Origin of the sequence: Qipengyuania sp. SS22, assembly GCF_025736935.1 — a bacterium.
Taxonomy (GTDB): Bacteria; Pseudomonadota; Alphaproteobacteria; order Sphingomonadales; family Sphingomonadaceae; genus Qipengyuania.
Genome location: NZ_CP107048.1, coordinates 1,573,583 through 1,680,000 on the forward strand (window position 1 = coordinate 1,573,583; position 106,418 = coordinate 1,680,000).

At 64.6% G+C, this 106,418-nt stretch carries 114 protein-coding genes, 1 tRNA gene and 1 pseudogene (2 of these 116 running past the window's edge); 52 read left to right on the forward strand and 64 right to left on the reverse strand.

The features are described from left to right. From pspB to N6L26_RS07785, 12 genes are all read left to right on the forward strand, one after another. Positions 1 to 192, forward strand: the 3' portion of a protein-coding gene (pspB, locus tag N6L26_RS07730; protein ID WP_263605032.1) for an envelope stress response membrane protein PspB. 105 nt of this gene lie to the left of the window's left edge; only the last 192 of its 297 coding nucleotides appear in the window; the start codon falls outside the window, past its left edge; its stop codon occupies positions 190 to 192. Next, positions 189 to 566 carry an envelope stress response membrane protein PspC gene (gene pspC / locus N6L26_RS07735; RefSeq protein ID WP_263605033.1) on the forward strand — a complete coding sequence of 126 codons (378 nt, stop codon included), beginning with the start codon at positions 189 to 191 and terminating at the stop codon, positions 564 to 566. Before pspB ends, pspC begins: the two co-directional genes overlap by 4 nt. Positions 567 to 590: 24 nt before the next feature. Next, positions 591 to 902: a hypothetical protein gene (locus tag N6L26_RS07740; RefSeq protein ID WP_263605034.1), complete on the forward strand. Its 312-nt coding sequence runs from the start codon at positions 591 to 593 to the stop codon at positions 900 to 902. Then, positions 899 to 1,240, forward strand: coding sequence for a hypothetical protein (locus tag N6L26_RS07745; RefSeq protein WP_263605035.1), 342 nt, complete (start codon positions 899 to 901; stop codon positions 1,238 to 1,240). The genes N6L26_RS07740 and N6L26_RS07745 overlap by 4 nt, the downstream gene beginning before the upstream one ends. Beyond that, a complete protein-coding gene (locus N6L26_RS07750) occupies positions 1,240 to 1,548 on the forward strand; it encodes a hypothetical protein (RefSeq protein ID WP_263605036.1) in 309 nt (102 codons plus the stop codon). Before N6L26_RS07745 ends, N6L26_RS07750 begins: the two co-directional genes overlap by 1 nt. Then, positions 1,548 to 1,862 (forward strand): hypothetical protein, encoded by a 315-nt coding sequence (locus tag N6L26_RS07755; protein ID WP_263605037.1) that lies wholly within the window; start codon positions 1,548 to 1,550, stop codon positions 1,860 to 1,862. Before N6L26_RS07750 ends, N6L26_RS07755 begins: the two co-directional genes overlap by 1 nt. Further along, on the forward strand, positions 1,859 to 2,134 hold the full coding sequence (locus N6L26_RS07760) for a hypothetical protein (protein WP_253522770.1): 276 nt from the start codon (positions 1,859 to 1,861) through the stop codon (positions 2,132 to 2,134). The genes N6L26_RS07755 and N6L26_RS07760 overlap by 4 nt, the downstream gene beginning before the upstream one ends. 31 nt (positions 2,135 to 2,165) lie before the next feature. Next, entirely contained in the window at positions 2,166 to 2,408 is a 243-nt protein-coding gene (locus tag N6L26_RS07765) for a hypothetical protein (RefSeq protein WP_263605038.1), read from the forward strand. After that, positions 2,405 to 2,581 (forward strand): hypothetical protein, encoded by a 177-nt coding sequence (locus tag N6L26_RS07770; RefSeq protein ID WP_263605039.1) that lies wholly within the window; start codon positions 2,405 to 2,407, stop codon positions 2,579 to 2,581. Before N6L26_RS07765 ends, N6L26_RS07770 begins: the two co-directional genes overlap by 4 nt. Before the next feature lie 41 nt (positions 2,582 to 2,622). Continuing rightward, entirely contained in the window at positions 2,623 to 3,030 is a 408-nt protein-coding gene (locus tag N6L26_RS07775) for a SufE family protein (protein WP_263605040.1), read from the forward strand. After that, positions 3,005 to 3,382, forward strand: a complete 378-nt coding sequence (locus N6L26_RS07780; protein WP_263605041.1) for a YbaN family protein — start codon at positions 3,005 to 3,007, stop codon at positions 3,380 to 3,382. The genes N6L26_RS07775 and N6L26_RS07780 overlap by 26 nt, the downstream gene beginning before the upstream one ends. A 73-nt stretch (positions 3,383 to 3,455) precedes the next feature. Continuing rightward, complete coding sequence (locus N6L26_RS07785) at positions 3,456 to 3,614, forward strand: YqaE/Pmp3 family membrane protein (RefSeq protein ID WP_253522755.1); 159 nt, start codon at positions 3,456 to 3,458, stop codon at positions 3,612 to 3,614. Positions 3,615 to 3,626: 12 nt separating this feature from the next. On the opposite strand, the gene N6L26_RS07790 is transcribed toward N6L26_RS07785, so the two are convergent. From N6L26_RS07790 to N6L26_RS07800, 3 genes are all read right to left on the reverse strand, one after another. Further along, positions 3,627 to 3,890, reverse strand: coding sequence for a hypothetical protein (locus N6L26_RS07790; RefSeq protein ID WP_263605042.1), 264 nt, complete (start codon positions 3,888 to 3,890; stop codon positions 3,627 to 3,629). 151 nt (positions 3,891 to 4,041) lie between these two features. After that, entirely contained in the window at positions 4,042 to 4,560 is a 519-nt protein-coding gene (locus N6L26_RS07795; protein ID WP_263605043.1) for a sterol desaturase family protein, read from the reverse strand. A gap of 49 nt (positions 4,561 to 4,609) precedes the next feature. Further along, positions 4,610 to 5,035, reverse strand: a complete 426-nt coding sequence (locus tag N6L26_RS07800; protein ID WP_263605044.1) for an acyl-CoA thioesterase — start codon at positions 5,033 to 5,035, stop codon at positions 4,610 to 4,612. 91 nt (positions 5,036 to 5,126) lie between these two features. Here N6L26_RS07800 and leuC point away from each other — a divergent pair, with 91 nt between their 5' ends. The 9 genes from leuC (at position 5,127) to N6L26_RS07845 (ending at position 11,320) form a co-directional block, all read left to right on the forward strand. Next, complete coding sequence (gene leuC, locus N6L26_RS07805; protein ID WP_263605045.1) at positions 5,127 to 6,578, forward strand: 3-isopropylmalate dehydratase large subunit; 1,452 nt, start codon at positions 5,127 to 5,129, stop codon at positions 6,576 to 6,578. A gap of 13 nt (positions 6,579 to 6,591) precedes the next feature. Beyond that, complete coding sequence (locus N6L26_RS07810; RefSeq protein WP_263605046.1) at positions 6,592 to 6,750, forward strand: isopropylmalate isomerase; 159 nt, start codon at positions 6,592 to 6,594, stop codon at positions 6,748 to 6,750. A gap of 26 nt (positions 6,751 to 6,776) precedes the next feature. Beyond that, positions 6,777 to 7,613 (forward strand): N-acyl homoserine lactonase family protein, encoded by an 837-nt coding sequence (locus N6L26_RS07815; protein WP_263605047.1) that lies wholly within the window; start codon positions 6,777 to 6,779, stop codon positions 7,611 to 7,613. Further along, the gene (leuD, locus tag N6L26_RS07820; RefSeq protein WP_263605048.1) at positions 7,613 to 8,218 is read left to right on the forward strand and encodes a 3-isopropylmalate dehydratase small subunit; all 606 of its coding nucleotides are present in this window, start codon (positions 7,613 to 7,615) and stop codon (positions 8,216 to 8,218) included. Before N6L26_RS07815 ends, leuD begins: the two co-directional genes overlap by 1 nt. Further along, positions 8,215 to 9,213 (forward strand): NADPH:quinone oxidoreductase family protein, encoded by a 999-nt coding sequence (locus N6L26_RS07825; RefSeq protein ID WP_263605049.1) that lies wholly within the window; start codon positions 8,215 to 8,217, stop codon positions 9,211 to 9,213. The genes leuD and N6L26_RS07825 overlap by 4 nt, the downstream gene beginning before the upstream one ends. Before the next feature lie 67 nt (positions 9,214 to 9,280). After that, positions 9,281 to 9,607, forward strand: a complete 327-nt coding sequence (locus tag N6L26_RS07830) for a DUF1476 domain-containing protein (protein WP_253522727.1) — start codon at positions 9,281 to 9,283, stop codon at positions 9,605 to 9,607. A 4-nt stretch (positions 9,608 to 9,611) separates the two neighbouring features. Continuing rightward, positions 9,612 to 9,845 (forward strand): BolA/IbaG family iron-sulfur metabolism protein, encoded by a 234-nt coding sequence (locus N6L26_RS07835; protein WP_263605050.1) that lies wholly within the window; start codon positions 9,612 to 9,614, stop codon positions 9,843 to 9,845. Positions 9,846 to 9,881: 36 nt separating this feature from the next. Next, the gene (grxD, locus tag N6L26_RS07840) at positions 9,882 to 10,214 is read left to right on the forward strand and encodes a Grx4 family monothiol glutaredoxin (RefSeq protein ID WP_253522721.1); all 333 of its coding nucleotides are present in this window, start codon (positions 9,882 to 9,884) and stop codon (positions 10,212 to 10,214) included. A gap of 323 nt (positions 10,215 to 10,537) precedes the next feature. Beyond that, a complete protein-coding gene (locus N6L26_RS07845) occupies positions 10,538 to 11,320 on the forward strand; it encodes an NUDIX hydrolase (protein WP_263605051.1) in 783 nt (260 codons plus the stop codon). Positions 11,321 to 11,696: 376 nt separating this feature from the next. On the opposite strand, the gene N6L26_RS07850 is transcribed toward N6L26_RS07845, so the two are convergent. Continuing rightward, positions 11,697 to 11,773, reverse strand: a tRNA-Arg gene (locus N6L26_RS07850). Positions 11,774 to 11,834: 61 nt separating this feature from the next. On the opposite strand from N6L26_RS07850, the gene N6L26_RS07855 reads away from it, so the two are divergent. Continuing rightward, complete coding sequence (locus tag N6L26_RS07855) at positions 11,835 to 12,560, forward strand: queuosine precursor transporter (protein ID WP_263607276.1); 726 nt, start codon at positions 11,835 to 11,837, stop codon at positions 12,558 to 12,560. Positions 12,561 to 12,620: 60 nt separating this feature from the next. Here N6L26_RS07855 and N6L26_RS07860 read toward each other — a convergent pair whose 3' ends face one another. The 10 genes from N6L26_RS07860 to N6L26_RS07905 all read right to left on the reverse strand — a co-directional run bounded on the left by N6L26_RS07860 (position 12,621) and on the right by N6L26_RS07905 (position 24,021). Further along, positions 12,621 to 15,545, reverse strand: a complete 2,925-nt coding sequence (locus tag N6L26_RS07860) for a TonB-dependent receptor (RefSeq protein ID WP_263605052.1) — start codon at positions 15,543 to 15,545, stop codon at positions 12,621 to 12,623. A 203-nt stretch (positions 15,546 to 15,748) separates the two neighbouring features. Further along, on the reverse strand, positions 15,749 to 16,774 hold the full coding sequence (virB11, locus tag N6L26_RS07865) for a P-type DNA transfer ATPase VirB11 (protein ID WP_412071320.1): 1,026 nt from the start codon (positions 16,772 to 16,774) through the stop codon (positions 15,749 to 15,751). Between the two features lie 12 nt (positions 16,775 to 16,786). Then, a complete protein-coding gene (locus N6L26_RS07870; RefSeq protein ID WP_263605053.1) occupies positions 16,787 to 17,905 on the reverse strand; it encodes a TrbI/VirB10 family protein in 1,119 nt (372 codons plus the stop codon). Between the two features lie 3 nt (positions 17,906 to 17,908). Further along, on the reverse strand, positions 17,909 to 18,673 hold the full coding sequence (locus N6L26_RS07875; protein WP_263605054.1) for a TrbG/VirB9 family P-type conjugative transfer protein: 765 nt from the start codon (positions 18,671 to 18,673) through the stop codon (positions 17,909 to 17,911). Next, complete coding sequence (locus N6L26_RS07880) at positions 18,670 to 19,845, reverse strand: type IV secretion system protein (RefSeq protein WP_263605055.1); 1,176 nt, start codon at positions 19,843 to 19,845, stop codon at positions 18,670 to 18,672. The genes N6L26_RS07875 and N6L26_RS07880 overlap by 4 nt, the downstream gene beginning before the upstream one ends. After that, positions 19,842 to 22,280, reverse strand: coding sequence for a VirB4 family type IV secretion/conjugal transfer ATPase (locus tag N6L26_RS07885; protein ID WP_263605056.1), 2,439 nt, complete (start codon positions 22,278 to 22,280; stop codon positions 19,842 to 19,844). The genes N6L26_RS07880 and N6L26_RS07885 overlap by 4 nt, the downstream gene beginning before the upstream one ends. Next, positions 22,270 to 22,554, reverse strand: a complete 285-nt coding sequence (locus N6L26_RS07890; protein WP_221600823.1) for a type IV secretion system protein VirB3 — start codon at positions 22,552 to 22,554, stop codon at positions 22,270 to 22,272. The genes N6L26_RS07885 and N6L26_RS07890 overlap by 11 nt, the downstream gene beginning before the upstream one ends. Beyond that, complete coding sequence (locus N6L26_RS07895; protein ID WP_263605057.1) at positions 22,555 to 22,854, reverse strand: TrbC/VirB2 family protein; 300 nt, start codon at positions 22,852 to 22,854, stop codon at positions 22,555 to 22,557. A 4-nt stretch (positions 22,855 to 22,858) separates the two neighbouring features. Beyond that, the gene (locus N6L26_RS07900) at positions 22,859 to 23,488 is read right to left on the reverse strand and encodes a lytic transglycosylase domain-containing protein (protein ID WP_263605058.1); all 630 of its coding nucleotides are present in this window, start codon (positions 23,486 to 23,488) and stop codon (positions 22,859 to 22,861) included. A gap of 149 nt (positions 23,489 to 23,637) precedes the next feature. Next, entirely contained in the window at positions 23,638 to 24,021 is a 384-nt protein-coding gene (locus N6L26_RS07905; protein ID WP_263605059.1) for a hypothetical protein, read from the reverse strand. 267 nt (positions 24,022 to 24,288) lie between these two features. On the opposite strand from N6L26_RS07905, the gene N6L26_RS07910 reads away from it, so the two are divergent. Both N6L26_RS07910 and N6L26_RS07915 read left to right on the forward strand, forming a co-directional pair. Beyond that, on the forward strand, positions 24,289 to 25,857 hold the full coding sequence (locus N6L26_RS07910) for a hypothetical protein (protein WP_263605060.1): 1,569 nt from the start codon (positions 24,289 to 24,291) through the stop codon (positions 25,855 to 25,857). Positions 25,858 to 25,982: 125 nt separating this feature from the next. Further along, on the forward strand, positions 25,983 to 28,733 hold the full coding sequence (locus N6L26_RS07915) for a TonB-dependent receptor domain-containing protein (protein WP_263605061.1): 2,751 nt from the start codon (positions 25,983 to 25,985) through the stop codon (positions 28,731 to 28,733). Positions 28,734 to 29,123: 390 nt separating this feature from the next. On the opposite strand, the gene N6L26_RS07920 is transcribed toward N6L26_RS07915, so the two are convergent. From N6L26_RS07920 to N6L26_RS07945, 6 genes are all read right to left on the reverse strand, one after another. Continuing rightward, complete coding sequence (locus N6L26_RS07920; protein WP_263605062.1) at positions 29,124 to 29,801, reverse strand: response regulator transcription factor; 678 nt, start codon at positions 29,799 to 29,801, stop codon at positions 29,124 to 29,126. Between the two features lie 104 nt (positions 29,802 to 29,905). Further along, on the reverse strand, positions 29,906 to 30,928 hold the full coding sequence (locus N6L26_RS07925) for an aldo/keto reductase (RefSeq protein WP_263605063.1): 1,023 nt from the start codon (positions 30,926 to 30,928) through the stop codon (positions 29,906 to 29,908). A gap of 80 nt (positions 30,929 to 31,008) precedes the next feature. Continuing rightward, positions 31,009 to 31,698 carry an SDR family NAD(P)-dependent oxidoreductase gene (locus N6L26_RS07930; protein WP_263605064.1) on the reverse strand — a complete coding sequence of 230 codons (690 nt, stop codon included), beginning with the start codon at positions 31,696 to 31,698 and terminating at the stop codon, positions 31,009 to 31,011. Positions 31,699 to 31,711: 13 nt separating this feature from the next. Then, the gene (locus N6L26_RS07935; protein ID WP_263605065.1) at positions 31,712 to 32,854 is read right to left on the reverse strand and encodes an acyl-CoA dehydrogenase family protein; all 1,143 of its coding nucleotides are present in this window, start codon (positions 32,852 to 32,854) and stop codon (positions 31,712 to 31,714) included. Positions 32,855 to 32,866: 12 nt separating this feature from the next. Continuing rightward, positions 32,867 to 33,844, reverse strand: a complete 978-nt coding sequence (locus N6L26_RS07940) for an NAD(P)H-dependent flavin oxidoreductase (protein WP_263605066.1) — start codon at positions 33,842 to 33,844, stop codon at positions 32,867 to 32,869. Positions 33,845 to 33,904: 60 nt separating this feature from the next. Continuing rightward, complete coding sequence (locus tag N6L26_RS07945) at positions 33,905 to 34,495, reverse strand: flavin reductase family protein (RefSeq protein ID WP_263605067.1); 591 nt, start codon at positions 34,493 to 34,495, stop codon at positions 33,905 to 33,907. A 198-nt stretch (positions 34,496 to 34,693) separates the two neighbouring features. Between N6L26_RS07945 and N6L26_RS07950 the strand changes: the two genes are divergently transcribed. Further along, positions 34,694 to 35,425: a 3'(2'),5'-bisphosphate nucleotidase CysQ gene (locus N6L26_RS07950; RefSeq protein ID WP_263605068.1), complete on the forward strand. Its 732-nt coding sequence runs from the start codon at positions 34,694 to 34,696 to the stop codon at positions 35,423 to 35,425. Positions 35,426 to 35,447: 22 nt separating this feature from the next. On the opposite strand, the gene N6L26_RS07955 is transcribed toward N6L26_RS07950, so the two are convergent. Then, the gene (locus N6L26_RS07955) at positions 35,448 to 36,341 is read right to left on the reverse strand and encodes an HpcH/HpaI aldolase/citrate lyase family protein (RefSeq protein ID WP_263605069.1); all 894 of its coding nucleotides are present in this window, start codon (positions 36,339 to 36,341) and stop codon (positions 35,448 to 35,450) included. A gap of 254 nt (positions 36,342 to 36,595) precedes the next feature. On the opposite strand from N6L26_RS07955, the gene N6L26_RS07960 reads away from it, so the two are divergent. From N6L26_RS07960 to N6L26_RS07975, 4 genes are all read left to right on the forward strand, one after another. Continuing rightward, complete coding sequence (locus N6L26_RS07960; protein WP_263605070.1) at positions 36,596 to 38,095, forward strand: MFS transporter; 1,500 nt, start codon at positions 36,596 to 36,598, stop codon at positions 38,093 to 38,095. A gap of 25 nt (positions 38,096 to 38,120) precedes the next feature. Beyond that, the gene (locus tag N6L26_RS07965) at positions 38,121 to 39,332 is read left to right on the forward strand and encodes an acyl-CoA dehydrogenase family protein (protein ID WP_263605071.1); all 1,212 of its coding nucleotides are present in this window, start codon (positions 38,121 to 38,123) and stop codon (positions 39,330 to 39,332) included. Between the two features lie 18 nt (positions 39,333 to 39,350). Continuing rightward, a complete protein-coding gene (locus tag N6L26_RS07970) occupies positions 39,351 to 40,421 on the forward strand; it encodes an acyl-CoA dehydrogenase family protein (protein ID WP_263605072.1) in 1,071 nt (356 codons plus the stop codon). A 77-nt stretch (positions 40,422 to 40,498) separates the two neighbouring features. Next, positions 40,499 to 41,719: an MFS transporter gene (locus N6L26_RS07975; protein ID WP_263605073.1), complete on the forward strand. Its 1,221-nt coding sequence runs from the start codon at positions 40,499 to 40,501 to the stop codon at positions 41,717 to 41,719. Here the strand turns inward: N6L26_RS07975 and N6L26_RS07980 are convergent. After that, positions 41,711 to 42,937: a TetR/AcrR family transcriptional regulator gene (locus N6L26_RS07980; protein WP_263605074.1), complete on the reverse strand. Its 1,227-nt coding sequence runs from the start codon at positions 42,935 to 42,937 to the stop codon at positions 41,711 to 41,713. The two genes, N6L26_RS07975 and N6L26_RS07980, sit on opposite strands and share 9 nt — an antisense overlap. Continuing rightward, on the reverse strand, positions 42,934 to 44,670 hold the full coding sequence (locus N6L26_RS07985) for a class I adenylate-forming enzyme family protein (protein WP_263605075.1): 1,737 nt from the start codon (positions 44,668 to 44,670) through the stop codon (positions 42,934 to 42,936). Before N6L26_RS07985 ends, N6L26_RS07980 begins: the two co-directional genes overlap by 4 nt. Before the next feature lie 179 nt (positions 44,671 to 44,849). Here N6L26_RS07985 and N6L26_RS07990 point away from each other — a divergent pair, with 179 nt between their 5' ends. From N6L26_RS07990 to N6L26_RS08010, 5 genes are all read left to right on the forward strand, one after another. Next, positions 44,850 to 46,085, forward strand: a complete 1,236-nt coding sequence (locus N6L26_RS07990) for a serine hydrolase domain-containing protein (RefSeq protein WP_263605076.1) — start codon at positions 44,850 to 44,852, stop codon at positions 46,083 to 46,085. 10 nt (positions 46,086 to 46,095) lie between these two features. Next, positions 46,096 to 48,132, forward strand: coding sequence for a 3-hydroxyacyl-CoA dehydrogenase NAD-binding domain-containing protein (locus tag N6L26_RS07995; protein ID WP_263605077.1), 2,037 nt, complete (start codon positions 46,096 to 46,098; stop codon positions 48,130 to 48,132). A 161-nt stretch (positions 48,133 to 48,293) separates the two neighbouring features. Beyond that, positions 48,294 to 51,032: a TonB-dependent receptor gene (locus tag N6L26_RS08000; protein WP_263605078.1), complete on the forward strand. Its 2,739-nt coding sequence runs from the start codon at positions 48,294 to 48,296 to the stop codon at positions 51,030 to 51,032. 279 nt (positions 51,033 to 51,311) lie between these two features. Then, on the forward strand, positions 51,312 to 54,284 hold the full coding sequence (locus N6L26_RS08005) for a TonB-dependent receptor domain-containing protein (protein WP_263605079.1): 2,973 nt from the start codon (positions 51,312 to 51,314) through the stop codon (positions 54,282 to 54,284). Positions 54,285 to 54,363: 79 nt separating this feature from the next. Next, on the forward strand, positions 54,364 to 55,128 hold the full coding sequence (locus N6L26_RS08010; RefSeq protein WP_263605080.1) for an SDR family NAD(P)-dependent oxidoreductase: 765 nt from the start codon (positions 54,364 to 54,366) through the stop codon (positions 55,126 to 55,128). Between the two features lie 10 nt (positions 55,129 to 55,138). On the opposite strand, the gene N6L26_RS08015 is transcribed toward N6L26_RS08010, so the two are convergent. Genes N6L26_RS08015 through N6L26_RS08030 form a run of 4 tightly spaced genes read right to left on the reverse strand, consistent with a single transcriptional unit; the run spans position 55,139 to position 59,406 of the window. Next, a complete protein-coding gene (locus N6L26_RS08015) occupies positions 55,139 to 56,548 on the reverse strand; it encodes an efflux transporter outer membrane subunit (protein WP_263605081.1) in 1,410 nt (469 codons plus the stop codon). Beyond that, positions 56,545 to 57,528, reverse strand: a complete 984-nt coding sequence (locus tag N6L26_RS08020; RefSeq protein WP_263605082.1) for an efflux RND transporter periplasmic adaptor subunit — start codon at positions 57,526 to 57,528, stop codon at positions 56,545 to 56,547. Before N6L26_RS08020 ends, N6L26_RS08015 begins: the two co-directional genes overlap by 4 nt. Before the next feature lies 1 nt (position 57,529). Beyond that, positions 57,530 to 58,273: an ABC transporter ATP-binding protein gene (locus N6L26_RS08025; protein ID WP_263605083.1), complete on the reverse strand. Its 744-nt coding sequence runs from the start codon at positions 58,271 to 58,273 to the stop codon at positions 57,530 to 57,532. Beyond that, positions 58,273 to 59,406, reverse strand: a complete 1,134-nt coding sequence (locus tag N6L26_RS08030; protein WP_263605084.1) for an ABC transporter permease — start codon at positions 59,404 to 59,406, stop codon at positions 58,273 to 58,275. Before N6L26_RS08030 ends, N6L26_RS08025 begins: the two co-directional genes overlap by 1 nt. A 71-nt stretch (positions 59,407 to 59,477) precedes the next feature. Between N6L26_RS08030 and N6L26_RS08035 the strand changes: the two genes are divergently transcribed. Beyond that, positions 59,478 to 60,131: a TetR/AcrR family transcriptional regulator gene (locus N6L26_RS08035; RefSeq protein WP_263605085.1), complete on the forward strand. Its 654-nt coding sequence runs from the start codon at positions 59,478 to 59,480 to the stop codon at positions 60,129 to 60,131. Here the strand turns inward: N6L26_RS08035 and N6L26_RS08040 are convergent. Genes N6L26_RS08040 through flgB form a run of 13 tightly spaced genes read right to left on the reverse strand, consistent with a single transcriptional unit; the run spans position 60,128 to position 69,590 of the window. Continuing rightward, positions 60,128 to 60,955, reverse strand: a complete 828-nt coding sequence (locus tag N6L26_RS08040) for a flagellar motor protein MotB (protein ID WP_263605086.1) — start codon at positions 60,953 to 60,955, stop codon at positions 60,128 to 60,130. The genes N6L26_RS08035 and N6L26_RS08040 overlap by 4 nt on opposite strands. A 1-nt stretch (position 60,956) precedes the next feature. Beyond that, positions 60,957 to 61,820 (reverse strand): flagellar motor stator protein MotA, encoded by an 864-nt coding sequence (gene motA, locus N6L26_RS08045; RefSeq protein ID WP_263605087.1) that lies wholly within the window; start codon positions 61,818 to 61,820, stop codon positions 60,957 to 60,959. 26 nt (positions 61,821 to 61,846) lie between these two features. Next, a complete protein-coding gene (locus tag N6L26_RS08050; protein ID WP_263605088.1) occupies positions 61,847 to 62,764 on the reverse strand; it encodes a flagellar biosynthesis protein FlgL in 918 nt (305 codons plus the stop codon). Then, positions 62,761 to 64,101, reverse strand: coding sequence for a flagellar hook-associated protein FlgK (gene flgK / locus N6L26_RS08055; protein WP_263605089.1), 1,341 nt, complete (start codon positions 64,099 to 64,101; stop codon positions 62,761 to 62,763). Before flgK ends, N6L26_RS08050 begins: the two co-directional genes overlap by 4 nt. Next, on the reverse strand, positions 64,101 to 64,406 hold the full coding sequence (locus N6L26_RS08060; RefSeq protein WP_263605090.1) for a rod-binding protein: 306 nt from the start codon (positions 64,404 to 64,406) through the stop codon (positions 64,101 to 64,103). The genes flgK and N6L26_RS08060 overlap by 1 nt, the downstream gene beginning before the upstream one ends. After that, positions 64,403 to 65,500 carry a flagellar basal body P-ring protein FlgI gene (locus tag N6L26_RS08065; RefSeq protein WP_263605091.1) on the reverse strand — a complete coding sequence of 366 codons (1,098 nt, stop codon included), beginning with the start codon at positions 65,498 to 65,500 and terminating at the stop codon, positions 64,403 to 64,405. The genes N6L26_RS08060 and N6L26_RS08065 overlap by 4 nt, the downstream gene beginning before the upstream one ends. A gap of 11 nt (positions 65,501 to 65,511) precedes the next feature. Continuing rightward, on the reverse strand, positions 65,512 to 66,165 hold the full coding sequence (locus N6L26_RS08070; RefSeq protein WP_263605092.1) for a flagellar basal body L-ring protein FlgH: 654 nt from the start codon (positions 66,163 to 66,165) through the stop codon (positions 65,512 to 65,514). 11 nt (positions 66,166 to 66,176) lie between these two features. Further along, on the reverse strand, positions 66,177 to 66,965 hold the full coding sequence (gene flgG, locus N6L26_RS08075; RefSeq protein ID WP_263605093.1) for a flagellar basal-body rod protein FlgG: 789 nt from the start codon (positions 66,963 to 66,965) through the stop codon (positions 66,177 to 66,179). Positions 66,966 to 66,983: 18 nt separating this feature from the next. Further along, a complete protein-coding gene (locus N6L26_RS08080; RefSeq protein WP_263605094.1) occupies positions 66,984 to 67,724 on the reverse strand; it encodes a flagellar basal body rod protein FlgF in 741 nt (246 codons plus the stop codon). A 5-nt stretch (positions 67,725 to 67,729) separates the two neighbouring features. Next, positions 67,730 to 68,542 carry a flagellar hook-basal body protein gene (locus N6L26_RS08085; RefSeq protein WP_263605095.1) on the reverse strand — a complete coding sequence of 271 codons (813 nt, stop codon included), beginning with the start codon at positions 68,540 to 68,542 and terminating at the stop codon, positions 67,730 to 67,732. Between the two features lie 15 nt (positions 68,543 to 68,557). Beyond that, a complete protein-coding gene (locus N6L26_RS08090) occupies positions 68,558 to 68,839 on the reverse strand; it encodes a flagellar hook assembly protein FlgD (RefSeq protein WP_263605096.1) in 282 nt (93 codons plus the stop codon). Continuing rightward, complete coding sequence (gene flgC, locus N6L26_RS08095) at positions 68,836 to 69,240, reverse strand: flagellar basal body rod protein FlgC (RefSeq protein ID WP_320181853.1); 405 nt, start codon at positions 69,238 to 69,240, stop codon at positions 68,836 to 68,838. Before flgC ends, N6L26_RS08090 begins: the two co-directional genes overlap by 4 nt. A 2-nt stretch (positions 69,241 to 69,242) precedes the next feature. Beyond that, positions 69,243 to 69,590, reverse strand: a complete 348-nt coding sequence (gene flgB / locus N6L26_RS08100) for a flagellar basal body rod protein FlgB (RefSeq protein WP_253522563.1) — start codon at positions 69,588 to 69,590, stop codon at positions 69,243 to 69,245. A gap of 183 nt (positions 69,591 to 69,773) precedes the next feature. Between flgB and N6L26_RS08105 the strand changes: the two genes are divergently transcribed. The 9 genes from N6L26_RS08105 to N6L26_RS08145 all read left to right on the forward strand — a co-directional run bounded on the left by N6L26_RS08105 (position 69,774) and on the right by N6L26_RS08145 (position 76,448). Next, positions 69,774 to 70,430, forward strand: coding sequence for a MotA/TolQ/ExbB proton channel family protein (locus N6L26_RS08105; protein ID WP_263605097.1), 657 nt, complete (start codon positions 69,774 to 69,776; stop codon positions 70,428 to 70,430). Continuing rightward, a complete protein-coding gene (locus N6L26_RS08110) occupies positions 70,427 to 70,882 on the forward strand; it encodes a hypothetical protein (RefSeq protein ID WP_263605098.1) in 456 nt (151 codons plus the stop codon). The genes N6L26_RS08105 and N6L26_RS08110 overlap by 4 nt, the downstream gene beginning before the upstream one ends. Positions 70,883 to 70,948: 66 nt before the next feature. Then, the gene (locus tag N6L26_RS08115) at positions 70,949 to 71,452 is read left to right on the forward strand and encodes a flagella basal body P-ring formation protein FlgA (protein ID WP_263605099.1); all 504 of its coding nucleotides are present in this window, start codon (positions 70,949 to 70,951) and stop codon (positions 71,450 to 71,452) included. A gap of 79 nt (positions 71,453 to 71,531) precedes the next feature. Next, a complete protein-coding gene (locus N6L26_RS08120; RefSeq protein ID WP_263605100.1) occupies positions 71,532 to 71,819 on the forward strand; it encodes a flagellar biosynthesis anti-sigma factor FlgM in 288 nt (95 codons plus the stop codon). Beyond that, a complete protein-coding gene (locus N6L26_RS08125; protein WP_263605101.1) occupies positions 71,816 to 72,151 on the forward strand; it encodes a hypothetical protein in 336 nt (111 codons plus the stop codon). Before N6L26_RS08120 ends, N6L26_RS08125 begins: the two co-directional genes overlap by 4 nt. A gap of 77 nt (positions 72,152 to 72,228) precedes the next feature. Continuing rightward, complete coding sequence (locus N6L26_RS08130) at positions 72,229 to 73,083, forward strand: transglycosylase SLT domain-containing protein (RefSeq protein ID WP_263605102.1); 855 nt, start codon at positions 72,229 to 72,231, stop codon at positions 73,081 to 73,083. Then, positions 73,080 to 75,182 carry a flagellar biosynthesis protein FlhA gene (locus tag N6L26_RS08135; RefSeq protein WP_263605103.1) on the forward strand — a complete coding sequence of 701 codons (2,103 nt, stop codon included), beginning with the start codon at positions 73,080 to 73,082 and terminating at the stop codon, positions 75,180 to 75,182. Before N6L26_RS08130 ends, N6L26_RS08135 begins: the two co-directional genes overlap by 4 nt. Continuing rightward, positions 75,179 to 75,904 carry a sigma-70 family RNA polymerase sigma factor gene (locus N6L26_RS08140; protein WP_263605104.1) on the forward strand — a complete coding sequence of 242 codons (726 nt, stop codon included), beginning with the start codon at positions 75,179 to 75,181 and terminating at the stop codon, positions 75,902 to 75,904. The genes N6L26_RS08135 and N6L26_RS08140 overlap by 4 nt, the downstream gene beginning before the upstream one ends. A gap of 139 nt (positions 75,905 to 76,043) precedes the next feature. Then, positions 76,044 to 76,448: a hypothetical protein gene (locus tag N6L26_RS08145; RefSeq protein ID WP_263605105.1), complete on the forward strand. Its 405-nt coding sequence runs from the start codon at positions 76,044 to 76,046 to the stop codon at positions 76,446 to 76,448. A gap of 30 nt (positions 76,449 to 76,478) precedes the next feature. Here the strand turns inward: N6L26_RS08145 and N6L26_RS08150 are convergent, their stop codons facing one another. The 19 genes from N6L26_RS08150 to N6L26_RS08240 form a co-directional block, all read right to left on the reverse strand. Next, positions 76,479 to 77,138, reverse strand: coding sequence for a response regulator transcription factor (locus N6L26_RS08150; RefSeq protein WP_263605106.1), 660 nt, complete (start codon positions 77,136 to 77,138; stop codon positions 76,479 to 76,481). A 179-nt stretch (positions 77,139 to 77,317) separates the two neighbouring features. Continuing rightward, a complete protein-coding gene (locus N6L26_RS08155; protein ID WP_263605107.1) occupies positions 77,318 to 77,710 on the reverse strand; it encodes a flagellar protein FliS in 393 nt (130 codons plus the stop codon). Between the two features lies 1 nt (position 77,711). Then, positions 77,712 to 79,130 (reverse strand): flagellar filament capping protein FliD, encoded by a 1,419-nt coding sequence (gene fliD, locus N6L26_RS08160; RefSeq protein WP_263605108.1) that lies wholly within the window; start codon positions 79,128 to 79,130, stop codon positions 77,712 to 77,714. Continuing rightward, positions 79,127 to 80,287 (reverse strand): flagellar biosynthesis protein FlhB, encoded by a 1,161-nt coding sequence (locus tag N6L26_RS08165; protein ID WP_263605109.1) that lies wholly within the window; start codon positions 80,285 to 80,287, stop codon positions 79,127 to 79,129. The genes fliD and N6L26_RS08165 overlap by 4 nt, the downstream gene beginning before the upstream one ends. Continuing rightward, positions 80,284 to 81,069 (reverse strand): flagellar biosynthetic protein FliR, encoded by a 786-nt coding sequence (fliR, locus tag N6L26_RS08170; protein ID WP_263605110.1) that lies wholly within the window; start codon positions 81,067 to 81,069, stop codon positions 80,284 to 80,286. The genes N6L26_RS08165 and fliR overlap by 4 nt, the downstream gene beginning before the upstream one ends. Positions 81,070 to 81,079: 10 nt before the next feature. Beyond that, entirely contained in the window at positions 81,080 to 81,352 is a 273-nt protein-coding gene (locus tag N6L26_RS08175) for a flagellar biosynthetic protein FliQ (protein ID WP_263605111.1), read from the reverse strand. 5 nt (positions 81,353 to 81,357) lie between these two features. Then, on the reverse strand, positions 81,358 to 82,125 hold the full coding sequence (fliP, locus tag N6L26_RS08180; protein ID WP_263605112.1) for a flagellar type III secretion system pore protein FliP: 768 nt from the start codon (positions 82,123 to 82,125) through the stop codon (positions 81,358 to 81,360). Then, positions 82,122 to 82,403, reverse strand: a complete 282-nt coding sequence (locus N6L26_RS08185) for a flagellar biosynthetic protein FliO (protein ID WP_263605113.1) — start codon at positions 82,401 to 82,403, stop codon at positions 82,122 to 82,124. The genes fliP and N6L26_RS08185 overlap by 4 nt, the downstream gene beginning before the upstream one ends. Beyond that, the gene (gene fliN, locus N6L26_RS08190; RefSeq protein ID WP_263605114.1) at positions 82,403 to 82,726 is read right to left on the reverse strand and encodes a flagellar motor switch protein FliN; all 324 of its coding nucleotides are present in this window, start codon (positions 82,724 to 82,726) and stop codon (positions 82,403 to 82,405) included. The genes N6L26_RS08185 and fliN overlap by 1 nt, the downstream gene beginning before the upstream one ends. 6 nt (positions 82,727 to 82,732) lie before the next feature. Then, positions 82,733 to 83,629 (reverse strand): flagellar motor switch protein FliM, encoded by an 897-nt coding sequence (locus tag N6L26_RS08195; RefSeq protein ID WP_263605115.1) that lies wholly within the window; start codon positions 83,627 to 83,629, stop codon positions 82,733 to 82,735. Beyond that, positions 83,626 to 84,210 carry a flagellar basal body-associated FliL family protein gene (locus N6L26_RS08200; RefSeq protein WP_263605116.1) on the reverse strand — a complete coding sequence of 195 codons (585 nt, stop codon included), beginning with the start codon at positions 84,208 to 84,210 and terminating at the stop codon, positions 83,626 to 83,628. The genes N6L26_RS08195 and N6L26_RS08200 overlap by 4 nt, the downstream gene beginning before the upstream one ends. A 32-nt stretch (positions 84,211 to 84,242) precedes the next feature. Beyond that, entirely contained in the window at positions 84,243 to 85,541 is a 1,299-nt protein-coding gene (locus N6L26_RS08205; protein ID WP_263605117.1) for a hypothetical protein, read from the reverse strand. 12 nt (positions 85,542 to 85,553) lie between these two features. Next, positions 85,554 to 85,949: a hypothetical protein gene (locus N6L26_RS08210; protein ID WP_263605118.1), complete on the reverse strand. Its 396-nt coding sequence runs from the start codon at positions 85,947 to 85,949 to the stop codon at positions 85,554 to 85,556. Then, on the reverse strand, positions 85,930 to 87,261 hold the full coding sequence (locus N6L26_RS08215; protein ID WP_263605119.1) for a FliI/YscN family ATPase: 1,332 nt from the start codon (positions 87,259 to 87,261) through the stop codon (positions 85,930 to 85,932). Before N6L26_RS08215 ends, N6L26_RS08210 begins: the two co-directional genes overlap by 20 nt. Continuing rightward, on the reverse strand, positions 87,249 to 87,824 hold the full coding sequence (locus tag N6L26_RS08220) for a FliH/SctL family protein (protein WP_263605120.1): 576 nt from the start codon (positions 87,822 to 87,824) through the stop codon (positions 87,249 to 87,251). Before N6L26_RS08220 ends, N6L26_RS08215 begins: the two co-directional genes overlap by 13 nt. Next, a complete protein-coding gene (fliG, locus tag N6L26_RS08225; RefSeq protein ID WP_263605121.1) occupies positions 87,817 to 88,836 on the reverse strand; it encodes a flagellar motor switch protein FliG in 1,020 nt (339 codons plus the stop codon). Before fliG ends, N6L26_RS08220 begins: the two co-directional genes overlap by 8 nt. Then, positions 88,833 to 90,452, reverse strand: a complete 1,620-nt coding sequence (fliF, locus tag N6L26_RS08230; RefSeq protein ID WP_318173595.1) for a flagellar basal-body MS-ring/collar protein FliF — start codon at positions 90,450 to 90,452, stop codon at positions 88,833 to 88,835. Before fliF ends, fliG begins: the two co-directional genes overlap by 4 nt. A 3-nt stretch (positions 90,453 to 90,455) precedes the next feature. Beyond that, a complete protein-coding gene (gene fliE / locus N6L26_RS08235) occupies positions 90,456 to 90,818 on the reverse strand; it encodes a flagellar hook-basal body complex protein FliE (RefSeq protein WP_253522491.1) in 363 nt (120 codons plus the stop codon). After that, on the reverse strand, positions 90,815 to 92,068 hold the full coding sequence (locus N6L26_RS08240) for a sigma-54 interaction domain-containing protein (RefSeq protein WP_263605122.1): 1,254 nt from the start codon (positions 92,066 to 92,068) through the stop codon (positions 90,815 to 90,817). The genes fliE and N6L26_RS08240 overlap by 4 nt, the downstream gene beginning before the upstream one ends. A 220-nt stretch (positions 92,069 to 92,288) precedes the next feature. Between N6L26_RS08240 and N6L26_RS08245 the strand changes: the two genes are divergently transcribed. From N6L26_RS08245 to N6L26_RS08275, 7 genes and pseudogenes are all read left to right on the forward strand, one after another. After that, complete coding sequence (locus tag N6L26_RS08245) at positions 92,289 to 93,116, forward strand: flagellin (RefSeq protein WP_263605123.1); 828 nt, start codon at positions 92,289 to 92,291, stop codon at positions 93,114 to 93,116. A 184-nt stretch (positions 93,117 to 93,300) separates the two neighbouring features. Continuing rightward, on the forward strand, positions 93,301 to 93,864 hold the full coding sequence (locus N6L26_RS08250; RefSeq protein WP_263605124.1) for a PilZ domain-containing protein: 564 nt from the start codon (positions 93,301 to 93,303) through the stop codon (positions 93,862 to 93,864). Between the two features lie 88 nt (positions 93,865 to 93,952). Beyond that, positions 93,953 to 94,255: pseudogene (locus N6L26_RS08255) on the forward strand (ArsR/SmtB family transcription factor); the annotation flags it as partial. A gap of 18 nt (positions 94,256 to 94,273) precedes the next feature. Beyond that, on the forward strand, positions 94,274 to 94,792 hold the full coding sequence (locus N6L26_RS08260) for an arsenate reductase ArsC (RefSeq protein WP_263607279.1): 519 nt from the start codon (positions 94,274 to 94,276) through the stop codon (positions 94,790 to 94,792). Further along, entirely contained in the window at positions 94,789 to 95,859 is a 1,071-nt protein-coding gene (gene arsB, locus N6L26_RS08265; RefSeq protein WP_263605125.1) for an ACR3 family arsenite efflux transporter, read from the forward strand. The genes N6L26_RS08260 and arsB overlap by 4 nt, the downstream gene beginning before the upstream one ends. 16 nt (positions 95,860 to 95,875) lie before the next feature. Next, entirely contained in the window at positions 95,876 to 96,616 is a 741-nt protein-coding gene (gene arsH, locus N6L26_RS08270) for an arsenical resistance protein ArsH (protein ID WP_263605126.1), read from the forward strand. Positions 96,617 to 96,743: 127 nt separating this feature from the next. Beyond that, positions 96,744 to 97,709, forward strand: a complete 966-nt coding sequence (locus N6L26_RS08275) for a glycoside hydrolase family 113 (protein ID WP_263605127.1) — start codon at positions 96,744 to 96,746, stop codon at positions 97,707 to 97,709. A gap of 2 nt (positions 97,710 to 97,711) precedes the next feature. Here N6L26_RS08275 and N6L26_RS08280 read toward each other — a convergent pair whose 3' ends face one another. The 5 genes from N6L26_RS08280 to N6L26_RS08300 are packed head-to-tail and all read right to left on the reverse strand — an operon-like array spanning position 97,712 to position 104,595. Then, the gene (locus N6L26_RS08280) at positions 97,712 to 98,518 is read right to left on the reverse strand and encodes a hypothetical protein (RefSeq protein WP_263605128.1); all 807 of its coding nucleotides are present in this window, start codon (positions 98,516 to 98,518) and stop codon (positions 97,712 to 97,714) included. Beyond that, positions 98,515 to 99,477 carry a response regulator gene (locus tag N6L26_RS08285; RefSeq protein WP_263605129.1) on the reverse strand — a complete coding sequence of 321 codons (963 nt, stop codon included), beginning with the start codon at positions 99,475 to 99,477 and terminating at the stop codon, positions 98,515 to 98,517. The genes N6L26_RS08280 and N6L26_RS08285 overlap by 4 nt, the downstream gene beginning before the upstream one ends. Then, complete coding sequence (locus tag N6L26_RS08290; protein ID WP_263605130.1) at positions 99,474 to 100,940, reverse strand: hypothetical protein; 1,467 nt, start codon at positions 100,938 to 100,940, stop codon at positions 99,474 to 99,476. The genes N6L26_RS08285 and N6L26_RS08290 overlap by 4 nt, the downstream gene beginning before the upstream one ends. Further along, a complete protein-coding gene (locus N6L26_RS08295; RefSeq protein WP_263605131.1) occupies positions 100,937 to 102,823 on the reverse strand; it encodes a glycosyltransferase family 2 protein in 1,887 nt (628 codons plus the stop codon). Before N6L26_RS08295 ends, N6L26_RS08290 begins: the two co-directional genes overlap by 4 nt. Before the next feature lie 2 nt (positions 102,824 to 102,825). Then, complete coding sequence (locus tag N6L26_RS08300) at positions 102,826 to 104,595, reverse strand: cellulose biosynthesis cyclic di-GMP-binding regulatory protein BcsB (RefSeq protein ID WP_263605132.1); 1,770 nt, start codon at positions 104,593 to 104,595, stop codon at positions 102,826 to 102,828. A gap of 355 nt (positions 104,596 to 104,950) precedes the next feature. On the opposite strand from N6L26_RS08300, the gene N6L26_RS08305 reads away from it, so the two are divergent. Then, positions 104,951 to 106,418, forward strand: the 5' portion of a protein-coding gene (locus N6L26_RS08305; protein ID WP_263605133.1) for an ATP-binding protein. Its footprint extends 932 nt past the window's final position; only the first 1,468 of its 2,400 coding nucleotides appear in the window; it begins with the start codon at positions 104,951 to 104,953; the stop codon falls past the right edge of the window.

The following is a 106,418-nucleotide window of genomic DNA, read 5'->3' on the forward strand; positions in this document are numbered from 1 at the left end:
GAAGCCCTGCTCGAGGAACTCTATAACCTCGCCAAGCGGCTCGATGACCGGATGGACACGGTCGAACGCCTCGTCGCCAGCGACAACCCCGAATTCCGTCCCGGCCGCATCGTTCACGACAGCGAGCAGGACAACCAGCAGCTGCGCGAACTCGAGCAGCTGATTGCCGAGAAAAAAGGAGCCAAGCTGTGAATAGCCCCCGCACCACGCTTTACCGCGACAAGCAGAACGCGAAACTGATGGGTGTCTGCTCGGGCATCGCGGATTACACCGGCGTCAACGTGTTCTGGGTCCGGCTCGGCTTTCTCGGCCTGACCTTCATGTCCGGCGGCTCGACCATCCCGTTCTACTTCATCGCCGGCCTGCTGCTGAACAAGAAGCCCGCGCACCTTTATGTCGATCACGAAGAGCAGACCTATTGGCAGCGCGTGCGACAGAACCCCAAGCGCACCGCCCGCGAAATCCGCGCGCGGATGAAGGATGTCGACCGCCGCCTGGCCGATGTGGAAACCTTCTACGTCAGCAACAATCCGCGGCTGACCGCCGAGATCGAACAGCTGCGCTGAGCGAACGAGAGGGGGAGAAATCACATGGAAAACCTCGGAGTATTCGTCCCGATCATTGCGCTGATGATCCCGATCGTCGCGATCTGGACCAAGCATCAGCAGAAGCTGGCCGAAATGAACGTCCAGACGACCGCCCAAGCGACCGCCGAAAAAGCGGCTCAATATGCCAGCCAGGTACATGATCTCGAAGACCGCGTCCGCGTGCTCGAACGTATCGTCACCGACAAGGGCTACGACGTGGCCACACAGATCGAAGCCCTGCGCGACCAGCGCAGTGTGGAAGAGCGCGGCAGCGGCGTGCCGCTGGGAATGAAACAGGGGGAACAGGCGCTATGAACTGGGGAGGACCTGAATTCGTGCTCGCGATCATCGCGCTGAGCACCGGCGGCTGGCTGCTGAACAACTGGATCCGCGCCAAGCACGGTTATTCGCTCGAAGATGAATGGGGCGGCAAGACCGAACGCAGCGACACTGCGGAAACCACGGCGCTGAAGGCGGAGAACCGCCAGCTGCATGACAAGCTCGATACCATGCAGGACCGCATGGTGGTGCTCGAAAAGATCGTCACCGACCGCGGCTATTCGCTGCATGATGAGATCGAAGCCCTGCGCGACAAGCGCACCGGCACCGACGCGGGCGTACCGCTGGATATGAAGCGCGGGGAGAAGGCATAATGGAATTCATCAACGAAACCACCGTGATCGTCGGTGTAGCCGCGCTTTCGCTGGCCTGGATTGCCAATACCTGGATCCGCGTCAAGAACGGCTACCCGCTCGAAAACAGCTGGGGCAAGTCGGTCTATCCCAAGAACGACCAGGCGGTCGAACGGGTGAAGCTGCTGACACAGGAAAATGCCGAACTGCGCGCCGAACTTGGCTCGCTCAAGGACCGGCTGGGTAATGTCGAACGCATCGTAACCGACAGCGGCTATCACCTCACGCATGAGATCGATCGCCTTCGCGACACGAAGGATGCCAACTGATGGACGGTGATCTTGCCCTCATCTTCGGGTTCATCCTCGCTATCGTGATGCTGGTGCTGCCCTTCGCCTATTTCATCAACCAGCGCGTGCAGGAGCACGAGGAACGCAAGCTGGAGCTCAAAGCGCGGGCGGAAGAAGCCAAGGCCGACCAACTGCGGTTCTCCAACGGGGACTACAGCAAGATGGAAGAGCGCGTCCGGGTGCTTGAACGCATCGCCACCGACAGCAACCATGCGCTGGCCTCGCAGATCGAGGAATTGCGCGACCTGCAGGAAATCGAAGACCGCACCACCCCGCGCGAGACGGCACAATGAGTTTCTGGACCGCCGTTGTCGTAATCGTCGCCATCAGCGCGATCGCCGGGGTTTTGCGGGACCGCTACAAGGCGATCGGCCGCGCCGAAAAGGCGCGGCAGGCCGAGCCCGAAGAGCGGATTTCCGCTGCGGAGAAGCGCGAGGTCGAGGAACTGCGCGAGAGGATCAAGGTGCTCGAGCGGATCGCCACCGACGGCAATTCGCTCGACGCAAGCGAAACCAAGAGGATTGCCGCCGAAATCGAAGCCCTGCGCGACCAGCGGGCGGATTGAGAACGGCAAGGTTCAAGGAGGACATGAGGTAATGTTCGAACCGACAATGATAATCGCCGGCGCTTCGCTGGTCGGCCTGACCATCGTCGCGGCAGCCCTGCTGCGGGCATGGTACGGGTGGCTGGCTCTCAAGCGCCAGGAGCTTGAACGGCACCACACCGGCACCGAAGAGCGCGAGACGGGATCGTCGGTCGGCGCGGCGCGGATCGAGCTGGCCGACCTCAAGGAACGCATCAAGAAGCTCGAAGCCATCGCCAGCGGGGTCGATTTGTGACCGTCGTGCGCACCGATGCCGCCCGCGCCGGAATCGGCCTCGGCACTGCCATCGCCGTGGCGATCAGCTGGAGCCTGCACCAGTCGATCGTCTGGGCGGTGATCCACGGGTTCTTCGGCTGGTTCTACGTCGCCTATTTCGCGCTTACCCGGCCTGGAGGGCTGACCGGCTGAGGCCGATGGACGCCCGCCGACCGGCCAGCTAAAGGCGCGCCATGCGCACACTTTCCGATATTGCCGAAGAATACACCTTCCTCGAGGGCGACGAACGCTATCGCCTGCTGATCGAACTGGGCCGCGAGCTCGAAGCCATGCCCGCCGCGCTCAAGACCGATGCCACGCTGGTACGCGGCTGTTCGGCGCAGGTCTGGGTCTATCCCACCGGCGAGGCAGGCCAGCTCCACTTCCTCGCCGACAGCAATGCGGCGATCACCAAGGGCATCGTCGCGCTGGTGATTGCTGCGGTGCAGGACAAGCCCGCGGATCAAGTCGCCACGATGGACGTCGCCGCCGCGCTTGGCCCGTTCGATCTCAAGAACCAGCTGTCGAGCAACCGCACGCAGGGCGTGCCCAACATGATTGCGCTGGTGAAGGAACATGCCGCGCGGATCGCGGCCGGTTGAGTTGAAGCGGCCGATCTACAAGGGCCTCGGCTTCCTGGCCGTCGGGCTTGGCGCCGTGGGCGCAGCGCTGCCGATCATGCCGACGGTGCCTTTCCTCCTGCTGGCGGTCTATTTCTTTGCCCGGTCGAGCCCCGAACTCGAACAGAAGATCCTCGATCATCCGCATTGGGGGCCGCACGTGAAGGACTGGCGCGAGCGCCGCGCGATCAGCCGTCGTTCGAAGACCATGGCGATCGGCGCGATGGCCACCGGCGCGGTCTTCACCTGGTATACGCTGGGCCACCCCTGGTACTGGATTTCAGTGGCGGTGCTGGTGATCTGCGGGAGCTGGATCGCCACGCGCAACGAATAGGCCGGCGGAACCGCGTGCGCCCCGACCCGTTGATGACCCGAACGACGGGAGGGACGACAAAAGGACATTCCCCATGGCAATTCTCATTCTTATCGCGACCATCCTGCTGCCCCCGCTCGGCGTCGCCGCCAAACACGGGCTCGGCAAGACCGCGCTGCTCAATCTGGTGCTGACGCTGCTGGGCTATATCCCCGGCCTGATCCACGGATTGTATGTAAACTACGCCAAGTAGACCGTTCGCCAGCTAGAATGGCATTCCCGAGGCCGGGACCGTTTCAGCGGTCTCGGCCTCTTGCGTTTCCGTGGCGCGTTCCTCGCGGTGCATTTCGAATGTCCCGTTCAGTTCCGCGAGGCTCCACATGCCGGTGACGGTCATGCCATCTCGCGACATCTGCCCGACGTAATCAACGGGGTTTTCGTACCCTTGTGGATGGTCGATATAAATCTTGGTGAAATCGACCGAACGTCCGCTGCGATGGCCCGATATCATGGCGCCGATGGTCGACATGGGGCGAAACAAATCCGGCTCGATCAGCTCCCCGCTAAACCTGCCACCGCTCTCGGCAATGCGTAGGCGGAAAGGTGTGACGGCCTCGCCGCCGGGATAGCTGTAACTGCCGTCCCAGTCGCCGGTGAGGTCACACGCGTCGACTATCGAATCAGGCCCCGGCGCTTTCGCGAACCACGGCGATCCCTGCTTCGCGCTGGCGCCTGAGATCGGCCTTGAGCTTGGCCGGATCGCGCGCGAGGAGGAAGCCGAAGCTGACCCCGCCTTCCTTGCCCACCGTCGCATGGTGCAGCTTGTGCGCCTGCACCAGTCGCTTGGCATAGCCCTGCTTGGGCACCCAGCGGAAATAGCGCTGGTGGACCAGCCCATCGTGCACCAGCGTGTAGATGATCCCGTAGAACAGGATGCCCAGCCCGATCCACGTTGCCGGCCACCACGCCGCCGCGCCCGCGACCAGCGGGCTGCCCCACGCGAACATCGAAATGCTCATCGCGGCGCCGACGATGGCGTAGAGATCATTCTTTTCGAGCAAATTGTCATGCGGCTCGTGGTGGTCGCGGTGCCACCCCCAGCCGAACCCATGCATGATGTATTTGTGGCTCGCCCAGGCGACCCATTCCATCGCGACGACGGTCGCGAACACGATCAGGGCGGGGACGAGGAAGTTCATGGCACCGATATAGGCGCTTCGCTGCGGCAGACAAAGCCCGCGGCGCGCCCTACTCGCCCGTTTGCGGTTCCTGCTTGCGCGGGAGGCCGAAGAAAGTCTCGGCAACTTCGCGGCTGATGCGCGCGGGCCGCAAGCTTTCGGCATCGATGCAACACCACATGCTCTGCACTTCGGCCAGCACGTCTTCGCCGCGGCGAATCACCGTATTGTAGAAACTGCGCGCGCCGGCGATCTTTTCGAGCACCGTTTCGGCAATCACATCATCATCGAGGAAGGCCGGACGGCGATAGGTGATTTCATGCTTGAGCGCGACCCACGCCTTGCTGGCGACCTCCTCGGCCGGGGCAAGTTTCTGCCAATGCGCGAGGACGGTATCCTGCACCCAGTTCAGGTAGCGCGCGTTGTTCACGTGCCCCATGAAATCGATATCGTCGGGCAGGACCTTGATCGGAAAGGTGAATGGCTTTGCTGACATTGATGTCAATAGAGCAGCAAAAGGTTAAGTTTGGAAGACTCTTGTTTTGCCATTTTGCCCCGCCGCCATTCCTGCCGCACATTCCGCCTCGATGGCCAGCAAACCGCGCACACTTTATGAGAAGATCTGGGACCAGCACGTTGTCGAACGGCGTGAGGACGGGACCTGCCTGATCTATATCGACCGGCACCTCGTGCATGAGGTCACCAGCCCGCAGGCGTTCGAAGCGCTGCGGCTGGCGGGCCGCACGGTGCGCCGCCCCGACCTGACGCTGGCGGTACCCGACCACAATCTGCCCACATCGCCGCGCGTAGCCGCCGATGGATCGCGCATCCCGATCGAGGATGCGCAAAGCGCCGCGCAGCTCGCGGCGCTGGAGCGCAATGCCCCGTCCTTCGGGATCGACTATATCGATGCCATCGCGCCCGCGCAGGGGATCGTCCATGTGGTCGGCCCCGAACAGGGCTTCTCGCTGCCGGGCGCAACCATCGTATGCGGCGACAGCCATACGGCGGCGCATGGCGGCGTCGGCGCGCTCGCTTTCGGTATCGGAACCAGCGAGGTCGAGCATGTGCTGGCAACGCAAACGCTCCAGTTGCGCCGATCCAAAGCGATGGAAATTCGCGTCGAAGGCCGGCTGGGTCCGGGCGTAACGCCCAAGGATTTGATCCTCCATATCATCGGCGTGATCGGCACTGCGGGCGGGACCGGTTATGTGATCGAATATCGCGGCGCAGTGTTCGAGGAGATGAGCGTCGAGGGCCGCCTGACGGTGTGCAACATGAGCATCGAGGGCGGCGCGCGCGCGGGCCTGATCGCGCCCGACGACACCGTGTTCGATTACCTGCGCGGCCGCCCCTACGCGCCGCAAGGCGAAGCCTGGGACCGTGCGGTCGCCTGGTGGCGGACGCTAAAGACCGATGACGGGGCCGAGTTCGACAAGAGCGTGGTGATCGACGCGGCTGCGATCGAACCGACGGTCAGCTGGGGGACCAGCCCCGAAGATGTCGTCCCCGTGGGCGGCACCGTCCCCTCGCCCGACAGTTACGCCGACCCGTCGAAACGCGAGGCGGCACGCAAGAGCCTCGAATATATGGGCCTCGAACCGGGTACTCCGATCGAGGATATCCCGGTCGAGAACATCTTTATCGGCAGCTGCACCAACAGCCGGATCGAGGATTTGCGCGCGGCGGCAAAGGTGCTTGAAGGCCGCACAAAGGCACCCAACGTGCGCTGGGCGATCGCCGTCCCGGGATCGGGGCTGGTCAAGCGGCAGGCCGAGGCCGAGGGACTCGACAAGATCTTCACCGATGCCGGATTCGAATGGCGCGAACCGGGATGTTCCGCCTGTCTGGCGATGAACCCCGACAAGGTCCCGCCGGGCGAACGCTGCGCCTCGACCAGCAATCGCAATTTCGTCGGCCGGCAGGGTCCGGGGTCGCGCACGCATCTCGTCAGCCCGGCGATGGCCGCCGCCGCCGCCGTTACCGGGCGGCTCGCCGATGTCCGCAAGCTCACCCCTTGCCAAGCAGCCGACGGCTGACCATTGAGAAGCGATGACCAAGAAGCTTTCCGGAAAAGCCGCCATTGCCGGGGCCATCGGCTCCGCCGCCGTCGCCGCTGCACTGCTGTATGCCAACAAGCGCAAAGAGAGGAAGCGGGGGCCCAAACAGCCCGGTCCGATTCCTTCGGGGGAAAATCCCGAAACAGATTGAGGTCGCGCGTCACAGGGGAGAGAGACATGTCGCCGAAATCAGCATTGCTGGCCATGGTGCTGGCGGGCATCGCCGCGCCGGCCATCGCGCAGGAGACCCCGGCGGTCGAACTGTGGCGGCTCGATTGCGGATCGATCGAACTGAGCGATACCGCACCTTTTTCCGACACCCATCTCTACGATGGCGAGCCCCGGATGCTGGCCGACAGCTGCTATCTCGTCCGCAATGGCGACCGCTATCTGCTGTGGGATGCCGGGCTGCCCGCCGCACTCAAGGGCACGAGCGCCAGCCAGTGGGTCTTCACTTCCCGCCTCGAAGTGACAATTGCCGAACAATTGGCGGACATCGGGCTGGCCCCGGCGGATATCACTTTCCTTGGCGTGAGCCATTACCATGACGACCACATCGGCCAGGCGGCCGCGTTTCCCGATGCCGAATTGCTGATCGGGAGCGGCGACGCGGCGGCGGTCACATCGGGCAAGATGGATGCCACGCGCGCGCAGCTTGCCCCGTGGCTGGGCGAAGGCGCGACCGGCAAGGTCACCCGTGTAGCGGGCGATCACGATGTCTTCGGCGATGGCTCGGTCAGCATCGTCGCCGCGCACGGTCATACGCCGGGGCACAAGGCGCTGGTGGTCAGGCTGCCGCGCATGGGCACCTATATGCTCACCGGCGACCTGTATCATTTCGAAGAGCAGATCGAGAACCGCGGCGTGCCCACATTCAACACCGACCGCGCCGATACGCTGGCCGCGATGCACCGCTTCGACCAGATGGCCGACACTCTCGATGCGACGATCGTGATCCAACACGATCCGCGTCACCTCGACCGCCTGCCCACCTTCCCCGAAAGCGCCAAGTAATGCGCGCGGTATCCACCATTGCGGGCCGCGCGATCCCGCTGGGGCTGAAGAATGTCGATACCGACGTCATCATCCCTGCGCACTGGCTCAAGACGGTCAGCCGCGAAGGGCTTGGCCAAGGCGCGTTCGAGACCATCCGCGCGACCCCCGGCAATCCTTTCGATGTGGAGGATTTCGCGCAGGCGCCGATCCTCATCGCGGGCGACAATTTCGGCTGCGGGTCGAGCCGCGAACACGCCGCATGGGCGATGCTCGACATGGGGCTAAACGCGGTGATCGCGCCCAGCTTTTCGGACATTTTCGCGGGCAATGCCTTCAAGAACGGCATCCTCGCGGTGGAATTGCCGCAGGAGCAGGTCGATCGGCTGCTCGAAGTCGCGCAGGATCACCCGATCACCATCGATCTGGAAAACCAGGTCGTCACCACCGAATTCCAGGATCGGTTCACTTTCGAGATTGACCCGTTCCGCAAGCGCTGCCTGCTCGAGGGGCTCGACGAGATCGGGCTGACGCTCGGCAGCGCCGGCGAAATCACCAAACACGAACAGATGCGCGAGGGCGCCATGCCCTGGCTCGATAAACCGCATAGGAGAGATGCAGCGTGAAAGCAGTCCTTTCGAAGGAAGTCGGCGGACCCGAAACCCTCGTCGTCGAGGATATCGCCGAACCCACCGCCAGCAAGGGCGAGGTGCTGGTCAAGGTCGCAGCCTGCGCGATCAATTTCCCCGACACGCTGATCATCCGCGACATGTACCAATTCAAGCCGCCCCGCCCGTTTGCGCCCGGTGGCGAGATCTCGGGCACGATCGAAGCACTGGGCGAAGGCGTCACCGGCTTTGCCGTCGGTGACCGCGTGATGTGCGGCGTCGGCAATGGCGGGCTGCAGGAAAAGGTCGCGGTGGCGGCGGAGCGCCTGTTCAAGGTCCCCGAGGGGATCGATCTCGTAAAAGCCAGCGCGCTGCTGATGACCTATGGCACGACCATTCACGGCCTGAAGGATCGCGGCGACATCAAGGAGGGCGAAACCGTCCTCGTGCTGGGCGCCGCGGGCGGTGTCGGCCTGTCGGCAGTCGAACTGGCCAAGGCCTATGGCTGCCGCGTCGTCGCGGCGGTGTCGACCGAGGAAAAAGGCGAAGTCGCCAAACAGCATGGCGCCGACGAAGTAGTGATTTATCCGCGCGCGCCGTTCGACAAGGATACCTCCAAGCAACTGGCGAGCGACTTCAAGGCCGCGGTCGGCCCTGAAGGCGCGAATATCGTCTATGACATCGTCGGCGGCGATTATTCCGAACCTGCACTGCGCGCGATCGCCTGGGAAGGCCGCTTCCTCGTGATTGGCTTCCCCGCGGGGATCGCCAAGATGCCGCTCAACCTCACCCTGCTCAAAAGCTGCGACATCCGCGGCGTGTTCTGGGGCGCCTTCACCGCGCGCGAGCCCGAGCGCAACCAGCGCAATATCGAGGAACTGTTCGACCTGTGGCAAGCGGGCAAGATCAATCCGCTGGTCAGCGAGACCTATCCGATCGAACGCGCGCATGAGGCCATTGCCAAGCTCGAAAATCGCGGCGCGATCGGCAAGCTCGTCGTGACGATGGAATAACCGCCCTTGCGAGGTGGGGGGGCCGCGCCTATTCCGGCCCCCGAGATTCCATCCCGAGAGGACCATCATGACCGATTTCAAGGATCGCGAACGCGGCGAGGAAGCCAAGTTCGCCTTCGACGAGGAAAACGCCTTCAAGATCGCCGCCCGCCGCAACCGTCTGGTCGGCGAATGGGCTGCGGGCCTGATGGGTCTGACCGACGAAGAAACCGACGCCTACAAGAAGGCCGTCGTGCAGGCCGATTTCGAAGAAGCCGGCGATGAAGACGTGATTCGCAAGCTGCTGGGCGACCTCACCGCTGCCGAATGCGATGTCAGCGAAGCCGATATCCGGACCAAGCTGGAAGAGTGCGCCGTCGAGGCTCGCCGCCAGTTCATGTCCGACGGGGCCTGAACCCATGCCGATGGCCGCTGCAGACATCGTCGCACTGATCGAGGAAGCGCTGCCCGGCGCACAGGTAGAGATGCGCGACCTTGCGGGCGACAACGACCATTGGGCGGCCAAGGTGACTGCGCCGCAGTTTACCGGGCTGACGCGGGTCAAGCAGCACAAGCTGGTTTACGACGCGTTGGGCGGGCGCATGGGCGGCGAACTGCACGCCTTGCAACTGACCACGCAAGCCCCCACCTGATTCTCCGCAACTCGAATTCATACAAAGGACGGACCCATGTCCGATACCAATCAGCGCATCGCCGACATCGTCGGCGGCAAAGACGTCGTCCTGTTCATGAAGGGCACCCCGCTGTTCCCGCAATGCGGCTTTTCGAGCCGTGCGGTAGCGATCCTCGACCATTGCGGTGTGGCCTATGACAGCGTCGATGTGTTGCAGGACATGGAAGTCCGCCAGGGCATCAAGGCCTATTCCGACTGGCCGACCATCCCCCAGCTTTACGTCAAGGGCGAGTTCGTCGGCGGCAGCGACATCATGATGGAGATGTTCGAGGCTGGCGAATTGCAGCAGATGATGGATGCGAAAGCCGTGGCCAAGGCCGAAGGCTGAAGCGCAGCGGGCGCGTCCTTTGAGGACCGCGCCTGCAGTTACCGGCTCCAGAACGGGTAAGGCCCGCCCGGTGGGACTACCGGGCGAGCCTTTCGTTCGTTCTGAGGGTACCGGGTGTGGAGACCTTGGGTTGGCACCCCGTGAAGACTTGAACGGGACACGGAAATGTATGCATGCCCCGTGCCAAACCGGCCCGAGTGCGGATTTCCGCCCTTCCAAATGGTAAACGCGATTTTCGCCGCATTGCTTAGTGTAAAGTTCTCCGACAGCCGCCGTTTACCTTTGCGCTTGGCAAGCAGCGCGGCCCCCGCCACAACAGGCGCATGAGCGAGCACACCGATACCGGGGCCAATGGTATCCCCGCCGCAACCGTCGTCATCTTCCGCAATGCGCCGCAGGGTGGCCCACCGGAAATCCTGATGACCATCCGTTCGCGCGAGATGGTCTTTGCGGGCGGTATGGCGGTCTTTCCGGGTGGCCGGGTCGACCCGGCCGATTTCGATCTGGGCGCCAGCATGGGCGGCCCGCTGGATCCCGACGAGGCCGCGCACCAGGTCGCGGTGGTTCGCGAAACGCTCGAGGAAACCGGGCTGGCCATCGGCCTGACGGGAGAGATCGATGCGGCAAAGGCGCGTGCGGCCCGCAACTTCTTGCAGGAAACCGGCGAACTTGCGCCGGTCCTCGACCATTTCGGCTGGGAGCTCGATCTCGACCAGCTGGTTCCCTTCGCCCGCTGGTTCCCCAAGAACGAACGTATCCCGCGCGTATTCGACACGCGCTTCTACCTCGCCAACCTCGGCACCGGCGCGGTCGAGATCGAGGCGGATTTGTCGGAAAACACGCATCTGTTCTGGACCAGTGCGCAGGGCGCGCTCGATGCCGCCGAGCGCGGCGAAATCAAGGTGATCTTCCCCACCCGCCGCAATCTCGAGCGGCTCGCGCTGTTCGGCAGCTTCGCCGAAGCCTCGGCGCAGGCACAGGCCATCCCGGTGCGCACGATCACCCCCTTCATCGGCGAGAAGGACGGCACCTCCTGGCTGAATATCGGCGAGGAGTTCGGCTATCCCGTCACCGCCGAACCGATGGACAAGGTCGCGCGCGGATAGCGGGAGCGACTGACGCGGACCGTCTTCCGGCCGCCCTGCCTCGACTATTCAAGCCCGCGATCGAGCTTGGCCCGACGGCAAGATGTCAGTCCTGCGCCCTAGCTACGTTCTCCGCGGAAGACGACACTACCGGATCGCCAACACCCGGCGATCCGCCACCGCTCCTATTGCTTTACGCTGTATGGGGCAGCCAATCCGCAATTTTAAAGAAGCTGGCCTCGGTTTACTGACTATTACTTGTCACCCACTCACACCAGGTCGTTGTCGGTCTGGGCATGCGCTTCTGATTGCGGGAGGGAGGGGCTTGTCCCTCCCTCCTCGTTTGCTGGGTTGGTAGTCGGGGTTTGGGCGGCGGAACACATCTTCCACGCTAAATTGGCGCGCCCGGCAGGACTCGAACCTGCAACTCCAAGCTTAGAAGGCTCGTGCTCTATCCAGTTGAACTACGGGCGCGCTTGGGAGGTCCCATAACGCGCCTTTCGCGGCTGGCCAATCGGCACTATTCGTGTTTGTGATGGAAAACGCCCCGCCGAGCCCGCCCGCACCGCAGTTCCGCTATTACGACCTGGTGATGGCGGCCTTCGTCACCATCCTGCTGCTGTCGAACCTGATTGGCGCGTCCAAGCCGAGCTATGTCACGCTGCCGTGGATCGGCGAATGGTCGTTTGGCGCGGGTGTCCTGTTCTTTCCCGTCAGCTACATCATCGGCGACATCCTGACCGAGGTCTATGGTTATGCCCGCGCGCGGCGGGTGATCTGGACCGGCTTTGCCGCGCTCTTGTTCATGGCCTTCATGGCCTGGGTGGTGGTGCGATTGCCGCCCGCGGCGGGCTGGCCCGGACAGGAATCCTATGAATTCGTGTTCGGCAATTCGTGGCGCATCGTGCTGGCATCGATGGTCGCCTTCTGGGTCGGCGAATTCGCCAATAGCTATGTGCTGGCCAAGATGAAGGTCTGGAGCAAGGGGCGCCATCTGTGGATGCGCACGATCGGGTCGACCGTGGTCGGCCAGGGGCTCGACAGCCTGATCTTCTACCCGCTGGCCTTCTGGGGCCTGGCTGGTTGGCCGGTCGAATTGCTGTGGCAGGTCGTGCTGTCGCAATGGGCGATCAAGACGCTGTGGGAAGCCTTGCTGACGCCGGTGACCTATGTTGCGGTCGGGGCGCTCAAGCGCGCCGAGCAGGTCGAGGTCTTCGATACCGAAACCGATTTCTCTCCCTTCGCCTCCGCCGGGCGCTGAGCCATGTGAAAAGGGGCGACCCGCAGGCCGCCCCTCCCTCCCCCATGGAGCTTGTGGGTTCTAGAACTTCGCGCCCACCGCGATGCCGTAGCGCCGCGGATCGAGGGTGAAGATATTTGTGAAATTGCCCGACGAGGCATCGGTGACATAAAGGCCCGTCACCGAGTCGCTGTCGAAGATGTTCTGAACAAAACCGCGCACGAACCAGCGATTGTCGTTCCCGTTGAGCGTGATCGAGGCGTTCGCCTGGACGAAAGGTTCGATCCGGTTGACGTTGCCGTTGAACACATTGCCGTATTGTTCGCCCGTATAGGCAAGGTCGAACCGCGGAACGAGCGACATGCCATTATCGAAGTCGGCAGTGTACTGCACGCCCACCGAAGCCTTGTATTCGGGTGCCTGCGGCAGGCGATTGCCCTTCAGATTGACCTCCACGCCCGGGCTCAGCACGTTAATCGGGCCGAGCGGTGCGAAAGCCGGGTTGGCAGTCTGATCGTCGAGCACGCTGCAGATGCTGAACGCGCCGGTCGAGGCAATCCTCCCGTCGGCTGGGAAGGCGGTCGGGCCCTGCAGTCCCAGTCCGGCGTTCACCGCCCCGACGAAGGCATTGGCCCCCGCGCCGGTCACCGCACAGAGCGAGCCATTCGACAGGTCCTTGATGATCACGGCATCGGGATCGCCGCCGCCCGGATCGCGCGGATTGCTGAACAACTGGTCGCCCGCCACCTTCGCATTGAGGTAGCTGACGTTCATGTTGATCATCCAGTTGTAGCTGGGCCGCAAGATGGTCTCCAGCTCGACGCCCCAGATATTGGCATCGATCGTATCGTTGACCGAGGTCCGAGCAACGATGCGGCTAAGCTGCAAGCCCTTGTACTTGTAGTAAAACCCCGTGAGGTTCACCTGAGCCGCGCCGTTCAGGAAAATGTTCTTCGAACCAATTTCGAAAGCGTCGATCTTCTCGGAACCGAAGTTTTCGGAAACCGCGAAAACCGGTGACAGCGGCGGGTTGATCCCGCCCGACTTGTACCCGCGCGAATAGGAGAAATAGAGGTTGTTGTCGGGCGAGATCGCGAAGTCGAGGACCGCGCGCCCAGTGATGGCGTCGAAACTGACTTCGCGTTCCTGCAGCAGCTGGTTCCCCGGCGTCGCGGCGTCCGCATCGAAGCTTCCGACGAATGGGGAGGTGAACGGTTCGTCATTCCCGAAGGGGTTGAGGAAACTTGCGTAGGTCGTCCGCGCGGCAACGCTCTTGCTGTCGTCATTGTAGCGGATGCCGCCCGTGAACTGGAGCCGGTCGGTAATGTCGACATAGACTTCGCCGAAGATACCGAAGCTTTCCAGTTTGAAGTCGGTCGTGTTGTTCCGGTACATCGACGTAGCGAGATAGGATGGCGGTGCCCCTGCCCCGAATGCCGAGAATGTCCCGAGGATCGCGCTGGCATAGTCCAGCCCGAAGTTGTTAACGTAATAGCTGTTCTCGGCGACTTCGGATTCGGCGTAGATACCGCCGACCAGGAAATTGAACGGCCCGTCGAAATCGCTGGAGAGGATCGCCTCGCCCGACCACGAGGTCTGCTCCTGGCTCGACCGGTCGAAGGCCAGCGGAACATCGGCGCAGATCGAATTACCCTCGAACGCACCCAGATTGCCCGCATCATTATCCGATGTGCACAGCACGCCATTGGGCCCGTCGGGGATTAGCGCGTCGACGATCGGCGCGAAATAGGCGCTCGATCCCGGAACAAAGGGCTGAGCCGGTACGCCCGTGGGAATTCCGTTCGCCCCGAAGAAAGCCAGCGTGTTCAGGGCGCCGGCATAGCCGCTGCGGTCGAGGATGCCGAGGTTGTAGTCCTGGCGGGAATCGACAGAGGTTTCCTGGTAGATCCCCGTAAGCGACAGGTTCATGGGCCCGATCCGTTGGTCGAGATGGGCCTGCAACTGCAATTCATCCGCGAAATATTCGGGTGTGAACGCGGTGTTGACCGTGCGCACGTCGTTGGGTTCGTCGAAATTTGCATAACCGTCGGGTCCGTAGACGCTGCCCAGGGCCAGCGCTTCCGGGATGCCCTGGATACGGAACAGCTCTACCGAAGACAGGACCGTACCCAGCGTCGAATTGGCATTGGTGCTGTCGAAATCGCGGCGGTTGTTGAGACAACCCAGCACGCCGGTTGGATCGCGCTGGCAGGCCTGCTTCTGGATCCGCAACCGGTCATCGTTCTCGCGGAAGTAGAATGCCATGAGGTCGAGCGTGGTGTCAGCGGTGGGTTCGAAGCGCAGCGAACCGCGCACCGCGTACATATCGCGCCCGTCGATATCGGTGTTGTCGTAGAGGTTTTCGGTGAAGCCGTCGCGGTTGAGGTAGAAGCCGGCCGCGCGGAAGGCCAGCGTGTCGCCGAGCGGCACGTTCACCATGCCCTTGGCCTTGATGCTGTTGTAATTGCCGTATTCGAATTCGGCAGCGGCCCCGAAGGTGCCCAGTTCGGGCTTGGCGGTCACCACATTGACCACGCCCGAAGTCGCATTGCGACCGAATAGCGTGCCCTGCGGTCCGCGCAGCACTTCGACGCGCTCAAGATCGAAGTATTCGGTTTCGAACAGGCGCGTGCCGAACAGCGGCGAACCGTTGGTATGGATCGCAGTCGCGCTATCGCAAGTCACGCCCACGCAAAGGTCGCCGATCCCGCGGATCGTGAAGCTCGCACTGGTGAAATTGCTCTTGGTGAAGGAGACGTTGGGCAGCGTCAGCTGGAGATCGCTGGCGTTCTCGATCTGCTGTGCTTCGAGCGCCTCGGCATCGAAGGCGCTGACCGCGATTGGCACTTCCTGCAGCGACTGGTTCTGGCGCTGCGCGGTAACGATGATGACATTATTGCTGAACCGCGGATCTTCGAGATCATCACCGGTTGCATCCTGCGCGAACGCCGGAAACGAAATAGCGCTCGCGCAAATACCCGCGAGCAGGGAAGCCCGTACCCTCATTAACCCTCTCCTCTCGATGTGGCCGTCTTTGCGGCCTACGGTGCTATTGCTATCACACATTCGTATGCACGCAAGCGCCGGCGCATTATTATTGCGCAAAACAGGCGCAAGTTTTGGCAAGTGTTATGTGAAGGGCGCCTTCCGATGCGCAGCTGACGCTACGGCATGGTCGCGTTTTTCCGGTGGGCGCGGTTTTACCGCACTCAGACCAGCGTGTGGCTTTCGGCGATCTGAGCGATCCCGCGCTTGCCCGATCCGTCGCGTCCAAGCTGGACGAGAACGTCGATCACGCTGGCGGCATAGGCGATGGTATCGGTCCGGGTGAGACCGATTCCCGTCTGCATGACCATCAGCGAAAGCTGTTCGAGCGCACCGCGCAGCGAATTGGCATGGATGGTCGAGAAGCTGCCCGGGTGCCCGGTGTTGATCGCGCGCAGGAAACTGACGCTTTCCGCACCGCGCAATTCGCCCAGTACGATGCGGTCGGGGCGCAGCCGCAGCGCCGCCTGCAGCAATTCGTTCGCGGTCACCTTGGCTTCGCCCAATTCGCCCTTCACCGCGACCAGACCGACCCCGTTTTCGCCGGGCAGCCTGAGCTCGGGCGTGTCCTCGACCAGCACCACGCGTTCGTGGCGCGGGATTTCGCCGAGCATGGCGTTGAGAAAGGTGGTCTTGCCGGTGCTGGTGCCGCCCGACACGAGGATCGTGCGGCGCTGGCGGATCGCTTCGCGCAGGAAGGCCACCGGTTCGGCCTGCGCATCGGGCATGGTGCCCTGCTCCGGCGGGGCCAGCGGGCCGGTGTCATAGGCGTCGAGCGGCAGGTCGAGCCGGCGGTGGCGGCGGATTGCCATCGCCCAATGCTTGCGCGCCGCGGGCGGGCCGCAGAACTGTACGCGCGCGCCGCCGGGCAGCGTCGCGCCGAGCAGCGGATGTTCGCGGTTGATGCCCTGGTGGCTGACCCGCGCGACCTGCTCGGCCAGGCGCTGGATCAGCCGGTCGTCGATGTCGGGACGGATGATCTTCTGCATCCCGCCGGCGGCAGCATCCTCGACCCACACCTCGCCCGGCTGGTTGACGAGAATTTCGGTTACCGTGTCGCGTTCGAGCCATTCGCGGAACGGCGCCAGATAGGCATCGAGATAGACGCTGCGTTCGCCATGCAGGTCCACGCCCGGCGCGTGGGCTTCCGGATTGTCGTCCGGATTGAAGGGGTGGATATCGGCGCTCACGACTGGATGGGCTCAGCTGACCGAGGTGAAGTCCAGATCGCGCGCGGTGAAGATGCGGATCGGTTCACCCTGCCGCACCCGCACCGTCGGGCCGCGCTGACCGTCCTGCTGGGCCGCGGTGGCGGCAGCCGAGGAACTGGCCCCGCCGATGAGCACGCCAGCCGCGCCGCCCGTGGCGAGCGAACCGACGCCGCCGACGACCGACAGCAGCAGGGCCGAACCGAAACGCTTGAAGAAACCATCGCCCGAGACCTTGCCCGCAAGTCCGGTGGTGCCGTCGAAGCCGATCGCGGGCGATGCAAGATTGACCGAGGCGCCATCGGGCCGGATCAGCCGCGTCCAGATGACATAGGCGCGCTTCTGGCCATTCTGCAGGCCCGACTGGTACTGGCCGATCAGCCGCGATGAGCGCGGGACCAGCACCTTGGTCCCGTCGAAGCTACGCACGTCCTGGCTCACCACCGCGCGGACATAGCCCGGGACATTGGTGTCGATCGCGGTTTCGAGGATCGCGGGGATCAGCGTGCCCTGCGTGACCGTGGTCGCGGGATTGACCATCGCCCTCGCCTGCGCGGGCGAGCCGCCGACACCGCCGATGCGGCTGGCGAAATCGCTCGCGGCATTGCCGGTCGCACCTGCGGCCTCGCCAGCGGCGCTCGCTTCGCCCAGCGCCAGCGTCGCGGGCGCGCTGCCCGCATCGTAGACGACGGTTGGATTGGCGTAGGGATTGGCGGCAAGCCCGGGCTGCGGCTGCGCTGCAAGAACCGGCTGCGGGGCGGGATCGGGCCGCGGCGCCTGCGCCGCGGCCCGCGCCGGGGGCGGCGTCACCGCTGCGGGGGTCGCCACCGGAGCGGCTTCGATCGGCGTCTGCTGGCCGCCGATGCCTTCAGGAGGCGCGACGCGCGCGGAGTTCATGCTCCACAAAGTGACCAGACCGAGGCCGGCGACGACCGCGATCCCCGCGGCGAGGCCGAGCGCATCGGACTTGCCCGCGGGTCGTGCCACCGCGGGGAAGGCGTTGCGCTGGGCGAGGTCGATGACGTCCGCATCCGCACCCTCGCGCGGGTCGAAATCGTTGGCGATCCCGCTGTCGCCCGGCTTTTTCTCGGGCAATCGCATGGCAAGACGCATCGTTTACCTCCCCTTCGAGGCGAGAGCGGGATTGCCGCTCGCACTGGCAGCGGGCCGTTCGGGCCCGGTGTTGATCAATTGGGCGCTGTCTTCGCCCGAGCGCAGGACGATCGTGCGCGGCACTCCGTCGACGACGATCGTATCGCCGCGAACGGTGAAATTGACCGGGCCTTCGACGCCCTGGCTATTGGTCACGAGGATTGCAGGCACATCCTTGCCGCTTGGCCAGGTAAGGAAGGTCGCAGTGCCATCGTCATAGGTGTTTTCGGGCAGCAGTTCGGGATCGCCCGAGGCATTCCACGCAAAGTTGAGATCCGCCGGATCGACGACCGCATAGGGATCGCGCGCAGCCTGCCGTTCGACCGCATTGGGGGCCATCTGTACCGGTTCTTCCACCGGCTCGTCGGGATAGGCGAAGCGCATCAGGTAAAGCGGCTTGGCACCGGGGCTGGCGACAAGATCGAACAGATAGGTCCGCTTGCTGGTGACGACCGTGAGATTGGTCATGGCGCGCGGCTCGAGCGGTTTGACGAACAGGATATTGGCACGCTTGTTGGGCGTGACCTGCCAGGTCGAGCTGTCGCCGATGGCTACGTTCTCGATCACCTCGTCATCGCCAAACATGATGCTCGCCTGCACCGCGACGCGGCCGTCAATGCGGACCACTTTGGCCTCGTCATACAGCACCTCGACGAGGCGCGAATCCTGCGCGCTTGCCGGCACGGCCAGCAAAGCGAAAGCGAGCGCGGGAATGAGCGCGCGGGTCATGCATGTTTCTCCATTGAACGGTCGAGCGCCTTGGGCGTCGCGGACTTGAACCGGCTGCCGATGCCGGAGCCGCGGACGCGGGCCTTGCTATTGGATGATTGCTGGGCGGAAGCGGGCGAGGTGGCGTAAACCTTCACCGTGCGCGATCCGCCGCCACCGCCCGCACCGCCGCCATCGTTGGCGGCATAGGCAGTCGGGACCGCCGATACGTCGATCCTGCGCGCCTGCGAACTGGCCTGGTTGGCCGCCTGTACCTGCGCCAGTGTGGGGGCGCTTGCCACCTGCTGCGGCACCGGTGCGGGGGAGGATTTTTCATCCCGATCGGGGACCAGCCCGAACACCGACCACCCGGCGACCATCGCGCCCGCCACCTTGAGCACCAGCACCATCAGCGCGACATGCACCGCGCCGATCATGAAGAAGGCCATGGCCGCCTGCGGGTCGATCTGGCCCGGGGCAGCGGTCAGCGCGCCGAGGATCGGCACTGCGAGTTCGAGCATCACGCTGCCGCCGAGCACGGCGAACAGCGGCGCCAGCGCGCATAGGGTCAATCCCTTGACCCAGCCGGTGAACAGGCCGCGGGTCCCGTTGAACAGCGCCAGCACGACGAAGAGCGGGCCCAGCGCGATCAACACGCCAAGCGCGATCTTGGTAGTGACCAGCAGGCCGACGGTGCCAAGCATGAACAGCAACGCGCCGAACCACATCATGCCTTCGGGCGAGAAAGTGGAAATGTCCTGCGCCCCGGCGCTGGCTTCCTGGATGGCAATGAAGACCACGTCGATCTTCTGCGCGAACGTGTCGGTCGCCGAACCCTGCGCGCCTGTCAGCACGCCCGCAAGATAATCGGGGGTAGCGACGGCGAGGTTCCAGACCACGCTCTGATAGGCGATCCAGCTGGTCGCGAAGGTCAGCACGAGGCCCAGCGTCATCATCCGCGGGACAAGGCTGCGGATGCCGATATTGGTCCGCCCGGTCAGCAGCGCAAAGGCGAACAGGGCAATGAACAGCGTGAGGACAAGCGTCAGCACCGTGCCGAGCGAACCGCCCGGTGCGAACAGCCGGCCGAAGGCGGCGGCGCTGGTCTCGCCCGCAATACAGTCCACCCCGCGCAGTGCGGCGGCGACGCCATTGCCGACTTCGGCGGCGACACGGTCGCAGGTCGCGCTCATTCGGCGGCGAGGCCGAGGGCTTCGACCCCAGCCCCCCCTTCGTCATTCGCCCCGCCCGGCCATTTGGTACCGGTAAGCGCGGGGAACCATTCGCTTGGCGCATCGCCCAGCGCTTCGCGCAGCAGGTCGAGCCGGCGAACCGAACTTTCGCGGCCCGAGAGCAGCGTCAGCACTTCGGGTGCGCCCGACAGGTCGAGGCGTACGACGACGCTCGCATCGGGCTGGCGCACGAGGAAGCAGCGGCTGTGCGCGGGCAGCGTGCGGATCAGCGCGAGCTCGTGCTCGGTCAGGCCGAAGCCGTCGCAATAATCCTCGGGCCGCGCGCGGCTGTTCGGCATGAACACCATGGTCGCGGTCTGCTCGACCAATGCGGTCGAAATGCGGCTTTCGAGTGCATCGCGCGCGCTTTGCGTGGCGAAACCGACCAGCGCGTTGCGCTTGCGCAACGTCTTGAGCCAATCGCGGATGCGCGCGGCGAAGACCTCGTCGTCGAGCGCTTTCCATCCCTCGTCGATCAGGATCATCGTCGGCTTGCCGTCGAGCCGTTCCTCGATCCGGTGGAACAGATACATCATCGTCGGCGTGCGCAGCCTCGGGTTCTCGAGCAGTGCGGTCATGTCGAAACCGAGTACCCGCGCACTCAGGTCGAGCCGGTCCTCGGCATTGTCGAACATCCAGGCATGCTCGCCCTCACCGATCCACGCGCCAAGCCGATCGGCCAGATCACCCGGCTGCGGACGGCGGGTGCCCGAGAGCAGTTCCTTGAAATGCCGCAGGCGGCGCAGGCTGGCATCATTGGCATAGGCCGCATCGACCGCGCCCGCGATGGCCTGTTCTTCCTCGGGGCCCTCGGCCTTGAGCAGGACGCCCAGCCAGTCGCGCAGGAATGCCTTGTTGGCCGCCGTATCGGGCAGTGCGAGCGGGTTGAACCCGGTCGGCTCGCCCGCGCGGATCGAATCGTAGCGCCCGCCGATCCCGCGGACGAACAGTTCCGCGCCGCGATCCTTGTCGAACAGGATCGTGCGCGGGCTGAATTTCTGCGCCTGCGCGGCAAGGAAGTTCATCACCACGGTCTTGCCCGAGCCGCTTGGCCCGATGACCGAGAAATTGCCCAGATCGCCATGGTGGAAATTGAAGAAGAACGGGGTCGCGCTGGTGGTTTCCAGCAACGTCACCGCTTCGCCCCAGTGATTGCCCTGCGCCTGGCCCAGCGCAAAACCGTGCAGGCTGCCGAAGCTGGCCATGTTGGCGCTCGAGATCAGCGCGCGGCGGACGAGGTAGCCCTCATTGCCGGGGAACTGGCCCCAGAAGGCGGGTTCGACATTGGTATCCTCGCGCACCGCGATCGCGCCGGTATCGGCCAGCGCGGCGGAGCAGGCGGCCATGGCATCGTCGAGGAGGCCAAGCTGGCGTTCCTTGACCATCACGGTGAGGTGGTGGTCGCCGAAGCCGACCGCGCCATTGCCCAGCGCGTCGCGCGCGGCCATCATGTCGGCGCGCTCGGCGGCGGCTTCCTCATCGGCGCTCTTGAGGCGGCGGATCGCCAGATCCATCCGTTCGCGTGCGGTCTGCCGTTCGGTCGGGGCATAGCTTTCGCTCACCACCATTTCGAAGGGCAGCCGCAGCAGGCTGTCGAGCAGGCCGGGCGAGGTTGCTTCGGGATAGTCCTTGAGGCCGAGCACGGCTGCGAAATCGGGCGAGCCCGAACCGCGCATCTCGATCGCGTCGAGCCCGAAGCTGACCCGGCGATAGGGCAGCATATGGCCGATATCGACATCGTCAGCGGGCTTGCGCACGGGGCGCATCTCGCCGTTGTAAAGCGCGCTCAGCAATTCGAGCATTTCGGAATTGGTATGACCCTGCGGCCCGACATAATCGGCCAGCGGGGTTGCGCCATAGGCGGTCAGCGCGGCGACCAGCCCCTGCGAGGCGGCGCGCAGGCTGCGCAGGTCCTTGGGGTCGGGTTCGAGCCGTTCGCCGTCCTTGCGGCGCAATTTCTTGGCGACCCGCTCGACCAGCCCCGCCTTGCCGCGCGCGGGCCGCCGGATCAGCGTGATAAACTGGTCGTTGACGAACAGCTGGCCCGAGCCGAGCCGTTCGCGCCAGCGCTCATCGATATGGCGGCTGATCGGATCGGGAAATTCGGCTTCCAGATCGACCGAGACGCGGCGGCGGATCACGTGATGATACAGGACGAAGCGCGCATCGAGCGTCGAGCGCAGCACCACTTCGCGCGTGGCGGCATGCGCGTTGAGCGCTTCGCTGTCCTCGGTTTCGAACAACAGGCCGGGGACCTGGATCGCGGTCATCACCGATCCGTCACGCAGCAGCAGCGTGCTCTCGTCGATCAGGCGCAGATAGGGCAGACGGTCGCCCGCGCGCGCTTCTTTCGCGCTCCACGCGGCCGCGCCCTTCCATTTGGCGTTATGCGGCATAGGAATTGCACCCCCAGCGCTTGTAGTTCTTCACCCGTGGGCATTTCGACACCTTGGTGATCCACAGGTCGAAGATGCGCGGCTCGCGCAGGCAGGCGAAATAGCCGACCCCGTGCATCACGGCGAAAACCAGCAGCGCCAGCCAGCTGCCGGTGATCAGGAAGGCTTCTGTCGTCACCATCCCGTTGATGATGAAATAGTTATATGTCACCCCCGCGAACATCTGCGGGCGCGTCAGCGCTCGGTGGACGGGATGGCGGACAAGCGCGGTCATTTACGCAGCGACCCCTTGAATACCGGCCACGATACTCGCTGCGCCGAACAGGATGAACACGCCGATGATGACAGTCGCGCCAAAGCGCCAGTTGAGGCGTCCGGTCAGCATCATGAAGCCGACGGCGGCCACGGCCATTACCGCGACCGCAGTCGCGACATTGCCCAGCAGCGTGCCCTGGAGCCAGCCGAGCGCGGCGACGATCGGACCCGAACCGGCCGGATCGGCGGCCTGCGCGAAAGCGGCGCTGGGGGTCATCAGGGCGGCAAGGACTGCCGGCAGGGTAAGCTTGCGACTCAAGTATCTACTCCCGTGAATGGTCCGAAAGGCGCCCCATGATGGCCGCCACGTAAAGTTGCGTTTCGCGAATGCGCGGAATGCCCCCCGCGCGGATAACGCGGCCCGGGCCGGCGTTGTAGGCGGCCAGCGCCTTCTCGAGATCGCCATCGAAACGGTCGAGCTGTTCGCGCAGATAGCGTGCCCCGCCCTCGAGATTGGCGGAGGGATCGTCGGGATCGACGCCGAGGTCGCGCGCGGTGCCGGGCATCAGCTGCGCCAGGCCGCGCGCGCCGACCGGCGAAACCGCATTCGCGCGCCAGCGGCTTTCCTGCCATACCAACGCCTCGATCAGCGTCGGGCTGAGATCGAACCGTGCGGCGAGTTCGGCCACCTTGGCCTGGTAGTTGGCGGGGACGAGACGCGCATGCTCGCCGGGATCGGCAATCGCGATGTCGGGCACGAAAATTTCCGCGGGTACTTCGGCCACCGGCACGGCAAACCCCGGCTCGACCGGGGCAGCAGCCGGCCCAGCGTCACCGCCGGCAATCCAGCGCGCGCCGTCGGTATCGATCTCCATAACATCCGCTTTCGCTTCGAAAGCGGTAAGCGCGGCGCAGGACAATCCCATCACCAGCGCCAAGCGTGCCAGAATCATTGCACCCTCCGTCCGGCCCCATTGGGCATACTACATGACAGGCGGGTGACAGAAAGCCGAATATCGCGGGAAAGTATTGCACCGGAATATGAAAAGGCCCGCCTCCCGGTAAGGAGACGAGCCCAATAGTGCGGCGATCTCGCGAAGATCTACCGGAGCGACAAGGCGTAATACCGGGCGAATTCGCCCTGATCGAGCATGGCCAGCGCCTTGCGGGCGAGGCGGCGCGAATCCACCCATTCACCGGCAGCGGTTTCGAGCTCGACACTGTCGCGCGCGCCCGCAGCGGCTTCGAATTCGGTCCGCGCCGCATCATAGTCGCCCATGCGCGCGAGCGCGATTCCGTGATTGATCAGACAGGCCGGATCGGCCTCGGCTAGCTTGTCGCAGTTTTCAATCGCCTCGCGGGCGGCGCGATTGTCGTTCGCGACCAGTTCCTCGTAGCCGACATCATAGCCGGTCTGGGGCCCCGGGACCGCTTCGACCGGCCCTTGTGCCAACAAGGCCAATGCAACGCTTGTGATGATCGCCATGACAGCTCTCCCTATTCATTTCGTGGGAGCAGATATGACCCCTTGTTACGATCGCTGCAATAAAACTGTAACGTTGTCATATTTGTGCAATCTGATGGCCAATCCGGCTTTTTTTCGCAAAGCCGTTCGGTTCGTCGCACTGAGCGTCGGATTTGCAACATAACAGTCACGAACCGACAAAAACTGTCACGAAGCACCCCTAGCGGACGAGTCGCGATCAACGACTTCGCATTCTGATTCATTCGGTTTTTGAGGGGACCGCTACCCGTGACCAATTTCCATCGTTCGCTCGTCCTTGGCTGCTCTCCTCTGGCTCTCGCCAGTTGCGGCGCCGACGAAATCGTCTCGCCGGGTACCGGCGGTGACGTGATCATCAATAATCCCACCCCGGCACCCACGCCGACCCCGACGCCGACGCCGACGTCGGCCCTGGTCACCCCGGCAGCGGGCTGCCCAACGATTTCGGATCCGGCCGGCCTGACCGATGACAACACCATTTCGGGGCCGACCGGTGAATACCGCGTCTGCACCCTGCCCGCGCGCTTCACCGCTTCCTCGACCCTGCCCTACATCGAAGGCCTGCTGTACCGCATCGACGGCCGCGTCGATGTCGGCACCGATGGCGGAGCTGCCGATACGGGAGTGGATACCGATGTCGAACTGACCATCGAGCCGGGCGTCGTCCTGTACTCGGCCGGTTCGGGCTGGCTCAACGTCAACCGCGGCAACACGATCGATGCCAACGGCACCGCCGCCCGTCCGATCATCTTCACCAGCCGTGACAACGTCCAGGGGCTCAACACCGCCAATTCGTCGGGCCAGTGGGGCGGCGTCGTCCTGTCGGGCCGCGCTCCGGTGACCGATTGCATCGCACCGGGCGCCGCGTCCGGCACCACCGCCTGCGAACGCCAGGTCGAAGGTGCGGCGCAACCGGCGCTGTTCGGTGGCGCAACCGCCAACGACAGCTCGGGCAGCATGAGCTTCGTCCAGATCCGCTATTCGGGCTTCGTCCTGTCGGGCGATAACGAATTGCAGGCGCTGACCACCGGCGGCGTCGGTTCGGGCACCTCGCTCAGCAACATCATGAGCTACAACAGCTCGGATGACGGCGTCGAATTCTTCGGCGGCCAGTTCAACGTGCGCAATCTGATCGTGGTAGGCGCCGAAGACGACGGCCTCGACACCGACACCGGCGTCAAGGTCGACATGCAGAACGTGATCGTGATGCAGCGTCCCGGCGTCGGCGACACGATCATCGAAGCCGATTCGTCGAACGGTCTCGAAGAAGACACCCCGCGCCAGAACACGCGGATCTCCAACGCTACCTTCGTTGCCAACAGCGGCGTGGGCGACCAGGCGGTCCGGATCCGCGGCTTTGCCGACTACACGATCGTCAACTCGATCCTGGTCGACAACGAAGGCACGACCCCGTGCCTGCGCATCGACAACACCGAAACGCTGAACCGCGCTACCAACGCGGCGATCGACGAAGCCGGTCCGGTGGTGTTCAACTCGTTCGTACTCGACTGTGCGGTGGACTTCCGCGACAGCTCGGGCGGGGTTACCGGGGCCAATATCGCAACCCGCTACAACGCCGGTGCGGACAATGATGCGGCCTTCACCAACACGCTGACCATGGGCTTCGTCAACGGTTCGAACGAAGACGCCATAAGCGTGTTCGACCCGACCGGGTTCTCGTCCTTCTTCCAGCTCCCGACCAGCATCGGCGCCGTCTATGCGGGCAACGATACCTGGGTGAACGGCTGGACCTGCAACTCGGCCACCGTGACGTTCGACGCCGCCGCGTCCGACTGCGCGAGCCTGCCCGTCTACTAATCGGCACGACAGGCCGCGGGGCGCACGCATGATGCGCGTCCCGCGGCCTTCTTCGCCTTTCGCATCGGAGCCGTCGCAGGGCTCCAGCACAGTTTTCCGACCTGACTATGAGGGGGTCTCGAACCATGTCGACCGGCAAGCAGCTTTCCGCGCTGCTCCTGCTCTCCACTGCGCTCGCCTTTCCTGCCGGAGCCGCATTCGCCCAGACGGCGAGCACCGGCGCCGAAGGCGTACCCGCCGATGAAGATCCCGCGACCGACGCCGTGATGGCGCAGCAGGCCGAGGGCATCGACGACACGCCGCAGGAGGAAGCGTTCGAGCAAGCCGAGATCTCGGTCCCGGGCGGCGCGATCGTGGTCACTGGCCGCCGTCGGCAGGACGTCACTCGCTCCTCGTCGCAGGTCGTCTCGGTGCTCGACAGCGCCAGCATTGCGCGCACGGGCGAAGGCGACATCGCCGGCGCGCTGACCCGCGTCACCGGCCTGTCGACCGTGGGCAACGGCCTCGTCTATGTCCGCGGCCTCGGCGATCGCTACTCGCTCGCGCTGCTCAACGGCCTGCCGCTGCCCTCGCCGCAGCCGCTCAGCCGCGTGGTCCCGCTCGACATCTTCCCCACCAGCGTCATCGCCTCGAGCTTGGTGCAGAAGACCTATTCGGCCAACTTCCCCGGCGAATTCGGCGGCGGCGTCATCAATCTGACGACCCGCGCGGTGCCAGATGAGAGCTTCGTCAAGATCAGCGCGGGCATTTCGGGCGACACCGAAACTACCTTCGGCACCGGCTACACCTATTTCGGTTCGGACTACGACTGGTTCGGTTTCGACGATGGACGCCGCGACCCCGGCCCCGACCTCCAGTCCTTCCTCGACAGCGGGCAGGCGATCAACGATCCGGACGTCGACCAGCAGGCGATCCTGACCGAACTGGGCGATCCCAATCTGATCCTGCTGCAAAGCACCGATGAACTGCCGGTCAATTGGTCGGGCGGCATCACCGCGGGCACCAGCGTCGACGTCTTCTCCGATGGCGTCTTCGGCGTGATCGCGACCGCTTCGCTCAGCAACAAGTACCGCAATCGCTACATCACGCGGCAGGCGGCGCTGAACGGCGATCTCGACCTCGACCAGACGGGCAACCAGTTCCAGACCGACCAGCGGATCCTGGCCAATGCCATGCTCGGCTTCGGGCTCGAAGTGGGCGAGCACCGGTTCCGCCTGACCAATCTCTACATCCGCGATTCGCTCAAGCGCGCGTCACTGGCGCAGATTTCCGACCTGACGGACGACGATGACGATCTGTTCCAGAACACCGGCTGGTACGAACGCGAGCTGATCGACACGCAATTCGTCGGCGAGCTCGAATTCGGCGATCTGTCGATCGACCTGCGCGGCGGGTATGCGCAGACGCAGCGCGAAGCCCCGAACGAATGGGAATTCGTCTATTCGCGCGATCTGAACCCGACCGGCGGGTTCGACGACATCTACCTGAATTTGCAGAACGGCGGGCAGCGTGGCCGGTCGACGGTCGCCTTCTCCGACCTGACCGAAGACCTCTATTATGGCGGCGTGGACGTCAGCTACCAGCTGGCCGACTGGCTGGGCGTGACCGTCGGCGGCGCCTACACCGATACCGAGCGCCTCTCGCGTCGCCGCGAGTTCGACATCCGGACCACCGGCGCCTACCCGCTGGCGTTCGGCGCCTTTCGCCCGGACAATCTGCTCGGCGATGCGCTGATCGAACTGGGTTACGACACCGAAGCGCAAGCCGCTGGCGGGATCGGGCCGTTCTCCTACACCATCATCGAAACCACTGCCGCCGACCCCGCCTTCTCCGCCGGGCTCGAGATCAAGGCGGGTTACGTGCAAGCGCGGGTGGCTCCGGTCGACCGGCTGTCGCTCGATGTCGGTGTGCGTTACGAAGACGCCACGCAGCAAGTCGTGCCGCTCGGTCTCGACGGGCTGCCCAGCGGTTCGGCCAATGCGACGCTGCTGAACAATGACTACTGGCTCCCCGCAGCCACGCTGACCTGGGAGCTGACCGACAGCCTGCAGGCGCGCATCAACGCGTCGAAGACCATCGCGCGGCCGCAGTTCCGCGAACTGATCCTGCAGACCTATTACGATCCCGAAAGCAACCGCCAGTTCACCGGCAACCCCGGCCTGGTCGACAGCGAGCTGACCAATTACGAAGCGCGCGTCGAATATTACTGGGGCTCGGGCAGCAAATTCAGCCTCGCCGGGTTCTACAAGGACATCACCAACCCGATCGAGGTATTCTCCAGCTTCAACGACAACACCGTAGTCAGCCGCTTCGCCAATGCGCCGCAGGCCGAGCTCTACGGTGCGGAAGTCGAAGTCCAGTGGAACAAGGACCTCTATTCGCTGGGTGAATGGTGGGACAGCAAGCGCTTCGTCGCGATTGCGAATTACACTTACACCCAGTCCGAAATCAGCGTGCAGCCGGGCGACGTGGTCAACGTGCCCGAGCTGGGCGGGTTGCAGGCCGCGACCAACTTCTTCGAAGACGGCACCGCGCTGACGGGCCAGTCCGACCATATCGCCAATGTGCAGCTCGGCCTCGAGGATCTCGACCGCGTCAGCCAGATGACCTTCCTGTTCAACTACGGCAGCAAGCGCGTCATCAGCCGCAGCACGCTGTCGCGGCCGGACATTCTCGAAAACCCCGGCTTGACGATCGATTTCGTCGCGCGGCAGGGTTTCGAACTGGCCGGGACCGACATGGAAGTGAAGTTCGAGGCGCGCAACCTGACGGGGCGCGACCATTTCGAATACCAGACCACCGGCACCACGCGGATCGAGAACAACAGCTACGATGTGGGCCGCAGCTTCAGCCTGTCGGTATCGGCCGAGTTCTGATCACGCGAGCATACCCCTCGGAAAGGGCCGCCTTCGGGCGGCCCTTTCTCGTTGATGCACGGCTAAATTTGGGTGGAAAGCGGACGAACCCGCGTGACCTTCACGAAGGACTAGCCGAGCTTCGTTCCAGATGGTCTCTGGCGAAGCAAAAGGGCTGCAACCGCGGTCGACATAAGGGCGATCGCAAATGCGAGCCACCAGGCAAGCCCGAACTCGCGGCAACCTGTATAAGTCAGCACTCCAAATACCGCGAAGAACGCGCTTTGATATTTGCGAATGAAGTTGACTAGCAACGTGCGCCCCCGATCCGGTAGAGTGCAGGTAGAACTAAGCCGGGCCAATGAAATCCGCAATCGGGTCGTCAGCCGAACGACCGCTTTCGCCCGATGCTTAGTCGTAGCTGTCGTAGACATACCCCAGCGAGCGCACCGTCCGCACGCGCTCGCCCGCGCCGACCTTGCGCAGCGCGCGGCGCAGGCGGCCGATCCATACGTCGACCGTGCGTTCGTCGATCGGCGGTTCCTGCTTGCCGAGTGCCGCGATCAGATCGCCGCGCGACAGCACGCGGTCGGGGTTCTGTGCCAGGAAATGCAGCAGGCGGAATTCATTGGGGCGCAGGTCGAGCGCCTGCCCGTTCCACCGCGCCTGCAAGGCTGCGAGATCGACCAGCAACGCGCCCAGCTCGAGCCGTTCGTTGACGCGCGGCTGCGCACCGCCGACCTGCAGCGCCATCACCCGGTCGAGCACCACGGTGCGATCGATCGGGCCGACGATGTAGTCATCCGCCCCAGCCCGTAGCGCGCGGCGTTTGTCCTCGGCATCGTCCTCTTCGAGCACAATGGTGATATGCGCGTCGTCCATACGCGCGTCCGAGCGCAAGCGGCGACACATTTCGAGCCCCGACAGATCGGCCATTACCCAGTCGACAAAGGCGCAGACCGGCCCCTCGACCAGCCGCCGCGGGCCGTCGGGAAAGAGCCGCGCGAAAGCATAGCGCAAATCGCCATTGTCGAAGTCGGGAAAATCGCCCGCCACCGGGTCTGTCAGGAAGATATTGATCGTTCGCACGCTGCAGTGTCCCACCCAGTCAAGGGCAGCGATGCCGCAGTCATGTGACCTGTTTGTGACCTGATTTGCGCGTTTGTAACACTTTGGGAAAAGCGCGCGATTTCCTATTCGGCGACCTGCGATAGCGACCAGTCGCGCGGCACGGTGGAGACCACGCCGACCGGGGTTTTGGGCAGATAGGGCTGTTCGAGCCGCGCGACCTCGTCATCGCTCAGGCCAAGGTCCATCGCGGCCACGGCGGCGGCGATATGACCGTCCTTGGTCGCGCCGATGATCGGTGCGGTGACATCCTTGGCGAAGTGCCATGCCAGCGCGACGCTCGCGCGCGATACACCGCGGTCTGCGGCAATCGCGCCGACCGTCTCCACGATTGCGCGATCCGCCTCTTCCTGCTGGCGATAGAGCAGCTTGCCGAAGCCGTCGGTCTCGCTGCGCACGGTGGTTTCATCCCATGCGCGCGCGAGCTTGCCCCGCGCGAGCGGGCTCCACGGGATGACCCCTACGCCCTGATCAGCGCACAGCGGGAGCATCTCGCGCTCTTCTTCGCGGTAGAGCAGATTGACGTGGTTCTGCATCGAAATGAACCGTGTCCAGCCATTCGCGCGGGCCACTTCCTGCGCCTTGGCGAACTGCCAGGCGAACATCGACGAGGCGCCGATATAGCGCGCCTTGCCCGCCTTCACGATGTCGTGCAGCGCCTCCATCGTTTCCTCGATCGGCGTGGCATCGTCCCAGCGGTGGATCTGATAGAGATCGACATAGTCCATCCCCAGCCGCGTCAGGCTGTCGTCCACCGCCTGCATCAGCGCCTTGCGCGACAGCCCGCCCGCATTGGGGGCCTGCTGCCAGGGCAGGAAGGCCTTGGTCGCGACCACGATCTCGTCGCGCCGCGCGAATTCGGGCAGCAGGCGCCCGATCACCTCTTCCGAGGCGCCGCGCGAATACATGTTCGCCGTATCGAAGAAGTTGATCCCCGCCTCCACCGCCTCGCGAATGAAGGGGCGGCTTTCGTCCTCGGAAAGCACCCAGTCTCCGTGCCAGCCCTTACTGGTATCGCCATAGCTCATGCAGCCCAGGCACAGCCGCGATACCCTGAGACCCGAGGGCCCGAGATTGACATAGTCCATGATCGTATCCCCTTTCAGGAGCAGGCCGGTTTTCAGGCGAGCGTCATTCCGCCATCGACCCGGATGGTCTGCCCGACGATCTAATCGGCCAGCGGCGAGGCAAGGAACAGCGCTGCCCCGGCCATGTCCTGCGGGGTGCCCATCCGCCCGGCCGGGATCCGCGCCACTGCACCCGCCGCACGTTGTGCGTTATCGGTGGTGACCTTGGTCAGCTTCGTCGGGACGAGGCCCGGTGCGATGCCGTTGACGCGAATGCCCTCCCCCGCCCAGGCCTGCGCCAGACTGCCCACGAGACTGACCGCGCCCGCCTTGCTCGCAGCATAGGCCGGGTTGCCCAGCATGGCGTGGTACGCGCCGACTGAACTGACGACGATCAGCGATCCGCCCCGCTCGGCCAGCCGGGGGCGGACGATCCGCGCGCAATCGATCAGCGAGTTGAGGTTGACCTCCATCACCGCATCCCAGCCGTCGCGCTCGAATTCCTCGCGGGAATAGCGCACCGTGCCCTGGCACAGGACGACGACATCGAGCCTGTCGGGCAAGGCAAAGCTGGCAGTGGCGGAGGCGTCCGACACGTCGAGCCGGTGGAAGGTCAGCCCCGCCAGATCGCTGCCTTCGGAGGCCGTATAATCGGATGCCGCCGCACGGGTCCCGGTCACATGGACCAGCGCGCCGTGCTGGCGGAAACCCTGCGCGATGCCATTACCGATCCCGCTCGACCCGCCGATGACGAGCACGGTCTTGCCGGAAAAATCGAACGGGTCGGTCATGTGCTGTGCCTCCTCAGATCGAGCGGCTGATCACTTCCTTCATGATCTCGTTGGTGCCGCCGAAAATGCGCGTAACACGCGCATCGCGCCACAGCCGGGCAATCGCATATTCGTTCATGTAACCCGCGCCGCCATGCAGCTGGAGCGCCATGTCGCAGGCTTCCCACTGCAGGTCGGTGTGCCACAACTTGGCCGCGCTGGCCTCGTCGGTGGTGAGCTCGCCCGCAAGGTGCTTCTTGATCGCCCAGTCGAGATGCGCCCAGCCGACCTGCAGCTTGGCCTTGAGGTCAGCGAGGACGAATTTGGTGTTCTGAAACTCGAATACGGTCTTGCCGAATGCCTTGCGGTCCTTGGTGAACTTGACCGCCTCGTCGAAGGCACGCTGTGCGGCGGCCTGTGCGCCCACCGCGATGCCGAGGCGTTCCTGCGGCAGTTCTTCCATCAGGTGGATGAAACCCCGGCCTTCGCCGCCAAGGATATTGGTCATCGGCACGCGCACGTCGTTGAAGAACAGTTCGGAGGTGTCGGCCGAATGCTGGCCGATCTTGTCGAGATTGCGCCCGCGCTCGAACCCTTCGGTTCCTGCATCGACCAGCACCAGCGAGGTGCCCTTGGCCCCTTGCGCGGGATCGGTCTTGGCCACGACGATGACGACATCGGCGTTCTGGCCATTGGTGATGTAGGTCTTTGACCCGTTCACCACGAGATGGTTGCCATCCTTGATCGCAGTGGTGCGGATGCCCTGCAAATCGCTGCCCGCGCCGGGTTCGGTCATCGCGATCGCCGAAATCACATCGCCCGAGACCATGCCGGGCAGGTATTTCGCCCGCTGTTCATCGGTGCCGAGGCGTTCGATGTAATTGGCGGTAATGTCGTTCTGCAGCGTGAATCCGGCCGAACTGCCGAGATAGGACAGCTCCTCGCAGAGCACACAGTTGAAGCCGAAATCGAGGCCGAGCCCGCCGTTTTCTTCCTTGACGGTGGGGCATAGCATGCCTGCTTCGCCCAGCGCCTTCCATGCGGAGCGCGGGACGATGCCTTCCGCCTCGTGCTGGTCGAGATAGGGGATCATGTGTTCGGCGAAGACCTTGCGCACGGTGTCGCGGAAGGCCTCGTGATCGTCATTATAGGCGGTGCGATAGCTGGTATCGAGCATGGTCCGTCCCCCTCAGGCGTCGAGGAAGCCGGCGAGGCGCTGGCGAATGAGCACTTCGGCTTCGGCCATGATGCCGTCGATCAATTCCTTGCAGGTGGGGATGTCGTTGATGAGGCCCGCTACCATGCCGCACGACCAGGCGCCTGCATCCATGTCGCCTTCGGTCATGATCCGCGGATAGACGCCCGCGACTTCCTCGATGATATCCTCGAACTTGAGGTCGGCCCCCAGCTTGCGTTCTTTTTCGAGCAGGCGTTCGACGGCATCATTGGTCATCACGCGTTCGGTGTTGCGCAGCGGGCGCATGACCAGCCGCGTGTCGAGCTCGCTCGCCGCGACGATCGCCTTCTTCACGTTCTCGTGTACCGGCGCTTCCTTGGTGGCGATGAAGCGCGTGCCCATGTTCATGCCTTCGGCACCCATCGCGAGGCTGGCCACCAGGCTGCGCGCATCGGCCATGCCGCCGCTGGCGACGAAGGGAATGTCGAGTTCGTCTGCCGCGCGCGGCAGCAGGATCATGTTGGGAATGTCGTCCTCGCCCGGATGGCCGCCGCATTCGAACCCGTCGACGCTGACCGCATCGCAGCCGATCGACTGCGCCTTGAGGCTGTGCCGCACGCTGGTGCATTTGTGGATCACCTTGACCCCGGCATCCTTGAAGAAGGGCAGCACCTGTGCGGGATTGTTGCCCGCGGTTTCGACTGCCTTCACCCCGCCGTCGATGATCGCCTTGACCAGACCGGGATAGTCGGGTGCGTTGACCGTCGGCAGGAAGGTCAGGTTCACGCCAAACGGCTTGTCGGTCATGTCCTTGCAGCGCGCGATCTCATTCGCGAGCTTCTCGGGCGTGCCCAGCGTCAGTCCGGTGATAATGCCCAGTCCGCCCGCATTCGAAACCGCCGCAGCCATTTCTGCAAAGCCGACATAATGCATGCCACCCTGGATGATCGGATGCTCGATACCGAACATTTCGGTGATGCGGGTTTTCATGTGCTGTGCCTCTTCCCTTGGTTGCTTTTCGCAACGGGTATCGGCGCAGGCGCGCTGAGTCTAGCGCTTCGCCAAGGCTTCGAGCGCGTCCAGCAATTGGGCACCGCTCGCCGTAAGGGAAAGTTCGTCGCCGCTACGCTCGGCCAGGCCTTCGCGTTCGAGGTCGTCCCCGGTGGGCGCGCGCATGACGCGGCCATAGCGTCCGCCGTGATAGATCAGCGGCTCGACCTCGCGGCGGTCGAAATCGACCACTTCGCCGAGGAAGATCGCATGGTCGCCGCCCTCATATTCGAACCGTGCGGTGCAACCGAAGCGGGCGGCATAGCCATCGAGCTGCGGCGCGCCTTCGGGTCCGTCGGGACAATCGATCCCGGCGAACTTGTCCTCGCCGGGGCGGGCGAACAGATCGGACATGGGTTGCTGGTCGGCAGCCAGCACATGAACCGCCCAGCTGGAGGCATCGCGGAACACCGGCAGCGTGCCCGAACGCAGCGACAGGCTCCACAGCACCATCGGGGGATCGAGGCTCACCGAGTTGAAGCTGTTCGCAGTCAGCCCGAACGGGCGCCCCTCGGCGTCGCGCGCGGTCACGATGGTGACGCCGGTGACAAAGCTGCCGAGCGCATCGCGGAATGCCTGGGGATCGAACATGCCCGACCCAGCTAGTCCCGCCCCGCAATTTGGGCAACCTTCAGCACGCGTGATGGCGCAGACTTTTGTCGCTCGGGGCAGCATCCTTGCAGCATTGCTGTGGGCCGATTTCGCAACTGCAGCATATCGGGTCTTCGCAAGACTGCCCGTCTCTGTCATGTCGAGCGCCAGATTTTTGGACCTGGAGACCCACCCGCAATGACCGATGCCGAACTCGCCGCCCACCTCGCCAATGTGGCGGGCAAGATCCTCATCGAGGTACGCGAGAGCGGGATGTTCGCGGGCAAGGCGCTGGGCAAGGCAGGCGACGAGACCGCCAACCAGTTCCTCGTCCATGCGCTGCGCGAACAGCGGCCCGAGGACGGGTTGCTGAGCGAGGAAAGCAAGGACACCGACGAACGTCTGTCGAAGGAGCGCGTGTGGATCGTCGACCCGGTCGATGGCACACGCGAATATGGCGAGGCGCGGACCGACTGGGCGGTGCATGTCGCGCTATGCGTGAACGGCAGGCCCGAAATCGGCGCGGTCGCGCTGCCCGGGCTCGATGTGGTCCTGCGCACCGATGCCCCGGTCACCGTGCCCGCAGCTGCGGAAACGCCGCGCATGGTGGTCAGCCGCACTCGCCCCGCCGCCGAAGCGGTCGCGGTGTCGGAGGCAATCGGTGCAGAACTGGTCGGCATGGGTTCGGCAGGCGCGAAGTCGATGGCGGTGGTCCGCGGCGAGGCGGAAATCTACCTCCACACCGGCGGCCAGTACGAATGGGACAGCGCCGCCCCGGCAGCGGTTGCGCTCGCGCATGGCCTGCACGCCAGCCGTATCGACGGCAGCCCGCTGGTCTACAACAATGCCGACACCTACATGCCCGATCTGCTGATCTGCCGTCCCGAATGGGCGGACCGGGTGCTGGAAGAGGTCGGCAAGCTTAACTGAGCAATTGCCGAACTGCCGGGCGTCAGGCCTCGACCTGCGCCAGCAGTTGGCGTGCGCGCGATAGATGCGGGCGGTCGAGCATGCCGCCCTTCCAGCCAATGGTCCCCGCTGACGGATCGGCTTCGAACAGCTCGACGATCTCGCGCGCTTCGGCGATCTCTTCTTCACTCGGAGTGAAGGCCTCGTTGATCACCGGCACCTGCGCGGGGTGGATCGCGAGCATCCCGCGATAGCCCTGGCGGCGCACCTCGATCGCGCGCTTGCGCAGCGCTTCGAGATCGCGGAAATTGGTATCGATGGTTTCGACCGGCACCACTTCGGCGGCCGCTGCGCCCAACAGGCACAGGCTGCGCGCCAGCTTGTAGGTAAAGGCGAAGTCGCCCTCGAAATCCTTATTGCTCTGCGCGCCGAGCGAATCGGCAAGATCTTCCGCGCCCCAGGTCATCGCGGCGAGCCGCGGGGCACCGCCGTAATCGCCAGTGGTGAACATGGCGGCGGCGGTTTCGGTGACCAGCGCGATCACCGGTGTCGATCCGGGCGCAATGTCGTGTTCGGTTTCGAGCGCGGTCATCTGCCGGTCGAGTTCCTCGACATCGTGGCGCCCGCGCGATTTGGGCAGCATGATCCCTCCGGGCCGGGCAGGCATGATCGCGGCGAGATCGTCCGCCGTCCATTCGCCGTCGAGCGGGTTGATCCGCACCCACAGCCGTTCGCGCTCCGCCGCGCTCTTGCCGGCGAGGAATTCGGCGATCGCGGCGCGCGCGCTGACCTTGCCGCTCTCGACCACCGCATCTTCCAGATCGAACAGGACGATATCGGCGTCGCCCTCGGCGGCCTTGGTCATCTTCTTCACGCTGTCGCCCGGGGCGAACAGCCAGCTGCGCATGCGGATTTGCGGTTTGGATGCTTCGGTCATGCGCGTGCTTGAGGCGAAAGCCATCGCCTGCGTCAAGCGCAAAGCGCCGTGCCGTAGCGTCCATGCGGTAGTGCTTGCCCGCTTTCGGTTGTCCGGTATGGTGCGACCACCCGGAGAGCGCGCGATTCCCCATATTGGAGAACGCGCGGGGTGTGGAGAGGAGAGCAAGAGGTGCGGCACCAGCCCCGCCACGGGAGCGGCGTCCATGCGGCGCATTTTCCGAATATCGGGTATCCTGCACAGGCGCCGCGGCAGTGAACCGCGCCGATCCCGTAGCCGCGCCTGCCGTGCCGAACCTCTCGGCAGCGACCCGCATTGCCTATGGCACGGGGGCGATGGCCAATGGGGTCAAGAGCGCGGCCTTCTCCAGCTATCTGATGCTCTATTTCAACCAGGTGATCGGCGTGCCCGCCGGGATCGTCGGCACCGCGCTGGCGTGCACGCTGCTGGTCGATGCGATCGTCGACCCCCTCCTCGGCCGCTGGGCGGATGTCACCCGGACGCGGTGGGGCCGCCGCCATCCGTTCATGTATGCCGCAATCGTGCCCACTACGCTGCTGTTCTATTGCGCGTGGTTTCCGCCCGACGGGATGAGCCATCTGCAGCTGGGCCTGTGGATCTTCGCCTTCGCAGCGGGGACGCGCGCCGCGATCAGCGCGTTCGAGATCAATTCCTCCGCCATGGCCCCCGAATTGAGCACCGATTATGCCGAGCGGACACGGCTGTTTTCGCTGCGCTACTGGTTCGGCTATTCGGGCGCCTATGGTTTCACCGCCTTTTCGCTCGCTTTCATCTTCGTCGAAAGCGAGGCGTTTCCGCGCGGTCAGCTCAATCCCGCAAGCTACGAGAATTTCGCGCTGCTCGGCGCGGTGCTGATCTTCCTCGCGATGATGATCAGCACACTGGGGACGCACAACCGCGTCCCGTATCTGCGACAGGCCGAAAACAGCGCGCCGATGCCCGCGGGCCAGCACTTGGGCGAAATGTTCGCGGCCTTCCGCAACCGGGCGTTCCTGATCATCTTCGGCTTCGGCGTGCTCAAATATACCGCGATCGGCCTCTACAGCGCGATGAACCTCTATTGGGACACCTATCTGTTCAAGCTCGACGTCGGACAATTGGCCCTGCTGACGCTCGCCAGTTTCGTTGCCGCAACCATCGCCGCGCCGGTGGCGCCGTGGTTCTCCAGGCGGATGGGCAAGCGCAACTCCAGCATCGTCTTCGCCATCACCGGTATCAGCATTGGCCTGTCACCGCTTTACCTGTCCTATTTCGACCTGTTCTGGGTACCCGGCGATGCGCTGCTGCTGCCCGCTCTGTTCACCATCGGGGCGATCTACATGGCGATGATCGCGATCAGCCTGATCAACACCAGCGCCATGCTGGCCGATGTGGTCGAGGACAGCGCGATCGAAACCGGCAAGCACACCGCGGGTACCTTCTTCTCCGCATCCAGTTTCATGCAGCAATGCTCCACCGCGCTCGGCCTGTTCTTTGCCGGCTGGCTGTTGGCGGCGGCGGAGTTTCCCGAACGCGCCGACCCCGCAACGATTGCCGAAGGGCTGGTGGACAGGCTGCTTGTCCTTTACATCCCCACAATCCTTTGCCTGTGGATTGTCGGCGCGCTGATCCTGCTGTTCTATCCGATCAGCCGCGCCCGCCACGAGCGCAATGTCGAAATCCTGCGTGCCCGCGAAGCCGAAGCGCGCGACCAAGTGCAAAGCAATACCCCGCTGGGCGGCCCTGCCCGGTAGGATGACACGAGAAAAGGAGAGGCCCATGGCAACCCAGCTAGAACCCGATGTACACGCCGACGAGGAGGCGTTTCGCACCGAAGTGCAACAATTCCTCGCCACCCATTTCACCGACGAGCTCAAGGGCAGCGCCAATGCGCTGGCCGGAGTCGACGGCCCGACCGATGAAACGCCTGCACAGACCAAATGGCGCGAAGCGGTGGGCGAGCGCGGCTGGGGCACACCGACCTGGCCCAAGGAATATGGCGGCGGCGGCCTGACCAAGGCGCAGGCCAAGATCGTCGACCAGGAATTTGCCAAGGCCGGGGCCTACAACCCGATCGGCGGCATGGGCGTGATGATGTTCGGCCCGACGCTGCTCGAATATGGCAACGAGAAGCAGAAGCAGGAGCATATTCCGCCGATCTGCCGCGGCGAAATCCGCTGGTGCCAGGGCTATTCGGAACCCAATGCCGGGTCCGACCTCGCCAATCTGCAGACCTTCGCCGAAGACAAGGGCGACCATTACATCGTCAATGGCCAGAAGACCTGGACCAGCGGCGGCCAGTGGGCGGACAAGTGCTTCGCCATCGTCCGTACCGACAAGAGCGACAAGCACCGCGGCATCAGCTTCATGCTGCTCGACATGGAGGCCCCCGGCGTGGAAGTGCGTCCGATCACCATGATCAGCGGCACCAGCCCGTTCTGCGAAACCTTCTTCACCGACGTCAAGGTACCGAAGGAAAACCTCGTCGGCGAGGAAGGCCAGGGCTGGACGATCGGCAAGCGCCTGCTGCAGCACGAGCGGACCAATATTTCGGGCGGTGGCCGGTTGGCCAGCATGATGGGCCAGAGCCTTGGCGACATTGCCAAGAAATATGGCGACACCGACGCTCAGGGCGAATTGGCCGACAAGGTCCTGCGCGACCGGATCGCCGATTTCGAAATCCGCTGGAACAGCTTCCTGCTCACCGCGCGCCGCGCGGTCGAGGAAAGCAAGGCACAGGGCGGCGTGTCGGAAATCAGCTCGGTGCTCAAGAAACTCGGCACCAAGCTGAGCCAGGAACGCAGCGAACTGCTGATCGAGATCCGCGGCCTGCAGGGGCTCGGCTGGGAAGGCGACGAATTCACCAAGGGTGAACTCGATGCCGTACGCGGCTGGCTCTTCGGCAAGGCCACCACGATCTACGGCGGCTCGACCGAAATCCAGAACAACATCATCGCCAAGCGTGTGCTCGGCATGCTCGACCACCAGTAAGAGAGGGGAGCAAAGACAATGGCAGTTCTCAACGAAGAACAGGAAATGCTGCGCGACATGGCGCGCGACTGGGCGACCAACGAAAGCCCCGTGGCAGAATTCCGCAAGGTCCGTGCGGCCGGCGAACCGCAGGCCTATAACACCGGCGCCTATGCCACGATGGCCGAAATGGGCTGGGCCGGGGTGATCATCCCCGAAGCGCAGGGCGGCTCCGATTTCGGCTTCATGTCGGCGGGTCTCGTGGTCGAGGAACTGGGCAAGACGCTGACCGCCAGCCCGCTGGTCGCGACGACCATCGCCGCGAGCGCGATCATCCTCGGCGGGAGCGACGAACAGAAGGCCAAATGGCTGTCCAAACTCGCCAGCGGCGAAACCGTGGCGACGCTCGCGGTCGATGAAGGCGCGCATCACGATCCCTCCGCGATCGAGGCCAGCGTGTCGGGTGGCAAGCTGTCGGGCAAGAAAGCCTTCGTCCACGAAGCGCATGGTGCCGACCTGTTCGTGGTCGCCGCCAAGGATGGACTGTACCTGGTCGAAAAGGGTGACGGCGTTTCACTGACGACGCGCAAGCTCACCGACCAGCGCAGCCATGCCGATGTGTCGTTTGACGGCGCCGCGGCAGAGAAGCTTGAAGGCGGCGGCGACACGCTGCTCGACGATGTGCTCGACCGGGCGCGCGTGCTGGCGGCTGCCGAAATGCTCGGCATGGCGCAGCAGGTGTTCGACACCACGCTCGATTATCTGAAGCAGCGCGTGCAGTTCAACCAGGTGCTCGCCACCTTCCAGTCGCTCCAGCACCGCATGGCCGATCTGTTCGCCGATCTCGCGCAGATGCGCTCGGCGGTGGAAGCGGGCCTGCAGGCGGTCGATGGCGGCTTTGGCGTCGCCCGCGCGGCCACGGTCGCCAAGGCCGAGGCCAATCGCGTGCTGCACGTGATCAGCAACCAGGGTATCCAGCTGCACGGCGGCATCGGGATGACCGATGAATACGATATCGGCTTCTACGTCAAACGCGCGCGCGTGCTTGAAGCGAGCTGGGGTTCGACGAGCTATCTCAAGGATCGTTTCGCCAAGCTGGGTAGCTATTGAGCAAGACCTTCGCCCCTTCAGGCGAAACAACGGAGGCGCTCCCGGACACGGATGTCTGGGGGCGCCATCGTGCATTCATGGAGGACAACCTCCGGCGCAATTACGCGACCAATCTGACGCATGGCGTCTTCGGGATGACCGGCTTCCGGCTGATCTATGCGCCCACGATCATCCCCGCCTATCTCTATCTGCTCACTGGCAGCGCCGCCGCCGTAGGGCTCGGCACCGCGCTGCTGCAATTGGGCGGGACGGTGTCGCCGATCCTGTCGGGCGCCAAGGTCGAAAGCCGCAAGCGCATCCTGCCATATGCGATCACCGTCGGTTCGATGATGCGCGTGATGGTGCTGGTGCTGGCACTCGCTGCATGGATGCTCGAAGGCACCGCGCTGCTCGTCGTCACCTTGGCCGCGTTCCTCCTGCTGGGGTTCTTCAGCGGCGCGCAGCGGGTGGCGTTCCAGATGCTGATGGCCAAGCTCATCCCGCTCGACCGGCGCGGACGGTTGCAGGGTATCCGCAACATGGCCGGCGGGCTGATCGCCGCGGGGCTCGCCTGGGTCGCGGGGCATTATTTCATCGAACAGGAATGGCTCGGCAATGGCTATGCCACGACCTTCCTGCTGGCTTTCATCCTCACTTCGATCGGGCTCGTTGTGCTGCGGCTGGGCATTCGCGAACCCGATGCGCCGCGGCTGCGCCCACTACTGCCATGGCGCGAACGGATCGGGCAGTTCGGCGAACTGCTCCAGCACCGCGATTTCCGCGCCTTCCTCGTCGCGCACGGGCTGGCCGCGATCGCCCGGGTCGGCCTGCCGTTCTGGACGCTGTATGTAGGCGACCGGCTGGGCCTCGACGGCGCGCTCATCGGCTCGCTCAGCCTCGCTTTCCTCGCCGCCGATACCCTATCCAACCTCGTCTGGGGCGCGCTGGGTGACCGGGTCGGCTTCCGCGCGGTCTATCTGGGCGCGCTGGCCAGCAGCATCGCGGGCATGGCGCTGATGGTCTTCGGTGACGGCTGGCTGCTCTACGCCAGCTTCGCCGCGCTGGGCTTCGGCTTTTCCGGCTGGATGATGGCCGCGGTGACGCTGGTGCTCGAATTCGGCGAGCATGAGGATATTCCGATGCGGCTGGCGCTGACCACCACGGTCGAAGGCGGCGTATCCTCGATCGGACCGGTGCTCGTCGGGCTGAGCATTGCAGCGCTCGGCTATGCGCCGCTGATCGTCGCGGCCTTCGCCTCGCTCATCGCCAGCCTCGCGCTGATGATCTGGCACGTACGCGAACCGCGTAGCCTAGCGTGACGGGGCCAGCATCCCCGCGGACATGACCGAGAGATAGGTTTCGATCGCCTCTCCGGGCCGCTCGAACCGCGCCGCCCAGTGCCGTGCCTCATAGGCCGAATTGACCGTCGACATCATTACCTGCCCCGCAATCAGCGGATCGATCGCGCGCACCGAACCATCGGCGATGCCGTCGATGAGCATGCCCGCGAACCGCCGCGCCAGCCGGTTCGACCGGGTGACCACATCGACCTTTTGCCCGGCATCGAGCGCCTGCAGCGCGGTGGTGCGCAATAGCGGGGTGCGGTCGAAGAACTGCACATCGACCAGCTCGGCCAGCACGCTGGTCAGGCGGGTCCAGTAATCGGTATCGATCCCCTGCCCGGCCATTTGCACCGACGACATGCGGTCGTAGCTCTGCTGGAAGCAGGCGAGCACCAAGTCGTCCTTGGCTTCGTGGTGGTGGTAGAAGCTGCCCTTGGTGACATTGAGGCTTTCGGCAATGCGATTGACCGAGGCGCCGCGATAGCCGCGCTCGTTGATGGTCACCGTCGCGGCGCGCAGGAACGCCTCGTTCTGGTTGGTGTCGTCGTCTTCGGGTGTGCGCCAGCTGCCCACCAGCGGCTGCGGCGCGAAGGTCCCCTGCTGCGCCGGCAGCCCGTTGGCGAGCACATCGAACAGCCGCTCCTCGATGCGCGGGAAGTCGAGCACCGAATAGCGCAGCGACCATACCGGCCACCACATCACCGCTTCGAGCAGGATATGCGCGCGCGCCGAAAACACCGCGCGCTCGGCATTGTCCTGCCATTCGCCGAAGAAGCGGCGCACCAGGTCGACCACGCGCAGGTAATGCGCCATCAGCGGATCCTGCACTTCGGGATCGAGCGTGCGGATTTCGGACAGCGCGACGGTCAGCCCGCGCTCGCCCGCGCGAATTCGCTTTCTGAGCGCGACATGCGCGCCGATCAGGTGGCGCAATCGCGCCGCCGGGTCGGGCTGCGCCAGCGCCTCGCTCGCCATCTCCTCCATCAGCGACAGCGTCTGGTCATAGACCGCGACGACCAGCTGTTCCTTGCGCGGGAAATAATAGGTCACGCTGGTGGCATTGAGGCCGATCGCGCGCGCGACTTCGGCCAGCGTGGTCGCCTGCACCCCCACCTCGTTGATCAGCACCGCCGCGGCGTGGACGATAGCCTCGCGCTTTTCGCCGAACTTGCGGGTCGCTGCGGGGCGGCTCATGCGAAGAACGTCCCCAGATCCTTCTTGAGGATCTTGCCATTGGCATTGCGGGGCAGCGTGTCCTCGACGAAAACCACGCGCACGGGGACCTTGAACTTGGCCAGCCGCGCCGCGACCCATTCGCGCAATTCATCTTCGCTCGCGGACATGCCGGGGGCGAGGTGGACGACCGCCGCCGGTTCTTCGCCCAAGGTCGGATGCGCGAGCCCGATCAGCGCCGCGTCGGTCACCGCCGGGTGGTCATAGAGCACGTTCTCGATCTCGGATGAGTAGATGTTTTCGCCGCCGCGGATGATCATGTCCTTGGCCCGGTCGACGATATAGCACCAGCCTTCCTCGTCGAGCTTGGCGAGATCGCCCGTGCGGACCCAGCCGTCGACGAAGGTTTCCGCGGTCGCCTCGGGGCGGTTCCAATAGCCCTTCACTACCATCGGCCCGCGCGCCCACAGCTCGCCAACCTCGCCCACGGGAAGCTCGGTCTCGCCGTCGTCGCCCACGATCTTGAGGTCGGCCACCCCCACCGGGGGGCCGCAGCTGTCGGGTCGGTTGAGATAATCCTCGGAGGAATGGCCGGTGACCGTCGCCATGGTTTCGGTCATGCCCCAGCCATTGCCGGGCAGCGCGCCGAAGACCTCGTGGATCTTGCGCACCAGCTCGGGCGCGGCAGGCGCCCCGCCATAGGCAATCGCCTCGAGGCTGGAGAGATCGTAATTTGCGCGCTCGGGATGTTCGAGCAATTGCCAGGCGATGGTCGGCACACCCCCAGCCAGATTGACCTGCTCGCGCTCGATCAACTGGAAGGCCTGCAACGGGTCCCACTTGTGCATGAAGACCATCGTATGGCCCGCCGCGACATAGCCCATCAGCCCCGCCGAGCAGGCAGTCACGTGGAACAGCGGGATGACGGTCAGGCCGACCTTCTGCACCGGTGCGGGCGGTTCCTCGCCGCGCCGCAAGGCGGCCATCGCGCCATTGTAGCCGCTGGACAGGATATTGGTGCACAGATTGCGATGCGTGCCCAGCGCGCCCTTGGGCTGGCCGGTGGTCCCGCTGGTGTAGAAGATCGTCGCCTCATCCTCGGGCCCAATTTCGACCTCGGGCAATTCGGCTTGGGGCAGCGAGGCGTACTCGTGCGGCGTACCGAGGACATCCTCGAGCCGCTCCGTGCCATCGGGGGCGGCATCGCTACGCGACACCAGCACGGTTTCGAGGTCGGGCAATTCGGCCCGGTGCGGCGCTATTCGATCCCAGCGCTCCGCGTCGCACACCAGCAGCTTGGCACCCGAATTGGCCAGGCCGAAGGCGAGTTCGGGCCCGGTCCACCAGGCATTGAGCGGCACGCAGATTGCCCCGATCGTCGTAGCGGCGAAAAAGGCCACCGGCCATTCGGGCAAATTGCGCATCGCCAATGCGACGCGGTCGCCCTTCTCCACCCCGCGGGCGCGCAGTTCGCCAGCCAGATGTGCAACCGCGCGGAACCACGCGTCATAGGTGATCCGCTCGTCCTCGTAGATCGCGAACAGGCGGTCGCCATGCGTGCGGCCCACCATCGCAACCTGCCGCAGGTTGGCCGGCGCGTTCTTCCATACCCGTGTGGGGACCCCGCAGATGTCGACCGTATCCATTTCGAACCGGGCACCGGGTGCGGTAAGGTAGTCGTGGCATTCGGCTCTGGTCCTTGCCGGCCAGTCGGCCGACGGCACGAAACCGATCGCGCGCGCGAGATCGCTCATTGCACTCCCCCTCGATTCTCGCCTCCACGGGCGACTCTTTTCTCTCTAGCATCGGTCTAACCCCGCTTGCCCCTGCCACGCAAGCCGCCTTCGAAGTTAAGGTATGAGGGTGGCAAGAACAGATGAATTCGCTATTCGTGCAAAACCGAAGCATAGGTATGCGCGGAGAGGAGAGCAGGATGTTCGATCTGGCAGATGCCGGGACGCTGGGTTTCGACGCCGACAGGCTGGGCCGAATCGCGCCCTTCCTAGGCACCACCTATATCGACAATGGCCGCTTGCCCAATGCGCAGCTGCTGGTCGCCCGCGACGGACAGCCGGTGCATTACACCAGGCTTGGCGTGATGGGCGACGACCAGCGCGAACTGCGCGACGATGCGCTGTTCCGCATCGCCAGCATGACCAAGCCGGTCACGTCGGTCGCCTTCATGCAGCTGGTCGAACGCGGACTCGTTGCGCTCGAGGAACCAGTCACCAAGGTGTTTCCCGAATTCGCCGAACTGGCGGTCTATGCAGGCGGCGGCGGGTCGATCCCCTTCGCGCCCGGCACGCCAACACATGCGATGCGCTTCGTCGACCTGCTGACGCATATGTCGGGCTTCACTTACGGGCTGCAGAACCGCAACAACATCGATGCGGTCTATCGCGAGCATAATTTCGACTTTGCCCGCGACCATCTCGACAGCGACGACTTCATCGCGAAACTCGCCAAGCTCCCGCTTGAATTCGCCCCGGGCGAGGGGTGGAATTATTCGGTCTCGACCGATGTCCTCGGCGTCGCGGTTGAGCGGATCAGCGGGATGCGGCTGGGCGACTATTTCGTGAAGCACATCTTCAGCCCGCTGGGCATGACAGATACGCATTTCGGTGTTGCCGAGGGGCAGAGCGAGCGGCTGGTCGATGCCTATGCCTATCGCCCCGGGCAGGCTCCGAAGCTGATCAATGCGGGCGCGACCAGCAAGCTCAACCGGGCGGGCACATTCGACAGCGGCGGCGGCGGACTGATCAGCACCATCGCCGATTACCACCGCTTCGCGACCATGCTGCTCAACGGCGGCGAACTGGACGGCGCGCGCATCATCAGCCCCAAGACCCTGCGGCTGATGCGGACCAACCATCTACCGAACAATGCCGACCTCACCGAAATGTCGAGCAGCCTGTTTTCCGAGGCCAACAATGCCGGCACCGGTTTCGGCCTTGGTTTTGCCATGGTGATCGATCCGGCGAAGACGCTGATGCCGTCCAGCCTCGGCGAATTCTACTGGGGCGGCGCGCATTCGACCGCTTTCTTCGTCGATCCGGTCGAACGCATCACCATGGTCTTCATGACGCAGGTCTATCCCTCGTCGACCTATCCCATCCGGCGGCAGCTCAAGACGCTGATCTATTCCGCCCTCACCCAAACCCACGCCTGAGGAGAACCCCATGACCTCCCCCATCCGCACCGAACGCCACGACAATGTCCTAGTGGTCATTTCCGACAATCCGCCGGTCAACGCACTGGGCCAGGCAGTTCGCGCCGGGCTCAAGGACGCGATCGAGGAAGCGCTGGCGGACGACGCCGTCGAGGCTGTGGTTATCCGCTGCGACGGGCAGACCTTCTTTGCCGGCGCCGATATTACCGAATTCGGCAAGCCGCCAGTCGGACCCAATCTGCCCGAAACGCTCGACGCGATGGAAGCCAGCGACAAGCCGGTGGTTGCGGCGATCCACGGCACTGCGCTGGGCGGCGGCTGCGAAGTCGCTCTGGCCTGTCACTACCGCGTCGCCGTGCCCAGTGCGAAGCTCGGCCTGCCCGAGGTCAAGCTGGGCCTGATCCCCGGCGCGGCGGGCACCCAGCGCCTGCCCCGGCTGGTCGGCGCCGAAGCGGCGCTGCCATTGGTGGTGGGCGGCAATCCGATCCCGGCCAAGAAGGCCGAAGCCATCGGTCTGGTGGATGCGCTGGTCGGTGCCGACAGCCTCGAAGCCGATGCGATTGCCTTCGCCAAGTCGAAGGTCGGCCAGCCGGTCCCGCGCACCTCGCAAGGCAAGGCCAATGAAGACGGCGTGCGCGACCCCGACCTGTTCGACCGTTTCCGCGCCTCGCAGGCCCGCAAGATCCGCGGCTTCGACGCCCCCAATGCGGCAATCGCCGCGGTCAAGGCGGCGGGCGAGCTGTCCTATGAGGATGGCGTGAAAAAAGAGCGCGAGCTGTTCACAGAGCTGATGAGCGGCACGCAGAGCGCCGCCATGCGCCATTACTTCTTCGCCGAACGCGCCGCGAACAAGATCGACGACGTGCCCAAGGATACCCCGCTGATCCCGATCAAAAAGGTCGGCGTGATCGGTGCGGGCACGATGGGCGGCGGGATCACGATGAATTTCCTGTCCGCGGGCATCCCGGTAACCATATTGGAGATGGCTCAGGACGCGCTCGACCGCGGTACCGGCGTGATGCGCAAGAATTACGAAAACACCGCCAAGAAGGGCCGCATGACCGGCGAACAGGTCGAACAGGCGATGGGCCTGCTGACGCCGACGCTGTCCTATGACGACCTGGCCGATTGCGACCTCGTGATCGAAGCGGTGTTCGAGAACATGGACGTCAAGAAAGAGGTCTTCGCCAAGCTCGACAGCGTGGTGAAGGAGGGCGCGATCCTAGCTTCGAATACCAGCTATCTCGATGTCGACGAGATCGCCACTGCGACCCGGCGACCAGGCTATGTCGTCGGCCTGCATTTCTTCTCGCCCGCGAACATCATGAAGCTGCTCGAAGTCGTGCGCGGCAAGGAAACCCGGCACGATGTGCTCGCTACGGTGATGAAGCTGGCCAAGAAGATCGGCAAGGTGGCAGCCGTGTCGGGCGTGTGCCCGGGCTTCATCGGCAACCGCATGCTGTCGAAACGGCAGGAACAGGCCAATGAGTTGATCATGGAAGGCGCCAATTACTGGGACGTCGACGACGTCCTGCTCGATTTCGGCTTTCCCATGGGACCTTTCCAGATGGGCGATCTCGCGGGGATTGACATCGGCTGGCACCGCGACCCGAGCAAGGTCACTACGATCCGCGAGGCGCTGTGCGCGGCGGGCCGTTTCGGCCAGAAGAACGGCAAGGGTTTTTACGATTACGACGAGGCGCGCAACCGCACCCCGTCGGACGAGGTCAAGCAGATCATCGCCGATTTCGCAGCGCGCGAGGGCAAGGAACAGCGCGAGATCTCGAAGGACGAAATTCGCGAACGGCTGCTCTATCCGATGGTCAACGAGGGCGCGAAAATCCTCGAAGAAGGCATGGCCCAGCGCGCCAGCGATATCGATGTCGTATGGATCAACGGCTATGGCTGGCCACTCTATACCGGCGGACCGATGTTCTGGGCGCAGACGATCGGCCTGGACACGGTGGTGGCGGGGCTGGAGCGCTATGACCTGCCGGTCAGCGCCCATCTGCAGTCGGCCGCGGGAGGCAGCGGAAAGTTCGCCTGATTAACCACGAATCTGCGACAATTTAGAAACGCCGGTATGCAAATCCGTCGAACGGGCAAGTCGTTCGTCCGCTGCGCCTTGACAGCGCAGGGATGGAGGGTTTGAAATGAAAAAAACATAAATGGGCGCGGCAGGGGCCGGGTCCGGTGAGAGGAGAAAATATGAGACAGTTCGGTTTACGTCACCAATGCGCCTTCGGCGCGCTCGCCTGCGCACTGGCCCTTACCCCGGCCATCGCCCAGGCGCAGGATACGACGGCAAGTTCCGAGGATGCGGACCTGATCAACAATGCCGACATCGACAGCGGCAATGTCATCATCGTCCGCGCGCAGGGCCGTGACCAGGCACTGTCTGACGTTCCGGTCGCGGTCTCCGCAGTATCGGGCGAAATGCTCGAGAAATCGGGCGTCTCCGACATTCGCGACCTCAACCAGGTCGCCCCGTCGCTGCTGGTGTCCTCGACCGGTAACGAAGCCAATGGCTCGGCGCGTATTCGTGGCATTGGTACGGTCGGCGACAACCCCGGCCTCGAAAGCTCGGTCGCGGTCTTCGTCGACGGCGTTTATCGCTCGCGCTCGGGCAACGCGCTGTCCGAACTCGGCCCGCTCGACCGGGTCGAAATCCTTCGCGGCCCGCAGGGCACGCTGGGCGGCCGCAACTCCTCGGCCGGCCTCATCAACATCTATACCGCACCGCCCGAATTCGAGTTCTCGGGCTACGGTGCCTTCACCTATGGCAATTACGACGCGATCAAGATCGAGGGCGGCATCAACGCCCCGCTCAGCGATACGGTCGCGGCGCGGATCGACGGTGTCTATTTCGAGCGCGACGGTTTCTATAACGACGTGAACAACGGCACGCGGGTCAACGACCGCGACCGCTATCTGGTGCGCGGCCAACTGCTGTTCGAACCGACCAGCGATCTCAGCATCCGCCTCGTCGGCGATTATTCGAAGAAGGACGAGGCCTGCTGTGCCGCGACCTTCGTGCAGCCCAGCTTTGCGCCGCTCGCGCGCGTTTCGCCCGGGCTCGACGGGTACAACCGCCCCGAAGGCGGCCCCGCCCTCACCAGCACCGACAATCCGATCGTTCCGATCCTGCTTGGTCTCGGCCAGGATCCGCGTGCGCTGACGCAGTCGACCTTCGACCGCGACATCTACGTCACCCCGGGCCGGACCTATCAGGGGGAAACCGAAGATTGGGGTATTTCGGGCGAGGTCAATTGGGACTTCGGCGATGTCACGCTGACTTCGATCACCGGCTATCGCCAATATTCGAACACGCAGGCTTCGGACACCGACTACACGCAGGTCGACCTGTTGTATCGCGCGCCCGGACCCGATGCCGGCGCACGTGAATTCAAGACCTTCACGCAGGAACTGCGCCTGAACGGCACCGCTTTCAACGACACGCTCGACTGGCTCGTCGGCGCTTATTACGCCAATGAGAAGCTCGAAACGCGCGACAATCTGCGCTTCGGCAATGATTACGGCACCTTCGCCAATTGCCGCATCGTGCTGGCGATCAATCCGGCGCTGGCCAATCCGGCAGCAGACAATTGCCTCGGCGCGAACGTTGCCGCCCTGACGGGCGCCAATGGCGGCGCGGGCGCATTCGGTGCGGCGACGCCTCTGATCATTGCGGGGATGAACAATCTCGCGCAGGTCCGCGACATCGGCGGCACGGGCGATCGGTACAACCAGACGAGCGAGAACTTCGCTGTCTTCACGCATAATATCGTGCATGTCACCGATACGGTCGATCTAACGCTTGGCGTTCGTTACACCAATGAAACCAAGGACTTCCGCGCCGCATTCAGCAATGACAACGTGTTCTGCCCGCAAAGCCGTGCGCTGCTCGACGGCTTGCTCTCGGTCCCGTCGCTTGCTGGGCTAGCAGGCGGCCTGATCTCGCTGTCCTGCCAGGGCAATTCGACTGCCGAGCTGGACGGTGTGACGCTGGCGGATTCGCGTGACGAAGACGAGTTCACCGGCACTGCCATCCTCAGCTGGAAGCCCGATCCCGACTGGTTGGTTTATGGCTCCTTCTCGAAGGGCTACAAGGCCGGCGGCTTCAACCTCGATCGGTCGGCGCTTGCCGTGCCGGTGGCGTTCGATGCTACCACGCTCAACCCGACCGCACTGCAGTTCGACGCCGAAACCGTCGATGCCTTCGAAGTGGGCGTGAAATATGCCGCCCGCGACTGGGGCTTCAGCATTGCCGGGTTCCGGCAGGAGTTCTCGAACTTCCAGCTGAACACGTTCAACGGTTCGGTCTACCTCGTGCAGAACATCAACGGATGTGACAGCGACCTTGGCGGGGCCGACCGCGATGCGGATGCCACCACCGGCGCCTGCGCCGCGGACAACGTTGCCCCGGGCGTCGTCGCCCAGGGGTTCGAGTTCGAGGCTTCGCTCAGCCCGATCCGCGACCTGACCATGACGATGGGCGTCACCTATTCGGACACCAGCTACGAGGACAATCTCGTGGGCCAGGACAACGGGTCGCCGCTCGATCCCGCGCTGCGGCTACTTCCGGGCGACAATCTGTCGAACGCCCCCGAAGTGACCGCCACCGCGTCGCTGAGCTGGACCCCGCCGATCGGCAATTCGGGTCTCTCGGGCCTGTTCTTCATCAACGCCCGCACGACCGACGATTACAACACCGGGTCGGACCTGCTGTATGGCAAGGAACAGGATGCCTATACGATCGTGAACGGTCGCATCGGGATCACCGGGCCGGACCGTCGTTGGGGTCTCGAACTGTGGGCGAACAATGTGTTCGACGTCGACTACACCCAAGTGGCATTCAACACGCCGTTCGTAGCACCGCAGCAGACCTATTCGGCCTTCCTCGCCGAACCGCGGACTTACGGGATCACAGTGCGCGCAGGTTTCTAAAGCGCGTTTATCACGACAAAAAGGGGCCCGGCATCACGCGATGCCGGGCCCCTTTTTCGTGCGCGCCGCCTAAAAAGTCTGGCGCGGCGGGAAAACTAAGGATTTCCTGGTTTCCGCTACGGCACCGATATCATTGAGCAATTTTGAAAAAGCGGTACGAGTGCGTGCGACAGATTTCCTAATATTTACCCCTATCCCTTGACATAAAGACAAAGAGGGCATTGAATTTCGATTGGAAGGTACGCGCGGACAAAAGACGTGCCCCCGAGGGAGAGAGCAATGACCAGATTCACTTTACGCCACAGTTGCGCGATCTGCGCACTCGCGATTTCGGCTCTGTCGGCGAGCCCTGCTCTCGCCCAAGCGGAGGTCGAGACCGCCGGAGCGGCGAACCAGAACGATAACCGCATCATCGTTACCGGCTCCTATATCCGCGGCACTCCCGAGGATGCGGCGCTGCCCGTGGACGTCTTCACCGCCGACGATCTGGCCGAGCAGGGCGTCGACAGCCCGCTCGAATTCATCAAGGAACTGCCCTCGGTCGGCGCCTCTTTGGGCGACACCAACCAGTTCTCCACCGACGCGCAGGGCTTCCAGGGCGTCGGCTCGCTCAATTTGCGCGGCCTCGGGCCGCAGCGCACGCTGGTGCTGCTCAACGGCAAGCGCACGATCCTGACGCCGGGCGCCGGGTTCGTCGATACGCAGCTGATGCCGCTGTTCGCGCTCGAACGGATCGAGCTGCTCAAGGACGGTGCCGGGTCGACCTACGGGTCGGATGCGATTGCCGGCGTGGCGAACTTCATCACCCGCTCGACCTTCACCGGCTTCGAACTGCAGGGCGATTACAATTTCATCGACGGTTCCGACAACAATTACAGCCTCAGCGCACTGGCCGGGTTCGAGTTCGCCGATTCCGCCAATTTCGTGATTGGCGCAGGCTGGCAGCACCGCAGCGAACTCGGTGCGAACAAGCGCGATTTTGCCAATGTCGGCTACGAAACAAATCCTTCGGCTTATTCGGCGCTCGCCACGCCGGGGCTGTTTGCCGTCAGCTATTTCGATACCGGCACCAATACGGTGAATACGCAGCTGCGGCCTGACGTCGGTTGTGAGGATCTCGGCGGAACGGTCGATATCGGTCGCTGCTATTTCACCTATGTTCCGTTCGACAACATCACCGAGGACGAGGACCGTTACCAGGTCTTCGGCGAACTCACGATCGACCTCAGCGATACGATCCGGTTCCAGGCCGACGCGCTTTATTCACGCAGCGAGCTGACCTCGCTCAACTATTCGCCGGCATTCCCGCCGACACAGGGACCGAACGGTTCGGGCTTCGTCAGCGCGTTCACGACCTCCCCGGCGAACCCCGGGGTGGCGGCCTTCCTCGACCAGGTCGGACTGCCGCAGAGCTCGCCTACCTCGCCGATCGTGGCGGTCACCAATGTTCTCTTTCGCCCGTTCGGCTTTCTCGGCAATCCGCTCGACCCCGATCGCGGTGCCGGCACCGGTGGTGCGGTCAACGATGCCTTCCGCTTCAGCGGCGGCTTCGAATTCGCGCTCAGCGATACGCTCACCTTGAACGTGGATGGCACGTTCTGGGAATCGGATCGTGAAGCCTACGCGCCCGGCATCATCGGCTCGCGCCTGCAGGCCGCGCTGAACGGCTTCGGTGGCTCCGATTGTACCGGGACCACAGCGGGCGAGAATGGGTGCCTGTGGTTCAACCCCTTTGCCAATGCTGGCGCCGGCAACGGGACATTCAACATCGACAATCCGTTCTACGTCCCGGGCAACGAGAACAGCCAGGAGCTGGTCGGCTGGCTGCAGGTACCCAACGGCACCCGTGAACAGGAATCGCAATTCGTGTTCGACATGGTCCTCGCGGGCGAAACCGGGATCCAGCTTGGCGGCGGTCCGCTGGCCTTCGCCGTCGGCACCCAGTTCCGCGATACGCGCTATTCCAGCGATCCGATCATCCCGGAATCCAATGTCGACATCAATCCGTGCTTCGTCGAAGGCGACCAGAGCTGTGTCGGCACCACCACCGAAGGGGTCGGCCCGTTCATCTTCCTCGGCGGTTCGCGCCCGGTGAAGTTACAGCAGGACGTTTATGCCTTTTTCGCCGAGGTGAACGCACCGATTACCGACCGGATCGAACTGTCGGCGGCAATCCGTTTCGAGGATTACGGCAGCCCGATCGGATCGACGATCAATCCCAAGGGTTCGGCCCGCTTCGAGGTGACCGACTGGCTGACCCTGCGCGGATCGGTGGGCACCACCTTCCGCGGCCCGCTGGCATCGAACGTGTCGCCCAACTTCGTCACCGCACTCGAAGGCTTCACGGCGGCAGGCGGCAATTACAAGTCGAAGGACATCTACGGTAATCCGACCGATCTCGATCCCGAAACCGCCTTCACCTACAATATCGGCGCAATCTTCTCGGCGCCGGTCGGCGGTGGCGATCTGACCTTCTCGGTCGACTACTGGTCGATCGATCTAAAAGACCGCATCACGATCACTCCAGGCAATGCGATCGCGAGCTATGTGGGCAATTTCCAGACCACCGGTCAGGAAGCGGTCGACTGTTCGAGCCCGCTGGTCAATCTGGTTACCTTCTCGAACAACCAGTGCATCCAGGGCACCACACTGGGGATCGACATCAGCCGCGTGCGGACCGATTTCGTCAATGGTCCGGACGTCAAGATCGCGGGTCTCGATTTCGCCTTCGACGCCGAATTCCCGCTGGGCGACAAGGCCGAGCTGGGCTTCGGGGCCAATGCGGTGTGGAATCTCGATTACAGCTTCGACGATTTCATCGTGCAGGATGTCAATGTCCAGCCGGCCTACGATGCGGTCGGCTTCGGCAATTACTTCCGCGATCCGAACACGGTGCCGGAATGGCGCGCCAATGCCTTCGTCCGGCTTGGCTTCGGCGATTTCAATGCGCGCTATTCGGTCCAGCATATCGACGGCGTGACCGACGATCGCTGCGTCACCCGCGATCCCTGCTTCAGCACGGCTGGCGGTGTCGGGACCAACTTCGGTGTCGAGAGCGGGTCGTACACGCAGCACGATTTCTCGGTCACCTACGATCTCCAGCTTGCAGGTGCGGATGTGCAGGTGCAGGTGTCGGTCGACAACTTCACCGATGCCGAACCGGCCGAGGCACAGCTGCCGCTGGGCTACAACCCGTTCATCGGCAATGCCATCGGCCGGAACTATCGTCTTGGTATCCGGACCCGCTTCTAGGCGGTTCCGGCACCACCCGTCACGAAGGGCCCGAGGCGCAAGCTCCGGGCCCTTCCCATTGCTCACAAAGGAAACCACCATGTCGCCATTCGACCTGACCGGGAAAGTCGCTATCGTCACCGGATCGAGCCGCGGGATCGGCCGCGCCATTGCCGAGGGCCTCGCGGCGCAGGGCGCGCGCGTGGTCATCTCAAGCCGCAAGCAGGACGCCTGCGAGGAAGTTGCCGCCGAAATCAATGCCGCGCATGGCGATGGCAGCGCCGTCGCGATCGCAGCGAGTATTTCGGAAAAAGTGCAGCTCGAGGATCTGTTCGTGCAGACCGCCGCCCAGCTCGGCCCGGTCGATATCCTCGTCTGCAATGCGGCGAGCAATCCCTATTACGGATCGATGGACGGGATTGCCGACGAGCAGTTCCGCAAGATTCTCGACAACAATGTCCTGTCGAACCACTGGCTGATCCAGCTGGCGCTGCCCCATATGCGCGATCAGGGCGACGGCGCGATCGTGATCATCAGCTCGATCGGCGGCTTGCGCGCCTCGACCGAGATCGGCGCCTATTGCATTTCCAAGGCGGCCGACTTCCAGCTGGTGCGCAATTACGCTGCCGAGAATGGCAAGCACGGCATCCGCGTCAACGGCATCGCGCCGGGGCTGGTCAAAACCGATTTCGCCAAGGCGCTATGGGAAAATCCGCAGGCACTGACCGCGACCGAGAAGGCGCTGCCCATGCGCCGGATTGGCGAGCCGGGCGATATTGCCGGTGCCGCAGTCTACCTGTCCTCACCCGCCGCGAAATGGACCACAGGCCAGACCATCGTTGTCGATGGCGGGGCGACGATCTAGCGCGGCCGCGTCAGGGTAGTTCGCTGCCGCCGAGCGCCTGCCACAGCACCACGCGCGCGCGCTGCGCCCGGCCCCGTGCTGCCGCCGCACGCTCGCCGCTGGCATCGGCGGCGCGGCGCGCCTCGAGCACTGTCAGGAAATCGGCAAGCCCGGCTTCATAGCGGGTATTTGCGAGACGCGCGGCGCGCTGCAGATTAGCGGCTTCCTGCGCCACCGCTGCGGCTTCGCCGTCGGCTGCCTCGACCAGTCCATAACCCGCCTCGGCATCGCCCAATGCCGTGAAGACGGCACCGCGATAGCTCTCGAAAGCGGCGCGCTTTTCCGCCGCCGCGCCATCGATCTCGGCCTCGACCCGGCCGAAGTCGAGCAGGGGCCCCGCGATCGTTGCGGCAAGCGAACCGACCACGGATGCGCTATCGAACACATCGCCGATCCCAAAGGCTAAAAGGCCGATCGCGCCCGAGAGGTCGAATACCGGGAAGCGGCGGCGCGCAGTCGCGGCCAGTTCGGCATCCTCGGCCACCAGCGTGGCTGCCGCGACCAGCACATCGGGGCGATTTGCGAGCAAGGCGGAAGGCAAGCTGGCGGGCGGTGCGGACAGTTCGCCGACAGGCTCACCCAGCGCCAGCGCACTGCGAACCTGCGCCCCGCCCTGCGCGGTCAGCGTGACCAGGCGGCCCAGCAGTCGCGCGCGTTCGCTTTCCAGCGCGGCGAGGCGGCTACGCGAACTGGCAGAAGAGCTTTCGGCGCGCACACGGTCGAAACCGGGTGCGATGCCCGCGCGCTCGCGCACACCGGCAAGCCGCGCCAGCTCCTCTGCCGAGCCCAGATCGTTGCGCACTTCCGCCTCGCGTGCCTGCAGCGTGCGCCAGTCGATCACCGTCGCGGCAATTTCCGCCAGCAGCGCGCTGCGCACCGCACGCGCGCTGGCATCGGCAGCATCCACCCGCGCCAGGGCCGCACGCTCCTGCGCGCGCAACCGCCCGAACAGGTCGAGATCCCAGCGCGTGGTCAGATTGGCGGCATAGGACACGCGTTCGGTGTCGAAGCTCACACCGGTCGGCAGGCTGCCGCCGAAGGAATTGGGATTGGTCCGCGTACCGGTGACCGACGCTTCCGCACCCACCGTGGGCAGCCGTTCGGCCCCCGCGCGATCGGCCCCGGCGCGGGCTTGTTCGACGCGGGCAGCCGCTTCGGCCAGTGTGGGCGACGAAGCGAGCGCCTGCGCGGCCAGCGTATCGAAGGCCGGATCGCCGATGGGCAAAAGCTGGGCGAGCGCGGTGCCGACAGGCGCCTCGGGAGCGAACAGGAAGCTGTCGGGCAGGACGGGGACGGGAGTCGCGACGTCAGGCGGCGGCCCGCCGACGCAAGCGGCCAGTGACAGCGCGCTCGCCGCAACCAGGAGCGAGCGGGCTCTCATTCTTCTGCTCCCCGCGCGGCAATATAGCCATCGACCTGTTGGCCGACACGGAACAGCCCATCGGTTTCGGGCAGTTCGTAAATCACTTGCAGCACGCGGACATCGACGCGTTCGGCCGCGCTGTTGGTGAGCGAGCGCTTCGGCACCACCCGCGGTTCGGCGCGGACGAACTTGGCCTCGACCTGGCGATCCGCGGCGCCGCGCGGGCTGACCGTGGCGGGTGCGCCAAGCTGGAGCCGCGGGGCCTGTTCTTCATCGATATCGATGCGCACATGCAGCGGCTGGGTCTGCCCCATCTCGATAAAGGGCAGCGCGCCGCCCCCGCCCATCGTGCTGACATATTCGCCCTTGCGGATATTCACCGCGAGGATTTCGCCCGCAATCGGTGCGCGGACGGTCAGCCGCGCGATTTCGGTCTCCGCCGACCCGGCGCGTGCCTGCGCGGCCTGCAGGCGCGCCTGCGCCAGCCGGGCGCGTTCGTTCGCGGAAGCCGCCTCGCCCTCGGCGCGGATCACTTCGGCGCGGCTGACGGCGGCGGGATCCTCGACATTGCGATAAAGCGCGAGCTGGCGCGCGGCGGTGGCGCGCGCGCTTTGCGCTTCGGCAATCGCCGCACGGGCTTCGGCGATCGCGGCAGTGGCTTCGCGCAGCTGTGCGCGGACCGCCCGATCATCGACCGTGAACAGCACGTCGCCTTCTTCGACACGGTCACCCGGTTCGACCAGCAGCCCGGTGATCAGCCCCGACAGCGCCGAGCCGATCTGGATGGTTTCGCTCGACGGTTCGACCACCCCGGCGCCTGCGACACGGGCCTCGGCGGCGAGGTTCGCCGGCGCATGCGGCGGTTCGCGGCCCGGTTCGGACAGCTCGCGGTCGGGCAGGCCGACGAGGATGAAGATCACTGCGGCGACCAGGCCAAGCAAGGCGATTACCGGCAGGGTCTGGCGCGAGAAGCTGAGGTTTTTCCAGTCGAGAGCCATGTCAGTGTCCTTCGGGCATATCGCTGCCGTCGTGCGTGATCCGCCCGTCCTCGAGCACGAGAATCCGGTCGGCGAGGTCGAAAATGCGGTTGTCGTGGGTGACGATGATGCAGGCGCGATCGGGCGCGACCGCAACTTCGCGCAGCAGGTCCATCACTCGCCGTCCCGAAGAAGCATCGAGCGCGGCGGTGGGTTCATCACACACCACCAGCCGCGGTTCGTGCACCAGCGCGCGGGCGATCGCGACGCGCTGCTGCTGGCCGCCCGAGAGCTGGCGAGGCAGCTTGTCCGCCTGATCGCCGATGTTGAGCTTCTCCAGCATGGCGACCGCCCGTGCGCGCGCTTCCAGCCGGTCCATTCCCTGCGCGATCAGCGGAACCGCGGCATTGCTGGCGGCATCGATCGAGGGGATGAGATTGTACTGCTGGAAGATGAAGCCGATGTTCTGCAGGCGGAATTCGACGAGCGCGGTGTCGTCCAGTTCATAAATGTCGGTGCCGAAGACCTTCACCTCGCCCAGCGTCGGCCACAGAATGCCGCACATGATCGAGATCAGCGTGGTCTTGCCCGACCCGCTTTCCCCCACCAGGAAAGTCAGCTCGCCCGCGCGGATATCGAGATCGATGCCGTGCAGCACGGTAATCGTCTGCTGCCCCGCCTGGAAATCGCGCGTGACACCGCGCGTGCAGATTGCCGCGTCGGGCTTGCAGCCGCCAATGGCGCTGGTGTCCAAGATCGTACCCATCAGCGGAACACCGAAGCGGGTTCGGTCCGCAGCACATTGCGCAGCGCCAGCCAGCCGGTCAGCGCCAGGATCAGGAACACCGCGACCATGCTGATCAGCGGGATCTGCCAGGGAATATAGAACCCCTTGAAGGTCGGATTGGCGGAAAAGCCCCAGATGAAGAACACCGTCCCGAGCACGCCCAGCCCATAGCCGATCAGCCCGACCAGCCCCGCTTGTACCGCCACCATGCGGCGGATCTTGCGATTGGTCACCCCGATCGCCTTGAGCGCGCCGAACTGTTTGATATTGTCGCGGATGAACAGGCTGAAGGTCAGCCCGACAATGGCCACGCCGACGATAAAGCCAAGCAGGACCGTAATCCCGAAATTGAGCGGGATACCCGTATTTTCGATGATGAAATCGATCCCGTCCTGCGCAAATTCGTCACGCGTCTGCGCCTTCAGCCCGGTCTCTCGTTCGATCCGTTCCGACAGTGCCTTGGCGTCGGCCGGGTCTTCTGCTCCGACCAGCACGAAGGACAGCCGGTTGCGCGTTCCGGGGACGTAGTTCAGCGCCTGGCTGTATTTGGTGTAGAGCACCACCGTGCTGGTGAAGCTCGGCGTCGCATCGGCGATCCCGCGGATCACCGCGCGCTGGTCGTTGAGTTCGAGCCGCTCGCCGATCGGCGACTGGCCGGGGAACATGCGGGTCGTACCGACATCGTCGATGATCACGCTGCCGGGCTGCGACAGGACATCGGGTGAGCCTTCGATCATGCGCTTGGGCAGACCGATCAGCGTGGCATCGTCGACTCCGATCACTGCGACCCCTTCGAGGTCACCATCCTTGGTGCGTACGCTGGCTTGCGCCCGGATATGCGGCACGGCCCAGCCCACGCCGGGCACGCTGCGGACCTTGTCTAGCGCGGTGGAGGGCATGGCATAGGCGACGTCGGTGGTTCGGCTGACTGGATCCATGACCCAGATATCGGCGCTGGAGACATTGTATACGCCGCTGGCGCCGCGCTCGATAAGATTGACGAAAATGGTCAGCTGCTGGGTGATCAGCAGCGTCGAAAACGCGATACCGAAGACCAGCCCATAGAACTTCTGGGCATCCCCGGTGAGCATCCTGATCGCGATCCAGAGCACGTTCGCTTGCCTTCGCCTGAGCATTCGTCCAATATTGAACGATTGCGTTCAATTGAACGGAGGCGTTCAAATTGTCAAGTAACGAAGCGAAACGTACCGGGCGTCCGGCCGACGAGGCCAAGCGCGAGGCGATCCTGGCGGCAGCTGCGGCCAGCTTCTTCGAGCGTGGCTTTGCGGCCAGTTCGATCGAGCAGATCGCGGCCGATGCCGGCGTTTCCAAGGTCACGATCTACAACCGTTTCGGCGACAAGCGCGCGCTGTTCGCGGCGGCGGTCGAAATGGAATGCGAGCAGATGCGGGGCAGCTTGCAAGTGCCCGAGGTCGCCTCGGGCAGCCTGCGCGACCGGCTGACCGCCGTGGGCGAGGCCATGGTCGCCTTTACCTCGCGGCCCAAGATGGTCCAGTTCGACCGCCGCATCGCAGCAGAGACCGAGCATGACCCCGCGGTCGGTGCAGCCTTCCTGGAGGCCGGCCCCCATCGCATGAAGCAGTCTTTCGCGGCGCTGATCGCCGCCATGCACGAAGCGGGCGAAGTCGAGGTGGCGGACCCTGCACTCGCTGCCGAACAATTCGCCAGCATGTGCAAGGGTATGGGCGATCTCGAACGCCGCTTCGGCGCCCCCGTCGACCCGCAGCGCAATCGCAAACGGATCGCCGGCGCGGTCGAAGTGTTCTGCCGTGCCTATGCCAGCGACCCGGCCTGCGAGAGCGAAGCGGGAAGCTAGTTCTCCAGCGAGATCGATATCCGGCGGTTGCGCGGGTCGGTGGGGTCGCCCGCAATCAGCGGTTCGGTATCGGCAACCCCCTCGATCCGGCGGAACCGCTCGCGCGAAATCCCGTGACGGATGAGATCCTGCCGCGTCGTTTCGGCGCGTCCGGCCGAAAGCGACCAGTTGTTGACCCGCGTCGGGTCGCGATATTTGAGCGCATCGGTATGGCCGCGCACAGTGATCTTGCCGCCTTCGGGCGCAATTGCCTCTGCGACGAGATCGAGCAGGTCGCGCGCATCGGTGGTGAGGACCGTCGTGCCGAGCGAGAACATCGAGAAATCCGCATCATCGACCAGATCGATCCGGATGCCGGTGGTGGTGTTGATCATCCGCACCTGGCCCATCAGCCGCTTGAGCCGTTCGCGGTCAGCGACCGCTTCGGTTACGCGCTGCTGGATCCGCTTGATGCTCGCCGTGCCTTCCTTGGACCCGCCCGTCGCATCGCGGGGAACGGTCAGGGTCTTGGTCCCGGTCTGCCCTGCGGCATGCGGGTAGTTATCGACGTCCACCAGCGAAGAACCGCCCAGAACGCCGTCCGCGCCCGCGCTTTGTTCCTTGGTCTTCACCAGCGTCGGAGTGAAGTAATCGGCCAGCCCCTTGCGCTGGTCCTCGGTGGTCGCGCCGAGTAGCCAGAGCAACAGGAAAAAGGCCATCATCGCGGTGACGAAATCGGCATAGGCGACTTTCCACGCGCCGCCATGATGACCCGCTTCGACGACGGTCACCTTCTTGACGATGATCGGGGCCGGATCGTTGCGCCCGGCGGCGGAGCTGGCCATGTTACCGCCCTCGCAGCGCGTCGAGGAGTTCGTTCAGCCCGGGCCGCACGCTGTGGCCGAGCCCCGACCGCGCGCTTTCCACCACCAGCGGCTGCGGATGGCCATAGAGCGAGGCAATGATCACCTGCTTGACCGCGTGGAATATCTGCTCGTCCTGTTCGAGCACCTGCTTCAGCCGTCCCGCAAGCGGACCGACGATGCCATAGGCAAGCAGCACGCCGAGAAAGGTGCCGACCAGCGCGGCGCCGATCATCTTGCCGAGGATTTCAGGCGGTTTGTCGATCGAGCCCATGGTCTTCACAACGCCCAGCACGGCGGCAACGATGCCCAGGGCGGGGAGCGCATCCGATAGTGTTTCGAGATTGTGCTGCGGTTCGCGCAATTCGTGGAAATGCGTCTTCATCGCATTGTCCATGACCTCTTCGACCGCATGCGTTTCCAGCGTGCCGGAGGATACCACCAGCAGCGTCAGCGTGTCGCAGATCAGCGCGACCAGCGCGGTGTTCTTGAGCAAATTGGGATAAGCGCTGAACACGGTGGAATTTTCCGGTTCCTCGAGATGGCTTTCGAGCGCCACGGGTCCATCGTTCTTGAGCATGCGCATCAGCTGCGTGGTCAAGGCGATCGCATCGATATGGTCCTGCTTGTCGTGCTGGGGCCCCTTGAAGATCTTCCCGAATGCACGGCCGATCGCCTTCAGCCCGTCGAGCGAATTGCCCGCGACCATCGCGCCGATCGCGGCACCGCCGATGATCAGCATTTCATAGGGCATGGCGGCCATCACCGGGCCCAGCGCGCCGCCGCTGAGCATGAAGCCGCCGAACACCATGACGAGCAGGACAACAATGCCGATAATCGCGTACATTTGAAAAATTCCTTCGGAAGGCGCGATCAGCGCAGCATTGAGAACAGCGAGAGATTGGCGAGGCGCACGAAGCTGGCCTGGGTCGCCTCGAGAACCGTCAGCGTCTCCTGCAGCCGGCTCATCGTGACCGCGATATCCGCACCGCCGACGCTCATGCGTTCGTCGGCAATGCGTTCGGTGTTGATTTCGCGGCGCTCGCTCATGAGATCGATCCAGTTGAGCCGCGCGCCGACAACGGTTTGCGCAGTGGTCACCTTTTCCAGCCCCCGGTCGAGATCGGCGAGCGCCGCCGAACTGGCATCGGCGGCCGCCTGGCCTCCGCCTGCCAGCGCTATCGCCAGCCCGTCGAGGACCGCGAACAGATCGGTAGGCCCGGATGCGGCGTCGAACTGGAAAACTTCCGGCCCGGTCATTCCGGGGATCACCGATTGTCCTTCGCCGATTTCGAGCGGCGTGACGGCGGCAGTGCCGACGAATTGCACGCCATTGCCGCTGCCATTGTCGATATAGGCCTTGCCCGCGGCCTGCCCCCCGAGGAGCGCGTGCCCCGTGATGTTGCGGCTGTTGCCGAGCAGCACGAGATTTTCGCGCAGGCTGGCCACTTCCACGCCGATGGCAGCGCGCTGGTCATCGTTGAGCGTGCTCACTGTCGCCTGCACGGCCAGTTCACGCACCCGCATGACAATATCGGCGATCGAGCCGAGCGTCTGGTCGGTAAGCGCGAGATCGGCCTCGGCGAGCTCCGAATTGCGGGTGTCGACGCTGGTAATGCGTTCGGTGCGCGCGAGCATCCGCAACCGCGCCGCGGCCACGGGATCGTCCGAAGAGCGTTCGAACCGTTCGCCCGTCCCGATCTGCTGCTGCAGCGTTTCGGCCTGCGCGCGCAGGCTGCCGATCTGGCGCGTGCTGCGTTCATAGAACGCCCCGGTGCTGAGATTGATCATCGCCCGATCCGCAGAAGAGTGTCGAAGATATCGCTGGCCGTCTGCATCGCGCGGCCCGAGGCCTGGAAGGCCTGCTGGAAGCGGATCAGATTGGCGGCCTCGGAGTCGAGATCGACCCCGGATTGCTGTTCGAGCGAGATGCGCGCGGAGGACGCGATCGTCTCCAGCGCGCTCTGCGTGACATTGCGCCCCGCGACCTTGCTCGACACGTCGAACAGGATCCCGCTGAGCTCCTGCGCGGGATCGAGCGCGGCCAGCGACTGGCGCAGCGCGTTGAGATTGGCATCGTCGCGGCTGGAGGCCCCCGCCCCTGCGGGCGCGGTCGCCAGACCGCGGCCCTCGCTCATGACGACGCGCAGCGCTCCGGCGGTACTGCCGGAGAAGATCGGTTGCCCCTGCGTGCCGTCGAGCGCGACGCCTGCGGCCTGCGCATTGTTCACCGCATCGGCGATGGTCGCCGCGACCGTATCGAGACGGGTGCGGACCGCCGCCAGTTCGGTCAGCGCGAGCGATGCGCCCGCGAGGCTCCCCGAACCCGGACTCACCGCCTGGCCGTCGACTGCGAAACTGAGCGTTCCGTCGGCAGCGGTGGCCGAGGACAGGGTCCCCGCAGTGCCGCCCTGGACGAAACTGCGCGGGGGATTGGTACCCAGCGAAACCGCAACGGTTCCGTCTGCGGCGAAGCTCGTCGTGAGCGCGGTGAAGCCCGACAGGCGTTCGAGCAATTGGTCGCGCTGGTCGAGCAGTGCCGCGCGGTCGCTGCTGCCGCTGCCGGCGCGCGTCAGCCGCAGGTTTACCCGCGCCAGTTCGCCGCCGATGATGTTGGCATCGGATATCTGCGCTTCGGCATCGAACCGCAGGCCATCGCCCACCGCATCGAAACCCGAGGCGGTGATGTTGAACTTGTTCGCCAGCGTCGAGGCTTCGGCGACCACTGCGGCACGCCGCGACGGATCGACCGGGTCGCCCGCAAGCTGCTGGAGCGCGGCTTCGAATTCTACGATCGAAGTGAACACGCCCGATTGTTCGAGCGCGCCTTCCATATTGCTCAGGCCCGTCAGTTCGACATTGGCGCGCTGGAGATCACCCGAAGTCCGGCGTACTTCGCCCTGCAGGAAGGCATCTGCATTGCGGCGAATTTCCGCAACGCGTGCGCCCGACAGCGAGATATCGCCGATCCGGCCCGCCCCGCCCGAGGCCGAGACTTCCTCGATCCGCAGGCTGCGCCGGACATAGCCGTCGCTCGACGCATTGGCGATGTTCTGCGCGGTGACGTCGAGCGCGCCGCGCGCCGCGCGTGCGCCGCTGGCGGCGATCGAGAGGAGATCGGAAGCCATCAGCGGTCACCCTGCGGCAGGAAGCGCGCCAATTGCTGTTCGATCGCCTGGGCGAAGCCGAGCTGGCCGGATTCGGCCGTGACTTCCGCGAAACGCGCATCGCGCATCTCGCGGAAGGTTTCCTCGCCCTCGCCGCCGAACAGCTCGTTGCCGCCGAAATCGGTGCTACGCGCGCTCGACAGCATCTGCCGCAGCAGAATCGCTTCGAACTGCTGCGCAGCCTGCCGCAATTCCTCGCGGATCGGCGAGGCTTCACGCTCGGGCAGCGGTGTCGCACCGGCGATATTGATGGGGTAAGTCGTCATATGATCACGAGCTCCGCGGTCAGCGACCCGGCCTGTTTGAGGCCTTCGAGGATGGCGACCAGATCGGCCGGGCTTGCCCCCAGCGCGTTGAGTGCATCGACCACTTCGGCGAGCGAAGCGCCCGGGCCCACGCGCGACACCACACTGCCTTCTTGTCGCGCGGTGATCGTGCTGTCGGGTTCGAGCGCGGTCTGCCCGCGGCTGAAAGGTTCGGGCTGGACCACGAGCGGATTCTCGTCGATCCGCACCACCAGGCTACCGTGGCTGATGGCGGCGGGCGCCAGCCTTACCGCGCTGGAGATGACGATCGTGCCGGTCCGGCTGTTGATCACGACCTTGGCCGCGCGTTCGGCCGGGTTGATATCGAGCATTTCGATATCCGCCATGATTTGCGCGCGCGTGTTGGCACCCGGCGGCAGCATCAGCGCCAGCGTGACGCCGTCCTCGACCAGCGCCATGCCCGGATAGGCGGCATTGATCGCATCGCGCACACGCGAGATGGTGAGGAAGTCGGCCTGGTAAAGGTTCCAGCGCAGCACTTCGGTGAAATCGAAATTGCTCGCCACCGCCTGTTCGACGCTGGCGCCGTCGGCAATCCGGCCCACGGTCGGGACATTGACGGTCAGCTTCGATCCGTCCTGCCCCGATACGCCGAGACCGCCGACCGCGAGGTTGCCCTGCGCCATCGCGTAGATCTGTCCGTCGGCGCCATAAAGCGGCGTCATCACCAGCGCGCCGCCGCGCAGCGACTTGGCCTTGCCCATGGTCGAAACGGTCACGTCGATCCGCTGGCCGGGCTTGGCGAAGGCCGGCAGTTCGGCAGTGATGATTACCGCCGCCGCATTCTTGAGCGCGGGATTGACCCCCGGCGGAAGCTGCAGACCGAGACGACCCGATACGCCGCGCATGGCCTGGGTCGCATAGGCGAAATTGTCGTCGCCCGACCCGTCGAGCCCGACGACGATGCCATAGCCGGTCAGCTGGTTCGAGCGGACCGACTGGAACTGGCCGAGATCGCGCACGCGCTCGGCAGCTGCCGGGACCGGCAGCAGCGCGAGCAGGGCGAAGAAGAAGAGAGCGAAGCGGCGGATCATGATGACTATCCTCAGAAGGGCGAAATCGCGCCGAAGAAGCGGGACAGCCAGCCTTCGCGGCTGGCGCGCTGGACCGAACCGGCGCCCGAATAGGAAATCCGCGCATCGGCCACCCGGATCGACGGGATCCGGTTGTCCTGATCGATATCGGCGAGGCGGATGATGCCCGAAAGCTGCACCCATTCTTCGCCCTGGCTCAGTTGCATGACCTTTTCCCCGCGCACCAACGCCGTCCCGTTGGGTCGGACCTCGACAATGGTGACGGTCAGGTCGGCCCGGATCGAACTGGCTTGAGAAGCATCGCCCGAACCCTTGAACGACGCGCGGCCCGAGGCATTAAGGTCGCTGTCGTCAATGCCGACGAATTCGGGCAGCGACAGGCCGATACTGCCGTCGCGCTTGGTCGAACCGCTGGTCGATTTGGACGTCTGCGTCCGCTCGACCAGGGCGATGGTGACGATATCACCGATCCGCGCTGCGCGGTTGCCGTAATAGAGCGGCGCATAGCCGTGGCTGGCCTGGTAGATGGCCCCGTCGTGGTGGCGGGTCGGCGCGGCCTGGGGCGCGGGCGGAAGTACTGCAGCGAACCCTTCGGGGCGCGCGGAACCACCACCGCAGGCAGCCAGTGCGAGCGTCAGCGGGACAAGACAGAAAGCGGGTTTCATGGCGAACGTCCTCACAGGGTCTGGTTGGCGTTGCGCAGCATTTCGTCGACGGCGGAGACCATCTTCGAGCTGATTTCATAGGCGCGCTGGCATTCGATCATCTCGACCAGCTCCTCGACGATATTGACGTTCGAGGCTTCGAGCATGCCCTGGCGGATATTGCCGCGGCCGTTCTCGCCGCCCGGGGCCAGCTCGGCTGCGCCGCTGGCGGCGGTCTCGACGAGAAAGTTGTCGCCGATCGCCTGCAAGCCTGCGGGATTGGTAAAGCGGGCCACCTGGATCTGGCCGAGCTCGGCCGGTTCGGCCTCGCCGGGCATCGCTGCCGACACGGTGCCGTCGGGCGATACCGCGACCGCGGTCGCGCCTTCGGGAATGGTGATCGCCGGCTGCACGGCATAGCCCTGCTGGGTGACCAGCTGCCCTTCGGCGGACTGGGTGAAATTACCTGCGCGGGTATAGCCGATGCGGCCACCGGGCAGTTCGACCTGGAAATAGCCGTCGCCGTCGAGCGCGAGGTCATAGGCGTTGCCAGTCGTGCTGAGCGCGCCCTGAGTCATGATCTGGCTGGTCGACTGGACCGCCACGCCGGTACCGAGATTGAGCCCGGTGGCATAAGCGGTTTCGCCCGATGAGCGCTGGCCCGCGACACGCGCATCCTGATAGGCGAGCGTGGCAAAATTGGCGCGGTCGCGCTTGAAGCCGGTGGTGCCGACATTGGCCAGATTGTTGGCGATGACGCGCATGCGCGAATCCTGGGCCTCGAGCCCGGTACGGGCGACCTGAAGGGCTGAAGTGGGCATGGTCTATCCTTTCCCTGATTAGCCGAGGCGCATGAGCTGCGCGCCGCTTTCGTCGATTTCGCGTGCGGTCGAGATGACCTTGCTACGCATGGCGAAGAGGCGCTGGGCATCGATCATCTCGACCAGCACTTCGGTGGTTTTCACATTGGATCCTTCGACCGCGCCGACCTTGACGGTCGCCGCTTCGTCGGTCGGCAGGATGCCGCCGCCTTCGACCCGGAAGAGGCCGTCGAGCCCCTTGCTGATCGGCGAGCCCTGCCACGCTGCCAGCTTGATCCGGCCGATTTCGGCGGGTGGCTGGTCAGGCGTGGCGGGATCGGCCAGCGTGATCGTGCCGTCGGGCGCGATCGCGGGAAAGCCGGTCGGCGGGATAGTGATCGGGCCGGTCTCGCCCATTACCGGGAGCCCCTCGCCATTGACGAGCAGGCCGGTGGCCGAAATCGACAGGTCGCCGCGCCGTGTATAGGCCTCGGTGCCGTCGGTCGCCTGCACCGCCATCAGCGCGTCGGTCGCCATCGCGATGTCGAGATCGCGCCCGGTCTGGACGATTTCGCCTGCGGCCATATTCGCGCCGCGCACGCGAGCGGTCTGCATCGCGCGCGCCTCGTTGGGCTGCCCCTCGATGGTGACGGCCCGCTGGTCGAGCATTTCGGCACGAAACCCGAGCGTGTTGGCATTTGCCATATTGCTCGCGATGACACGCTGGCTGTCCATCGACGCCCGCATGCCCGAAAGCGCGGTATGGATGAGGCGGTCCATGGCGATCAGGTCCGCAGGTTGATGACGGTCTGCGAGATCTGGGTCGCGGTGTCGATCGCCTTGGCGTTCGCCTGGAAGTTACGCTGGGCGGTAATCAGCCCGACGAGTTCCTCGGCGATATCGACGTTCGAACGCTCGAGCGCGCCCGAGAGCAGCGAGCCATTGGCGCCCGAACCGGGCGAACCATAGCTTGCCGGACCCGACAGGCCGGTGCCTTCCCAGTTTGCCGAGCCGACCTTCTTGAGACCGGTAGGCGAAATGAAGTTGGCCAGCGCGACCCCGCCGACGGGTTCGACCGAACCATCGGTATAGGAGGCCTGGACCACGCCCGTGCTGGAGATGGTAACCCCGGCGAATTCGGCACCCGCGGCGTTGGTCTGCGGGACTGTGGCATCGCTGATCGCATTGCCGGTCACTGCACCATTGGCATCGACCGGAAACAGCTGCAGCCGGTTGCCCGCACTGTCGGCGATGTGCCCGGTCTCGGTCATCGTGAACGAGCCTGCGCGGGTATAGAGCGTCGAGCCGTCGGCAGGCGAGCGCATGGTGAAGAAGCCATCGCCGGTCAGCGCGAGATCGAGCGCCGAACCGGTCTGTTCGACCGGGCCGAGCGAGAAGTTCTGCGTGATCGATTCCACCGAAGCGCCGATCCCCTGGATCATGCGCGGGTTGGTCAGCGCCGAACCGGCGACGATCTCGGAGAATTCGGTGCGGCTGCGCTTGAAGCCGTAGGTCTCCGAGTTGGAAATATTATGCGCGATCACGCCGAGCGAGGTCTGCGCATTCTTCATGCCGTTGAGCGAGGTATAGAAGGACATCGAATGTCTCCCTGATCAGATTTCGGTGGCGGACTGGGTGGTGACGATCAGCTGGTCGAGCTTGTCCGCGATCTGCTCGAGCATGGCATTGGTTTCCGACACGCCGGCGAGCGAGGAGAACTGCGCCATCTGGGCGAGCATTTCCTTGTTATCGACCGGATCGAACGGATCCTGCTGTTGCATCTGGACGGTCAGCAGGCGCAGGAAATCGCCCTGCCCCAGCGCGTCCATGCCGCGGCCGGATGTGGAAGTGGTGGAAGCGACCGGCGAGGTCGTCTGGGTAGTTATGGTGGTCATTTCATTCTCATCGTTTCGAGCATGAGCTGCTTGGCGGTCGACATGGCCTCGACCATGTTGCGGTACTGGCGCGAGGCTTCGAGCATCTCGACCATCTCGGCGTTCTCATCGACGGGGGCTTCCCAGACATCGCCATTCTCGTCGGCGAGCGGGTGGCCCGGATCGTGACGGCGGATCGGCGCGACATCTTCGCGCACCACCCCGCCGACGCGGACCGACGAAAGCCCCGAGGCACGGTCGAGCTCCTGCTCGAACACGGTGCGCATCGGGCGGTAGGCTTCTTCCTCGCTGCCCGAGACCGAACCCGCATTGGCCAGGTTCGACGCCGCGGTGTTCATCCGCACGAGCTGCGCGGACATGGCGCGGTGGCCAACCTCGAAGAAGGATGTGGGCCCCGCCATCGTCATTCGCCCCGGATCGCGCGGGTGACGGTTTCGACCCGTCCGCGCAGGAAGTTGAGCGTGGCGGTGTAGGCAACCGCGTTTTCGGCGAAGGCGGCCTGTTCGGTCGACATCTCGACCGTGTTGCCGTCGAGGCTGGCCATGGTCGGAATACGGTACTGGATCGCGCCATCGGTCGCGCGGTCGGCCTGCGCGCCGCCCAGGCGTGCCTGCAGCGCGGCAGCAAAGTCCACGTCGCGGGCCTTGTATCCGGGTGTCGCCGCATTGGCGATATTCGAACCGAGCACACCCATGCGCTGCGACCGGATCTCCAGTGCCGCCCCGTGAATGCCGAACAAACCTTCGCTCATGTGAGCCTCCGCAAAATATACGGGAGATGTTCAGCAAGGGGCGTGCCAAAACCCGATTGCCGCGCCCCGGCAGGCGAAACCGGCAGGATGTGGCAAGGTCTTGCCGGAAAGCGGCAAAGTTCGGCTGCCGCATAAATCCTGCCCAGCCCGCGCCGTTCTTGGTCAGCAAGGAGTAGCTACCCCATGCTGGAAACCTGGTTCGATCCCGAAGCGATCGCCATTGTCCTCGTCGGCACGCTCGTCGCCACGCTGCTGCGTTGCGGGGTGGCGGACAGCCGCATCGCCATCGGCGCATTGCGCGGATTGTTCGAACGCGCGTTCGACGTGGCGCGGGCCAAGGGCGAACTGGCCCTGCAGATCCGCGAGATTGCCGATGACGGCTTTATCCGCGCCGAGCCGCATCATTTCGGCGATAGCGAATTCGACAGCCTGTCCGATCTGATCATCAGCCAGCGTTCGATCCAGTCGCTTCACGGCGAACACCAGAAATTCAAGGAAGCGCGGCTGGCCAATGCGCAAACCGCCATGCGCGTGTTCGATTGCGCGGCGGAACTGGCGCCGGTGCTGGGTCTGGCGGGCACGCTGGTCGCGCTGGGCCAGGCGCAGGGAACGGCGGCGCAGGATACCGGCCTGGTCGGCGCTATCGCCATGGCAGTCGTCACCACGCTGTACGGCCTCCTGGCCGCGAATTTCCTCTTCGCCCCACTGGGCAGCGCGATTGCGCGCAAGTCGCGGCAGGAAGAGCGCGACCGCGATGCAGTTCTCGAATGGCTCGCCCACGGGATACGCCAGACCGGCGTGGCCAGCGGCGCGCCACACAGCGAGCGCGACGCGGCATGATCCTGCGCGCGGCTTCGGGCTGGCAAACGGTAACCGCGGACCTCGCGCTGATCCTGTTCCTGATCACGGCACAGGCGGTGCGCGAGACTCCCGCCCCGCCGCCAGAAGTCGAGGCCGAAATCGAAGCCGAGCCCGAGGCTGAAATCGACGTTGAAGAACCGGCGCCGGTGACATCCTCCGCACTTGCGCTGCACAAGCCCGCGCCGGGCGAAAGCGTCCACGAATGGCTGCTCGCCGCCGTTACCGACGAGCGGCAGGTCGCAACGATTTCGATCGGCTATGCCCCGGGCCAGCGCGAACAAGCCCTGGCAGAAGGCGAACGCCTGCTGGGTGAAGCCGAGGCCGCCGGCGTCGCCGCGCGGCTGATCGCGATGCCGAACGCGTCCGACGACATCCTCGTGTCGGTCGATTACCTCCGCACGGCGCCGGATGGCACGAACCTTGCTCCGTAACCGCGAAGACCCCCATGCCGGGGGTGGTTTCGCGAACCGGAGTCAGGATCGACCATGCGTCACACATTGCCCCTAACACTCGCCGCCGCGCTGTGTGCGAGCGCCGCCGCCGCAGCAGCGCCCATGGACCTGTCGATCATCGATCGCGCGGTCACCGATTTCACCGGCGCCGATATCGGCCAGCCAGGGGGCGCCAAGCTACCCGTCGACCGCCGCCTGAGGCTCACCGCCTGCCAATCGCCGCTCGACCTGCAATGGTTCGGCCGCGACCAGCGTTCGGTCCAGATCGCCTGTCCGAGTGCGGGCTGGCGTATCTATGTCGCCGTCGACGGCGGTTCGGGCAGCGGCCGCTACGCCGCCGCCCCCGAATATGGCGAGACGATCGTCGCGCGCGGCGAGAACGTCAGCATCCTCGTGCGCGGCAAGGGGTTCACCCTCACCCGGCAGGGGGCTGCCGTGGAAGACGGCGCGCGGGGCGAATGGATCAAGGTCCGCGCCACTGGGCAGCGCACCGAAACGCTGCGCGCAATGGTGATCCGCCCGGGCCAGGTCGGCATCGATTTGCCGTAAGCGGCAAAATAATTGCCGGGGAGTTAAACCCGCGCATCGATCGCCGTTCTGTTGGTCAACCAGCTTATGGAGCGAAACGATGCGTATTGTCGGATTGCCGGAATTCTCGGGAGCAGTGGTGCGTCCAGGCGCAGCAATTACCCCTGCCGGGAAGATTTCTCCCGCGCAGAAGGTTGCTGCGGAAGCACGCGAGGCCGAAGCTCCCATATCGACATCGCGCGTTTCTGCCGGCCCTGAGGGTCCCGTCGACCACGAACGCGTGGCCGAGATCCGCAAGGCGTTGGAAACCAATTCCTACCCGCTGGTCCCGACCGAGATCGCCGATGCGATCATCGCGGCGGGCATGTACGGAAAGGTCGGGAAATGACCCGCAAACAGCAAACACTGGCCACCCTGCAACAGATGCTCGCACTTTTGCAGGGTGAGCGGCAGGCGCTTGCCGCTCTCGACCTCGATCGCATCGTCGCCTGCACCAATGGCAAGCTCGACCTGTGCGCCAAACTCGATGTGGTCGAGCAGGACAGCCTCGATGAAGAATGCCTGGGTGTGCTCGACGCGGTACGCCGCCTCAACGAGATCAACCGCCGCCTGCGCAACCTGATCGCCAGCAACGTCCAGAACCGCCTCGGTGCGCTCTCCGGCAGTAGCGAACCCTACGCCGCGCTGCCCCGCCAGGGCATCAACGTCGCGCTCGCCTGATAGCGGCGCTACTTCCTAGCCAGGAAATTTGGCACGGACCTTGCTGAACAACCGGGAACACAATTCCCGGAGGTTTCGTGCCTACAGTCAGTCCAGTCCAGAATGCCGATGTGCAGGGTGCGATCTCCCGCGCCGCGACGCGGACGGGTGTCGATTTCGATTACCTGCTGGCGCAGGCCCGGCTCGAATCCGGGCTCGACCCCAGCGCCAAGGCCCAGACCTCGAGCGCCTCGGGTCTCTACCAGTTCATCGATTCCACCTGGCTGCGCACGCTCGACCGGCATGGCGCGAAGCATGGCATGGACTGGGCCGATGCGGCGATCACGCCCAATGGCCGCGTGGCCGATACCGCCACGCGCCAGCATCTCCTGTCGCTGCGCTACGATGCCGATACCTCGTCGCTGATGGCAGCCGAACTGACGCGCGAGAACGCCGCGGGTCTGCGCACCAGCCTGGGGCGCGAAGCCGAACCGGCAGAACTCTATCTCGCGCATTTCCTCGGCCTTGGCGGCGCGCAGCAATTCCTGGGGGCGCTGGGCAGCAATCCCGACCAGTCGGCCGCGGCGCTGATGCCGCGGGCTGCGCGTGCCAACCGCTCGATCTTCTATAGCGGCGGATCGCCGCGTTCGGTCGGCGAAGTCATGACGCTGATGCGCGACAAGGTATCGGCGGCCTATGGCGACATGCCGATGCCATCCGGCGGCAATCGCGTGGAATTCGACGCGGCCCGCTTTGCCGCGCATGCGCCCGCCAGCACCAGCCGGCCCAGCCGCGGCAGCCTTGCGCTGCCCGCCCTGCCCGGACCCGGAGGGCCGCGTCCGTCGATGGCCGACACGCTCCGCAACACCTTTGGCGAAGGCGGCGCCGGCACAGGCCGCGCGAATGAGCATATCGCTGCCGCCTATGGCAAGTTCAGGGCGCTCGGCCTGTGAACCCGCTCCGCTTCATCAACCCCGGCCTCGCGCTGCCGATCGGTATCCTGACGATCATCCTGCTGATGGTCATGCCGATCCCGGCCATGCTGCTCGACGTCTTCTTCGTGCTCAATATCGCGCTGTCGGTTTCGGTGCTGATGGCGGCGATGAACGCGCAGAAGCCGCTCGATTTCTCCTCCTTCCCTTCAGTCCTGCTGTTCGCCACGCTGCTTCGGCTCGCGCTCAATGTCGCGTCGACGCGGATCGTGCTGCTCAACGGGCATGAAGGCGGCGCTGCCGCGGGCAAGGTCATCGAGGCCTTCGGCGCCTTCCTCATCGGCGGCAATTTCGCCGTCGGTATCTTCGTCTTCCTGATCCTGATGATCATCAACCTGATGGTCGTCACCAAGGGTGCCGGTCGCGTGTCGGAAGTGTCTGCGCGTTTCACGCTCGATGCGCTCCCCGGCAAGCAGATGGCGATCGACGCTGATCTCGCCGCTGGGCTGCTGACCGCCGACGAAGCCAAGGCCCGCCGCCGCGAAATCGCCACCGAGGCCGATTTTTACGGTTCGATGGATGGCGCCAGCAAGTTCGTGAAGGGCGATGCCGTCGCCGCGCTGCTGATCCTGCTGATCAACGTGATCGCGGGTCTGGTGCTGGGCATGTCGACCCACGATCTTTCGGCGGGCGACGCCGCCAGCTTCTATATCACGCTGGCTGTGGGCGATGCACTGGTCGCTTCGGTCCCGGCACTGCTGCTGTCGATCGCGGCCGCGGTTATCGTTACCCGGGTTTCCGATGCGCGCAACCTGACCGACCAGATCAGCGGGCAATTGTCCGATCCCAAGATCTGGCTGCCCGTCGCCTGCATCCTGTTCATCATCGGCTGCATCCCCGCGATGCCGCAATCGATCATCCTGCCGCTGGCGGCGGGGGCGTTCTGGCTGTGGCACAGCCTGCGCAAGCGGGAAGAGGCCGAATTCAACGTTCCCGAGACGGTGGTCATTCCCGACCCGGCGCATATCGCGATCGACGAGGTCACCGACCAGACGCTGGTTACCATCCAGCTCGGCTATGGCCTCATCCATCTGACCGACGAGAAACACGGCGCCACGCTGATCGCGCGGCTGACCGGGCTGCGCAAGCAGATGTGCCAGACCTTCGGCTTCATCGTGCCGCAGTTCCGGATCGAGGACAGTTTCGAGGTCGATCCCGACAGCTATCGGATCACGCTTGGCGGCGCAGCAATCGGCGGCGGCAAGATCAAGCCGCACCATCTGCTCGCCATCGATACGGGCGACGTCATGCATTCGCAGGCCGTCCCCGGCGAAGCGACGATCGACCCCAGCTTCGGCTGCCCCGCCCTATGGATCGATGCGGGTTCGCGCGACCTTGCGGTGGCCGAAGGCTATCTCGCGGTCGATCCGGAAAGCGTCATCGCCACGCAGATCCACCAATTGCTCGCCGTCAGGGCGCAGGATCTGCTCGGCCCCGACCAGGTCCGCGACCTGATCGACCATTTGCGCGGCCGCCATGGCCAGCTGATCGAGACCATCACCCCGCAGCCGCTGTCGCTCGCGGCGGTGACCCGGCTGCTCAAGGCACTGCTCGCCGACGGGATTTCGCTGCGCCATTCGCTGCGCGTCTTCTCGAGCCTTTCGCTCGCCGCGCAGCAGACTGTCGAACACGACCGCCTGATCGACATCGTCCGCGCCGATCTTGGCGCGATGATCGTCGCCGAGGCCTGCCCGCCCGATGCCAAATTGCCGGTCATCACGCTGGCCGCCCAGCTCGAGGACATGGTGGTCGGCGGGCTGCAGGACCCGGCTTCGGGCGAGATCGTGATCGAACCCGACCTCGCCCGCTCGATCGGCGAGCGTATCGCCGCCATCGTGGCGCAGCGCGATCCTGCCGCCACCCGGCCTGCACTGATCGTCCAGCCGCGCGCGCGCCGCGCGCTGACCGCGCTGCTGCGCCTGCGCGCGCCGCATTGCCTGGTGCTGTCGATCAACGAACTCCCCGCTGCCCAGCCGATCGAAGTGATCGCGGTGGTCGGCGACGAAGCGCCTGCACAACCCGCCCAACTCGGCCATGAAACGGAGGCCCTCGCGGCATGAAGTATGACCACTCCCATTTCAATGCGCAGCGCGCCTATGCGAGCGAGATCAACGAGCGGATCGGAAACTTCCTGCCGATGGTCCGCAAGCTGGCCTGGTATTACGAGGGCAGTTGCGGCGCATCGGTCGATGTCGACGACCTGCTCCAGGCGGGGATGATCGCGCTGACCGAATGCGCGCAGCGTCACGACCGGCCGAGCGAGGATGGCTTTGCCGCCTATGCGAAGATGCGCGTGCGCGGGGCGATGATCGACCTGTTGCGCGGGCAATCGCCGCATGCGCGCGGTGCCGCAGCGCAGCGCCGCCGGATCGATGCGACCATAGACCGCCTGCACAGCGCCTTGGGGCGCGATCCCTCGGCTGAGGAGATTGCGCGGGAACTACATGTTTCAGTGGGGGAATATCACGATATGCGAACACAATTGGCGACGCGGGTCGTGGATCTGGAAGACTGTTATTCCGATTCCAACCCCGCTTTCGGCTCGACCGAGCCCGATGCCGAGGCGCGGCTGCTCGAAGCCGATGACCGGACGGCGCTCGCCGAAGCCATCGCGCTGCTTCCCGAGCGGTTGCAGCTGATCGTGAAGCTCCATTTTATCGAGGAGCTGAACCTGACCGAAATTGCCGCGGTGCTCGATGTCAGCGTTCCGCGTGTCCACCAGCTCAAATCATCCGCGCTGGCGAAGCTCCAACTCGCTATCGTCGAACGCTCGAGCGATTAACAATTGCTAAACGGTGTATGGCTACCGCCGCGAAAATCGGTGCGGAATTTAGGGTTCAGCCGATGACATGGGTCTTAGTGAAGGTGTACTGACACCGCAACGCGCCCCCTTCAGGGCTCGTCCGTTGGGAATGCAAGAAATGTCACTCTGGGAAACCAGGATCCTGACCTTTGTCGAGGCCTGCTCGGTCGGTGGGTTCGGAGCCGCGAACGAAGCGATTCTGGCGCTGGCCGATATCCTCGACGAAGCCCCCGAAGAAGTCGCCCCGATCATCTCGCCGCGCGCCAGCCGCGAGCGGCTGACCCAGCTGATCGCGGTCGATGCGCAGATCTGCGCCGCCATGGAACTGGTCGGACCGCTGTGCGGGATCCTCGTATCCCGCTCGGCGATGGGCTCGTCCTCGGGACTGGTGAAGATTGTCGACGAGGTCGAGGAAGGCAATTTCTTTGCCGCCGATCCGGCAGTCGCCCTGCTGGGTGCCTATGGCCGGGCACTGGTCTCGGTCATGACCTCGGGCACCATACCCAGCAATATCGCCAGCTAAGCCAGCCGCGCCCGTCGCTGCGGCACCGGCCTATTGCAAGACCGGCGCCTGAGCGAGAGTTTCGCCCCGCCGGATGGACGGGTCCGCAAACAGCTGCGCTGCGCCGGAAGCCCCACCTTCGACCGCCACGCGGATAGCCTGCGTCGCAGTACGCACATCGAGCCGAACCATCAGATTGGCGCGATGCGCCTCGACCGTGCGCGGGCTGATACCCAGGAAGCGCGCGATTTCCTTGCTCGTGCCATAATCCAGCATGCAGCCGAGCACCTGGCGCTCGCGATTGCTCAGCATGTCGAGCCGCCGGCGCGCCGCGCTGGTGCGTTCGCGCTGCGCGAGCCGGGCCGCGAAGCTGCCCTGCAACTTGGCGTATTCGCCCATGATTTCGGTCGGGTCGATGGGGAAGCCGACGTAGGACGCGACCCCTGCCTGCATCGCGCGGACAACGCGCCGTATATCCGGCTGCTGCGCATAGGCGATCACGGGCAGCCACGAGCGCTGTTCCAGCGCCTCCACCAGGCCCGCAACATCGTCGCGTTCGTCGCAATAGAGAACCAGCCCCTGCGAGGGCATATGTTCGGCAAATTCGGCGACGGTTTCGAACGGTTCGGAGTGAATCTGGCGGTCCATCAGCAAACGGCACACCTGTGCTCGGCGCGCCGCAGCGCTGTCGATCACGAAAACCTTCAACATGTAACAAGTCCCAGGGATAACAACGTACTGTCCGACAAGTCGCAACTGCCGGGCGGTCTCGATGTTCGCTTGGGATGCGCATCGTGCGCGAAGCCATCGAGACGTGGGCCCCGATACAATTCCTCTGCGCCGATTGCGATGGCCGCGTTCTCCATTTTGGAGATCGCGCTCGGGCCCGATCAGGCTTGTGTCGCGCCCAGTTTCGCCGCGCGGAAGGCAGCCGAAATTTCACGCAGATCACCGCGCAATTGCGCGATTTGCTCGAGATCGATGGCACGGATCGAATCGAGCAGCATGCTTTTCGCCGCGCCGTAGAATTGCGCCAGGCTGTCGGCCATTTCGGCTTCGCGGTCGATCCCGATCTCCAAAGCGGTCAACGCGGTGACGCAGCGCGTCAGCACGCGGCTGCGCGCGGCGCGGTCGTGGCGCGATTCGGCGATCTCGAGGAGGCCCAGATTGTCGATCAGGTCGTCGAGGCAGAACAAGACGAGGTCGTCGCGCCCGCTGGCCATCAGCCGGGCATCGAAATTGCTTTGCCGGTAGGCATCGCCGGGTCGGGCACGGGCCAGCATGTCAGTTCCCCTGGTTGTTCCAGATATCAATCTGGGATTGGAGGAAGGACAGGGTCGATTGCGACGCGGTAATCCGGCTTTCGGACTTGGCGAAGCGCGCGACCATGCTCGAGCGGAAGGTTTCCTGCTGTTCGGCGAGCTTTTCGAGATCACGCGTGATCTGATCCGATTGCGACTGGTAACGCGCCACCGATCCGGCCAGTGTTCCCGGATCGCTCGCCATGCTGTTCGAACGCGCCATCCGGTCGATCGTGGAATAAATCCCGTTGATCCCGGTGGTGAACATGGCGGCCACGCCCGAGGCATCGCGCGCCAGCGCATCGACCAGCTTGGCCTCGTCGAAGCGGAAGCTGCCGTCACGCTCGATCGCCAGGCCCAGTTCGGCCAGCGTTTTCGGAGCCCCTTCCGCCGCATTGGGCATGATCACGGTGGAGCCGAGTGCGGACAGATCGCGGCGCAGCGCACGCGCGCCGCTATCGCGGGAAAGGTCCCCGGTCATCGGATCGACCGCGCTGCTCAGCTCGCCGGCGATTTCGTTGAGCGCGCCGGTGATGTCCTGCATCATGCCGGAGATCGCGCTGGTCGCGCTGTTGAAGCCGATCGTTGCTGGGGCGCCGCTATTGGTGCCCGTCAACATCAGCGACAGGCCCGGCGCAATGCTGTCGATCTTGTTCGACGCGCTGCGGCGGGCAAGGCCATCGAGGAGGAATTCGGCATCGACGGAGGTCTTGACCAGCCGCGCGGGATCGTCGCCCGGCTGCCAGGCCAGTGCCGACAGGCCCGGGTTCGCACCGTCTTCGGTCGCTTCGATGGTGAAGCCGTTCTGGACCCCATCGGCCCCCTTCACCACCAGCTGTGCGCCCGCATCGGTCTGCGCGACATAGGCATTAAGCCCGGCGTTCTTCCCGTTAATCGCGGCGGCCACCTGCGAGAGCGTCGCCCCGGGGTCAATGTCGATCGTCAGCGGGGTCTTCCCCGTGTCTTCGGCGAAGCTCGCATTGGTCGTCGAGCCGAAACGGATGGTAAGCGTGCCGGCCCCGACCGTGTCGGTTGCACTGGCATAGGTCGGCCCGGTGAGGATCTGGTTGCTCGCCAACTGGGTGACTTCGAGCGAATAGGTGCCCTTGCCCACCGATCCCAGCGGCGTGGACACCGCCGCGACCGCGGCATTGCTGATCGTCGGCAGCGGCGCAAGATCGCCCGTCCGCAGGCGATCGCCCAACGCCGTGGCGAAGGTGGAGAGGCTGCTGCGGATCGACCCCGCAAGCGAGATTCGCCGCTCGAGCGTTTCCGACTGGTCGGCCAGCCGCTGGTTGCGCCCGGCGAACTGCGCCTCGGCCAATTGTTCGGCCAGACCGGTCATGTCTATGCCGCTGCCAATGCCGAGCGAAGTGGCGATCGAGGAACTGGAAATACTCATCGCTCTGATAACGACGCATTGCGCGGCGGATTAACCGGCACCCGGCCATCCGCGTCGAACCGCAGCGCGGCGGGCACCTCGATTGCCGGGAGCGGCGGCGCTTCACCGCGCTTGAGCGAGAAGACATAGGCCAGCACCGAGGCAATCGCGCCATACAGGTCTTCGCAAATGATCTGCCGCTCGCGCGTGGTATAATAGACCGAGCGGGCCAGCTGCGGGATCTCGAGCGTCGGCAGATCGAGTTCGCGCGCCAGCTCCTTCATCGCCATCGCCTTGTCGCCGCGCCCCTTGGCGAGGACGATCGGGGCCGAGGCCTTGTCCGGATCATAGGTCATCGCGACCGCGAAATGGGTCGGGTTGGTGATTACGAACTGTGCCTCGCGCATTGCCCCGGAAACCGATCCGGTAGCGATATCGCGCTGGCGCTGCCGCCGCGCGGCGCGCATTTCGGGTGAGCCTTCGGTTTCCTTGTTCTCGTCGCGCAGCTCCTGATAGCTCATCTTCAGCCGCTTCTGCTGGCGCAGCCACTGGATCGGCAGGTCGACGAAGGCGATCACGACCAGCCCGGCACCCAGCGCGAAGATCAGCGAGACGATGGCATGCCACGCGGCGGTCAGCTGGGCCGACAGATTGCCCCGCCCCAGCCCGATGACCGTTTCCATGCTGGTCCACCACCAGGCCGCAGCAATACTGCCGAGCAGCGCGACCTTGAGAATGCCCTTGCCCATTTCGACCAGCCCTTGCGGGCCGAACATGCGCTTGAGCCCGGACATGGGATTGATCCGCTGCCCCTTGGCCTTGAGATTGGCCGCCACCCAGCGCCCGCGGCCGAAACCCAGCTGCGAGATGAGCGTGACGAGGATGACCGGCACGGCCAGCGTCAGGATTGCAGGAACACCAAGCAACAGCCCCTGCATCAGCAGGCCATCGACACTGAAATCGCGAATATCGCGCGCATCGAACAGGAAGGCTTCGCGCGTCAGCTGTGCCAGCCCTTCGAGCAGCAGCGGCCCGGCAATCGCCAGCCACGCACCGCCGAACAACATGACGGCGGCGGTGCCCGCATCCTTGGAACGAAGGACATCGCCCTTCTTGGTCGCATCGGCCAGCCGCTTCTCGGTTGGTGCAAAGGTCTTTTCGCCGGCGGTCTCGCTCATTGCACGATCACACTTTCGGTCTTTTCGAGCGCATCGCCGACGAGGCCGGTGAACTGGTCGTAGATCAGCGGCGCGGAAATGATCAGCGCGGCCAGCCCGGCCAGCACGCCCGCGGGCAGGCCGAGGGCGAAAAGGTTGAGCGACGGTGCGGAACGGCTCAATATCCCGGTCAGCACCTGCACCAGCAGCAGGATCACGGTGACCGGCAGGGCGATCCGCAGCGCGGTTTCGAACATGAAGCTGGCAAAGCCCGTGATCGCCGCGAAGCGTTCTGCCCCCAGCCAGGTCTGGCCCGGCGGGAAGGCGTTGTAGCTTTCGGTGACCAGTGCGATCCAGTGCAGATGCGCGCCGGTCGCTAGGAAGATCAGCGTCAGCACGATCATGAAATACTGGCCGAAGGAAGTGGTGGTCCCGCCACCCATCGCATCGGGCGATACCGCCATGCTCATGCCCATGCCGCCGCCGATCAGTTCGGCGGCCACGGTCGGCGCAGCAAAGGCGAGCTGGAGAATGAAGCCGAGCGCCAGCCCGACGATCACTTCACCCGCCACCGCGAGCAATCCGTCGAGCGAGAGCAGGGCCACCGGAGTCTCGACCGCCGGCATCCAGACCGACACGAAGATCGCCAGCGCCCCGGTGATCGCGACACGAACCGACATCGGCACCGAAGTCGCGCCGAAGAAGGGCGCGGCAAGCAGCGCAGCACCCAGCCGCGTCATCAGGAAGACGACGCGCCACATGTCCTGCTCCAGCGCACCCAAGCCGAGATCGAGGCCGTTCACGGCAAGGCCCTCAGTCGCCGATCGCCGCGATTTCGGCGAAGATATCCTGCGTGAAATCGCCCACCAGCGCCATCATCGAGGCACCGAGAATGACCAGCACGAAGGCCACCGCGCCCAGCTTGGGGACGAAGGTAAGCGTCTGTTCGTTGACCGAGGTGGCGGCCTGCACCAGCCCGATCACGAGACCGATGGCGAGGCTCGCCAGCAGGATCGGGGCGGCGACCAGGGCGGCGATCCACAACATGCGGTCGGCCATGGAGAGGAGGATGGCGCTTTCGTCCATGAGATCTATCCGAAGCTTGAGGCTAGCGAACCCATCAGCAGCGCCCAGCCGTCGACGAGGACGAACAGCAGCAGCTTGAAGGGTAGCGAAACGATCATCGGGCTCATCATCATCATGCCGAGGCTCATCAGCACGCTGGAGACGACGAGGTCGATGACCAGGAACGGCAGGAACAGCATGAAGCCGATCTGGAAGGCGGTTTTGAGTTCGCTGGTCACGAAAGCGGGCAGCAGGATCGAGAACGGCACGTCCTGCGGGCTGGCGAACTGTCCTGCCCCGGCAATGTCGGCGAACATTTCCAGATCGTATTCGCGTGTCTGGCGGATCATGAAGCCGTGGAACTGGTCCCCGGCGCGTTCTATCGCGACCTCGGCACCGATTTCGCCTGCGGAATAGGGCGCGATGGCATTTTCATTCACCCCTTCGAGCGTCGGGGCCATGATGAATAGCGAGAGGAACAGGCTGATCCCGATCAGCACCTGGTTGGGCGGCGATTGCTGCAGACCCAGCGCCTGCCTCAGGATCGCCAGCACTACGATAATCCTCGTGAAGCTGGTCATCATCAGCAGCAGCGCGGGCAGGATGGTCAGCAGGCCCATCACCAGCAACAGCTGCAGCGACAGGCTCAGCGGTTCGCCGCCGGCGCCCGCCATCTCGCCAAATGCGCGGTCGAGCGCGCCCGACACTGCGGCGTCGCCGGTCTGCGCGCGGACGAGCGCGGGATAGGCCAGCGCAGCCAGCGTGGCGGCAAGTTTCGCGAGACGCGCGATCATGCGACGATGTCCTGCGCTTCCAGCCGCGCCGGTGCCTCGGCCAGCCGGACCAGCCCGTTGCGCGAGGTCGAGACGAGGATTTCGCGCCCGTGGAATTCGATCACCGCGAGGCGCAGCGTGGGCGACAACATCGTGCTTTCGACGATCCGCACGGCCTTGCTGCCGCCAGTCGGCGCGCCGAACTGGCCCTGCATCTTTTTGGCCAGTTTCAGGCTGCCCCAGATCATGACGCCGATCAGCGGCAGCAGGACCAGCAGCTTGAGGACGTACCAGAGCATCAGGCTGCCTCGCCTGCACCGGTTGAAGTGACCGTGATCGGCTGGGCACGCCGTTCGACCGACGCTTCGTTCGAACCCGCGCCGACGATCTCGATCACGCGGATCGCGAAACGATTGCCTTGGGCCACCACTTCGCCGCGCGCGATCAGCTTGCCATTGACGAACATGTCGAGCGGTTCGTCGGTCAGGCGATCGAGCTCGATCACGCTCGATTCCCCCAGCGCGAGCACGTCGCGCAGGCGCATCGACTTGCGGCCGAGTTCCACGGTGAGGCGGACATCGATGTCCTGGATAAGGCCGAAGCCATCTGCATGCGAAGCCATAAGGAGTTACTCCGAAAGGGAAGTTTGATTGAGTTCGAGCGCGACACGGTCGTCGAGTTCACCGACACAGCCATGCGCAATGGTAAGATTGCCGATCAGCAGCGGAACGTTGCGGTTGACCGCAACGGGGATGACCGATCCGGGCGTGAGACTGGCCAGCTGTGCGATCGACATCGGCACGTCGACCAGCACCGCACGCAGCGGCAGGTCGACATGCGCGATCGCCGAGCCTTCGATCCCGCGCGCACCGATCGTGCGTCCGGTAGCGGGCGAAACGGCGCGTGTGCCGACGATCTCGGCAATCATCGACTGGCACATGGCGAGCCGGACGGTCCACGAACGCGAGATCTTCGGGCTGCTCACCGAAAGCGTCACGGTCCACACGCTTTCGCTCGCAGCGAAAGGTGCGACCTGTTCGACTTCGTCGCCATTGGCGGCGGCGGCGATTTCGCGCCGGTCGCTGGTACGCCGCAGCACATCAGCCATACGGTCCTCGAACTGCTGCGCAAACCGCAGCGCCGAAGCGGGCAGGACGGTGCAGCGTTCGTCGACGTCGCCGGTCCCGCCAAGAATGCGTTCGAACTGCGCGACGATTTCGCCGATCCGCGCGGAGATCAGGATCCCGCGGCTTTCCTGACCGAGCGCGAAGAAGCTGTGACGGTGCGCCGCACCGACCTTGGCATACCATTCGCCCACCGGCAGCAGTTCGGTCTCGGCAATCTCTGCAACCAGCGTGCGGTCGTCGCACAGCGCGCCCAGTTGCACGGCCGCCTGTTCGGCGAAGCCGCGGGCAAAGCGCGCGAATTCGAGGTCGAGATCGGGCGGGGTCGCCGCGCGGCTCAACAGCTCTTCGCAATGGCTCGCGGCACGGGCCGCAGGTGCGGGGATCGCGGAGGAGATCATTGGACGATGAACGAGCGGAAATAGACGCTGTCGACGCCGCCGAAGCCTTCGCGTTCCTCGAGCGTTTCGTTGATCGCCTTGGTCAGGCGCTTCTGCAGCTCTTCCTTGCCGTGAATGCTGGCCAATTCGGCTTCGCCGGTAGCGGCCAGTTCGGCGAGAATGCGCGAGCGAAGCGCCGTTTCATGCTCGCCGAGCCACATCAGCACGCGCCCGTCGTAATGCGTCGAAGCAGCCAGGCTGATCTGCACCAGCGCGCCGCTGTCGGCGAGGTTCGAGGTGAACTGCTCGGTGAAGTCGTAATAGGCGGTGCGGTATTCGCCCCCGCCCACACCATAAACGATCGCAGCGCCCTTCGCATCGTCGTCACCGCCGGCGGGATAGGGATCCTCGTCGCCCTTGAGGACCAGCTTGGGGTTGTGGTCCTCTTCTTCCGCGGCCTGGGCGTTGAGCACGCCGCTGGCGAAAGCGGCATAGGTGCCGCCGCCCCCCGCGCCGAGAAGCACGAAGGCGAACAGCGCCAGCTTGAGCTTGCCGCCCTTCTTTTTCGGTACGGGATCCTGAGGGTCATTTTCGTTCGACATAATGCTATCCTGCTGAAATCGGGTGCCGCGGCTCAGGCGTAGAGCGCGTCGTCGGAGGACGGTTGCGCGGGCGTCTGGGGCTGATTGGGAGCGCGCTCGCCATGGCGGCTGCGCTGGTCGGAAGTCTGTTGGCGCTGGTCATCGCCGGCCGCGTTGCCGGAGCCCGTGCCCGCATTGTTCGCCGCGCCGCCGCGCTCGCCGCCGGTCTGGCCGGCTTGGGTCGCGGACGACGTCGATTGTGCCGCCAGTTCCTGCGGGCGGGTAGCGCCGCGGTCATTGGCCATTGCCGCCGCGAGCGCGCGTTGCGCCTCGCCATCCTCGGCGGCGATTTCGACATTCATGCCGCCAGCCGAGTGGTCGAAAGTAAGGGTCAGCGCGCCGAATTCCTTGTGCGCGACGGCAATCGCAGCCGGTTTGGAAAGGTCGAACTGCCGTGCCGCAGTAAGTTGCTCGACGACGCGTTCGACATTGGCGAACTGGTCGGTGGCAATGGGCCGCGGCGCGCTCGAAACGGGTTGTATGGTGGATGCGCTGCCGTCCACAGCCACGGCGAGTGCTTGCGGCGTGGCTTTCGCTGCATCCGTGGCCGCGTCGGTACGCGGCATGGAAGCGAGTTTTTCCGCCAGAGCCTTGTCGCCGATCTTGCGTTCGGCGATGGCCGAGCGTTCGACCGCCCCGGCCCCTTGCAGTGCAGCAGCTTCGCGTTCCGGTGCGGTCACAACCCGCGCTGCTTCCGCGCGACCACGCTCAGTCGCAGCTGGCAATTCCATTGCGGCCTTGCCGGTCTGGAGCGATGACACCATGCCGGCAGCGCGCGGATCACGCGGTTGCTGGGCTGCGGAGATACGGACCTCGAAACCTTCGACCGGCGGTTCACCCGTCGCATCGGCAAGCCCTGCCCCCGGCGCAGTTGCGCGGGGCGTGGGCGCGGTCATCGCTTGGTCGGTTTTCGGACCGGTCAGGACCAGAGAGCCAGCCGCCTGTTTGCCCTCTCCGCCTTTGGCTTCGATGCCAGTCGGCACCGCGAGCGTATTGTCGAGAACCGGCAGCCCCAGGGCGGCAAGCGGCAATTCCTTGCCGGTCGGCAAATCGCCCGCTTGCCGGTCCCCTTCCGCCGTATCGTCCTGGCTGGCCGACGGCGTGAACGACGCCAGCTGCTCCAGCAGGTCGGCAAAACCGTCAGTCCCCTCTGAACCCGCGCTTTTCTGCCCGTTCTCGCTGGTGAGCCCGGTGGCAGAGGACGCGGTGTCGAGCGACTTCGGTAGGGCGATTGAAAAGGTCATAGAAAGTCCGTTTGTCGTGTGCGGACTATCTATCAAGAAGCGTGCCAAACTCTGGGGTGATCAGCCCTTTTCCAAGCCGGCGACGATCGAGCGCACCAGTTCGCGCGTGCCTTCCTGGGCCTTGCGCAAACGCATGTCCGACTGGGCAAAGGCCTCGCGCCGGGTTTGCGATTGCAGTTCGGCTTCTTCAGCCTGCCGCGAGCTCACTTCGGACAATTTCTGCAGCTGATCGCGCATCGTCTTGCCACTGCGCAGGTCGGCCCCGACCATATCGTCGGCGCGCTGCGCGTAATGCGCGGCGAGCGTGCGCGTACGTTCCGCCACTCCGGACAATCGCGTGCGTGTCGCTTCGGCTTCGCTCGCAGCAGCCGCCGACTGCATCCGTTCGACGGTCCGGACGCGCTGGATCAATTGCGCGCGTTTGAGTTTCTTGCGTTCAGGCGTCACTGCCGACAAGCTCGGTCAGCTGGGCGAAGGATGTGTCGATATCGATGCTGTCCTGCCCGCCCTGCGAGAGGAACTGGCACATGCGCGGGTGCAACGCGATCGCCTCGTCGAGCAACGGATCGGTCCCCTGCCGGTACGCCCCCATCATCACCAGATCGCGATTGGCTTCGTAGGTCGCGCTCAGGGCGCGAAAACGGCGCGCGGTCGCGGCCTGTTCGGCGGACACGATATCGTTCATCACGCGGCTCAGCGAAGCGCCCACGTCCACCGCGGGATATTGCCCGCGCTGCGCAATCTCGCGCGACAGCACGATATGGCCATCGAGGATCGCGCGCGCGGTATCGACCACCGGATCGTTCTGGTCGTCGCCATCGGCCAGCACCGTATAAATGCCGGTCATCGCGCCGCCTGATTCTTCCGAATTGCCCGCGCGTTCGATCAGTTTGGTGATCGTTGCCAGCGCCGAGGGCGGATAGCCGCGCGCGGCGCCGGGTTCGCCCAGCAAGATGCCGATTTCACGCGCCGCATGCGCGACGCGGGTAAGGCTGTCGAGGATCAGCAGCACGCGCTTGCCCTGCGAGCGGAGGTGCTCGGCGAGCGAAGTCGCCAGCATCGCCCCGCGCAATCTCAGATTGGCCGCATGGTCGGCAGGCACGGCGACAATCGCGGTATTGGCCGCGCGGTCCCCAGCCATGTGCCGCGTGACGAAATCGGAAACTTCGCGCGCGCGTTCGCCGATCAGCCCGACCACGATCGCATCGGCCTGCGCGCTTTCGACGATCATGTCCATCAGCACCGATTTGCCAACGCCCGACCCGGCCATGATGCCGATCCGCTGCCCGACCCCGAAGGTGGTCAGCGCGTTGAGCGAACGAATGCCGCTATCGAATACTTCGGTAACCCGCGACCGGTCGAGTGCCCCGACCCGGTAGCCACCTGCGGGCCAGGCGGTGGTCGCACCAATCGGTCCGCGCCCGTCGATAGGCTCGCCCGATCCGTCGACCGCACGTCCCAGGAACTCGCGGCCTACGCTCAGCATGCCCGGTTGCCCCTCGGGACGCACGATGGCGCCCGGGCGCAGCAATACCGTATCGCCGAGCATCATCATCATCGTATGGCCGTTGCGAAAGCCGATGGTTTCCGCGCGGTGTTCGGTCGATGCGCCCTGCGCGATCGTACAGATCGTACCGATCGGCACGCCCAGTCCGGAAACCTCGATCAGCCCGCCATCGCAAGCGACCACCCGGCCGAACCGGCGCGGGGCCAGATCGAGCGATGCCGATGCGACCGACGCGAAGGTCTCGTCGATCAGGGTTTGCATGCGGCGAAGATTTCGGCGAGCGCGCGCTGCCATTGCTGCGGGCCGTCCTCGACCCCGCCGTCATCGGTTTCCACGCGCAAGCCGCCGCGTTCGACACTGGCGTCGGGCACCAGTTCGAGGTCTGCGGACAAATCGCCGCGGACCAGTTCGAGATCGTCGGGGTGGATATGGATAATCCGCTCGTCATGCTTGCGCTGGAACATCGCGGCGGCTGCTTCGACTCGCCGGGCTAGCCCTTCGGTGTCGAGCGCAAGCGGGAGGACCGCTTCCTCGCACAGCGCATGGACCGTTGCCAGCATCCGTTCGCGCAGCTGGCGTTCGCTTGCCGCGTCGAAGCGGGCGAAAGCCAGCTCTATCGCGGTACGGGCGGCGCGTTCGGCCTTGAGGCGGGCCTCGAAATCGGCATGCGCAGAAATCTGGCCGTCTTCATAGCCCGCGCGATAGGCTTTCTCGCCCGCGTCTTCCGCAACCGGCGGCGCGGCGTCTTCCTGGATCTTGGTGTAGCGGTTGTCGCGGGAGAAGCTCCCCCGCTTGCCGAGCGCGGCATAGGCGACCCTAGACATAGTCCTCGTCCCCTTCGCCCATGATGATGTCGCCCTGCGCGATCAGGCGCTTGGCAATTGCGACGACTTCCTTCTGCGCCGCTTCGACATCGCTCTTCTTGACCCGGCCGCGCATCTCGATCTCGTCGCGCAGGCCATCGGCCGCGCGCGAGGACATCGCGCCATAGAACTGTTCGCGGCGGTCTTCTTCCAGCCCCTTGAGCGACATGATCAGCGTATCGCTTTCGACCTCGCGCAGCAGCACGCCGGTCATCTTCATATCGAGCGCGAACAGATGCTCGAACTTGAACATCTCGTTCTCGAGTTCCTTGGCGAGCTTCTTGTCGATCTTGCCGATGGTCGGGAGCACGCGTTTCTCGACGCTGCGATGCGACTGGTTGATGATCTCCGCGGCATGCTTGATCCCGCCCATTGTCAGCGGGATGGTCCCGTGCAGTTTCTCGATCTTGGCGTTGAGCGTGCCTTCAAGAATTTCGATCGCCTGCCGCGACACGGGGCCGAGCTTGGCCACGCGGTGCAGCACCGGCGTATGCAAATCCTCGGGCAAGGCGGACAGCGCGGCTGCAGCGACATCGGCATCGAGCTGCAACAGCAGCACCGCGATCGCCTGCGGATGTTCGTCGGCGAGGATTTCTCCAATGATCTTGGGATCGAGCCAGCGCAGCAGACCCAGTGCGGGAAGGCTGGCTTCCTCGGATTCGGGTGCGACCTGGCGCATGAGGTTGTCGGTCTTCACCTCGCCCACCGCCCCATTGAGGAGCTTGCGGACGCTGTCGACCCGGCCATGACCGGAAATGCCGCTATTCTCGGTCGAGCGCGAGAAACCGGCGATGGCATCGACGATGGACTGCGGTTCGACTTCGCCGATGCCGCACATCGTGCCCGCCAGTTGGCGCAATTCGTCGGGTGTAAGCTGGCCGAGGATCTTCGAGGCATCCTCTTCGGCGAGCAGCATGACCATGATGGCCGCCTTGTCGGTGCCGCCGAGCAGCTGGGGTGTGGGCGCGGTCATGTGGATGCTCCTTGCCGCGCATCTTCCGCGAGCAGGCGGCGCAGTGCGAGCACGGCGTCGTCAGGGTTCTCGCGTGCGATCCGCTGGGCCAGTTCGATCTGTCCATCGAGCGCCTGCCGGTCGTAAGGCGTCGCAGCGCCCATGTTCGGTCCGCCAAGCGCGGGAGTGCCTCCCGCCTGCGGATCGAGCACGCCGCCGTTCTTCACCCCGCTGCGCAGGGCATTGATCGCAGGACGCACCGCGAGGAGCAGCACCAGCAGCACGGCGAGGATCGCCACGCCATTGCGTACCGCCATCCCGAACCAGCTGGTTTCGTAGAACGGCACCGCTTCGGTCTCGACCTTTTCAAAGGCGCGCATCACCACGGTGACCTGGTCGCCGCGATCCGCACGCGCCCCGACCGTAGCCGACACGAGCTCCTTGACCTTGTTGATATCCGCCGCGCTCGCCTTGGCCAGCGCCGCCTGGTCGATCGCCACGGCGACCGAGAGATATTTGATCGACCCCGGAGTGAGATTGGAGACCGACACTTCGCGACCCATTTCATAAACGCGCGTGGCGCTGCTTTCGCCCACACCGCCGCCGGGGGCGGCTTCGGCCGTATCTTCGGGCCCACCCTGCCGGGCTTCGGCATCGGCGGGCGGCGTATTCGCCAGCACGCCGGGAATACCGCCTGCCTGGACGCCGCCGCTCTGCGACAATTGCGTCGTCTCGCGGCGGACGGTGCCGTCCTTGTCATAGCTTTCGCGCGCCGAGGTGACCTCGTTCATGTCGAGATCGACCTGGACCTGCGAGGTAAAGGCGCCGCTGCCGAACATCGGCGAGAGAAGCTGGTCGACCTGCGCGTTGAGCTTGGCTTCCATCTGCGCCTGCAGGTCGAGCCGCCCGCTGTTGGGATCGCGCGCTTGCGTCAGCAGCTTGCCGTGCTGGTCGACGACCTTCACCGCATCGATGCTCAGCCCAGGAACCGAACCTGCCACCAGATTGGTTATCGCCATCACCTGGCCATCGGTCAGCTGGCGCCCGCGCGCCATACGCACCATGATCGATGCGGAAGGGGCGACATCCTCGCGCACGAAGACCGAGCGTTCGGCCTTCGCAATATGCACGCGGACCGCCTCGACCCCGTTGATTTCCATGATCGTCAGCGTGAGCTCGCGCTCCTGTGCGGCGCGCAGGCGGTCGCCCTCGAGCGTCCGGCTGGCGCCCATCGGCAGGCTTTCGATAAGATCGGTCCCGCTTTCCGGCGAGGCGAGCGAGCCATCGGAGGCAACCATCATCCGCGCGCGATAGACATCGTCTTCGCCCACGGTCAGCGCACCCGTGCCATTGTCGATCGTGTAGTCGATCCCCGCCTGGTCGAGCGAGGCGACGACGCCGGCGCGCTCGGCATCGCCGAGCGAGGAATAAAGAACGCGCTGCGGCGCGGGTGACAGCGTCGCCCAGGTCAACGCCAGCAGGCCAAGGCCGGCGGTCCCGGCGAACCAGGGCAGCACCTTCCTGACAGAGGGTTGCGCGGTAAAGGCGCGCAGGCGTTCGCCGAAGGTGCCCGAACCGCTTGTCAGCGGCGTCAGCATGCCCGCGCCGGTGTTATCGGCAGGAACCAATCCGGTCATGGCTTAGACCCCCATCCGCATGGTTTCCTGATACGCAGCAAGCAGCTTGTTGCGGACCTGGAGCGTGGCTTCGAAGGCGACCCCGGCTTCCTGTCGGGCCAGCATCACCTTGGCGATATCGGTTTCCTCGCCGCGTTCGTACGCCGCGGTTACCCGGCCGGATTCGCTCTGGACCGCGTTCACATTGTCGAGCGCGGTGCGGAGCGTATCGCCGAAGCTGGGTGCCGAGGTCGGCCCCTCGGTCGGGGCCGCGGGTTGTGGCTGGTGCAGGTCCTGAAGGACCTTGGACCGGTCGATGATCTGCTGGCGCAGCGCGATGATCTGTTCGATCGAACCGCCGCCGCCAACGCCGCCTACGGGGTTCATCGGCCTGCTCCCACGGCGATACCGGCTTCACGGAACGAGGCCAGGCGATACCGCAGGGTGCGTTCGCTGATACCCAGCGCGCGGGCGGCGTTGGCGCGGTGGCCACCGACCGAGTCGAGCGCTTCCATGATTGCGCGGGCTTCGGAGATCTGGACGATCTTCGACAGCTTGGCCGGACCTTCGGGCGCGGCCACGGGCTGCGCTTCGGCCGGTTTCTCGACTGCGCGGGCGGTCATGTCGAAGACGATATGTTCGGGCCCGATTTCGCTCTCGCCCTGGGCGAGCAGCAAGGCGCGGCGCATGACGTTTTCGAGTTCGCGCACGTTGCCCGGCCAGGGATACTCGGCCAGCGTGGCAATCGCGGCATCGCCGATCCACGGCACGCGGTCGCCCTTGGCGACGTGGCGCAGCAGCATGGCAAACGCCAGCGGTGCGATGTCGGCGCGGCGTTCGCGCAGCGGCGGCATCTCGATGGGAAAGACGTTGAGGCGATAGTAAAGGTCGGCGCGGAAGCGGCCCTCGGCCACTTCATGCGGAAGATCGCGGTTGGCGCAGGCGATGATGCGGACATCGACCTTGATCGGGCGGGTCGCGCCGATCGGCACCACTTCGCCTTCCTGCAGCGCACGCAGCAGCTTCGCCTGGAGCGACAACGGCATTTCGGCGATTTCGTCGAGCAGCAGCGTGCCACCATCGGCCGCGCGGAAGAAGCCCTCCCCCGCCGCATTGGCGCCGGTGAACGAGCCTTTCTCGTGCCCGAACAGCATGGCCTCGAGCATGGTTTCGGGGATCGCCGCGCAATTGACCGCGATGAACGGCTGGTCCGCGCGGGTGCTGCGCCGGTGAATGAAAGTGGAGAGCACTTCCTTGCCCGTACCCGTGGGTCCGTTGATCAGCACCGGAATGTCGGTCCGCGCGAGCCGGTCGGCCAGCGCAATGATCGACAGCGACGCCGGATCGGCCGCAACCGGGCCCTGCCCGGCATAGGTCATTGCGACCAGCGCAGCGATGCTGCTTTCGGCAATCGGGTCGGTATAAGTAAGCGAGCCGCCTGTCCCGGCCAGTTCGATCGCGGGCGTTTCGCCGCGCGCCACGGTGATCGTGCGGGCATCGCGGCTGGCCGCGAGGTCGCTCGCATCCGCCAGCGTAACCGGTCGATCCATGAAGAGCGAGGACGCAATGCCCGCCATCCGTGCCTCGATCGTCCCATGCACGCGCATAAAGCCCGTGGTTTTCGTAATCCCGTCCATTTGTGCCCCCACTTGGCATGTCTTAGCGACAGACCCCGAAATGCGGCACGGACGTCAAAAGATTGGATAATTTTAGGGCTGGTAGATTTACGAGGATGGTTAACTCGAAACCCCGGTAATTTGGACAACACCCTTAATACCGGAAAGTTCCTGCCGGTCTGGTTTGCGACTGCCACATCCTGACCGGGGGCAGTGACCGTAGACCAAAGGGAACATTGTCATGAACGTCATCAACACCAATATCGGCGCGCTCAAGGCCGCCAATGCTTCGAATGCCGCGGGCAAGGCCCTCGGAACCGCCATGGAACGCCTGTCGACCGGCAAGCGTATCAACTCCGCCAAGGACGACGCGGCCGGCCTCGCCATCACCACCAGCATGACCTCGCAGGTGCGTGGCATGAACCAGGGTATCCGCAACGCCAATGACGGCATCTCGATGGCGCAGACCGCAGAAGGCGCGCTGAGCGAAGTCACCAACATGCTGCAGCGCCAGCGCGAACTGACGGTTCAGGCGTCGAACAACACCTATTCGGCCGACGACCTCGCCAACCTCGCTTCGGAAATGACCGCGCTGAACACGCAGATCACGAGCGTTCTGACGAACTCCGAGTTCAACGGCCAGAAGCTGTTCGACGCTTCGGCAGGTACTGCCGGTGTCGTGACCGTCCAGGCCGGCGCGAACGAAGCTGATGCGATCGACATCGATCTTTCGACCGACCTTACGGGCGATGCCACGCTGACCGCTGCAGCAGGCGTCGATGTAACGGCCCTCGCCGCTGGCGACATCGCCCTGTTCGACGACGCGATCAAGACGGTGTCGACCGTTCGCGCCGGCCTCGGTGCTTCGCAGAACCAGCTGGAATCGGCTGTCACCAACCTCAACAACAACATCACGAACCTGTCCGACGCACGTTCGCGGATCGAAGACACCGACTACTCGGCTGAAACGACCGCGCTCGCCAAGTCGCAGATCCTGAGCCAGGCTTCGAGCGCGATGCTCGCACAGGCCAACCAGAGCCAGCAGAACGTGCTTTCGCTGCTCCGTTAATCTTCCCCTACCCACTTAACGGGAAGATGGCCCGTCGCTCGCAAGAGCGGCGGGCCTTTCTCGTTTCGGGGTTCGACGCGCCGCGATTGAAGCGTCGCCCAGTGCCAAACCTAGTATTTTTACGTATCATGACCGACAGGCAATGTTGCCGGGAAATCATCCAGGGTTTTTGCAGGAAATCGACATGTTATCAGCAGCATACGAACCCCATAAAGACTTCATTGGCTGCGCACGCGCGGAGCCGCGGACCAATATGTTCGTCATGGCGGCGCTGGTTACCGGCAATTCGCGCGAGACGGTCAAGGTCCGCAATATGTCGCCCGGCGGCGCCCTGATCGAGGGCCAGGTCCTCCCGCAGCCCGATACCCCCTGCCTGTTGCATCGCGGCGATATCTCACTCGAGGCTGTGGTGGTGTGGATCACGCCCGGCAAGGCAGGGATCAAGTTCCGCCACCGCGCCAATGTCGGCCTATGGCTTCCCTCGGGGCGCCGGACGCAATCAGAAGTCGACGTCGCAGTGCAGACCGCCAAGGCCGAACTGGTCGCCGCTCCGGTGGCCAAGGTCGCCGCCCCGCTGTTCTCTGCCGAACTCAGCCGTGAGGATGTGGCGCATACGGCCGCCGCCATGGAAGCGCTCGCCGACGACCTCGCCGAAGACCCGGCGGTGGTGGCGCGCTTCATGACCAAGCTGCAGACGCTCGACATCGCCGCGCAGACCCTGCGCAAGCTGGCCGATCAACTTCCCTGAGCCCGACCGCTCCCGGCGGTTCTTTCGATAATAGTCGAAACATGCCTTGACGTCGGGATTGGCGCCGAATATTTCGACACTCATGGAAATGAGCTCTCCGACAGCGGTCGAGGCGCTGGGTGCGCTGGCGCAGGAACATCGACTCGCGCTGTTCCGCTTGCTGGTACAGGCGGGTGAGGACGGCATGCCCGCTGGCGCGATTGCCGAGGCGCTCAAGATCCCCAATTCATCGCTGTCGTTCCACCTCGCGCATCTGTCGCGCGCAGGACTGATCGCGCAGCGCCGCGAGGGGCGCTCGCTCATCTACAGCGCCGACTATGCGGCCATGAACGCGCTGGTCGGCTTTCTCCTGGAAAATTGTTGCGGCGGAGAAGATTGCACCACGCCCGCTCCCGGAGGAGGCCTCCCCATGCGCGAACGCTACAATGTCCTGTTTCTTTGCACCGGCAATTCGGCCCGCTCGGTGCTTGGCGAGGCACTGCTGAACAAGCTTGGCGGAGGGCGCTTTCGCGCCTTCAGCGCCGGGAGCGACCCCAGGGGCGCGGTACATCCGATGACGATCGAGGTGCTGGACAGCTTCGGCTATCCGACCGCCGACCTGCATTCGAAGAACTGGGACGTCTTTACCGGTGCCGATGCGCCCGAGTTCGATTTCATCTTCACCGTATGTGACAATGCCGCGGGCGAAAGCTGTCCGGTCTGGCCCGGCAAGCCGCTCACCGCGCATTGGGGCGTCGAAGACCCCGCGGCAGTCGAAGGCGACGGCCAGCGTGCGGCCTTCGTCGATGCGCTGAGCTATCTCAAGCGGCGGATCGAACTGTTCCTGATGCTGCCCCATGCCGGGCTCGACGAGCTGGCGATGAAAGGCAAGCTTGCCACCATTGGCCGCGAAGCAGGCGCCAGCGCCAGGGCGCGCGGCGCCGAATGACCCGGACGATCGCTACACCCGCCCCGGCGGCCTCGCCGCTCGGCACGTTCGAACGGTATCTGTCGCTCTGGGTGGCGCTGGCTATCTTCGCCGGGCTTGCGCTCGGACTCGTCGCACCCGGAGTGGCGGGGGCGCTTGCCGGCTTCGAATATGCTTCTGTCAATCTGGTCGTCGCGGTGCTGATCTGGGCGATGATCTATCCGATGATGGTGGGCGTCGATTTCGCCAGCGTGAAGGACATCGGGCGCAAGCCCAAGGGGCTGGTAATCACGCTGGTCGTGAACTGGCTGATCAAGCCCTTCACCATGGCCGCGCTGGCGTTGCTGTTCTTCGACTACCTCTATGCCGGGCTGATGACCGAAGGCGATGCCGACCAGTATATCGCCGGGCTGATCATTCTCGGTGCCGCGCCCTGCACCGCCATGGTGTTCGTGTGGTCGCAGCTGACCAGGGGCGATCCCGCCTATACGCTGGTGCAGGTGTCGGTGAACGATCTGGTGATGATCGTCGCCTTCGCGCCCATCGTGGCGCTGTTGCTGGGTGTGACCGATATCGTCGTGCCGTGGGAAACTCTGCTGCTGGCGGTCGGGCTCTATGTCGTGATCCCGCTCGCCGCGGGCGCGCTGACCCGGCGGCGGGTGATCGCAAGCCATGGCGGCGACACGGCTTCGGTCGATGCATTCACCGCGCGGCTCAAGCCATGGTCGATCTTGGGCCTGCTGGCGACGGTGGTGCTGCTGTTCGCCTTCCAGGCCGAAACCATCGTTGCCAACCCGCTGCTGATCGCGCTCATCGCAATTCCGATCATCATCCAGTCCTATGGCATTTTCGCGCTCGCCTATGCCGCGGCCAAGGCATGGAAGGTCCCGCACGACATCGCTGCGCCCTGCGCACTGATCGGCACCTCCAATTTCTTCGAACTGGCCGTGGCGGTCGCTATCGGCCTGTTCGGCCTGACCAGCGGGGCCGCGCTGGCCACCGTGGTCGGCGTGCTGGTCGAAGTCCCCGTTATGCTGTCGCTGGTGGCCTTCGCCAACCGCACACGCAGCAGCTTCCCCGCAGCCTGAACTCGAGCGAACCCGCATGTCCCGCATCCGTACCCTCCCCGATCCCGATCACCTGCCTGCGCTGCGCAGCGAATTTGCCCATCGTAATCCCGCACTGGGACTTGGCGCGACCGACCCGCCGCCGCGGATCCTGTTGCTTTACGGGTCGCTGCGCGAACGGTCCTTTTCGCGGCTCGCGGTGGAGGAGGCGGCGCGGCTGCTGCAATGGTTCGGCTGCGAGACGCGCATTTTCGACCCGTCGGACCTGCCGCTCCCCGACCAGGTCGAATATGACGACCACCCGGCGGTGCATGAATTGCGCGAATTGTCGCTATGGTCCGAAGGGCAGGTGTGGTGCAGCCCCGAACGCCACGGGCAGGTCACCGGTATCCTCAAGGCGCAAATCGACCATTTGCCGCTGGCCATCCAGGGCCGCCGCCCGACCCAGGGGCGCACGCTGGCGGTGATGCAGGTTTCCGCCGGATCGCAGAGCTTCAACACGATCAACACCTTGCGCGTACTTGGCCGGTGGATGCGCATGGTCACGATCCCCAACCAGTCGTCGATCGCCAAGGCCTATATGGAATTCGACGAGGACGGCCGGATGAAGCCTTCGAGCTATTACGACCGCATCGTCGACGTGATGGAGGAACTGGTCCGCTTTACCGTACTGATGCGCCCCCATGCCGAGCAAATGGTCGACCGCTATTCGGAACGCAAGGACCAGGACCAGCCGGTGGCGACGCATGTCGAGAAGGCGGGGCTCGCCCGCGGCTGAGCGGACTTCGCGGTTTTGTCCTGACGGTTACGCTTGCGCGACCGATGCGTATGGGGTTGGTTCAGGCGAACAGGCTCAGGGTGCTGCCATGCGAGAAATACGACCGGATCGAAGACAGGTGCTGGCCATGGCGGGCGCGCTGCCGGGCTTGCTTGCGTCGCCGCTCGCCGCGAAAGCGCGGGTCATGCAGATCGGCGTAAACCTGATCGAGGACCCGGCCGCGCCGTTCGGCAGCGCGCGGGCCCGCCAAAGCTTTGCCAATCTGGCGGAGGCGGGTGCCACCACAGTCGCGCTGGTACCGTTCTTCTGGCAACCGGGCGCGAGCGACCCGGCACTGGTCCGGGGCAGCGCGCTCCCGCGCGACCGGCTGTTTCTCGGGATCAAGGAGGCCGCGCGGGTCGGGCTCGATGTGCTGGTCAAACCGCATGTCTGGGTGCCCGAACGCTGGGCGGGGAGCGTGGTGTTCTCCAGCGAGGGCGACTGGCAAAGCTGGTTCGACGCCTATGCAACCGCGCTTATCGACTGCGCCGAAACCGCCGCCGAAGCGGGTGCGGATGTATTGAGCATCGGGACCGAATTGTTGCAGACGAGCGCGCGGCCCGAATGGACGCGGCTGATCGCGCGGGCACGCGAGGTGTTTCCGGGCCGGCTGACCTATGTCGCGCACAATTCCGCCGAGGCGCAGCAGGTGGGCTTCTGGAACCTGCTCGATATCGTGACCATGTCCTCCTACCCGTCGCTGGGCGCGCCAACCGACATGACGTCATGGCGCCGCGCGATAAACGGCGAAATCGGCGCCCTGAGAGCGTTGGCGGATCGTCATGCGAAGCCCGCCTGGCTGGGCGAGATCGGCATCCGTTCGGCCGCCGATGCGACCTACAAGCCATGGGAAAGCGCCGAGGAGCGCGACGCCGCGCCAGATCCGGCGCTGCAGGCGCGTGTCCTCCGTCTCTGGCTCGACGCGGCGCAGCAGGGCGGGATCGATACCGCGCTGGTATGGCGATGGCTCAGCGACCCGCAGGGCGGCGGCCCCGAGGACACCGACTTCACGATCCAGAACAAGCCCGCGCAAAGCCTGCTGCGCCGGCGCTAGCCTCAGAACGAGACCCAGACGCCCCCGAAGAAGCCGCGCTCGCGCAAGGCGTTCTCGCCCGCGATCGTGCCGACAAGGCCAGCCTGCAACGAGACCGATTGCGAGACGGTGAGCACGCCGCTGACCTGCATGTTGTGATAGCGATATTCGTCGAAAATCCCCTGCCCGGCGCCATCGCTGATCGTATTGAGCGATTGCACCATCAGCAGGAAATCGGGATCGGGACGATAACCCAGCGTCAGATCGGCGTGGAATTCGTTGGGCGGATCGCCGTCGCGCAGCCGATAGCTCGCCTGGCCATCGATAAAGCCGCTGTCTTCGCCGAAGGCCAGATTGTGAAAGCCGCGCAGACGAAAATCGTATTCGGCATCGGTGCTGCCGACCTGCGCCAGATTGTCGTCACGCGAGACCCCGGGGATCCGCGCGGTCGCTTCGACAGCCAGCCAGCCGTCGGTGTTCTCGGCAAAACGATAGCGGCCGCCGATATCGGTATAGCCCAGCCCGCTGTCGTCATCGCCGCCTTCGACCGAGACATTGCGGAAGCTCGGCTTGAAGATCAGCGTGAGATCGGGAGCGACTTCATATTCGGCCAGCAGGTACAGCTCGACCTTCTCGTAATCGGCAATGTCGATGCTGTCGCCATTGGCGTCGAAGCCGCGGGTGCTCTTCGAATAGTAGAACGTCGCGATGGCCTGGCCCTTGTTCGAGCCATCGCCCGCCTCGGTTGCGGTCAGCGTCTGCGCATGGGCCTGGGGGGCTGCCAGCAGGCAGGCGAGGGCAATTGGGATGCCGTACAGTTTTCCCATCATTGTCGCTCCAGCAATTCCTGTTTGGTCCGGTCGATGATCGTATCCGCAGCCGCTGCCAGACCAGCAGGCTCGGCCCATACGGTCCGGGTCCAGAGCGCTACATGCTCGGCCTGGATCGAATTCCCGTGGTGGATCGCGGCCTGTTCGACCGCTTCGGCAGCCCGCGCGTTCCAGTCTTCCAGCTCGCTCGCCGAGGATGCGCCGGGATGAATCAGCATGAACGATCCCGGCCCATAGGCAGTCAGATAGACCGCCAGCGGCGCGGGGATCGCCTGCAACATGCCCGCCACCTGCGCCAGCAATGCCTCGCCCTTCTCCTGACCATGCGCCCCGACATAGGCCCCATAGTCGATAATCCGGACCAGGCTCAGCGCGGCAGGTCGGCCACGCGCGCGGCAATCGGAGATGACCAGTTCGAGCACCCGGTCCTTGAGCAGATTGGTGGTTGGATCGATCAGGCTGAGCGTCAGCTGGCCCTGCCGCAGCGCGGCGTTCTGGACCCGCAGATCTTCCTCGCGCAGCGCACGCCGTTCCTGTTCGCGGCGCATCCGCAACAGGTTCCGGATACGTGCAAGCAGCCGCATCTCGTCGATCGGTTTGGTGAGGAAGTCGTCCGCACCCGCCATGAATGCCTGGTTGAGCGTTTCGGTGTCGTTGGTCGCGGTGAGCATCAGGATCGGCAGGTCGCGCGTGCCCTTGGCCAAACGCATCCGCGCGCAGACTTCCAGCCCGTCGATATCGGGCATCATGATGTCGAGGACCACGCACTGGTACGGGTGTTCGGCGGTGCTATCGGCCTCGCCATCGGGAGTGATCCCGCACATCTTGAGAGCTTCCAGGCCGCCGCTGGCAATATCGATCTGGTCGAAATTGCCACGCGCCAGCAGCGCGCGGGTGATCAGCGCGCTTTCGCGGACATCGTCGACCACGAGGATGCGGGACTGATTACCTTCGGTCATCGTGGGGCCTCGCTGCTCAATTCATATACCCGCCAACGTGCCCCGTCGTATCGCAACCGGTAACCGGGCAGGCCTTTCTCGTACAGTGTCGGGAAGATGCGACCAACCCGGTCACTTCCGTAGCCGGATTCGCGATTGCGGACGACCAGCGTGCTGGCATCGGTCCTCCTCCGGATCGAGACGGTGCGGAATTGCTGTGTCCCGCTGGACAAGACCCCGGTGGCGTCCTCGCGCAGCGCGATCACCGCGGGTGCTGCTTCGGCATCGAACAGCACGTCCTCGCGGCCCGACAGCGCGCGTGCAACGCCTGCGAGTTCGGGATCGCTGACCGGCACCGGGCGGTTGGCCAGCGCCGCTTTCCAGCGCTCGGTCTCGGGCGCGGTATCGACGCTGACGAGCAAGGCCCCGCCAATCGCCCCGGCAGCCAGCAGCAGCAGCTCCACCCGCTTGAGCCGCGCGATTGGCCAGCGCGCGACACAGGCGGCGGCTGCAGTGACCCCGAGGCTGGCGGCCAGCGCGGCCGAGGGGAACAGGCCGAAGGACAGCGCCAGCAGCATCGCCGCCAGCACAGTCAGGAACAGCGCCAGCACCGCATAGCGCAGCGGTGCCATCCCGCGCGCGGCGAAGAAAAAGCCGATCGCGATCGGGCATACGGCGAACAGGCTGACCAGCGCGAGGCTGATATTCCGCCAGTCGGCCACCGGCACGCGGCCGGTGGGATCGGCGCCCAGCCCGGCGGATTCCCGGCTGACCGCACCGATGAAGTCGAAGGTCTGGTCGGCGAAAACCCAGTTCACATAGATGAACGAAGCAATCGAGAAGAGCACGGGGAAGAGCAGCGTCAGATACATCGCCGCCGGCGCAATGCGCAGCCGGTCAATCGGGATGACCAGCGCAAGAAACGGCAGGCTGGCGAATGCCAGCACCATTCCGAACGGATGCGCGAAGGCCATCAGGCACAGGCCGAGCGAGACCAGCATCAGATCGTTGACGCGTTCGCCCCGGCGCAGGCTGAAGGCTCCCAGCGCGGTCAGCCACAGCCCCCAGTGGACGAGAATGAACCCGATCCCCTCGGTCGCGCCGCGCAGGAATACCGGATTGAGAGCCAGCACCGCACTGGCGGCGGAGGCTTCCCATAGTGACAATCCGTTCGCACGGAACGCCCAGAACCAGGCGAGCACAAGCAGCGCCGCCAGCACCGCGCTCAACACCGCCAGCCCGGTGGTTCCGGCGACGGGCACGAAGTGGTTGAGCCCGATCCCGGTGATATAGGGCAGCGGCGGAAAAGCGGTGACGATATCCTCGAACCGGATCAGCCCCTCGAGGCTCAGCAGCGTCCGCCCGTGCAGGTCGAGATTGCTGGCCGAAACATAGCCGCGCGCGTGGAGGATAAGGGCCAGAGCGACCAGCACGATGCCCAATATGATCGGCATGGCATAGCCGGTGATCCTGCGCGCCGTCATCCCGCAGCCTGGCTCGCCTGCGCCTTGCTGACTTCAGCGGCGGTGTGTTTCGACAGCCCGTGCTCGGTCTTTTCCCAGTAGAATGGCTTGGTGATCAGCTGCCACGCGCCCTTCCACGCGGCGATCGACATCAACACCCAGTACCAGAACACGGTCAGGCTGTAGGGCACCAGCGACAGCCAGTTGCGGCGGAAGGGCGCCAGCATCATCACGAAGATGAACAGTCCGTTCCCCGCCAGCAGGTTGAACACCGAGAGATACAGCAGGACAGGCGGAAACAGCGGATCGAACAGCCCGGTCTCGGTCAGCAGCCAGAGCACGAATATCGCCCAGAACACCGGATTTAGCAGGCCCGAGAGCATGGTCCCGCCGATGAAGAAGATGAAACCCAGCAGCCCGAGCACACCGATGCTCTTCACCAGATGGACCGGGCGCCGCGTATGCACCAGCATGGTCTGCATGTAGCCCTTGATCCAGCGCGAACGCTGCCGGATCCAGTTCGACTGCGAGACATTGGCTTCCTCGAAGGTCGTCGAAGCGACCAGCCGGACTTCATAGCCCTTCTGCGTCAGGCGAATGCCCAGATCGGCATCCTCGGTGACATTGAACGGGTCCCATGCGCGCAATTCGCGCAGCACATCCATGCGAAAATGGTTCGACGTGCCCCCCAGCGGGATCGGTACCTTGAGCTTCTCCAGCCCCGGAAGCATCAGGTCGAACCACAGCGAATAATCGAGCGTGAACAGGCGCGTCAGCCAGTTCTCCTCGCGGTTGAAGTAATTCAACCGGCACTGGACGCAGGCGACATTGGCGGGCGAGCGGTCGAAGGTCACGACCACCTTCTTGAGTTGGTCTGGTTCGGGCTTGTCCTCGGCATCGTAGATGACGAGGTAATCGCCGCGCGCGAATTGTAGCGCGTAATTGCACGCCTTGGGCTTGGTCTGCGGCTGCGCGGGCGGGACCAGGATGATCTCGAAAATATCCTCCAGCCCCAGCGCGGTGGCGGCATCGATGGTCAACTGGTCGCCTTCCTCGAGGACGATCTTGATGTCGAGCCGGCTGGTCGGATAGTCGAGTTCGCGCAAGGCATTGGCGAGGATCGGCAGCACGTCGGGCTCGCGAAACATCGGTACCAGCACGGTATAGACCGGCAGGTCCTCGTCGCGCAGCAGGCCGACCGCCGCATCCATCTGCCGCTCGCTGGCGTGCTGGTGCTTGCCACCCGCCCAGATCAGCACGGTCTTGAACAGGAAGTTGCCGAGGTAGAACAGCGTCATCACGATGTTCAGAGCGATCAGCGTCGAGATCGGGGCCAGCGCCAGCCCCAGCGCAAACGCGCTCAACATCGCCCAGCCGACAACCAACTGGACCGGCGTAAACACGGTCTGCGCCGACATCACCGGATCGTGTTCGGCCAGATCGAATACCGCGGCGTGCAGGAAACGTTCGGAAAAGACGCTCTGCACCGCCTGCTGGATCTGCTTCTTCGAAGCGATGCCAATCTTGACGCTCGCGCCCCATTTGCGGCGGGCATAGAGGATCAGCTCGGGCCCCGGACGCGACGTGACGATCGTCGTCACCCCGTCCTCACACCGCCAGGGCACTGCGAGTTCGCGCATGTAGTTGGCGACTTCCGCGACCTCGAGGAGGTCGGGATCGAGCGGGTCCTTCTCCAGATCGACCTGTTCAACGCTGAACCGGTCGGCGAGTGCGCGGTAATAGTCCTCCGGCTCGATCCAGTTCTTGGTCAGCATGACATCGGCGAGATTGGACCCCCACCGCGCAGCCAGTTCGCTCGCCTCGTTCAGCTGCCGTGCCGAGACGAGGTTACGTTCGGCGAGGAAGTCACCGGTCCAACTGTCGATCGAGAGAAGGTTGCCCACGATCAGTCTTTGGTTTTGTTGGCGACGATCACGCGGCGGAGGAGATAGACGAAGCCCAGTGTCACCAGCACCCAGCCGAGGCCGATCAACCACAGGCGGTATTGGCGCAGGAACTGGCTGAAGGTGTTTTCCTCCGGATAGCGGATGTCGATCAGCCGTTCGCGCGCATTATGGAAGGCGAAGTCGAGTTGGTCCCCGGCGAGGAAGGCGACATTGCCATAGCTGAGCACCGGCGGCGAGGCGCTGGTCGCCAGCGCGGCAAAATCCGCGCCCGGCTTGATCCAGACCACGGTGCGGCCGCCCTGTTCGAGCAGTTGGACCGTGGTCAGTTCGCCAATGGCTTCGGCATCGAGGAGCGTCTGCCCGTTCTCGCCGTCGATCGTGACCGCACCCTGGTCGAAGCGCACGATCGGATCGGTCCCGGCGGGGGCCTGGTCGCCGACATACACCACGGCGCCCGCTTCGGGCATCTCCGAATAGGACACGCTGACCGCCCCCTCGCCGCTTGCAAGCGGGCCGAGCAGCGACGCCACCGGCCCAAGCTGGTCTGCGCCGGACATCACCAGCGTAAAGCCGCCGTTGAAGACCGCGGGAAGATCGGAAAAATCGCCGATCGTCCCTACGGGATCGAGCTTGACGTGGCTGGAAGGAAGCAACTGCGCCGGATAGCCTTGCGGCGCAAACTTGCAGTCCCCGCCTGCGGGCTGCCGCGCGACGCTGACCTCGAGATTGTTGCGCGACGTGACGAGCCCTTGCGGGAAATCCACATCGAGGCGCGTACGGCCATCGTCCTCCGCCTCGGCGCTTGCCAGCAGCACGCCGTTGAGCAGCACCGCGATGACCGGGCGCGTGGTCCCGCCATCTTCCGCCGCCGCGACGTCCACCACCATACCGGTCATGCGCTGCCCGGCAGGCACCGCGCTGGTGGGGATAGCCACGTTCCATTGCCCGCGATCGACCACGTTCTGGATAGATGTGTCGCCGCCCAGATCGCCCACCGTGAGCGTAGTTGCCGCAGCGCCCGCATTGCGCTGGGCTGCCCCCGCAGCAGGCGAAGCGACAAGCGCATTCCACCGGCTGCGTAACAGCCGCGCGCTGGCGACGGGATCGTCACCGCCGATCTGCAACACCGGCTCCCCGGCCTCACGCTGCACCGAAAGTGCGGGCGATGCGGGATCGGCGAAGATGACCCGCGAAACCTGCCACCCCTCGCCGAAGCCAGGACCGGTCCCGCGATTGCCGGCAAGCCGTGCATCCGCCCCGCCCAGCATCAATGTCAGCGCGGCCGCGGTTTGCGCGGCACTGGCGCTCGCAGGCAGATCGACGTCGATCGCGGTGGGCATCGCGGCTGCGACCGCAGCCACCCGGGTCAGGCTGCCGCCGTCGAGCTGCGCCTGCAAGCCGCCACTGCCGGCGAAGGAGAGATAGGCACCCGACAATCGCTGATCGACACAGCGGTCTTCGGTAATTGCGCCCGAATAGACGATGCGCGCTGCCAGGAAGCCCTGCTCGATCAGCGAGGCGTCGATGGGGATATCGATCACCCCTTCGGAAAACCCGTTCGGCAGCGCAGTCGTGTAGAGCGTCCTGCCGCCCACTTCGATCGATAGCGCGCGGCGACTGTCGAAGGAGGAGGCCGTCCGGTAGGGCAGCACGAGCCGCAGGTCCTGCGCGCCGGCATCCGCGGGAATGGGGAAATAAATCTCGCGCGAACCCGACAGGCCGGCGATCTCGAAGCCATCGGGAAACCCGCGCTCCTTCAGCGTGATCACCCTTGTGACTGTGCTGGTCGGTGGCGTGCCTTGCGTACCATTTCCCGAAATGGCGGGCGCTTGCGCAGCCCCTGCTGTGGTTACCATTGCCACCGCCGCGGCAACGCAGAGGAGTTTCGGATTCACCATGACTATCCTTCGGCTGGCTTCAACCATCGCATATCGTTCCCTAACACTTCACGCAGATGGTTTAGAAGACCTTACGAAAAGAAGTTCTCAACTATTCCGGGAGGGATTTTATAACTTTCTTTCCTTAACGCCCGATACACACGATTTTCGACGGGATTGTGCCATGGATAACAACCTTGCATAACCGCGGCGGAATTCGGGCAGGTCGACAACAAGCAGAGTGGGTATGAATTTGGACATCGAGATGGTTCTGTTGGGTTTCGTACTGGGAACCGTCATGGCCGCCGTACCGCTGGCGATCTGGTTTCGCAGTGCCATCCGCGATGCCCGTGCCCCGGCCAAGCCGGTCGCCGCAGAAGACCTGGATCCACGCGACCTGATCGAGCACCCCGACTTCGAATCGATCGCTGCCGATATTCCCGATATGGCAGTGGTGATCGGGCCTGACCGGGTGCGCCGCTACATGAGCGCGGCCTGCGAAAAACTGCTCGGCTATACGCCGGAGGAGATGGTTGGCCAGCCGCCGATCAACGGCATTCATCCCGACGACCGCGCCGCGACGATGGTGGCGAGCGAGAAGCTGTTCCAGGGTGCGGTCCCCCGCACGCTGACGACCTATCGCCACAAGCACCGGGATGGTCACTACGTCTGGCTCGAGGCCCATTTTGCATCGCGCCAGGATCCTGAAACCGGCGAGTTGCAGGATTTCGTCGGCATCGTCCGTGACATCGGCGCACGGCGGCGCGAAAAGTTGCTCGATACCGAGCGCAATGCGCGACTGCGCGAAAACAACCGCCTGCTGCAGATGGCGGAGGGGATCGCCAATATCGGCCATTGGCGGATCGACGTTCAGGAGGATTCGCTGTTCTGGTCGGACCAGCTCTACCGTATCCACGGCGTCCCCGAAGATTACGTCCCCGATCTCGAGAAGGGCATCGACTTCTATTACGAAGAAGACCGGCCGATGGTCTCCGAAATGGTCGAGAAAGCCCTCAACGAGGGCGAGAATTTCGAGTTTACCGCACGGATCGTGCGTCCGAACGGCGAATTGCGCCATGTGGCGGCCATCGGACACGCCGAAACCTCGCCCACCGGTGAAGTGATTACGCTGTTCGGCGTTTTCGAAGACATTACCGAAACCGTGCTGATCGAAGAGCGTCTGCGGCAATCGCGCGACGCGGCAGAGAGCGCGGCGAAGGCGAAGACCCATTTCCTCGCCAATATGAGCCATGAAATTCGCACCCCGATGAACGGTGTCATCGGGTTTGCCGACCTGCTGCTGGAAAGCGATCTGTCGGAAGAACATCTCAATTACGCGCGGATGATCTCGGACTCGGGCAAGGCAATGCTGCGCCTGCTCAACGAATTGCTCGACCTGTCGAAGATCGAGGCGGGGCGCATGCAGCTGTCCCGCGAACCCGTCGATTTCGGACACCTCGTGCGCAGTAGCATGCGCTTGTTCGAACCGAACGCCAAGGCTCAGGGCATCGTGCTGGAAGCCGATATCGCACCGGGCATGCCCAATGGGACCGGTGACAAGCTGCGCGTGCGCCAGATCATTCTCAATCTGATCGGCAATGCGATCAAGTTCACCGAACGGGGATCGGTGCGGATCGAGGCGCGTGAGGATGCCGGCTCGATCGTCATCCGCGTGATCGATACCGGGGTCGGCATTCCGGCGGACAAATTGTCCT

Excerpts from the sequence above, each read along its gene's own strand:
- N6L26_RS08025 (WP_263605083.1), bottom strand. The coding sequence starts at position 58,273 with ATGGGTACGATCTTGGACACCAGCGCCATTGGCGGCTGCAAGCCCGAC.
- fliE (WP_253522491.1), bottom strand. The coding sequence starts at position 90,818 with ATGAACCCCGTAGGCGGCGTTGGCGGCGGCGGTTCGATCGAACAGATC.
- N6L26_RS08145 (WP_263605105.1), top strand. The coding sequence starts at position 76,044 with ATGTCACTCTGGGAAACCAGGATCCTGACCTTTGTCGAGGCCTGCTCG.
- N6L26_RS08150 (WP_263605106.1), bottom strand. The coding sequence starts at position 77,138 with ATGTTGAAGGTTTTCGTGATCGACAGCGCTGCGGCGCGCCGAGCACAG.
- N6L26_RS08050 (WP_263605088.1), bottom strand. The coding sequence starts at position 62,764 with ATGATCAATCTCAGCACCGGGGCGTTCTATGAACGCAGCACGCGCCAG.
- N6L26_RS08110 (WP_263605098.1), top strand. The coding sequence starts at position 70,427 with ATGATCCTGCGCGCGGCTTCGGGCTGGCAAACGGTAACCGCGGACCTC.
- N6L26_RS07985 (WP_263605075.1), bottom strand. The coding sequence starts at position 44,670 with ATGAGCGATCTCGCGCGCGCGATCGGTTTCGTGCCGTCGGCCGACTGG.
- N6L26_RS07750 (WP_263605036.1), top strand. The coding sequence starts at position 1,240 with ATGGAATTCATCAACGAAACCACCGTGATCGTCGGTGTAGCCGCGCTT.
- N6L26_RS07980 (WP_263605074.1), bottom strand. The coding sequence starts at position 42,937 with ATGAGCCGCCCCGCAGCGACCCGCAAGTTCGGCGAAAAGCGCGAGGCT.
- N6L26_RS08275 (WP_263605127.1), top strand. The coding sequence starts at position 96,744 with ATGGCGGGCGCGCTGCCGGGCTTGCTTGCGTCGCCGCTCGCCGCGAAA.
- arsH (WP_263605126.1), top strand. The coding sequence starts at position 95,876 with ATGTCCCGCATCCGTACCCTCCCCGATCCCGATCACCTGCCTGCGCTG.
- N6L26_RS07975 (WP_263605073.1), top strand. The coding sequence starts at position 40,499 with ATGGAGGACAACCTCCGGCGCAATTACGCGACCAATCTGACGCATGGC.
- N6L26_RS08290 (WP_263605130.1), bottom strand. The coding sequence starts at position 100,940 with ATGACGGCGCGCAGGATCACCGGCTATGCCATGCCGATCATATTGGGC.
- N6L26_RS08155 (WP_263605107.1), bottom strand. The coding sequence starts at position 77,710 with ATGCTGGCCCGTGCCCGACCCGGCGATGCCTACCGGCAAAGCAATTTC.
- leuD (WP_263605048.1), top strand. The coding sequence starts at position 7,613 with ATGCGCGCGGTATCCACCATTGCGGGCCGCGCGATCCCGCTGGGGCTG.
- N6L26_RS08240 (WP_263605122.1), bottom strand. The coding sequence starts at position 92,068 with ATGGACGGGATTACGAAAACCACGGGCTTTATGCGCGTGCATGGGACG.
- flgK (WP_263605089.1), bottom strand. The coding sequence starts at position 64,101 with ATGGCTTCCGATCTCCTCTCGATCGCCGCCAGCGGCGCACGCGCGGCG.
- N6L26_RS07880 (WP_263605055.1), bottom strand. The coding sequence starts at position 19,845 with ATGAGCGCGACCTGCGACCGTGTCGCCGCCGAAGTCGGCAATGGCGTC.
- N6L26_RS08085 (WP_263605095.1), bottom strand. The coding sequence starts at position 68,542 with ATGTCCTTCTATACCTCGCTCAACGGCATGAAGAATGCGCAGACCTCG.
- N6L26_RS07765 (WP_263605038.1), top strand. The coding sequence starts at position 2,166 with ATGTTCGAACCGACAATGATAATCGCCGGCGCTTCGCTGGTCGGCCTG.
- N6L26_RS07940 (WP_263605066.1), bottom strand. The coding sequence starts at position 33,844 with ATGAAAACCCGCATCACCGAAATGTTCGGTATCGAGCATCCGATCATC.
- N6L26_RS08040 (WP_263605086.1), bottom strand. The coding sequence starts at position 60,955 with ATGGCCAGCTCCGCCGCCGGGCGCAACGATCCGGCCCCGATCATCGTC.
- N6L26_RS07760 (WP_253522770.1), top strand. The coding sequence starts at position 1,859 with ATGAGTTTCTGGACCGCCGTTGTCGTAATCGTCGCCATCAGCGCGATC.
- N6L26_RS08000 (WP_263605078.1), top strand. The coding sequence starts at position 48,294 with ATGAGACAGTTCGGTTTACGTCACCAATGCGCCTTCGGCGCGCTCGCC.
- N6L26_RS07810 (WP_263605046.1), top strand. The coding sequence starts at position 6,592 with ATGACCAAGAAGCTTTCCGGAAAAGCCGCCATTGCCGGGGCCATCGGC.
- N6L26_RS08020 (WP_263605082.1), bottom strand. The coding sequence starts at position 57,528 with ATGGCTCTCGACTGGAAAAACCTCAGCTTCTCGCGCCAGACCCTGCCG.
- N6L26_RS08060 (WP_263605090.1), bottom strand. The coding sequence starts at position 64,406 with ATGACGACTTACCCCATCAATATCGCCGGTGCGACACCGCTGCCCGAG.
- N6L26_RS08165 (WP_263605109.1), bottom strand. The coding sequence starts at position 80,287 with ATGAGCGAGACCGCCGGCGAAAAGACCTTTGCACCAACCGAGAAGCGG.
- N6L26_RS07995 (WP_263605077.1), top strand. The coding sequence starts at position 46,096 with ATGACCTCCCCCATCCGCACCGAACGCCACGACAATGTCCTAGTGGTC.
- N6L26_RS08080 (WP_263605094.1), bottom strand. The coding sequence starts at position 67,724 with ATGGACCGCCTCATCCATACCGCGCTTTCGGGCATGCGGGCGTCGATG.
- N6L26_RS07965 (WP_263605071.1), top strand. The coding sequence starts at position 38,121 with ATGGCAACCCAGCTAGAACCCGATGTACACGCCGACGAGGAGGCGTTT.
- N6L26_RS07755 (WP_263605037.1), top strand. The coding sequence starts at position 1,548 with ATGGACGGTGATCTTGCCCTCATCTTCGGGTTCATCCTCGCTATCGTG.
- N6L26_RS07900 (WP_263605058.1), bottom strand. The coding sequence starts at position 23,488 with ATGATTCTGGCACGCTTGGCGCTGGTGATGGGATTGTCCTGCGCCGCG.
- flgC (WP_320181853.1), bottom strand. The coding sequence starts at position 69,240 with ATGGCGGGGCCCACATCCTTCTTCGAGGTTGGCCACCGCGCCATGTCC.
- N6L26_RS07745 (WP_263605035.1), top strand. The coding sequence starts at position 899 with ATGAACTGGGGAGGACCTGAATTCGTGCTCGCGATCATCGCGCTGAGC.
- N6L26_RS07905 (WP_263605059.1), bottom strand. The coding sequence starts at position 24,021 with ATGGCGATCATCACAAGCGTTGCATTGGCCTTGTTGGCACAAGGGCCG.
- fliN (WP_263605114.1), bottom strand. The coding sequence starts at position 82,726 with ATGGCTTCGCATGCAGATGGCTTCGGCCTTATCCAGGACATCGATGTC.
- N6L26_RS07915 (WP_263605061.1), top strand. The coding sequence starts at position 25,983 with ATGTCGACCGGCAAGCAGCTTTCCGCGCTGCTCCTGCTCTCCACTGCG.
- N6L26_RS08195 (WP_263605115.1), bottom strand. The coding sequence starts at position 83,629 with ATGATCTCCTCCGCGATCCCCGCACCTGCGGCCCGTGCCGCGAGCCAT.
- N6L26_RS07855 (WP_263607276.1), top strand. The coding sequence starts at position 11,835 with ATGGAAAACGCCCCGCCGAGCCCGCCCGCACCGCAGTTCCGCTATTAC.
- N6L26_RS08065 (WP_263605091.1), bottom strand. The coding sequence starts at position 65,500 with ATGATCCGCCGCTTCGCTCTCTTCTTCTTCGCCCTGCTCGCGCTGCTG.
- leuC (WP_263605045.1), top strand. The coding sequence starts at position 5,127 with ATGGCCAGCAAACCGCGCACACTTTATGAGAAGATCTGGGACCAGCAC.
- arsB (WP_263605125.1), top strand. The coding sequence starts at position 94,789 with ATGACCCGGACGATCGCTACACCCGCCCCGGCGGCCTCGCCGCTCGGC.
- N6L26_RS07860 (WP_263605052.1), bottom strand. The coding sequence starts at position 15,545 with ATGAGGGTACGGGCTTCCCTGCTCGCGGGTATTTGCGCGAGCGCTATT.
- N6L26_RS07785 (WP_253522755.1), top strand. The coding sequence starts at position 3,456 with ATGGCAATTCTCATTCTTATCGCGACCATCCTGCTGCCCCCGCTCGGC.
- flgG (WP_263605093.1), bottom strand. The coding sequence starts at position 66,965 with ATGCCCACTTCAGCCCTTCAGGTCGCCCGTACCGGGCTCGAGGCCCAG.
- N6L26_RS08070 (WP_263605092.1), bottom strand. The coding sequence starts at position 66,165 with ATGAAACCCGCTTTCTGTCTTGTCCCGCTGACGCTCGCACTGGCTGCC.
- N6L26_RS07885 (WP_263605056.1), bottom strand. The coding sequence starts at position 22,280 with ATGCCGCATAACGCCAAATGGAAGGGCGCGGCCGCGTGGAGCGCGAAA.
- N6L26_RS07740 (WP_263605034.1), top strand. The coding sequence starts at position 591 with ATGGAAAACCTCGGAGTATTCGTCCCGATCATTGCGCTGATGATCCCG.
- N6L26_RS08005 (WP_263605079.1), top strand. The coding sequence starts at position 51,312 with ATGACCAGATTCACTTTACGCCACAGTTGCGCGATCTGCGCACTCGCG.
- N6L26_RS07815 (WP_263605047.1), top strand. The coding sequence starts at position 6,777 with ATGTCGCCGAAATCAGCATTGCTGGCCATGGTGCTGGCGGGCATCGCC.
- fliG (WP_263605121.1), bottom strand. The coding sequence starts at position 88,836 with ATGACCGCGCCCACACCCCAGCTGCTCGGCGGCACCGACAAGGCGGCC.
- flgB (WP_253522563.1), bottom strand. The coding sequence starts at position 69,590 with ATGAGCGAAGGTTTGTTCGGCATTCACGGGGCGGCACTGGAGATCCGG.
- N6L26_RS07955 (WP_263605069.1), bottom strand. The coding sequence starts at position 36,341 with ATGACCGAAGCATCCAAACCGCAAATCCGCATGCGCAGCTGGCTGTTC.
- N6L26_RS08120 (WP_263605100.1), top strand. The coding sequence starts at position 71,532 with ATGCGTATTGTCGGATTGCCGGAATTCTCGGGAGCAGTGGTGCGTCCA.
- N6L26_RS08010 (WP_263605080.1), top strand. The coding sequence starts at position 54,364 with ATGTCGCCATTCGACCTGACCGGGAAAGTCGCTATCGTCACCGGATCG.
- N6L26_RS07930 (WP_263605064.1), bottom strand. The coding sequence starts at position 31,698 with ATGACCGACCCGTTCGATTTTTCCGGCAAGACCGTGCTCGTCATCGGC.
- N6L26_RS08175 (WP_263605111.1), bottom strand. The coding sequence starts at position 81,352 with ATGGACGAAAGCGCCATCCTCCTCTCCATGGCCGACCGCATGTTGTGG.
- N6L26_RS07970 (WP_263605072.1), top strand. The coding sequence starts at position 39,351 with ATGGCAGTTCTCAACGAAGAACAGGAAATGCTGCGCGACATGGCGCGC.
- N6L26_RS08250 (WP_263605124.1), top strand. The coding sequence starts at position 93,301 with ATGTTATCAGCAGCATACGAACCCCATAAAGACTTCATTGGCTGCGCA.
- N6L26_RS08015 (WP_263605081.1), bottom strand. The coding sequence starts at position 56,548 with ATGAGAGCCCGCTCGCTCCTGGTTGCGGCGAGCGCGCTGTCACTGGCC.
- N6L26_RS07870 (WP_263605053.1), bottom strand. The coding sequence starts at position 17,905 with ATGCGTCTTGCCATGCGATTGCCCGAGAAAAAGCCGGGCGACAGCGGG.
- N6L26_RS07925 (WP_263605063.1), bottom strand. The coding sequence starts at position 30,928 with ATGGACTATGTCAATCTCGGGCCCTCGGGTCTCAGGGTATCGCGGCTG.
- N6L26_RS07875 (WP_263605054.1), bottom strand. The coding sequence starts at position 18,673 with ATGACCCGCGCGCTCATTCCCGCGCTCGCTTTCGCTTTGCTGGCCGTG.
- N6L26_RS08220 (WP_263605120.1), bottom strand. The coding sequence starts at position 87,824 with ATGTCTAGGGTCGCCTATGCCGCGCTCGGCAAGCGGGGGAGCTTCTCC.
- N6L26_RS08260 (WP_263607279.1), top strand. The coding sequence starts at position 94,274 with ATGCGCGAACGCTACAATGTCCTGTTTCTTTGCACCGGCAATTCGGCC.
- grxD (WP_253522721.1), top strand. The coding sequence starts at position 9,882 with ATGTCCGATACCAATCAGCGCATCGCCGACATCGTCGGCGGCAAAGAC.
- N6L26_RS07945 (WP_263605067.1), bottom strand. The coding sequence starts at position 34,495 with ATGTTCGATCCCCAGGCATTCCGCGATGCGCTCGGCAGCTTTGTCACC.
- N6L26_RS08285 (WP_263605129.1), bottom strand. The coding sequence starts at position 99,477 with ATGACCGAAGGTAATCAGTCCCGCATCCTCGTGGTCGACGATGTCCGC.
- fliF (WP_318173595.1), bottom strand. The coding sequence starts at position 90,452 with ATGACCGGATTGGTTCCTGCCGATAACACCGGCGCGGGCATGCTGACG.
- N6L26_RS08105 (WP_263605097.1), top strand. The coding sequence starts at position 69,774 with ATGCTGGAAACCTGGTTCGATCCCGAAGCGATCGCCATTGTCCTCGTC.
- N6L26_RS08245 (WP_263605123.1), top strand. The coding sequence starts at position 92,289 with ATGAACGTCATCAACACCAATATCGGCGCGCTCAAGGCCGCCAATGCT.
- N6L26_RS07790 (WP_263605042.1), bottom strand. The coding sequence starts at position 3,890 with ATGTCGACCATCGGCGCCATGATATCGGGCCATCGCAGCGGACGTTCG.
- N6L26_RS07890 (WP_221600823.1), bottom strand. The coding sequence starts at position 22,554 with ATGACCGCGCTTGTCCGCCATCCCGTCCACCGAGCGCTGACGCGCCCG.
- N6L26_RS08200 (WP_263605116.1), bottom strand. The coding sequence starts at position 84,210 with ATGTCGAACGAAAATGACCCTCAGGATCCCGTACCGAAAAAGAAGGGC.
- N6L26_RS08185 (WP_263605113.1), bottom strand. The coding sequence starts at position 82,403 with ATGCTCTGGTACGTCCTCAAGCTGCTGGTCCTGCTGCCGCTGATCGGC.
- fliP (WP_263605112.1), bottom strand. The coding sequence starts at position 82,125 with ATGATCGCGCGTCTCGCGAAACTTGCCGCCACGCTGGCTGCGCTGGCC.
- N6L26_RS08090 (WP_263605096.1), bottom strand. The coding sequence starts at position 68,839 with ATGACCACCATAACTACCCAGACGACCTCGCCGGTCGCTTCCACCACT.
- N6L26_RS07780 (WP_263605041.1), top strand. The coding sequence starts at position 3,005 with ATGCCGCGCGGATCGCGGCCGGTTGAGTTGAAGCGGCCGATCTACAAG.
- fliD (WP_263605108.1), bottom strand. The coding sequence starts at position 79,130 with ATGAGTATTTCCAGTTCCTCGATCGCCACTTCGCTCGGCATTGGCAGC.
- N6L26_RS07950 (WP_263605068.1), top strand. The coding sequence starts at position 34,694 with ATGACCGATGCCGAACTCGCCGCCCACCTCGCCAATGTGGCGGGCAAG.
- N6L26_RS08140 (WP_263605104.1), top strand. The coding sequence starts at position 75,179 with ATGAAGTATGACCACTCCCATTTCAATGCGCAGCGCGCCTATGCGAGC.
- N6L26_RS07800 (WP_263605044.1), bottom strand. The coding sequence starts at position 5,035 with ATGTCAGCAAAGCCATTCACCTTTCCGATCAAGGTCCTGCCCGACGAT.
- motA (WP_263605087.1), bottom strand. The coding sequence starts at position 61,820 with ATGTACGCGATTATCGGCATTGTTGTCCTGCTCGTCATGGTGTTCGGC.
- N6L26_RS08215 (WP_263605119.1), bottom strand. The coding sequence starts at position 87,261 with ATGCAAACCCTGATCGACGAGACCTTCGCGTCGGTCGCATCGGCATCG.
- N6L26_RS07835 (WP_263605050.1), top strand. The coding sequence starts at position 9,612 with ATGCCGATGGCCGCTGCAGACATCGTCGCACTGATCGAGGAAGCGCTG.
- N6L26_RS08280 (WP_263605128.1), bottom strand. The coding sequence starts at position 98,518 with ATGATGGGAAAACTGTACGGCATCCCAATTGCCCTCGCCTGCCTGCTG.
- N6L26_RS07775 (WP_263605040.1), top strand. The coding sequence starts at position 2,623 with ATGCGCACACTTTCCGATATTGCCGAAGAATACACCTTCCTCGAGGGC.
- N6L26_RS07990 (WP_263605076.1), top strand. The coding sequence starts at position 44,850 with ATGTTCGATCTGGCAGATGCCGGGACGCTGGGTTTCGACGCCGACAGG.
- N6L26_RS07830 (WP_253522727.1), top strand. The coding sequence starts at position 9,281 with ATGACCGATTTCAAGGATCGCGAACGCGGCGAGGAAGCCAAGTTCGCC.
- N6L26_RS07795 (WP_263605043.1), bottom strand. The coding sequence starts at position 4,560 with ATGAACTTCCTCGTCCCCGCCCTGATCGTGTTCGCGACCGTCGTCGCG.
- N6L26_RS07935 (WP_263605065.1), bottom strand. The coding sequence starts at position 32,854 with ATGCTCGATACCAGCTATCGCACCGCCTATAATGACGATCACGAGGCC.
- N6L26_RS07845 (WP_263605051.1), top strand. The coding sequence starts at position 10,538 with ATGAGCGAGCACACCGATACCGGGGCCAATGGTATCCCCGCCGCAACC.
- N6L26_RS08125 (WP_263605101.1), top strand. The coding sequence starts at position 71,816 with ATGACCCGCAAACAGCAAACACTGGCCACCCTGCAACAGATGCTCGCA.